115 protein-coding genes and 2 pseudogenes (1 of these 117 cut by a window edge) are annotated in these 112,692 nt (G+C 54.5%); 52 read left to right on the forward strand and 65 right to left on the reverse strand.

All coding sequences use genetic code 11. From position 1 onward, the window contains the following. Nucleotides 1-24: 24 nt before the first annotated feature. Nucleotides 25-651: a glycerol-3-phosphate acyltransferase gene (locus tag HMPREF0721_RS07920; RefSeq protein ID WP_006599164.1), complete on the reverse strand. Its 627-nt coding sequence runs from the start codon at nt 649-651 to the stop codon at nt 25-27. 157 nt (nt 652-808) lie between these two features. Here HMPREF0721_RS07920 and HMPREF0721_RS07925 point away from each other — a divergent pair, with 157 nt between their 5' ends. Next, a complete protein-coding gene (locus tag HMPREF0721_RS07925; RefSeq protein ID WP_050786982.1) occupies nt 809-2,182 on the forward strand; it encodes an AI-2E family transporter in 1,374 nt (457 codons plus the stop codon). A gap of 49 nt (nt 2,183-2,231) precedes the next feature. Here the strand turns inward: HMPREF0721_RS07925 and larE are convergent, their stop codons facing one another. After that, nucleotides 2,232-3,056 carry an ATP-dependent sacrificial sulfur transferase LarE gene (gene larE, locus HMPREF0721_RS07930; RefSeq protein ID WP_040639998.1) on the reverse strand — a complete coding sequence of 275 codons (825 nt, stop codon included), beginning with the start codon at nt 3,054-3,056 and terminating at the stop codon, nt 2,232-2,234. 181 nt (nt 3,057-3,237) lie between these two features. Here larE and HMPREF0721_RS07935 point away from each other — a divergent pair, with 181 nt between their 5' ends. Beyond that, nucleotides 3,238-3,600, forward strand: coding sequence for a biotin--[acetyl-CoA-carboxylase] ligase (locus tag HMPREF0721_RS07935; protein ID WP_006599168.1), 363 nt, complete (start codon nt 3,238-3,240; stop codon nt 3,598-3,600). 202 nt (nt 3,601-3,802) lie between these two features. After that, nucleotides 3,803-4,969 carry an FMN-binding glutamate synthase family protein gene (locus HMPREF0721_RS07940; RefSeq protein ID WP_006599169.1) on the forward strand — a complete coding sequence of 389 codons (1,167 nt, stop codon included), beginning with the start codon at nt 3,803-3,805 and terminating at the stop codon, nt 4,967-4,969. Nucleotides 4,970-5,063: 94 nt separating this feature from the next. Here HMPREF0721_RS07940 and HMPREF0721_RS07945 read toward each other — a convergent pair whose 3' ends face one another. Further along, nucleotides 5,064-5,903 carry a pyridoxamine kinase gene (locus tag HMPREF0721_RS07945; RefSeq protein ID WP_006599170.1) on the reverse strand — a complete coding sequence of 280 codons (840 nt, stop codon included), beginning with the start codon at nt 5,901-5,903 and terminating at the stop codon, nt 5,064-5,066. A gap of 148 nt (nt 5,904-6,051) precedes the next feature. On the opposite strand from HMPREF0721_RS07945, the gene pdxR reads away from it, so the two are divergent. The 7 genes from pdxR (at nt 6,052) to HMPREF0721_RS12600 (ending at nt 13,716) form a co-directional block, all read left to right on the forward strand. Continuing rightward, the gene (gene pdxR, locus HMPREF0721_RS07950) at nt 6,052-7,476 is read left to right on the forward strand and encodes a MocR-like pyridoxine biosynthesis transcription factor PdxR (RefSeq protein ID WP_006599171.1); all 1,425 of its coding nucleotides are present in this window, start codon (nt 6,052-6,054) and stop codon (nt 7,474-7,476) included. 171 nt (nt 7,477-7,647) lie between these two features. Beyond that, entirely contained in the window at nt 7,648-9,339 is a 1,692-nt protein-coding gene (locus HMPREF0721_RS07955; RefSeq protein ID WP_006599172.1) for a phospho-sugar mutase, read from the forward strand. Between the two features lie 424 nt (nt 9,340-9,763). Further along, the gene (locus tag HMPREF0721_RS07960) at nt 9,764-10,390 is read left to right on the forward strand and encodes a GntR family transcriptional regulator (RefSeq protein WP_040639999.1); all 627 of its coding nucleotides are present in this window, start codon (nt 9,764-9,766) and stop codon (nt 10,388-10,390) included. 74 nt (nt 10,391-10,464) lie between these two features. Continuing rightward, nucleotides 10,465-11,574 carry a betaine/proline/choline family ABC transporter ATP-binding protein gene (locus HMPREF0721_RS07965; RefSeq protein ID WP_006599174.1) on the forward strand — a complete coding sequence of 370 codons (1,110 nt, stop codon included), beginning with the start codon at nt 10,465-10,467 and terminating at the stop codon, nt 11,572-11,574. Between the two features lie 2 nt (nt 11,575-11,576). Then, complete coding sequence (locus HMPREF0721_RS07970) at nt 11,577-12,215, forward strand: ABC transporter permease (RefSeq protein WP_006599175.1); 639 nt, start codon at nt 11,577-11,579, stop codon at nt 12,213-12,215. Then, on the forward strand, nt 12,216-13,556 hold the full coding sequence (locus HMPREF0721_RS07975; protein ID WP_006599176.1) for an ABC transporter permease/substrate-binding protein: 1,341 nt from the start codon (nt 12,216-12,218) through the stop codon (nt 13,554-13,556). Beyond that, complete coding sequence (locus tag HMPREF0721_RS12600; protein WP_083798158.1) at nt 13,486-13,716, forward strand: glycine betaine ABC transporter substrate-binding protein; 231 nt, start codon at nt 13,486-13,488, stop codon at nt 13,714-13,716. The genes HMPREF0721_RS07975 and HMPREF0721_RS12600 overlap by 71 nt, the downstream gene beginning before the upstream one ends. Nucleotides 13,717-14,063: 347 nt before the next feature. Here the strand turns inward: HMPREF0721_RS12600 and HMPREF0721_RS07980 are convergent, their stop codons facing one another. The 6 genes from HMPREF0721_RS07980 to HMPREF0721_RS08005 all read right to left on the reverse strand — a co-directional run bounded on the left by HMPREF0721_RS07980 (nt 14,064) and on the right by HMPREF0721_RS08005 (nt 16,797). Further along, entirely contained in the window at nt 14,064-14,459 is a 396-nt protein-coding gene (locus tag HMPREF0721_RS07980; protein ID WP_006599177.1) for a hypothetical protein, read from the reverse strand. Between the two features lie 40 nt (nt 14,460-14,499). Further along, nucleotides 14,500-14,979 carry a hypothetical protein gene (locus HMPREF0721_RS07985; RefSeq protein WP_006599178.1) on the reverse strand — a complete coding sequence of 160 codons (480 nt, stop codon included), beginning with the start codon at nt 14,977-14,979 and terminating at the stop codon, nt 14,500-14,502. Between the two features lie 147 nt (nt 14,980-15,126). Continuing rightward, nucleotides 15,127-15,435 (reverse strand): hypothetical protein, encoded by a 309-nt coding sequence (locus HMPREF0721_RS07990; protein ID WP_006599179.1) that lies wholly within the window; start codon nt 15,433-15,435, stop codon nt 15,127-15,129. Nucleotides 15,436-15,605: 170 nt separating this feature from the next. After that, the gene (locus HMPREF0721_RS12430) at nt 15,606-15,896 is read right to left on the reverse strand and encodes a hypothetical protein (RefSeq protein ID WP_006599181.1); all 291 of its coding nucleotides are present in this window, start codon (nt 15,894-15,896) and stop codon (nt 15,606-15,608) included. Between the two features lie 239 nt (nt 15,897-16,135). Beyond that, the gene (locus HMPREF0721_RS12280; protein ID WP_040640000.1) at nt 16,136-16,324 is read right to left on the reverse strand and encodes a hypothetical protein; all 189 of its coding nucleotides are present in this window, start codon (nt 16,322-16,324) and stop codon (nt 16,136-16,138) included. Nucleotides 16,325-16,509: 185 nt separating this feature from the next. Continuing rightward, nucleotides 16,510-16,797, reverse strand: coding sequence for an MGMT family protein (locus HMPREF0721_RS08005; protein ID WP_006599184.1), 288 nt, complete (start codon nt 16,795-16,797; stop codon nt 16,510-16,512). A gap of 166 nt (nt 16,798-16,963) precedes the next feature. On the opposite strand from HMPREF0721_RS08005, the gene HMPREF0721_RS08010 reads away from it, so the two are divergent. From HMPREF0721_RS08010 to HMPREF0721_RS08030, 5 genes are all read left to right on the forward strand, one after another. Further along, nucleotides 16,964-17,476 carry a 2-thiouracil desulfurase family protein gene (locus HMPREF0721_RS08010; protein WP_006599185.1) on the forward strand — a complete coding sequence of 171 codons (513 nt, stop codon included), beginning with the start codon at nt 16,964-16,966 and terminating at the stop codon, nt 17,474-17,476. A gap of 19 nt (nt 17,477-17,495) precedes the next feature. Next, a complete protein-coding gene (locus HMPREF0721_RS08015) occupies nt 17,496-18,557 on the forward strand; it encodes a D-alanine--D-alanine ligase family protein (RefSeq protein WP_006599186.1) in 1,062 nt (353 codons plus the stop codon). A 19-nt stretch (nt 18,558-18,576) separates the two neighbouring features. Further along, complete coding sequence (locus HMPREF0721_RS08020; protein ID WP_006599187.1) at nt 18,577-19,032, forward strand: YwiB family protein; 456 nt, start codon at nt 18,577-18,579, stop codon at nt 19,030-19,032. 30 nt (nt 19,033-19,062) lie between these two features. Continuing rightward, entirely contained in the window at nt 19,063-20,754 is a 1,692-nt protein-coding gene (gene argS, locus HMPREF0721_RS08025) for an arginine--tRNA ligase (RefSeq protein WP_006599188.1), read from the forward strand. 176 nt (nt 20,755-20,930) lie between these two features. Next, entirely contained in the window at nt 20,931-21,308 is a 378-nt protein-coding gene (locus tag HMPREF0721_RS08030; RefSeq protein WP_006599189.1) for a metal-dependent transcriptional regulator, read from the forward strand. Nucleotides 21,309-21,372: 64 nt separating this feature from the next. On the opposite strand, the gene HMPREF0721_RS08035 is transcribed toward HMPREF0721_RS08030, so the two are convergent. Both HMPREF0721_RS08035 and HMPREF0721_RS08040 read right to left on the reverse strand, forming a co-directional pair. Then, nucleotides 21,373-22,215: a 5'-methylthioadenosine/adenosylhomocysteine nucleosidase gene (locus HMPREF0721_RS08035; protein WP_006599190.1), complete on the reverse strand. Its 843-nt coding sequence runs from the start codon at nt 22,213-22,215 to the stop codon at nt 21,373-21,375. Nucleotides 22,216-22,342: 127 nt separating this feature from the next. Continuing rightward, nucleotides 22,343-23,038, reverse strand: coding sequence for a ferredoxin--NADP reductase (locus HMPREF0721_RS08040; RefSeq protein ID WP_006599192.1), 696 nt, complete (start codon nt 23,036-23,038; stop codon nt 22,343-22,345). 296 nt (nt 23,039-23,334) lie between these two features. Here HMPREF0721_RS08040 and HMPREF0721_RS08045 point away from each other — a divergent pair, with 296 nt between their 5' ends. The 6 genes from HMPREF0721_RS08045 to HMPREF0721_RS08070 are packed head-to-tail and all read left to right on the forward strand — an operon-like array spanning nt 23,335 to nt 28,020. Continuing rightward, entirely contained in the window at nt 23,335-24,297 is a 963-nt protein-coding gene (locus tag HMPREF0721_RS08045; RefSeq protein WP_006599194.1) for an NYN domain-containing protein, read from the forward strand. A 32-nt stretch (nt 24,298-24,329) separates the two neighbouring features. Next, on the forward strand, nt 24,330-24,770 hold the full coding sequence (locus tag HMPREF0721_RS08050; protein WP_006599195.1) for a secondary thiamine-phosphate synthase enzyme YjbQ: 441 nt from the start codon (nt 24,330-24,332) through the stop codon (nt 24,768-24,770). 3 nt (nt 24,771-24,773) lie between these two features. Beyond that, on the forward strand, nt 24,774-25,733 hold the full coding sequence (locus HMPREF0721_RS08055) for a 3'-5' exoribonuclease YhaM family protein (protein WP_006599196.1): 960 nt from the start codon (nt 24,774-24,776) through the stop codon (nt 25,731-25,733). Further along, entirely contained in the window at nt 25,733-26,068 is a 336-nt protein-coding gene (locus tag HMPREF0721_RS08060) for an arsenic metallochaperone ArsD family protein (protein ID WP_006599197.1), read from the forward strand. The genes HMPREF0721_RS08055 and HMPREF0721_RS08060 overlap by 1 nt, the downstream gene beginning before the upstream one ends. A 22-nt stretch (nt 26,069-26,090) precedes the next feature. Continuing rightward, on the forward strand, nt 26,091-27,449 hold the full coding sequence (locus tag HMPREF0721_RS08065; RefSeq protein ID WP_006599198.1) for an MATE family efflux transporter: 1,359 nt from the start codon (nt 26,091-26,093) through the stop codon (nt 27,447-27,449). After that, nucleotides 27,442-28,020, forward strand: a complete 579-nt coding sequence (locus HMPREF0721_RS08070; protein ID WP_006599199.1) for a 4'-phosphopantetheinyl transferase family protein — start codon at nt 27,442-27,444, stop codon at nt 28,018-28,020. Before HMPREF0721_RS08065 ends, HMPREF0721_RS08070 begins: the two co-directional genes overlap by 8 nt. 37 nt (nt 28,021-28,057) lie before the next feature. Here HMPREF0721_RS08070 and HMPREF0721_RS08075 read toward each other — a convergent pair whose 3' ends face one another. Continuing rightward, the gene (locus tag HMPREF0721_RS08075; protein ID WP_006599200.1) at nt 28,058-28,261 is read right to left on the reverse strand and encodes a hypothetical protein; all 204 of its coding nucleotides are present in this window, start codon (nt 28,259-28,261) and stop codon (nt 28,058-28,060) included. A 186-nt stretch (nt 28,262-28,447) separates the two neighbouring features. On the opposite strand from HMPREF0721_RS08075, the gene HMPREF0721_RS08080 reads away from it, so the two are divergent. After that, the gene (locus tag HMPREF0721_RS08080) at nt 28,448-28,819 is read left to right on the forward strand and encodes an ArsR/SmtB family transcription factor (RefSeq protein ID WP_006599201.1); all 372 of its coding nucleotides are present in this window, start codon (nt 28,448-28,450) and stop codon (nt 28,817-28,819) included. A gap of 41 nt (nt 28,820-28,860) precedes the next feature. On the opposite strand, the gene larC is transcribed toward HMPREF0721_RS08080, so the two are convergent. Next, on the reverse strand, nt 28,861-30,213 hold the full coding sequence (gene larC / locus HMPREF0721_RS08085; protein WP_006599202.1) for a nickel pincer cofactor biosynthesis protein LarC: 1,353 nt from the start codon (nt 30,211-30,213) through the stop codon (nt 28,861-28,863). Beyond that, complete coding sequence (gene larB / locus HMPREF0721_RS08090; protein ID WP_006599203.1) at nt 30,210-30,962, reverse strand: nickel pincer cofactor biosynthesis protein LarB; 753 nt, start codon at nt 30,960-30,962, stop codon at nt 30,210-30,212. Before larB ends, larC begins: the two co-directional genes overlap by 4 nt. Before the next feature lie 255 nt (nt 30,963-31,217). Here larB and ftsH point away from each other — a divergent pair, with 255 nt between their 5' ends. The 4 genes from ftsH to HMPREF0721_RS08110 all read left to right on the forward strand — a co-directional run bounded on the left by ftsH (nt 31,218) and on the right by HMPREF0721_RS08110 (nt 35,403). Then, nucleotides 31,218-33,092 (forward strand): ATP-dependent zinc metalloprotease FtsH, encoded by a 1,875-nt coding sequence (gene ftsH, locus HMPREF0721_RS08095; RefSeq protein WP_050787032.1) that lies wholly within the window; start codon nt 31,218-31,220, stop codon nt 33,090-33,092. Nucleotides 33,093-33,271: 179 nt separating this feature from the next. After that, nucleotides 33,272-34,414, forward strand: coding sequence for a cation diffusion facilitator family transporter (locus HMPREF0721_RS08100; protein ID WP_050786983.1), 1,143 nt, complete (start codon nt 33,272-33,274; stop codon nt 34,412-34,414). A gap of 118 nt (nt 34,415-34,532) precedes the next feature. Then, a complete protein-coding gene (locus tag HMPREF0721_RS08105; RefSeq protein ID WP_006599207.1) occupies nt 34,533-35,051 on the forward strand; it encodes a pyridoxamine 5'-phosphate oxidase family protein in 519 nt (172 codons plus the stop codon). Beyond that, a complete protein-coding gene (locus HMPREF0721_RS08110; RefSeq protein WP_006599208.1) occupies nt 35,035-35,403 on the forward strand; it encodes a PH domain-containing protein in 369 nt (122 codons plus the stop codon). Before HMPREF0721_RS08105 ends, HMPREF0721_RS08110 begins: the two co-directional genes overlap by 17 nt. Before the next feature lie 93 nt (nt 35,404-35,496). Here the strand turns inward: HMPREF0721_RS08110 and HMPREF0721_RS08115 are convergent, their stop codons facing one another. From HMPREF0721_RS08115 to HMPREF0721_RS08125, 3 genes are all read right to left on the reverse strand, one after another. Continuing rightward, entirely contained in the window at nt 35,497-36,267 is a 771-nt protein-coding gene (locus HMPREF0721_RS08115; RefSeq protein WP_006599209.1) for an amino acid ABC transporter ATP-binding protein, read from the reverse strand. Nucleotides 36,268-36,277: 10 nt separating this feature from the next. Continuing rightward, nucleotides 36,278-36,928 carry an amino acid ABC transporter permease gene (locus tag HMPREF0721_RS08120; RefSeq protein WP_006599210.1) on the reverse strand — a complete coding sequence of 217 codons (651 nt, stop codon included), beginning with the start codon at nt 36,926-36,928 and terminating at the stop codon, nt 36,278-36,280. 102 nt (nt 36,929-37,030) lie between these two features. Beyond that, nucleotides 37,031-37,849, reverse strand: a complete 819-nt coding sequence (locus HMPREF0721_RS08125; RefSeq protein WP_006599211.1) for an amino acid ABC transporter substrate-binding protein — start codon at nt 37,847-37,849, stop codon at nt 37,031-37,033. A gap of 159 nt (nt 37,850-38,008) precedes the next feature. Between HMPREF0721_RS08125 and HMPREF0721_RS08130 the strand changes: the two genes are divergently transcribed. Beyond that, entirely contained in the window at nt 38,009-38,446 is a 438-nt protein-coding gene (locus tag HMPREF0721_RS08130) for a PaaI family thioesterase (protein WP_006599213.1), read from the forward strand. Between the two features lie 70 nt (nt 38,447-38,516). Here HMPREF0721_RS08130 and HMPREF0721_RS08135 read toward each other — a convergent pair whose 3' ends face one another. Continuing rightward, nucleotides 38,517-38,732, reverse strand: a complete 216-nt coding sequence (locus tag HMPREF0721_RS08135) for a hypothetical protein (protein ID WP_006599214.1) — start codon at nt 38,730-38,732, stop codon at nt 38,517-38,519. A 26-nt stretch (nt 38,733-38,758) separates the two neighbouring features. Between HMPREF0721_RS08135 and HMPREF0721_RS08140 the strand changes: the two genes are divergently transcribed. The 5 genes from HMPREF0721_RS08140 to HMPREF0721_RS08160 all read left to right on the forward strand — a co-directional run bounded on the left by HMPREF0721_RS08140 (nt 38,759) and on the right by HMPREF0721_RS08160 (nt 45,305). After that, nucleotides 38,759-39,280, forward strand: a complete 522-nt coding sequence (locus tag HMPREF0721_RS08140; RefSeq protein WP_006599215.1) for an HD domain-containing protein — start codon at nt 38,759-38,761, stop codon at nt 39,278-39,280. Between the two features lie 80 nt (nt 39,281-39,360). After that, complete coding sequence (locus tag HMPREF0721_RS08145) at nt 39,361-39,861, forward strand: hypothetical protein (protein ID WP_040640002.1); 501 nt, start codon at nt 39,361-39,363, stop codon at nt 39,859-39,861. Nucleotides 39,862-39,945: 84 nt separating this feature from the next. After that, nucleotides 39,946-41,133, forward strand: a complete 1,188-nt coding sequence (locus HMPREF0721_RS08150) for an exonuclease SbcCD subunit D (protein ID WP_006599217.1) — start codon at nt 39,946-39,948, stop codon at nt 41,131-41,133. Beyond that, the gene (locus HMPREF0721_RS08155; RefSeq protein ID WP_006599218.1) at nt 41,120-44,308 is read left to right on the forward strand and encodes an AAA family ATPase; all 3,189 of its coding nucleotides are present in this window, start codon (nt 41,120-41,122) and stop codon (nt 44,306-44,308) included. Before HMPREF0721_RS08150 ends, HMPREF0721_RS08155 begins: the two co-directional genes overlap by 14 nt. A gap of 88 nt (nt 44,309-44,396) precedes the next feature. Next, complete coding sequence (locus HMPREF0721_RS08160; protein ID WP_006599219.1) at nt 44,397-45,305, forward strand: hypothetical protein; 909 nt, start codon at nt 44,397-44,399, stop codon at nt 45,303-45,305. 69 nt (nt 45,306-45,374) lie between these two features. On the opposite strand, the gene HMPREF0721_RS08165 is transcribed toward HMPREF0721_RS08160, so the two are convergent. Continuing rightward, on the reverse strand, nt 45,375-46,028 hold the full coding sequence (locus HMPREF0721_RS08165) for an FGGY-family carbohydrate kinase (RefSeq protein WP_006599220.1): 654 nt from the start codon (nt 46,026-46,028) through the stop codon (nt 45,375-45,377). A 347-nt stretch (nt 46,029-46,375) separates the two neighbouring features. Here HMPREF0721_RS08165 and HMPREF0721_RS08170 point away from each other — a divergent pair, with 347 nt between their 5' ends. The 4 genes from HMPREF0721_RS08170 to HMPREF0721_RS08185 are packed head-to-tail and all read left to right on the forward strand — an operon-like array spanning nt 46,376 to nt 50,595. After that, nucleotides 46,376-47,305 (forward strand): sugar-binding transcriptional regulator, encoded by a 930-nt coding sequence (locus HMPREF0721_RS08170; protein WP_006599221.1) that lies wholly within the window; start codon nt 46,376-46,378, stop codon nt 47,303-47,305. A gap of 30 nt (nt 47,306-47,335) precedes the next feature. Next, a complete protein-coding gene (locus tag HMPREF0721_RS08175) occupies nt 47,336-48,865 on the forward strand; it encodes an FGGY-family carbohydrate kinase (protein ID WP_006599222.1) in 1,530 nt (509 codons plus the stop codon). 34 nt (nt 48,866-48,899) lie between these two features. Continuing rightward, on the forward strand, nt 48,900-49,940 hold the full coding sequence (locus HMPREF0721_RS08180) for a 2-hydroxyacid dehydrogenase (RefSeq protein WP_006599223.1): 1,041 nt from the start codon (nt 48,900-48,902) through the stop codon (nt 49,938-49,940). 10 nt (nt 49,941-49,950) lie between these two features. Beyond that, entirely contained in the window at nt 49,951-50,595 is a 645-nt protein-coding gene (locus HMPREF0721_RS08185; protein ID WP_006599224.1) for an L-fuculose-phosphate aldolase, read from the forward strand. A gap of 116 nt (nt 50,596-50,711) precedes the next feature. On the opposite strand, the gene HMPREF0721_RS08190 is transcribed toward HMPREF0721_RS08185, so the two are convergent. The 4 genes from HMPREF0721_RS08190 to HMPREF0721_RS08205 form a co-directional block, all read right to left on the reverse strand. Continuing rightward, nucleotides 50,712-51,596, reverse strand: coding sequence for an Abi family protein (locus tag HMPREF0721_RS08190; RefSeq protein ID WP_006599225.1), 885 nt, complete (start codon nt 51,594-51,596; stop codon nt 50,712-50,714). 273 nt (nt 51,597-51,869) lie between these two features. After that, on the reverse strand, nt 51,870-52,517 hold the full coding sequence (gene deoC / locus HMPREF0721_RS08195) for a deoxyribose-phosphate aldolase (protein WP_006599226.1): 648 nt from the start codon (nt 52,515-52,517) through the stop codon (nt 51,870-51,872). A 39-nt stretch (nt 52,518-52,556) separates the two neighbouring features. Next, the gene (locus tag HMPREF0721_RS08200) at nt 52,557-54,074 is read right to left on the reverse strand and encodes an FGGY-family carbohydrate kinase (RefSeq protein WP_006599227.1); all 1,518 of its coding nucleotides are present in this window, start codon (nt 54,072-54,074) and stop codon (nt 52,557-52,559) included. A gap of 18 nt (nt 54,075-54,092) precedes the next feature. After that, complete coding sequence (locus HMPREF0721_RS08205; RefSeq protein WP_006599228.1) at nt 54,093-55,145, reverse strand: galactitol-1-phosphate 5-dehydrogenase; 1,053 nt, start codon at nt 55,143-55,145, stop codon at nt 54,093-54,095. A gap of 183 nt (nt 55,146-55,328) precedes the next feature. Here HMPREF0721_RS08205 and HMPREF0721_RS08210 point away from each other — a divergent pair, with 183 nt between their 5' ends. Continuing rightward, nucleotides 55,329-56,174: a MurR/RpiR family transcriptional regulator gene (locus HMPREF0721_RS08210; protein ID WP_006599229.1), complete on the forward strand. Its 846-nt coding sequence runs from the start codon at nt 55,329-55,331 to the stop codon at nt 56,172-56,174. Nucleotides 56,175-56,275: 101 nt separating this feature from the next. Continuing rightward, nucleotides 56,276-57,637 (forward strand): RNA polymerase factor sigma-54, encoded by a 1,362-nt coding sequence (gene rpoN, locus HMPREF0721_RS08215; protein WP_006599230.1) that lies wholly within the window; start codon nt 56,276-56,278, stop codon nt 57,635-57,637. 56 nt (nt 57,638-57,693) lie between these two features. On the opposite strand, the gene galU is transcribed toward rpoN, so the two are convergent. The 5 genes from galU to HMPREF0721_RS08240 all read right to left on the reverse strand — a co-directional run bounded on the left by galU (nt 57,694) and on the right by HMPREF0721_RS08240 (nt 62,547). Next, nucleotides 57,694-58,566 (reverse strand): UTP--glucose-1-phosphate uridylyltransferase GalU, encoded by an 873-nt coding sequence (gene galU, locus HMPREF0721_RS08220; RefSeq protein ID WP_006599231.1) that lies wholly within the window; start codon nt 58,564-58,566, stop codon nt 57,694-57,696. Nucleotides 58,567-58,647: 81 nt separating this feature from the next. Continuing rightward, nucleotides 58,648-60,072: a UDP binding domain-containing protein gene (locus tag HMPREF0721_RS08225; RefSeq protein WP_006599232.1), complete on the reverse strand. Its 1,425-nt coding sequence runs from the start codon at nt 60,070-60,072 to the stop codon at nt 58,648-58,650. A 148-nt stretch (nt 60,073-60,220) separates the two neighbouring features. Then, entirely contained in the window at nt 60,221-60,670 is a 450-nt protein-coding gene (gene rpiB / locus HMPREF0721_RS08230) for a ribose 5-phosphate isomerase B (protein WP_006599233.1), read from the reverse strand. 87 nt (nt 60,671-60,757) lie between these two features. Further along, nucleotides 60,758-61,291 carry a DUF1836 domain-containing protein gene (locus HMPREF0721_RS08235; RefSeq protein WP_040640003.1) on the reverse strand — a complete coding sequence of 178 codons (534 nt, stop codon included), beginning with the start codon at nt 61,289-61,291 and terminating at the stop codon, nt 60,758-60,760. Between the two features lie 365 nt (nt 61,292-61,656). After that, the gene (locus HMPREF0721_RS08240; protein WP_006599235.1) at nt 61,657-62,547 is read right to left on the reverse strand and encodes a hypothetical protein; all 891 of its coding nucleotides are present in this window, start codon (nt 62,545-62,547) and stop codon (nt 61,657-61,659) included. A gap of 328 nt (nt 62,548-62,875) precedes the next feature. On the opposite strand from HMPREF0721_RS08240, the gene HMPREF0721_RS08245 reads away from it, so the two are divergent. Next, nucleotides 62,876-63,394: an ECF transporter S component gene (locus HMPREF0721_RS08245; protein WP_040640004.1), complete on the forward strand. Its 519-nt coding sequence runs from the start codon at nt 62,876-62,878 to the stop codon at nt 63,392-63,394. After that, nucleotides 63,391-64,128, forward strand: a complete 738-nt coding sequence (locus tag HMPREF0721_RS08250; protein ID WP_006599238.1) for an AIR synthase related protein — start codon at nt 63,391-63,393, stop codon at nt 64,126-64,128. The genes HMPREF0721_RS08245 and HMPREF0721_RS08250 overlap by 4 nt, the downstream gene beginning before the upstream one ends. Before the next feature lie 48 nt (nt 64,129-64,176). On the opposite strand, the gene HMPREF0721_RS08255 is transcribed toward HMPREF0721_RS08250, so the two are convergent. The 4 genes from HMPREF0721_RS08255 to HMPREF0721_RS08270 all read right to left on the reverse strand — a co-directional run bounded on the left by HMPREF0721_RS08255 (nt 64,177) and on the right by HMPREF0721_RS08270 (nt 68,201). Continuing rightward, nucleotides 64,177-65,046: a patatin-like phospholipase family protein gene (locus HMPREF0721_RS08255; protein ID WP_006599239.1), complete on the reverse strand. Its 870-nt coding sequence runs from the start codon at nt 65,044-65,046 to the stop codon at nt 64,177-64,179. 77 nt (nt 65,047-65,123) lie between these two features. Next, nucleotides 65,124-65,771 (reverse strand): potassium channel family protein, encoded by a 648-nt coding sequence (locus HMPREF0721_RS08260; protein ID WP_006599240.1) that lies wholly within the window; start codon nt 65,769-65,771, stop codon nt 65,124-65,126. Nucleotides 65,772-65,796: 25 nt separating this feature from the next. Then, nucleotides 65,797-67,179: a TrkH family potassium uptake protein gene (locus HMPREF0721_RS08265; protein ID WP_341349324.1), complete on the reverse strand. Its 1,383-nt coding sequence runs from the start codon at nt 67,177-67,179 to the stop codon at nt 65,797-65,799. Between the two features lie 164 nt (nt 67,180-67,343). Then, nucleotides 67,344-68,201: a methylenetetrahydrofolate reductase gene (locus tag HMPREF0721_RS08270; protein ID WP_040640005.1), complete on the reverse strand. Its 858-nt coding sequence runs from the start codon at nt 68,199-68,201 to the stop codon at nt 67,344-67,346. 142 nt (nt 68,202-68,343) lie between these two features. On the opposite strand from HMPREF0721_RS08270, the pseudogene HMPREF0721_RS12435 reads away from it, so the two are divergent. Both HMPREF0721_RS12435 and HMPREF0721_RS12440 read left to right on the forward strand, forming a co-directional pair. Next, nucleotides 68,344-68,811: pseudogene (locus HMPREF0721_RS12435) on the forward strand (N-acetyltransferase family protein); the annotation flags it as partial. Between the two features lie 6 nt (nt 68,812-68,817). Beyond that, nucleotides 68,818-69,594, forward strand: coding sequence for an MBL fold metallo-hydrolase (locus HMPREF0721_RS12440; protein ID WP_242821890.1), 777 nt, complete (start codon nt 68,818-68,820; stop codon nt 69,592-69,594). Between the two features lie 37 nt (nt 69,595-69,631). On the opposite strand, the gene trxA is transcribed toward HMPREF0721_RS12440, so the two are convergent. Continuing rightward, nucleotides 69,632-69,940 (reverse strand): thioredoxin, encoded by a 309-nt coding sequence (gene trxA, locus HMPREF0721_RS08280; protein WP_006599244.1) that lies wholly within the window; start codon nt 69,938-69,940, stop codon nt 69,632-69,634. Nucleotides 69,941-70,121: 181 nt separating this feature from the next. Further along, on the reverse strand, nt 70,122-70,913 hold the full coding sequence (locus tag HMPREF0721_RS08285; RefSeq protein WP_006599246.1) for a DNA alkylation repair protein: 792 nt from the start codon (nt 70,911-70,913) through the stop codon (nt 70,122-70,124). 151 nt (nt 70,914-71,064) lie between these two features. Here HMPREF0721_RS08285 and HMPREF0721_RS08290 point away from each other — a divergent pair, with 151 nt between their 5' ends. Further along, complete coding sequence (locus HMPREF0721_RS08290) at nt 71,065-72,423, forward strand: sodium-dependent transporter (protein ID WP_006599247.1); 1,359 nt, start codon at nt 71,065-71,067, stop codon at nt 72,421-72,423. A gap of 51 nt (nt 72,424-72,474) precedes the next feature. Continuing rightward, nucleotides 72,475-73,848, forward strand: a complete 1,374-nt coding sequence (locus HMPREF0721_RS08295) for a sodium-dependent transporter (RefSeq protein ID WP_006599248.1) — start codon at nt 72,475-72,477, stop codon at nt 73,846-73,848. A gap of 257 nt (nt 73,849-74,105) precedes the next feature. On the opposite strand, the pseudogene HMPREF0721_RS08300 reads toward HMPREF0721_RS08295, so the two are convergent. Next, nucleotides 74,106-75,105, reverse strand: a pseudogene (locus HMPREF0721_RS08300) (aldo/keto reductase). 84 nt (nt 75,106-75,189) lie between these two features. Here HMPREF0721_RS08300 and HMPREF0721_RS08305 point away from each other — a divergent pair. Then, complete coding sequence (locus HMPREF0721_RS08305) at nt 75,190-75,633, forward strand: MerR family transcriptional regulator (protein WP_006599251.1); 444 nt, start codon at nt 75,190-75,192, stop codon at nt 75,631-75,633. Nucleotides 75,634-75,843: 210 nt separating this feature from the next. On the opposite strand, the gene HMPREF0721_RS08310 is transcribed toward HMPREF0721_RS08305, so the two are convergent. From HMPREF0721_RS08310 to HMPREF0721_RS08370, 13 genes are all read right to left on the reverse strand, one after another. After that, nucleotides 75,844-76,476 (reverse strand): flavodoxin family protein, encoded by a 633-nt coding sequence (locus HMPREF0721_RS08310; RefSeq protein WP_040640417.1) that lies wholly within the window; start codon nt 76,474-76,476, stop codon nt 75,844-75,846. Between the two features lie 136 nt (nt 76,477-76,612). Next, nucleotides 76,613-78,094, reverse strand: coding sequence for a 4Fe-4S dicluster domain-containing protein (locus HMPREF0721_RS08315; RefSeq protein ID WP_006599253.1), 1,482 nt, complete (start codon nt 78,092-78,094; stop codon nt 76,613-76,615). A 288-nt stretch (nt 78,095-78,382) separates the two neighbouring features. Continuing rightward, on the reverse strand, nt 78,383-78,832 hold the full coding sequence (sufU, locus tag HMPREF0721_RS08320; RefSeq protein ID WP_006599254.1) for a Fe-S cluster assembly sulfur transfer protein SufU: 450 nt from the start codon (nt 78,830-78,832) through the stop codon (nt 78,383-78,385). Then, nucleotides 78,822-80,057: an aminotransferase class V-fold PLP-dependent enzyme gene (locus HMPREF0721_RS08325; protein WP_006599255.1), complete on the reverse strand. Its 1,236-nt coding sequence runs from the start codon at nt 80,055-80,057 to the stop codon at nt 78,822-78,824. The genes sufU and HMPREF0721_RS08325 overlap by 11 nt, the downstream gene beginning before the upstream one ends. Beyond that, a complete protein-coding gene (locus tag HMPREF0721_RS08330; protein ID WP_006599256.1) occupies nt 80,054-81,112 on the reverse strand; it encodes a SufB/SufD family protein in 1,059 nt (352 codons plus the stop codon). The genes HMPREF0721_RS08325 and HMPREF0721_RS08330 overlap by 4 nt, the downstream gene beginning before the upstream one ends. A 5-nt stretch (nt 81,113-81,117) precedes the next feature. Continuing rightward, the gene (gene sufB / locus HMPREF0721_RS08335; protein WP_006599257.1) at nt 81,118-82,527 is read right to left on the reverse strand and encodes a Fe-S cluster assembly protein SufB; all 1,410 of its coding nucleotides are present in this window, start codon (nt 82,525-82,527) and stop codon (nt 81,118-81,120) included. A gap of 28 nt (nt 82,528-82,555) precedes the next feature. Continuing rightward, nucleotides 82,556-83,317 carry a Fe-S cluster assembly ATPase SufC gene (sufC, locus tag HMPREF0721_RS08340; RefSeq protein ID WP_006599258.1) on the reverse strand — a complete coding sequence of 254 codons (762 nt, stop codon included), beginning with the start codon at nt 83,315-83,317 and terminating at the stop codon, nt 82,556-82,558. Between the two features lie 236 nt (nt 83,318-83,553). Then, entirely contained in the window at nt 83,554-85,509 is a 1,956-nt protein-coding gene (metG, locus tag HMPREF0721_RS08345) for a methionine--tRNA ligase (RefSeq protein WP_040640419.1), read from the reverse strand. Nucleotides 85,510-85,775: 266 nt separating this feature from the next. Then, on the reverse strand, nt 85,776-86,639 hold the full coding sequence (gene rsmI / locus HMPREF0721_RS08350; RefSeq protein WP_207635243.1) for a 16S rRNA (cytidine(1402)-2'-O)-methyltransferase: 864 nt from the start codon (nt 86,637-86,639) through the stop codon (nt 85,776-85,778). Nucleotides 86,640-86,651: 12 nt separating this feature from the next. Continuing rightward, nucleotides 86,652-88,010, reverse strand: a complete 1,359-nt coding sequence (gene dnaB / locus HMPREF0721_RS08355) for a replicative DNA helicase (RefSeq protein ID WP_006599261.1) — start codon at nt 88,008-88,010, stop codon at nt 86,652-86,654. A 34-nt stretch (nt 88,011-88,044) separates the two neighbouring features. Continuing rightward, nucleotides 88,045-88,494: a 50S ribosomal protein L9 gene (gene rplI, locus HMPREF0721_RS08360; RefSeq protein WP_006599262.1), complete on the reverse strand. Its 450-nt coding sequence runs from the start codon at nt 88,492-88,494 to the stop codon at nt 88,045-88,047. After that, a complete protein-coding gene (locus tag HMPREF0721_RS08365; protein ID WP_006599263.1) occupies nt 88,491-90,464 on the reverse strand; it encodes a DHH family phosphoesterase in 1,974 nt (657 codons plus the stop codon). Before HMPREF0721_RS08365 ends, rplI begins: the two co-directional genes overlap by 4 nt. Then, entirely contained in the window at nt 90,461-91,429 is a 969-nt protein-coding gene (locus HMPREF0721_RS08370; protein WP_006599264.1) for a DUF2232 domain-containing protein, read from the reverse strand. The genes HMPREF0721_RS08365 and HMPREF0721_RS08370 overlap by 4 nt, the downstream gene beginning before the upstream one ends. Nucleotides 91,430-91,647: 218 nt before the next feature. Here HMPREF0721_RS08370 and HMPREF0721_RS08375 point away from each other — a divergent pair, with 218 nt between their 5' ends. After that, a complete protein-coding gene (locus HMPREF0721_RS08375; RefSeq protein WP_006599265.1) occupies nt 91,648-91,917 on the forward strand; it encodes an acylphosphatase in 270 nt (89 codons plus the stop codon). 76 nt (nt 91,918-91,993) lie between these two features. Here the strand turns inward: HMPREF0721_RS08375 and rpsR are convergent, their stop codons facing one another. The 17 genes from rpsR to rpmH form a co-directional block, all read right to left on the reverse strand. Then, the gene (gene rpsR, locus HMPREF0721_RS08380; RefSeq protein ID WP_006599266.1) at nt 91,994-92,218 is read right to left on the reverse strand and encodes a 30S ribosomal protein S18; all 225 of its coding nucleotides are present in this window, start codon (nt 92,216-92,218) and stop codon (nt 91,994-91,996) included. A gap of 11 nt (nt 92,219-92,229) precedes the next feature. Then, nucleotides 92,230-92,673, reverse strand: coding sequence for a single-stranded DNA-binding protein (locus HMPREF0721_RS08385; protein WP_006599267.1), 444 nt, complete (start codon nt 92,671-92,673; stop codon nt 92,230-92,232). A gap of 21 nt (nt 92,674-92,694) precedes the next feature. Beyond that, on the reverse strand, nt 92,695-92,982 hold the full coding sequence (rpsF, locus tag HMPREF0721_RS08390) for a 30S ribosomal protein S6 (RefSeq protein WP_006599268.1): 288 nt from the start codon (nt 92,980-92,982) through the stop codon (nt 92,695-92,697). Between the two features lie 159 nt (nt 92,983-93,141). Then, nucleotides 93,142-93,348, reverse strand: a complete 207-nt coding sequence (locus tag HMPREF0721_RS08395; RefSeq protein WP_006599269.1) for a DUF951 domain-containing protein — start codon at nt 93,346-93,348, stop codon at nt 93,142-93,144. A 20-nt stretch (nt 93,349-93,368) separates the two neighbouring features. Next, complete coding sequence (locus HMPREF0721_RS08400) at nt 93,369-94,241, reverse strand: mechanosensitive ion channel family protein (RefSeq protein ID WP_006599270.1); 873 nt, start codon at nt 94,239-94,241, stop codon at nt 93,369-93,371. Nucleotides 94,242-94,324: 83 nt separating this feature from the next. Next, complete coding sequence (locus tag HMPREF0721_RS08405; protein WP_006599271.1) at nt 94,325-95,266, reverse strand: MATE family efflux transporter; 942 nt, start codon at nt 95,264-95,266, stop codon at nt 94,325-94,327. 9 nt (nt 95,267-95,275) lie between these two features. Next, nucleotides 95,276-96,178, reverse strand: a complete 903-nt coding sequence (locus HMPREF0721_RS08410; RefSeq protein ID WP_006599272.1) for a ParB/RepB/Spo0J family partition protein — start codon at nt 96,176-96,178, stop codon at nt 95,276-95,278. Further along, on the reverse strand, nt 96,165-96,947 hold the full coding sequence (locus HMPREF0721_RS08415; RefSeq protein ID WP_040640006.1) for a ParA family protein: 783 nt from the start codon (nt 96,945-96,947) through the stop codon (nt 96,165-96,167). The genes HMPREF0721_RS08410 and HMPREF0721_RS08415 overlap by 14 nt, the downstream gene beginning before the upstream one ends. Before the next feature lie 43 nt (nt 96,948-96,990). Then, nucleotides 96,991-97,827, reverse strand: a complete 837-nt coding sequence (locus tag HMPREF0721_RS08420; protein WP_006599274.1) for a ParB/RepB/Spo0J family partition protein — start codon at nt 97,825-97,827, stop codon at nt 96,991-96,993. A gap of 33 nt (nt 97,828-97,860) precedes the next feature. After that, on the reverse strand, nt 97,861-98,571 hold the full coding sequence (gene rsmG, locus HMPREF0721_RS08425; protein WP_050786985.1) for a 16S rRNA (guanine(527)-N(7))-methyltransferase RsmG: 711 nt from the start codon (nt 98,569-98,571) through the stop codon (nt 97,861-97,863). Nucleotide 98,572: 1 nt separating this feature from the next. Then, nucleotides 98,573-100,447 (reverse strand): tRNA uridine-5-carboxymethylaminomethyl(34) synthesis enzyme MnmG, encoded by a 1,875-nt coding sequence (gene mnmG / locus HMPREF0721_RS08430; RefSeq protein ID WP_006599276.1) that lies wholly within the window; start codon nt 100,445-100,447, stop codon nt 98,573-98,575. 50 nt (nt 100,448-100,497) lie between these two features. Beyond that, entirely contained in the window at nt 100,498-101,871 is a 1,374-nt protein-coding gene (gene mnmE / locus HMPREF0721_RS08435; RefSeq protein ID WP_006599277.1) for a tRNA uridine-5-carboxymethylaminomethyl(34) synthesis GTPase MnmE, read from the reverse strand. Nucleotides 101,872-102,027: 156 nt separating this feature from the next. After that, nucleotides 102,028-102,798 (reverse strand): RNA-binding cell elongation regulator Jag/EloR, encoded by a 771-nt coding sequence (jag, locus tag HMPREF0721_RS08440; protein ID WP_040640423.1) that lies wholly within the window; start codon nt 102,796-102,798, stop codon nt 102,028-102,030. A 17-nt stretch (nt 102,799-102,815) separates the two neighbouring features. Further along, complete coding sequence (locus tag HMPREF0721_RS08445; protein WP_006599280.1) at nt 102,816-103,706, reverse strand: YidC/Oxa1 family membrane protein insertase; 891 nt, start codon at nt 103,704-103,706, stop codon at nt 102,816-102,818. 44 nt (nt 103,707-103,750) lie between these two features. Then, nucleotides 103,751-103,963, reverse strand: coding sequence for a membrane protein insertion efficiency factor YidD (gene yidD / locus HMPREF0721_RS08450; protein WP_341349334.1), 213 nt, complete (start codon nt 103,961-103,963; stop codon nt 103,751-103,753). A gap of 8 nt (nt 103,964-103,971) precedes the next feature. Further along, on the reverse strand, nt 103,972-104,316 hold the full coding sequence (gene rnpA / locus HMPREF0721_RS08455; protein WP_006599282.1) for a ribonuclease P protein component: 345 nt from the start codon (nt 104,314-104,316) through the stop codon (nt 103,972-103,974). 75 nt (nt 104,317-104,391) lie between these two features. Next, complete coding sequence (rpmH, locus tag HMPREF0721_RS08460; protein WP_006599283.1) at nt 104,392-104,526, reverse strand: 50S ribosomal protein L34; 135 nt, start codon at nt 104,524-104,526, stop codon at nt 104,392-104,394. Between the two features lie 388 nt (nt 104,527-104,914). On the opposite strand from rpmH, the gene dnaA reads away from it, so the two are divergent. From dnaA to gyrA, 6 genes are all read left to right on the forward strand, one after another. Continuing rightward, nucleotides 104,915-106,288 carry a chromosomal replication initiator protein DnaA gene (gene dnaA / locus HMPREF0721_RS08465; RefSeq protein WP_040640007.1) on the forward strand — a complete coding sequence of 458 codons (1,374 nt, stop codon included), beginning with the start codon at nt 104,915-104,917 and terminating at the stop codon, nt 106,286-106,288. 246 nt (nt 106,289-106,534) lie between these two features. After that, nucleotides 106,535-107,644, forward strand: coding sequence for a DNA polymerase III subunit beta (gene dnaN, locus HMPREF0721_RS08470; protein ID WP_006599285.1), 1,110 nt, complete (start codon nt 106,535-106,537; stop codon nt 107,642-107,644). Between the two features lie 194 nt (nt 107,645-107,838). Beyond that, nucleotides 107,839-108,066, forward strand: a complete 228-nt coding sequence (locus HMPREF0721_RS08475; RefSeq protein ID WP_050786986.1) for an RNA-binding S4 domain-containing protein — start codon at nt 107,839-107,841, stop codon at nt 108,064-108,066. Continuing rightward, the gene (gene recF / locus HMPREF0721_RS08480; protein ID WP_006599287.1) at nt 108,063-109,181 is read left to right on the forward strand and encodes a DNA replication/repair protein RecF; all 1,119 of its coding nucleotides are present in this window, start codon (nt 108,063-108,065) and stop codon (nt 109,179-109,181) included. The genes HMPREF0721_RS08475 and recF overlap by 4 nt, the downstream gene beginning before the upstream one ends. 59 nt (nt 109,182-109,240) lie before the next feature. Then, the gene (gene gyrB, locus HMPREF0721_RS08485) at nt 109,241-111,160 is read left to right on the forward strand and encodes a DNA topoisomerase (ATP-hydrolyzing) subunit B (protein WP_040640008.1); all 1,920 of its coding nucleotides are present in this window, start codon (nt 109,241-109,243) and stop codon (nt 111,158-111,160) included. A gap of 29 nt (nt 111,161-111,189) precedes the next feature. Then, nucleotides 111,190-112,692: the 5' portion of a DNA gyrase subunit A gene (gene gyrA, locus HMPREF0721_RS08490; protein ID WP_006599289.1), read on the forward strand. It continues 996 nt past the right edge of the window; the window shows 1,503 of its 2,499 coding nt (coding positions 1-1,503); the start codon lies at nt 111,190-111,192; the stop codon falls past the right edge of the window.

The following is a 112,692-nucleotide window of genomic DNA, read 5'->3' on the forward strand; positions in this document are numbered from 1 at the left end:
TTGCTCCGGCTTTTTTGATGTTTTTTACGACGGCGGCTTTCGCCGCCGCCATACCGCCCGAAGTTTCGCCGCCACATCAATCGGCGCTTCCTCGCCGCGGCGCATCCGCCGAAACCCGCCGACGTTCTTCGCAAGCATCAACAGCGTGAAAGCCACCGCAATCCCGCCGATCGCTGTCCCGCCAAAGCAAAACGCCGGCGCGCTGAAGGCCGCCGGAAGCATCACCGCCCCGACACACAGATAGTGGCTGATGATCACGGCCAACGCCGCGAGCCCCAGGGCCAGAAACCCCCAGCAGGGCCGCATGAGCACCGCCGCCGCCCCGGTGACCGCCACGCCTTTGCCGCCGCGAAAGCGATGCCAAAAGGGAAAATCGTGGCCGAGCACCGTGCCCAAACCGACCCACGCCGTCGCCGTGAGACCGCCGCCCGGGAAAATCATCGCCGCCGTCAGTCTGGCCGCCACCACCTTGGCCAGATCCCCGGCGAGGGTCGCGAGCCCCGGCCCCGGCCCCCAAAGGGCCATCACGTTGGCCATACCCGGATTCCCGGAGCCCGCTTCGAAGATCGACACGCCCCGGCGCCGCGCGACCCATGCCGCTGTGAGCCAACACCCCCAGCCGTAGCCAATCATCAAACAGATCCCGCGCATGATCTCGCCTCCCTTCGCTTCACAGGATTTTTATTATTATAACATTCGCCGCAGGATGGCGCGAACCGAAACGCCCGCCGCGGATAATTTACTTGACACTTTTTCAGACGACCGATACACTGAAGCCATCCCACTAAAACCACGCCAGGAGGTGCTCATGAAACTCAGACCGAATAAAAACCAACTCACCTGGGGGCTCACGGCCTTCCTTGTCTTTCTCGCGGCCTTCGTCGCCTATTATCTCATTTTCCACGCCGGACAATTCACCGGCAGCCTGCAGAAGATCGGCCGCACCATGATGCCTATCACCTTCGGCGTCATCATCGCCTTCATCATGACGCCGGTGCTCAACTTCGTCGAGGGACGATGGCTGGTGCCCCTGTTCGAAAGACGCGGCCGCGATGTCGCCGGCCCCGGCTTCACCAAGGACCGGCGCCGCATGCGCAGCCTCTCGGTGCTTATCACCATGTGCTTCCTGCTGCTCTGCCTTTACGCGCTGACGATGATCGTGGTGCCCCAGCTTTTGGCCAGCCTCAACCAATTCTTCACCCAGGTTCCGGCCTACGTCGACAACGTCAACACCTGGATTTCCCGGCTGCCGGGGAACCAGCCAATGCTTCGAAAATGGCTCAACGCCGCCTGGAATACCTCGTCCGCCCAGCTGACCAAGCTTATCAAAACCAGAGTTCTACCCAATATGGGCACCATCCTCCAAACGCTGACCACCCAGCTGGTCGGTGCGGTCCGCGTCTTCTTTAACTTAATCGTCGGACTCATCGTGGCCATTTATCTGCTGGCCTCCAAGGAGACCTTCTGCGCCCAGGGCAAAAAAATCGCCTATGCACTGTTTCGCCCCAATACCGCCAACGAAGTGGTCGGTGCTTTTCGCTTTATCAACGCGACTTTCAACGGATTTATCAGCGGCAAGATCATCGACTCGGCCATCATCGGCGTGCTCTGCTTCCTCGGCGACTCCATCATCGGCACGCCCTATCCGGTGCTCGTCTCGGTGATCGTCGGCGTCACCAATATCATCCCCTTCTTCGGCCCCTATATCGGCGCCATCATCGGCGGGGTTCTCATTCTGCTGATTCAGCCGCTTCAGGCCCTGTATTTTGTGATCTTTGTGATCATCCTCCAGCAATTCGACGGCAATGTTCTCGGGCCGAAGATCCTCGGCGACTCCACCGGACTCTCGAGCTTCTGGGTGATCTTCGCCATCATGATCTTCGGCGGCCTCTTCGGCGTGCTGGGCTGGGTGATCGGCGTGCCGCTGTTCGCCGTGATTTATGCCTTCGCCCGCCGCGTCATCAACCACTTCCTAAAAAAGCGCCGCCTCCCCACCGATACGGCCGACTATTACGACGCGGCCTATCTCGAAGGCGGCGAGCTCAAAAGCCGGCGGGATCCGGCCAATACGCGCTTCCGCGCGCAGCCGGGCAACACCCGCTGGCGTCGTCTTTTCAGGCGCAGACCGGCCGCCCCGGACAACGATAAAAACGATGCTAAGGATGAAACGCCCGAAAAATAACCATCGAAAAAGACCGCTGCCACAGCGGTCTTTTTTTAGTAAGCGCAATTTATTGATCCGCACCAAGCGTCTCGTTCATGCTGCCGGTGCGATAACCCGTCAGGTCCACCGTCACATAGCGAAATCCCAGGGCCTTAAAGGCGGCGTCAACGGCTTCCCGATGCGCGAAAAGCGTCGCCGCCTCGCCGGCCGGCAGTTCGATGCGGGCAATATAATCCCGGCTGCCGTGAATGCGCACCCGCATCTGGCGATAGCCCAAATCGATAAGCAGCTGCTCCGCCTTGTCGACCATCGCGAGCTTTTCCTCGGTGATCTTCTCCCCGTAAGCAAAGCGGGATGCCAAACACGCATAGGAAGGCTTATCCCAGGTAGGCAGGCCCAGCTCCCTGGAAATCGCGCGGATATCGTCCTTCGTGAGCCCAGCCTCCCGCAGGGGGCTGACGACAGCAAGCTCCGCCACCGCCTGCATTCCTGGACGATAGTCGCCCAAATCGTCGAGGTTTGAGCCCTCAGCCACCGCCGCAAAGCCGTTCGCCGCCGCAATTTTTAAAATCTCCGAAAAATTGTTTTTCTTGCACCAATAGCAGCGGTCCGGCGGATTATCCGCAAAGCCTTCGAGGCCCAAGGCATCCACCCCGCACACGATCTGCCGGATCTGCTCCGTCTTGCAGAAATCCGCCGCCTCCTCCATCTCCCTTGGGGGCACGATGTCGGCCTGCACCGTCACGCCGATGGCTTTGTCGCCCAGCACATCGTGGGCTGCCTTTAACAACAGGGTTGAATCCACACCGCCGGAAAAGGCCACCGCCACCGATCCCAGCGATCGGATATTCGCTTTGAGCGCCGCGTATTTCTGCGCTAACCTTGCGTTCATTTTCTTCCTTCTTTCATGCTTTTGATGCGTCATCCGCTTTTTTAATAGGTTGATCATTATAACACAGCCCGAGCCCGGTGCAAAGCCGCGCGCCTTTTTGCTTTTGCCCTGCCGCCGTTATCCGCTACAATATCAAAGAAAAGTTTTTGATGTATTTTAACCGTTCCCGAAAGGATTTTCCATGACCATTTTCCCGGAAATTTTTGAAAACACCCGTTCCCTCGCACCGCCTGCACCCTTTTTGGACGACGGCGCGCCGGTGGATCGCCTCTTCTGGTTTGGGCAGCTGCCCTCAACCAACGGTTTCCTCAAGCGGCACGCATTGCGCCTGCCCCACGGCACCATCGCCGTCGCCGATGCCCAAAGCGCCGGCCGAGGCCGGCGGGGGCGGGATTTTTTCTCCCCGCCGAACAGCGGCCTTCATCTTTCGATGCTCTACCGCCCGGCCAAGCGCTCCGCGCTTTCGTCCTTCGTCACGATGGGAGCCTGCGTCGCTGCAGCCGGGCCGGAGCTTTCAGGCCGAGGGCACGGTCCGCGGATTTAACGACCTCGGCCATTTGCTTCTGACCGATGCCGCCGGCCGAGAGCAAACCATCGCATCTGGAGAAATTTCACTGATATTGGCATAAAATTGTCATCGCGACGCGGCCCGCCGCGTTTGTGTTAAAATAAAACCGTCGGGCGATCCCTGCCCGACGGCTTTATTTTGATTTGATTCATCCAAGGTTTCACACAAAGGAGATTTTATGGCCACTGAACCCGAAAAGAACACCGCTGCCCCGGCTGAAAACGCAGCGCCGCACAAGACTGGCCGCCACATCCCGCGCCGCCGCATGATGCAGATCATCGACCGCATGGCGGCAACCGGCCGGTCCACCACCGCCGCGATGGAAACCGGCCTGCCCCTGCCCAGCTGGGACGACATCCTGCTGCTCGGCGCTCAACTCGGCGCCTTTCCGCTGCCGCCGTCCGCCGCTGTCAGCACCACCACCATCATCGGCGGGAAGGCCCGCAAGCCCCTGACGCTGATGCATCCCTTCTTCGTCTCTCATCTCTCGTCACAGGTACTGCCCGCCGAGCTTAAAACGGCAATGGCGGCCGGTGCTGCCGCCGCCGATACGGCTGTCGGCAGCGGCGACGGTCCGGTGAGCAGCGACGTGCAAAACGCCGCCGGACAGCTCATCTACGAAGTCACGCCGGACAGTGATGTATCTGACACCTTCCTGCAAAGCTGCGGCGCCGTCGAAATTAAAATCGGCCAGGCCACCAAGCCAGGCACAGCGGTCTTCCCCGGGCTTAACGACCGGGGCGACGTGAAAAAATTGATTTCTTCGCTGCGGGACCGCGCCGACGGGCGCCCGATCGGCATTAAAATCGCGGCCGGCAACATCGAAAAAGATGTTTTTGTCTGTCTCTTTGCCGAACCGGATTTTATCACCATCGACGGCCGCGGCGGCTCTGACGGCATGAGCCCCCTACTCGCCCGGGAAGCCTTTGGCGTCCCGACAATTTACGCCATCGGCCGGGCCGTCAAGCGGCTTAAGAACTACCGTAACGAAAACGTCGCGCTGATCGTCACCGGCGGTCTGCGCACTTCAGCGGATATCGTCAAGGCGCTGGCCATGGGCGCCGATGCCGTGGCCCTGGGCTCTGCCCCGCTGATCGCCGCCGCACCGGATTATTACCGTTTTCTCCAAGGGCAGAATACCCCGGCCTGCGGCCATGCTCCGAAGAAAGCCGTTATCCCGGCCGATGCCGCCGCAAGACTCACCCGTTTCCTGCGCCTCACCGGCGACGAGATTGCCGCGTTCTGCCGCATGATGGGACACGCCGACATTCGAGCGCTGAGCACCGCTGATCTGGCGACGGTCAGCCGGGACATTTCAGACTATACCGAGATTCCCCATGCCTAAGCCAAAACGATACACGCCAAAAAAGACGCTTGCTGATGCAAGCGTCTTTTTCGTTATTTTTGAACGCAAAGCACGGCGACGATGCGCCGGCCGATTAGCGGCGGGCATCGAGCATCCGGATGAGCTCGGGGATCGTGGTTTCGAAATCGACACCATACCACGGGTTGGCCGGATTGGCGACGGTCACGGCGATGGTTCTGGCTGTGTAGTCCGCGGCGATTTGCATGGCGGTTTGCCAATCGATGCCGTTCATCATGGCGCCGACGCAGGTGCTGGAGAAGAGATCGCCGGTGCCGTGATAAGTCGCGTCGATCCGGTCGTTCTGATAGGTATAGAATGTGCCGGAAACGGTGTCGATCCCCATGACGCCGGTTTTTCCCGGCGAGAGGGAGACGCCGGTGAGCACGGCAGTCTTCGGGCCGAGCGCGCCCAGCTTTTCGAGCAGATTTTTAATGTAAGCTTCGTCGGTGGTTTCGCGGTAGTCGGTGCCCGTCATGAAGCAGGCCTCGGTGATATTGGGCACGATAAAGTCGGCGTGGCGGCAGAGCTCGGCATTGCGTGCGGCATAAGCCTCGTCAAAGGCCGGATAAAGTTTGCCGTTGTCGGCCATCACCGGATCGATGAAGCGCAGGGTGTCGCTGTCCGCAAAGTCGTCGAAGAGTTTCTCGACGATTTCGATTTGCTCAAAGGAGCCCAGGTAACCGGTGTAGACCGCGTCGAAGCCAATACCCTCAGCGCGCCAATGCTCGGTGATGGGCACGATCTGATCGGTCAGATCCTTGACGGTGAAATTTTTGAACATCGTGTGGGTGGAGAGCACCGCCGTCGGGATGACGGCCGTCTCGACGCCCATGGCGGAGATCACCGGCAGAGCGACGGTGAGGGAGCACTTGCCGAAGCAGGAAATGTCTTGGATGGTTAAAACGCGTTTCAAAATGGTACCTCTTCTGAAATTTTTTAAAGTCTTTGATCCGTCGATGCTCGGTTTGCATTTGACGGACCTTTTTTATTATAATGGCTATTGACCATCTTCAAAGTGCCAATTTAAAATAATTTATGATGGTCAGATTGGAAGTGCACCGATGTTGACCTACGATTTGGATGCCGCGGGGAGCGATCCCCTTTACGTTTTTCTTTATAAATGCATCAAGGCGGATATTGTCTGCGGGCGGCTCACTCCCGGAGAGGCGCTGCCCAGCAAGCGGGCCTTTGCCAAACATTTGGGCGTGAGCACCATCACCGTGGAAAATGCCTACGGCCAGCTCACCTCCGAGGGCTATATCGTTTCCCGGCCGCGGCGGGGATTTTATGTGGCGGCGCTTTCGGAGCTGCCGCTTCGGAATCGGCAGGCGGCAGCCGTTTTGTCGCCCGAGCCGGAAGCCGGCCGGACGCGGGCCGCGCTGACGCAAACGCTGGCAGCACCGCAGTGGTTTGCCGATTTCGCCAGCAACCAGACGGACCCTGAACGCTTCCCCTTTTCAATTTGGGCAAAGATCAGCCGGGCGGTGCTCAGCCGGGAGCAGCCGGCGCTGATGGAGAACCCGCCGGCGGGCGGCACGGCCCAGCTGCGGCGGGCCATCGCCGGGCAGCTGCGGGATTTTCGGGGCATGGCTGTCTCGCCAGAACAGATCATCGTCGGCGCCGGCACGGAATACCTTTATGGCCTGCTTATTCAGCTCTTGGGCTTTGACAAAATTTATGCCGTGGAGACGCCGGGCTACCGCAAGGTGGCCCAGATTTATCGGGCCCACGGTCTGACGGTGGCCGAGATCCCGCTGGATCATGCGGGGTTGATGCCGGATCGGCTTGCAGCCAGCGGAGCGTCGGTGGTGCACCTCACGCCGAGTCACCATTTTCCCACCGGGCGGACCATGCCCATCAGCCGGCGCTGCGAGCTGCTGGGCTGGGCGTCCCGGTCGCCGAATCGTTTCATCATCGAGGACGATTACGACAGCGAATTCCGGATGAACGGGCGGCCCATTCCGCCGCTTTACACCATCGATGACAGCCGGCGGGTGATCTATATCAACACCTTCACCAAGAGCCTGGCCTCCACCGTCCGCGTGTCTTATATGGTGCTGCCCTTTCCGCTGGCGGCGCGATTTTATAAAGAGCTGCGCTTTTATGCCTGTACGGTGTCGACCTTTGAGCAGTTCACATTGGCGCGTTTCATCGCCGAGGGGCATTATGAAAAGCACATTAACCGCACGCGCCTGGCCTATAAGCGCCGGCGGGACACGCTGCTCGCGGTGATCGCCGCAAGCCCCCTGGCGGCGCGGGCCCGAATCGCCGAGGAAAACGCGGGCCTGCATTTTCTGATGACCATTGACACCGAGAAGCCGGATCGGGCACTTATCGCCGACGCGGCCCGGGAGGGAATTCATCTGGCGGCGCTCTCGGACTACGGCGGGGCCGGGGCCCACACCTTCGTTATCAATTATTCGTCGATTCCCGACGGGCGCATGGCCGAAGCGGTGGCGCGGCTTTATCGTGCGGTCGTCGCCTGAGCGCGCGGCAGATTTTTTGAAAACGCATGAAAAAAGTGCATTGAAACTTTTTTGAATGGCCTGCGGCGTTGTGCATCGGCGGCGCTTGGGGTATAATGAGTGTAATCGGTTATTCGTGGCCGCGCAATTAGCGGCGTTTGGCATAAAGGGAAAACGAATCAGGAGGATAGGATGGATTATCGCGACAATTTGCAAAAGTGGCTCAATTTTGGACAATACGACTACGGGATGCTCAAAGAACTGGAGGACATCACCGACGAAAAGGAACTGGAAGATCGTTTTTATACCGAGCTGGCCTTCGGCACAGCGGGGATGCGCGGCAAGATCGGCATGGGGACCAACCGCATCAATGTGTATGTCGTGGCGCGGGCGACCCAGGGGCTGGCCCGGTATCTGCTCGCGGCGGATCCGGCCAATGCAGACAAGGGCGTGGCGATTGCCTACGACTCGAGGCATTTCTCCCAGGAATTTGCCCAGGTCTCGGCCCAGGTGCTGGCGGCCAACGGCATCAAGGCGTATCTTTTTGACGACTTGCGCCCGGTGCCGGTGCTTTCTTTCACCGTGCGCCATCTCGGAACGGCGGCGGGGATCGTGATTACCGCGTCCCACAACACGAAGATTTACAACGGCTACAAGGTTTACGGGCCGGACGGCGGCCAGATCACCGAGGAAGCGGCCGGCGCTGTGGTGGCCCAAATCCGGAAGGTGACGGACTATTTCGGCGTGGAGCTCGCGGCGGACGACGACGCGCACATCATTACCGTGCCGCCGGAAGTGGACGATGCTTATGCCGCCGCGGTGGAAGCCGTGGCCCGGGCCAATCCCGGCAGCGATCTGAAAATTATTTACACGCCGCTGCACGGCTCCGGCAACATTCCGGTGCGCCGGGTGCTGAAGGATCTGGGCTATGAACACGTATCCGTGGTTAAAGAGCAGGAACTGCCCGACGGCGATTTCCCGACGGTGGCCAAACCCAATCCGGAAGAAAAGGCTGTGTTTAACATCGCCATCGGCATGGCGGAAAAAGAAGGCGCCGACATCATTTTCGGCACCGACCCGGACAGCGACCGCCTGGGCGTGTGCTGCCGCAAGCCCGACGGCGACTACGCCGTGTTTACCGGGAATCAAACCGGCGCGCTTTTGGTGGATTATATGCTCGAAAGCCGCGACTGGCCGGACAACAAAGCCATCGTGAAAACCATCGTGACCAGCGAAATGGGCGGGGTGATCGCCCGGGCCCACGGCGCAGCGGTTTATAATGTGCTCACCGGCTTTAAATACATCGGTGAAAAGATGACCCAGTGGCAGGCGGACGGCTCGCACACCTTTGTGATGGGCTATGAGGAAAGCTACGGCTATCTGGCCGGCGATTACGCCCGGGACAAGGACGCTGTGGTGGCCAGCGCCCTGGTCATCGAAATGGCCCAGTATTACAAAGACAAGGGCATGACCCTTTATGAAGCGCTTCAGTCCCTGTATGAAAAATACGGCTATTTTGAAGAATACGTGCAGTCCATCGAGCTCGACGGTATCGCGGGCAAGGCTCAGATCACAAAGATCATGGATGCTTTCCGCGCCGATTATTTCGACGCCTTTGCCGATGCGAAACTGGCGGCATTCAACGATTACCAGAGCCAATTCAGCAAAGATTTGGCCACCGGGCAGACGACACCCCTCGATCTGCCGGTGTCCAACGTGCTGAAATTCGTTTTTGACGAAGACTCCTGGTATGCGATCCGTCCCTCCGGCACCGAGCCGAAAATCAAAGTGTATTATTCGGTGAAGGGTCAGAGCGCGGCCGATGCGAAGGTCAAGCTTGAAGAACTGAAGGCCGCGGTCAACGAAAGACTGCCGGAGCTTTAAGCGGTTTGTTCATCAAAACCCGTCTGAGATCAGATGATCGCAGGCGGGTTTTTTGGTGCATCAATCAAAGCGAACCGTATTGAAGCCTACGCGACGACCATGATTATTGCGTTTGGGCCGCGGGGGATGTGCGCCTGAGACGGGCTGTTAAATCCCCGGGCGGCTTTAATCATTCATCAGGGAAGAGCAGATGGTGTTATGGAGAAATGACATAATCAATGGCGCTGGCATAGGGATGACATCAGACCGCATCAATCGCGATAGGAAATGTTTTCGACCGGGTTACGGTTGAAAAAAACCAAGCGACCTTTTTGTGGGGATATCTCCACAAAAACCGTTAACTGCCACATTGTTTGACTTATATAAGTTGGCTGTGTTAAAATAGTATCAGTTTTTATCGTCAGGAATGGGAGGCATAAAGGAAATGAAGCAAAGTCAATCGCAATCAAAATGCTTATGGGTCGCCCGGGATATTGCGGGAGAGATAGCCAAGGGGGAACGGCAGGAAGGCGAAGCCATTCCCGGGATGTCGATAATGGCATCAAAATACGGCGTTTCTCCGGAAACCATCAGGAGAGCCGTATCCATATTGGCGGGCAAAGGCGTCGTTGAGGTGAAACCTCAGAGCAGAACAAGAGTTAAATCTGTGAAAAACGCGTTGAAATACATCAGCTATATTGAGAAAGATAACGAGCTTCGAAATGCCTATCACAGCATCAGAGAGATAGCCAGGCAATATCAAGAATTAAATTCCAGACTTTTGGATACCCTGGATTACTTTGTAGAAAGAAAAATCAGTCTCTCTCCGGTTGAATCTCCCTTTCCGAATTACGAAATCCCAATCCCGGATGATTCCAATTTAATCGGAAAAACCATCGGCGAGTTGAAATTTTGGAGCAATACCAAATGCACGATCGTAGGCATAAAAAAAAGGGACGAAACGATCATTTCCCCCGGCCCATATCTTTCTTTCGAAAAAGGAGACATTATCGTGGTGATCGGAACGGCAGAAGCCATAGAAGATTCTGTAAAGCTGATCAGGCAGCTTTGATTTCAATCGAAAACCGACGATAATGGGCATAATAAACACGCGTGTTGATACATATTTACATAGGAGGTTCATTTATGATTCGATTTGAAAAGGTGAGGAAGACGTACGGGAAGACCACTATATTAAATGATTTGACATTTGATATAGAAGACAGACAGTTTGTTTGTCTGATCGGCAAGTCGGGCTGCGGCAAGACCACGACGCTGAAGACCATCAATCGATTGATTAAGCCGGATTCCGGCAGAATTTTGATTGATGGTGAAGATATTTCAACGAAGAATAAGGCGGAGCTGAGAAGACATATTGGATATGTGATCCAGGAAATCGGTCTTTTTCCGAACATGACGGTCGCACAGAACGTCGCCGTCGTGCCTAAACTGCTTAAATACAGCAAGGCAGAATGTGACCGTATCGTCAATGAAATGCTTGATTTGGTGAAGATGCATGAATATGCGGATAAATATCCGTCGGAGCTTTCGGGCGGCCAGCAGCAGAGAATCGGGGTGCTCAGAGCATTGGCAGCAAGCCCGCCGATCGTATTGATGGACGAACCCTTCGGCGCACTGGATCCGATGACCAGAGAAAGTCTTCAAAATGAAGTAAAAGACCTCCAGCAAAAGCTCAATAAGACGATCATTTTCGTCACCCATGACATGAATGAGGCGCTGAAGCTGGCGGACGTCATCATCTTTATGGATCGCGGGAAAATTGTGCAGATGGCAAGTCCTGCCGAATTCCTGGCGCATCCGGCCAATGATTTGGTGAGAGAATTCATGGGCGAACACACAGAAGGCTATATAGCGCCTACAAAGGTAGAGGATTATATGCGCACAAATCTTGCGTTTGCCCATAAGAACGATCAGGTTAAGGCCTGTGCGGAAATGATGGCGAGAAACAGCGTGGACTCCGTGCTCGTGGTGGATGATAACAATCGATTTGCAGGAACCGTGAGCATCAGAGACATCATGCACTGGGGCAAGGAGTTGAGCCGCATCGAGCCGCTTATCAGGCAGACGGCGAGAACGGTGCTCATCGGCAGCGATGCCAGGGAAAGCTTTGAATATCTGTTAGAGACGAATGCCGATTATGTGGTGGTTTTAAATCCGGACAGAAGCATAGCCGGCATCATCACCAAAACCAGCGTGGCCACCTCAGTAGCCGAGAATTTATGGGGAGGTGAATAATCGTGAAAGCATTGATGGATACTTATGGTTCTATGCTGCTGAGCGCCATAGGAACGCATATGCTGTATGTGATGGTTTCGGTTGCCTTAGGTGCCGCGGCCGGAATGATACTGGGAATTGTGCTTTCAAGAGTTCCTAAGTGGTCTGTCGTCATACTTCCGATCTTATCGGTATTTCAGACGATACCAGGGCTTGCGTTTATCGGAATATTGTTCTTAATTACCGGCATGAAGCCCATTACAGTCATCATCGCGTTATCGGTGTACGTCATATTTCCGGTTCTGAAAAACACGTATGCCGGCATACTCAGCGTAGAAGATAAATACGTAGAAGCGGCGAAGGGCTGCGGCATGACTTCTTTTCAAACGTTGATGCGGGTGGAATTGCCGCTGGCTTCGCCGACCATCATTGCAGGACTCAGAATGGCGGTTATATACACTGTCAGCTGGGCGGTTTTGGCAGCGATGATCGGTTTAGGCGGTCTGGGAGACTTTATCTATCAGGGCACCACATCCAACAACAATACCTTGATTCTATTGGGCGCCATACCCGCGGCCGTCATAGCCATCGTTTTGGGTCTTATCATCGACGTTTTGCAGAAAAGACTTACTCCGCGAGGCATCCGGGAGGTGAAAAGATAAATGACATTCAGCTTGATAATGGAGCACATGTTTTTGGTGCTGGCGGCCATTACCATGTCGATTTTAATAGGCATCCCTTTGGGCGTATGCGCCTATATGATGCCAAAGAGCAGAGGGCTTATCCTGAAGGTGGTGGATATCCTTCAGACGATACCGGCCCTGGCACTCCTTGGTTTAATCATGATTCTGGCAGGTCCCGGAAAACTGACGGTCGTTATCGGGATCACCCTCTATTCCCTGCTTCCGATCGTCCAAAATACATGTCTCGGCCTTTCGGGAATAGACCCGGGTGTCGAAGAAGCCGCCAAGGGTGTCGGGATGACCTCGATGGAGCGGCTGACGCAGGTGGAATTTCCAATAGCCTTTCCCACGGTATTTACAGGAATAAGGATTGCCCTGGTCAACGCCATCGGCATCGCGGTATTTGCAGCCTTTGTCGGCGGCGGCGGTATTGGCGGCGTCATGAACAAAGCCATCCGAATACAGGACATGAAGATGATCCTGACCGCCACCGGGGCACTGATGTTGATTGCGGTTGTATTGGACCTTCTGATGGGCGTCAGCGAAGCCCAGATAAGAAAATCCCACAGCAGCATGAAGCGGGTCATTTCATCGATACTCATCGTCTTTGTCGCCTTTATGGCCACAGTTCCCTTTCAGGTGGCCGGCTCCAATTCGGCGGGGAACCTGATGCTTTATGACGGTGATTACACCGAGACCCAGATCATGCATCACATGATCAAGCATCTTGTGGAGGGAAAAACGGATCTGAACGTGACCATCCAGGATCAGATGTCCCAGGTTAACAACTACAAGGCACTGATCGGCAAGAAACATAGCTGCGATATGATGATCAGTTATGACGGAACATGGCTCACGACTTTTCTGCACAAGGATCCGACGGATGTCCCTAAGGGGGAAAGCTTATACCAATACACCAATCAATTAGGCAAGAAAAAAGAGGGCCTAACCATGCTGGGCAAATTGGGATTTAACAATACCTATGCCATTGCGGTGCCGCGCAAGTTGGCGGATAAGTACAACCTGAAGAAGGTTTCGGATTTGGAAAAGGTGGCTCCCGAGCTGACCTTTGGCGCGGAACATGAATTTTTCACGGAAGAGGGCAGTATGAAGTACAATCCTTTCGTGAGGTTCTACAACCTGAAATTCAAGAATCAAAAATCGGTGGACGTCAGCCTGAAATACTCGGCGATCGGAAAAGGAGAGTTTGATGTGACAGAGGTGTTTGCGACGGACGGTCTGAACAAAAATGGAAGACGACAAGCACTTCTTCCCGGAATACAACGGCGCCTTCCTCATAAGAGAGGATACCTTTACTAAATTTGCCAAGACGGCGCCTAATTTAAAGAAGGTGTTGTCATCGTTGGACGGCAAGATATCCACGGAGGAAATGTCTGAGATGACTTATCAAGTGGATGTTAAGGGCAGGACGGTGGATGATGTGGCAATCGACTTCCTGAAGAAAAAAGGACTGCTATAGGCGGCCCGGCAAAGAAGCCTTTTAATAAAGCAAAAAACCGGACGGAACAGCCGTCCGGTTTTTGATTGTCAGTATGCCTGTTGATGACGGACATGGAGATTCGTTTTTCAGATGCATTGAAAAATCTTTTAATAGAGTGTAAAGTCATCGCTTTTCAGATTTTGGATTTCTTGTTTTCAAATTCCCGGCGAGGCTGATTTTTCAAATTTTATAATCCGCCTCCGGGTTCGGGCGTTTCTTAACGCGCTTGTTGTAGATTTTTTGCAGATTGATGAGCGGTTCGGGGGATTCCTTTTTCAGCCGGTCCAAGACGTGAAGGATTCGGGCGCGCTCAGATTTTGAAAGCGTTAAATCATAAATGTCATAATTAATGATTTTATAATTTTATCGAAATAAAAAGCAATATACTGTTCATCATATTTTTCAACCGGATAATAAAAGAGGCCCCAATCGCTCACTTTCCAGAGATCTCCCTTTTTAAACAAGCGGCAGATGGCAATACCGCTTCGTCTTCGCAGTTTTTCATTATAACCGTTTGGATAATCTTTATTGATGGATTCGGGCAAACGACGGTATTCCCATTCTCTTACGATAGGGTATTCGTTTTTGGCGTAGGGCATGTGGGTGGCATAATAATAGGCATTGTCGTGCAGGTTCCAGGCGATGGCACCCTTTACCAGCAGCAGGCCAAGCAGCGCGATGCCCGCGGCGATCAAGATCGGTTTGATTGGCTTTGTTTCCATTTTTTGTGTTTCCTTCCCTTGTGTTTCTGAGATAAGCGCTTCATTTTTTGCCGATTTTTTTGAGAGCCTTTTTGGCTTGGGACAGGCGCTTTTTCATGCGGCGGGCTATCTTTTTTGCGTGGCGAGCAATCTTTTTCACTTTCCGTTTAGCGCTTCGTTTGAGGATCTGCACCCGTTTGATGATGCGATTTCGGATTTTTAAAGCTTTGGCTGCGCTTTTTCGCGCGGCATGGCGAACGGCTTTTGAAATTTTGGTCTTGGTTTTATGGTAGGCGCGGATGGCCTTGCGTCCGGCGCTGGCTGCCCTGTGTCGGATCTTTTGAAGGGGCTTAACAATTTTTCGGCTGATTTGTTGCTTCAGCTTTTGTTTGGCCTTTTTCGGGTTTTTGATTAGAAATTTCGCCTTTTTAAATGCTTTTTTAATGGGTTCTCCGAGAACATTATCCCAAAGCCCCCAGCCGATTATCCCCAATGAGGCCAGACTTAACCCCAAAAGCGTTGTCATTGCCCGAGCGCGCATGCCCCTTCCACGTTGATCGCGCTTTTTGCTTAGCGTACTGATCGAACGGTTGTATTGTTTTTTTAGTGTTTTGATCAAAGGCTCATCGAGATTAAGAAAAGCATAAACGTCTTTATCGGCATCAAGATCCGGTTGATTGATGCCGTGCTATTCCGTCATCCAGTCGCCGAAATACCCATTGGCAAAGGCCCAGCTTTTGGAAACATTAGCCGACATGGCGTGAATCATGAAATCCTGAGCGCGCATGATGCCCGGTAAAAACCCGGGTTTCACCGGGCTGATGGTCGTCGCCCAATGCGTCAAATAGGCATCGGGTCGGCGGTCCAGGGCGCCGGCGGCCGCAATGGCCAGATGAGGAAGATCAACCCTTCCTTTTTTTCGCCCAACAGCGACAGCTGAATAAAAATTTCCATATATTTTATTGACTTGCTGAGCCGTTAAATTTTTATGTTCCACCTTTGAATAATAGCCCTAATGATCGCCTTTAGATGTGGTTTATCGTATTGCTTATCCTCCACATGCTAAATCCAGCGCTGCGCGAGACTTTTTTATAACTTCTGCTTATAAAATAAAGCTGATCCCGTTTGATCTCTGCGGCACTTTTGTGATGTTTCCTGCCATCCTGCTCAATGGCCTTGAGCACGGTAAAGAAAACATGCTGTTGCCGAGGCGTCAACCCCGTATTCTTTTCGAACCAGCCGATTTTTTGTTTTGGTTTGCTTCCTGTTGGCTTTGAAGCGGCGGGTTTGGTTGTTTTTTTCTGCGGCGCGGATTGTCCGGCCCGGCGTCGTTATTTTCTGGTAGCCCAGAGTGATCACCTGGTCGGCATTGGCCGTCACCGTCTGCCCTTTAGGCGCGCGGTAGCCCCGGATCGCCGGCGGCGTGACGGTAAAGCGCGCGCCCTTTAGCAGAGACACGGTTCGCGCCTTCCCCAGGGGGTGGCCGCTTTTTCGGTCGACGACTCGGACGGTCAGCCGATATTCCGAGGTGTAGGTATAGGTCAGGATCTTCTCGTGCCGGCTGGGCTGGACCGCCCGGGTCGCTGTACGCCTGCCACCAGGCCGTGTCCGTCTCAGTCACGGTGCAAAGCAGATCGATCCGGGTACCGGCGCAGGTGTCACCCATATGGGTGATGCGCCCCGCGGGCCGGCGGCAGTCAGCAGGTTATTTTCGGTAAAATGGTCGGCCACCACCCGGACATGCACCGGGGCGAAGGCATGCACGCCCCGGACATGGGCATCGGGGCGCCGGAGACCGCAACACTGGCACCCTTAGTGCGGCGGCAAAAGCCGCCGGCACGAAAAACCCGAAAGCCGCCGCCATCATTCCCAAAGCCAATAGCCATCGTTTGAGTCGCCGCATCACATTCTCTCCTTCAATTCAACAATCCAATTGGTTTGCCGACATGAGCAATCAACCCAGTTTAAGGATTTTGGATGAAAAAGACAAGAAAAAGGTAAAAATAAGCTAAAAAGAGGTAAAATTTTGCAAAAACAGCGGGATGGCATCCATGCGGGCGATGGCCGGCGCTCACCCTGTCCAACGGCAGGCGCCTACGTCCACCCGACCGTCGGGCAAAAAGGGCACGCCCTCCCGGGCGAGCACCGCTCGGCGCAGATCGGCCTGGCCGCCGGCGATTCGGCCGTCGGCGCGCACCACCCGCTGCCAGGGCAGCGCCTCCGGGCAGCGGCGCATGGCAAAACCCACCGTACGCGCACCGCGGGGCCGGCCGAGCATCGCGGCAAGCTGGCCGTAAGTAGCGACACGGCCCTCAGGAATGCGGGCCACCAGGGCATAAACCTGTTCGAAAAAAGTCATGGCGAAACCTCCTCGGGATGTTGTGATAACCTCAGTTTAATCGTCCGCGCGGAGCGATGCAATCGGTTCATGCGCGGGCGGCAGAAAAATCTTTGCCGGACGGCGGCTTTTCGGTTAAGATAAAAAGCATCACAGGCAAAACGCAAAGCGCATAAGGAGGCAGCTGATGAAGGGGCATAAACCCAAATCCTGGCGGGCTCTGCTCGCCGACCCGGCGGAAAAGGTGCTCGTTTCCGCGTGTCTGGCGGGGACGCCCTGCCGCTACGACGGCAAGAGCAACGCCGACGCGCGGGTGCAGGCGCTGGCGGCGTCCGGCCGGGCGGTGATCGTCTGCCCGGAGGTGGCCGGCGGGCTTAAGATTCCGCGCATTCCGGCGGAAATAAGGGTGGCGGGGGGCAAACGGAAAGTGTATAATAAACAAAACCGTGACGTCACCGCGGCATACGAACGCGGCGCGGCCCATGCGGCGGCGCTGGCGCTGGCCTGCGGCTGCCGGCTGGCGATTTTCAAAGCGCGCAGTCCGGCCTGCGGCTGCGGAACCATTTACGACGGCAGTTTTACCCACCGTCTGACGGCGGGAAACGGCATCGCGGCCCAGGCCCTGATGGATGCCGGGGTGATCGTCATCACAGAAGAAACCCTTTGGGCGGATCCGGCGGATGGATCGCCTTTGAGGTAACCAGGGATCAGGAGGCAATATGGCAGATAAAATCAAGCTCGGGGTCGTTTTCGGCGGGCAGTCCGGCGAGCACGAAGTGGCCCGGGTCTCGGCGTACAATGTTTTGCAGGCGGTCGATCGGACAAAATACGACGTCACCACCATCGGCATCACTAAGGACGGCCGCTGGCTGATTTATACCGGGGATTGGGACAAGCTGCCCGACGGCTCCTGGCAGGAAGACACCGGGCATCTGCGGGAGGATTTTTCCCTGCTGACCGATCCGGCGATTCGCGCCATCGATGTGTTCTTCCCGATCATGCACGGCCCCATGGGCGAAGACGGCACCATCCAGGGCGTCTTCGAGATGATGGGCAAGCCCTATGTGGGCTGCGGCGTGCTGGCCTCGGCGGTCGGGATGGACAAGGTCGTTTCGAAGATTCTTTTCGAGAAGGCCGGCATTCCCGTGGTGCCCTACCGCGCGTTTCACGCCGCCGACTGGCAGCGGGATCAGGCGGTGCAGATTACCTCGGCGGAAACGCTGGGCTATCCGCTATTCATCAAGCCGGTGAATATGGGGTCGTCCGTGGGCATCACCAAGGCCCACGATCGGGCGGAACTGATCGCCGGAGTTCATCAGGCGCTGAATTACGACAGCAAAATTTTAGTCGAAACCTTTATCGACGCCCGGGAGATCGAATGTGCAGTACTCGAAGAACAGGGTCATATTCAGACGACGCTGCCCGGCGAAGTGGTGGCCAGCAAGGAATTTTATGACTACGAGGCCAAATACGCCGACGATCAGGATTCGAAAATCGAGATTCCGGCGCAAATCGACGACGCGACCACGGCGCAGATCCGCGATTTTGCGGCGAAGGCCTTTGCGGCGATCGACGGCTCCGGTTTGTCCCGGGTCGATTTCTTTGTGGATAACCGGGACGGCCGGCTTTACATCAACGAAGTGAACACGCTGCCCGGCTTCACGGATATCAGCATGTACCCGATGATGTGGCAGCATATGGGTGTGAGCTATGCCGAGCTGGTGGAACGGCTCATCGCGACGGCCGCCCGCAAGAAGGTGACGGATTACACGCGGGTGTAGTGCGCGGAAAGGAAAGGCCATGACAGAAACATTGGAAAATCATCCGGGCGAAAAGCAGGTCTGGCTGTCGATCGTCAGCGAGGTAACGGCGCAGGGCGATACCGACCGCACCGAATTTGTGACCGAGGGCGCCTTTTACCGCGAGAGCGACGCCGAATGCCTGAGCTATCGGGAGACGGAGGTCTCCGGGATGTCCGGCACGACGACGACGGTCCGCCTCGAACCGGATAAGGTTTCGGTGATTCGCCTGGGCAGTGTCAACGCGCTGATGGAATTTGAAAAGGGCAAGCGCTGTGTCGCGATGTACACCACGCCCTTCGGCGATGTGCCGCTGTCGATTCAGACTCGGGCGATCACCGTCGATCGAAACGAAGCGAACGAGCCGGTGCAGATCCATCTGGATTATGTCATCGGCGTGGAAGGCAAAACGAATAGCGTCAATACCATGACGATTGAAGTCCGGGACAGAAAATGACCCGGACTTTTTACGGAAGCGGAGGAGAACATGTATATCAGAGAGCAACTGGAAAACGGTTTGAAGGCCGCCGTCGAAAAAGCGGTGAACGCCGCGGTAGCAGATGGCGCCTTTTCGATCGAACATTTGCCGGCCATCCAGCTGGAGGTTCCCCGGGAAGCGCAGTTCGGGGACTATGCCACCAACGTAGCGATGCAGCTGCCGGGACAGGCCCATATGGCGCCCCGGGCGATTGCCGAAGCCATCGTCGGTCATTTTGACGCGGCGGCCGCTTATGTGCAAGATGTGACCATCGCCGGTCCGGGCTTCATCAATTTCGCCCTGGATCCGACCTGGCACTACGAGGTGATCGGCGAGATTGAAGCGAAGGGCGCGGATTACGGCCGCACGACGGGCAACGCCGGCAAAACCTACAACCTCGAATTCGTTTCAGCCAATCCGACGGGGCCGATGCACATGGGCAACGCCCGGGGCGGGGCCATCGGCGATGTGCTGGCCGAGATCGCGGCCTGGACGGGCTACGACGTGACCCGGGAATTTTATGTGAATGATGCGGGCAATCAGATCGCAAAATTCGGCGACTCGCTGGACGCGCGCTTTCGCCAGCTCCTCGGGGAGGACATTCCCTTCCCGGAAGACGGCTATCAGGGGGCGGATATCCGCGCGCACATGGAGGAATACATCGCGGAAAACGGCGGAAAAGCCGCGGTCCGCCCGCTCCTCGATCGGACGCCGGAGACGCGCAAGGCCCTTTTTGTGGATTACGCGCTGAAGAAAAACCTCAGGCAGATGCACGCCGATATGGAAAGCTACGGCGTGGATTACGACGTGTGGTTCTCCGAGCAGAGCATGTACGACGATGGGGAAATTGAACGGGCGCTGAAACTCCTGAAGGACAAAGGCGCGACCTACGACAAGGAGGGCGCCACTTGGTTTAAAACCACGGACTACGGCTGCGAAAAGGACGACGTGCTCATCCGGCAGAACGGCCTGCCCACCTATTTTATGGGGGACATCGCCTACCACCTGAACAAACTTTTGACCCGGGGCTTCGACCGGGCGGTCAACGTTTGGGGGGCGGATCACCACGGGCACATCGCGAGACTCAAGGCGGCGATCGCCGCGGCGGGGGTGGACGCGAGCCGGCTGGAAATCGTGACGATGCAGCTGGTGCGCCTGATCCGCGACGGGGAGCCGGTACGCATGTCCAAGCGGCAGGGCAAGGCCATCGGCCTCACGGAGCTGCTCGACATGGTGGGCATCGACGCGGCCCGGGTGTTCTTCAACCTGCGTTCGCCGGACAGCCACTTCGATTTCGATCTGGATCTGGCAATCAGGCAGTCCAACGACAACCCGGTGTTTTATGTGCAGTACGCCCACGCGCGGATCGCAAGCATCCTGCGCCAGCTGGGCGGCGATGTGGATCTGGCGGCGCCGGCCAAACTGGAACTGCTGACCAACCCCAAGGAGCTGGAGCTGCTTTCGGTCCTCTCCGACTTCCCGGAAACCATCGTGGCAGCGGAGCATAAAATGGATCCGAGCCGCATGGTGCACTACGCCCAGCGGCTTGCCTCGGCCTTTCACACCTTTTATAACGAATGCCGGGTGCGGGTGGATGACGCGGACCTGATGCATGCCCGCCTCAAGCTCATTCTGGCCTGCCGGCAGGTGCTCGAAAACGTGCTGGGAATTCTGGGCGTCGACGCGCCGGAAGCCATGTAATCAAAATAATCCAAGAAGACGCCTGCGGGCGTTTTCTTTTTTTGCGGGCGTATCGGCGAAAATAAATGGTTAGATCGGGTTGACTTATGGGGCGGAATCCCGTACAATGGTGTTAGTTAGAGTTAACGGCGATCAGCCATCGCGCGGTGCAAAATCACGAAGGGAGAAGCGAAAGCATGACGTTGGGCAAATCAAAAGAGGATTATCTCGAGGCGGTTTTGATGATTGCCGAAAAGAAGGGGCCGGGTCAGGCGGTGCATTCCATCGATATCGCCCGGCAGCTGCATTTTTCCAAGGCGTCGGTCAGCCATGCGGTGAAGACGCTGCGGGAGCAGGGATTTTTGCTGATGGACGACGACGGCTCCCTGCATTTGACGGAAACGGGCATGACCATCGCCCAGAATGTGTATGAGCGGCATCGCTTTTTAACCAAACATCTGGTCTCGCTCGGTGTGGCGCCGGAGCAGGCCGAACACGACGCCTGCGAGATGGAGCATGTGATCAGCGAGGAAACCTTCGAAAAATTAAAAGCCGAGTATCAAAGCGAGCTTTAAATCCAAATGAAAAACGCCGTCCAGCGATAGATCTATCGCTGAACGGCGTTTTTTAACGGAAAAATCAGGCATCGGCTGCATCCCCGGCGAGGGCGAACATCCGGCGAACCAAGGCCACGGTGTGAACAATGGCCAGAGGCAAAAATTCCGGATAAGAAACGCCGGGCGCGTCCTCGTCGGCATTGTCTGAAATGGCCCGGACGATCAGGAAGGGCACGGCGTTGAGCGTGGCCGCATGGGCCACGGCAGCGCCTTCCATCTCGACCGCGCAGGGATCAAAAGTCGCCTGAATCGCATCGGCGCGCGCGCCGCCGGCGATGAATTGATCGCCGGAGACGATCCGTCCGGTGAAAAGCCTGGCGCCGTCCATCTCGGCCGTTTCAGCATCAAAAGCGCGGGTGGCCAGATCGATGAGACCGGGGTCTGCCCGGAAGGCGGATACGGCCAGATCGGGGATTTCCCCAGGGGCGAAGCCGCGCGCCGTGACGTCCACGTCGTGCTGAACCGCGTCGGTGGAAAGGACGAGATCCCCCTGGCGAACCCCGGGGCGGGTGGTGCCGGCGACGCCGATATTAATCAGATAGGTAATGGGGAAATGGGAGCACAGCGCCTGGGCACAGATGGCCGCGTTGACCTTGCCGACGCCGCACTGCACCAGCACGGCGCGCTGTCCCCAGAGAACGCCTTCATAAAAAACCAGCCCGGAAAAATGAGTGGTCTTCGCGATGTCCATGGCCTCGCGGAAGGGCGCGGTTTCTTCTTCCATGGGGCAGATCAGTCCGAAAACAGGCTGCGCATGGGTCGGGCGAACCGCCTTGCGAACGCCCTTGGCGATGCCGTAGCCCGCGCCGATGGCGGCGCCGGCGGCCAGGGCAACCCCGCCGATTATTTTTTTGGTATGGCTCATAAGGATCTCCTTTGAATTATTTTACGGATTATTGTAACATGAAAGATCGAATGAAAAACAAAACGAAAGCAAAATCAGAAAAACACATCAAAAAACAGAGGCCGGGCCTCTGTTCGGATGTTCGGGTTTAATAGCCCATGAAGTTGTCGACGACGATCTGATCTTCGGCGACGCCGAGACCCGTCAGGGTGGCGGTGAAGGCCTTGTTCATCCCCGGGGAGCCGGCGATGAGATATTCGGCGTCGTTGCCGACGGTTTTGGCGAAAGTATTGACCCGTTCGGTGAATTCGTCGCGGTCGGAAATCAGATGCAGCTCGAGATTGGGCATGGCGGATTCGACCTTCTTCCAGAAATCGCCGTAGCAGAATTCGCCGCGGTCGTCGGAATAGAACACGGTGATTTTGTGGTCCGAATCGGCATTCTGAACGGCGGCGTGGGCAAGCAGAGAACGGATCGGCGTGATGCCGATGCCCCCGGCGATGACCAGAGACTGCGGATGATTGCGGTGGAAAGCGAAGCTGCCCTTGGGGTTGGCGACGAGCATGGGATCGCCCGCCTTCAGTTGGTGAAGCAGGACGTCTTTGAAACTGGAATGGGGATCGGCGATGCGCGTGGTGAACATCAAGAAGCCGTCTTCCGGCGCCGAGGCGATGGTGAAGATGCGGGAAGGTCGGTCGTCTTCCGCAACGTCATAGCCCGAGAGTTTCCAGAGGGCGTGCTGGCCGGCCTGCCAGGTGTAGCCTTCGGGGATGCGCATGAAAAAGCTGTATGAATCGCTGGTTTCCTGAGCGATCTTGGTAACGGTTGTTTCGTAAAGTTGCATGATTCTCTCCTTATTTTTGAATGCATTGATGCAAAATATGAAATTGATTATTTTCTATTATACGCCAAAAGCATCTAAATTAAAATCATTTAAAAAAAGATTGGCAAAAAATAAAGAATCGGCGCATTGAAAGCGGGAACGGTCAGACAAAAGGTTGGGATTTCCCGGGGCCTTGTGATAAAATAGAAAAACAAATTGACCGACAGATGCCCGGAGCGTCCGCAGGCAGCAGACGGACCGGCGCATTGAGAGCGAATCGATTCAATCAAGCATCAAGCTCAGAAAGGAGCATCAGGATGGAAGATTTACGCTTTGCGATTCTCATCGACGGCGACAATATTTCGGCGCGCTACATCGCCGGCATTCTGGATGAGATGACCAGTTATGGCGTGGCAACCTATAAACGGATTTACGGCGATTGGACCAGCACAGGCGCGAACAAGTGGAAGGAGCAGCTGCTCTCCAAATCGATTACGCCGATTCAGCAATTTGCCAATGTCAGCGGGAAGAACGCCACCGACTCGGCGCTGATCATCGACGCGATGGATATTCTTTACGGCGGGATGGTGGACGGCTTTTGTATCGTCTCCAGCGATTCGGATTTTACCCGGCTGGCCAGCCGCCTGCGGGAGTCGGGGATGATGGTGATCGGCATGGGCGAGGACAAAACCCCGGATTCCTTCCGCAACGCCTGCACGAAATTCATCAGCCTGGAAAATATCCTCGATTCCTACGAACAGGATATCGACCAGGACAGCGACGGCGAAGCGGAGACGCCGCGGCACAAACAGAAAAAGACGGCCCGCACCTCCCGAAAGACCATCGAGAACACAGTGGTCGGCATCATCACCGAGAACGAGAACAACGGCAAGGCCACCGGTCTCGGCGAGGTCGGCAGCCGCCTGAACAACAAATATCCGGATTTCGACGTGCGCAATTACGGCTACAGCCTGCTCTCGAAATTTCTGGAGGAATCCTCCCGTTTTACCGTGGGGCGGCAGGGCCGGATGCAGACGGTTCGCCTGACCTCGTCCAGCGACTCGGGAAGCGAGATCGAGCAATTCATCGTCCGCAAGGTGCGGGACGCTGGAAAGAACGGCATCGAGTTGGGCTATTTGGGCAATCTGGTGCATACCGCTTTTCCGGGATTTCGCTGGAAGGACGAGGGCTACGCGAAGTTTTCCAAATATGTGCAGCATATCGCGGGCATTCGCATCTGCGAATTTGGCGAGAGCGTCAGCCGGGCGCTGCTGAAATAATCGGAGCAATTTAACAAATCGAGGAGGGAAAAATGACGACAACCCACCCAATCATGCGCAAACAACTGCGGACGACAGCCCATACCCAAATGCTCGACATTACCGAGGCCGTGGCGGAGGCTGTCCGTGAAAGCGGCGCGGCGAACGGCATCGCGACGGTTTTCGTGGCCCACACCACGGCGGCGGTAACACTCAACGAAAACACCGATCCAGACGTCGTGCGGGACATGACCCGGGAAATCGGCAAGATTGTGCCCTGGGAGGACGGCTACCATCACGCGGAAGGCAACTCTGCCGCCCATTTAAAGGCGTCGCTTTTCGGCGCGAGCGAACAGCTCATTATCGAAAACGGCCGGCTGGTGCTGGGCACCTGGCAGGGCATTTATTTTGCGGAGTTTGACGGGCCGAGGCAGCGGCAGTTTTGCATTAAAATTCAGGCAGATTCAGATCAAGCATCAGGAGGAGCACAATAATTCATGCAAGCCATTCAGCTTAATCAAGTGAAAAAAGGGGAAAGCCTGCTCGGCTATCTCTTTATTAAATCTCAGACGGTTAAAACCTCGACCAACGGCAGCCGCTATTTCAATATGACGCTGACGGACAGCGCCTTCACTGGGATGAACGCCAAAATGTGGGATGTGAAGCCGGTGGACGAAGAAGAGTTCACCGAGGGGCAATTGGTCAAAGTGAAGGCCAAGGTTCAGGAATACAACGGCAATCTGCAGATCATCGTGAACCGGATGCGCCTGACCAACGAAGGGGATCCGGTGGACATCAACGATTTTGTGGAGACGGCCCCGGTGGATATTGAACAGATGTATACAGATTTGCTCGCGACGATCGACGCGTTTGGCAATGCCGATCTGAAAAAGCTGGTTGGCACTATGGTGCGCGACAAAAAGTCGGAACTCATGTATTTCCCGGCGGCCAAGCGCATGCACCACGCGCTGAAGGGCGGGCTGCTCTTTCACACCTGGTCAATGCTGCGGCTGGGCAGGGCCATTGCCCCGCTGTATCCTTTTATCGACGCAGAGCTGCTTTATGCCGGGATCATGCTGCACGATCTGGGCAAATCGGTGGAGATGCTTTCGGACGCTAACGGCTCGGTGTCGGACTACTCGGCAGAGGGGAAACTTCTCGGGCACATCATCACCGAGGTGGTGGCCATCGACGAATACGGGAAAAAGCTCGGGGTCGATCCGGAGATCGTGCTGCAGCTCAAGCACATGGTGCTTGCCCATCATTATGAGCCGGAATACGGCTCGCCGGTGCGGCCGATGTTCGCCGAGGCGGAACTGCTCCACCACATCGATGTGATCGATGCGCGGATGAACACCATGCAGCGCATTCAGAGCGAGACCAAGGCCGGCGGTTTTTCGGACAAGGTCTGGGGGCTTGACGGGATTCAGGTTTATCACCGCCCGGACGACGCGTGATGAAACTGACAGTGGTGGAAGCGCCGGCGACAGCGGTCGGCGCGGAGGATATGCGCATGGATCTGCTCCTCGCACGGCTGTCGGCAGCCGGCATCGCGGTGGAGCGGATCGATGCGTTTTCGGCGCCGGGGCGTGTGGCCGCACTGGGCGAAACAGCGCTGCCGGCCTTCTTTGTGGACGACCGGCTGATGGGGGCCGGGCGGTATCCGAGCAATGCGGAACTGGCCGAATGGATTGATTACGACGCGTTGCCCCGCGGCTGTGGCGGGTGCGGCGGATGCGGGGGATGCGCCGGCTGTGCGGCGGCGGGAAGCGGCTCGGCCCGGCAAGGATAGTGCACAACGGGAGGATGATGGGATGGCTCAGGATATGACGACGGGCAATCCGGCGCGGATCTTGCTCGCTTTTTCTGTGCCGATGCTCATCGGCAATTTGTTTCAGCAATTTTATAATATTGTGGATACCATCGTCGTCGGGCAATTCGTCGGCGCGGGGGCGCTGGCCGCTGTCGGGGCGTCATCCACCATCGTGATGCTGCTGGTGTGCCTGGCCACCGGGCTTTCGGTGGGGTGTTCAGTGCTGGTTTCCCAGTATTACGGCGCGGCGGATCCGGTGCACATGCGGCAGGCGGTGTATATCAGTTTGGTATTTAACGGAGCGGTGGGCCTTGCGCTGTCGCTCTTCGGAATCATCGGGGCGCCCTGGCTCCTGGCGCTCACCCGGGTGCCGGCCGGCATTCGCGCCGACGCGGCGACGTATCTGGTGATTTATTGTGTGGGCGGGGTTTTTCTCTTTGCCTACAACGTGTTTGCCAGCATGTGCCGGGCTATCGGCGACGCCAAGACCCCGGTGTATTTTCTCGTGTTCACTTCCCTGCTCAACATCGTCTGCGATTTGATTTTCGTGCTCGGCTTCGGATGGGGTGTGGCCGGGGTCGCCATCGCGACGACCCTTTCCCAGGGGATTTCGGCGGTGAGCTGCGGGTTTTATATGCGCCGGCATGTGCCGGTGCTGCGCCTTGGCCGAGAAGACTGCGTCTTCGACGGGGCCATGCTTGCCGACCTGATCGGCTACGCCCTGCCATCGACGGTTCAGAACACCATCGTTGCACTGTCGGCGGTAGCCGTGCAGGGGCTCGTCAATACCTTTGGCACGGTGACCATCGCCGGCTATACGGCGGCCAATAAAATCGATCAGTTTGCGACCCAGCCGCTGCTTTCGCTGAACATGGCTGTCACTTCTTTTACGGCGCAGAACATCGGTGCCGGCCGCGTCGATCGGGTGCGTGCCGGCTTTCGGGTGACGATGGCGCTGTCGCTGGGTATCGCTGTGGTGCTGTCCCTGCTGATTTTTATCGGGGGAAAAGCGCTGGTCGGCCTTTTCGTGCAGGGACGCGAGTCCGCCGGGGTGGTGGCGGCCGGCATGCGCTACATCCGCATCGTGTCGCTGGCGTATTGGCTTTTCGCCTGGATGTTCGCGTCCTCCGGGGTGCTGCGCGGCGCCGGGGATATGGGTGTTTATTTGCTGGGCACCGCGGTCAATTTCGTTTTTCGCATCGCGATGGCCTACGCCCTCGCGCCGGCCGTGGGATTTCGGGCCATCGCCTGGTCCATTCCCATCGGCTGGAGCCTGTGCATCCTCGTCAACATGATTCGCTATTTTCAGGGTGGCTGGCAGTTTAAGGCCAAGGTGCAGCGGGAGAACAACCATGGATAAGCTGATGATTTATTGGGCGCCGGCGGCTTCGCTGAAGGGAACGGTGCATTCGGTGATTGAGGAGCTGGCGGCGCGCGCTTTGCGGGACCAAGGCGTGGTTCCGCCGGTGCGTTTTGGCCGGGCGGCACATGGCAAGCCTTTTTTGCCGGATGATCCGCATCGGCATTTTAATGGGTCCCATTCGGGGGGGATCGCCGTCTGCGCGTTTTGGGAGCGGCCCCTGGGCATCGATTTACAGCAGGTCAGCGCCAAACCGCGGGCGCAGGCCATCGCCCGGCGTTTGATGCACCCCAACGAGGTGGCACGGCTTGCGGCATCGGCGGATGCGGAGCGGCTTTTTTTTCGGCTTTGGGCCCAGAAGGAAGCGGTGATGAAGGCGACGGGCGATGGCTTTGCGTTGCCGATGAGCCGTTTTGAAGTGCGCCAGACAGGCGGAGGCGCGCAGGTGGTCGGTGTCGGGCTTTCGGGCTGGACGTTGGCGCCGGTGCCGGGCTTCCCGGGGTTTGAGGCCTGGGTTTGCGTGCGGGGAACGGTCCCGGTAATGGCGGTGCGGGCGTTGCCATTGCGATAAAGGCAAAAAAATAAAGCCACCTCAAGCGCGCGTGACTTTATGGACGAGCCGGTGACCTTGGTTTGACCCGCGTGTCGGTAACCAGCGGGCTGATAATATTTTCCGTTAAATTCTCAAAGCTGTGTTCCCCGCTGTCGGAAGATTGGACGGCGGGCCCCTTGATGCCGACAGACCAGCCCAAAAGAATTCCAGAAATCACCATGACAATGGCGATGATGATGACGGTTATTTTGAGTTTCATCTGAATAGCCTCCCTTCGTGATCCTCCATCTGCCCGTTTATTTTAACATGGATGAAGCAAAAAAACATGAAAAAATTCAGATTAGCTTAAGCATTTAAGCTTTAAATTAAATTTTAACAGAAACGAGAAAGGTGTCGGGTCGATGTGCAGCGGGAGCGCGGAGCCCGGGAAAGATGAGGTTAATGCATGGTCAATGAGTACGATATGTCTGCTGTGGAGGAAGTGAAAAACAGAATGATCCCCGATGAGTATATCCAGGAGTTGTCGGCTTTCTTTAAAGTCTTCGGAGAGGAAAACCGCACCCGGATTCTCTATGCGCTGTCGATTCGGGAAATGTGCGTCAACGATTTGGTGACGCTGCTGGGGATGAGCCAATCCTCGGTGTCGCATCAACTGCAGATCCTGCGCGCCCACGGTCAGGTGAAGTTCCGAAAGGAAGGGCGCAATGTTTTTTATTCCCTGGATGACAAACACGTGGTGGACGTTTTTCAGGAAGCGCTGCAGCACATTGTTCACCGATTGAAAGAGAAAAAAGAAGCGGAAAACGCCGAAGCATAAAAAATCCGGAGCCAGGCTCCGGATTTTTTTGTGCGCGGTAATCAGATATGATTTTGGCAGGCGGCGAGAATCTGCGCATAAACGTCGGGATAGGGCAGCTGTTTTTCGGCGCTGATTGCCGCGACGTCCGCATATTCGGGGTAGACCCGCAGGCGCTCGCCGATGCGGCAGCGCTTGACGCGAACCGGGCCCAGGGGCGTGTCGACCTTCCCATCTTCCCGGGGGAGAACCGAACGCGCCATCTCGCAGCGCCGGATGCCGATGCTGGTGGTCTCCTCGAAAATGATGCGCTCCAGGGCTTCGCGGCGGGCGGCGTCCGTGATGACGACGAGTTCGTAGCCCGGGCGGTTTTTCTTCATATAAACGGGCAGATAATGCACGTCCCGGGCGCCGGCGGCCATCAGCAGATCGAGGACGCGGCCCAGGCATTCGCCGGTGGCGTCGTCGATATTGGTCTCGAGTTTGAGAATGGTGTCTTCCTCGGCCGGCGCTTCATTTTGGATGATCATGGCGCGCAGCACGTTGGCGGTGTCGCCGGTGTCGCGTTTGCCGGCACCGATGCCGGTTTTCACGACGGTGTAACACGCAGGCAGCGCCTTCCGGGTTCGGGCCGCGGCGGCGATGGCCGCGCCGGTGGGGGTGACCCACTCGCCGAAGCGGTCGGTTTGGTGGAGGGGCAGTTTGTGGGCCGCGGCGATATTGATCACCGCGGGCACAGGCACCGGCAAAATGCCGTGGGCGCAGCGCACCGATCCCCGGCCTTCGAAAAGCGGAGAGACAATCACATCCCGGATCCCGAGGTTATCCAGACAGACCGCCGCCGCCACGATGTCGACAATGGCATCCACCGCGCCGACTTCGTGGAAGTGCACCTGGTTTTTGGGCTTGTTGTGGGCTTTGGCCTCCGCCTCGGCGATGATGTCGAAGATGCGAAGCGCCAGGACCCGGGCACCGGCCGTCAGCTCGCCGGCTTCAATGATGCGAGTGATCTCCGGCAGGCCGCGGTGTTCGTGATGGCCGTGGGTGTGGTCATGATGACCGTGGGCATCGTGCGCATGATGATGATGGTCGTGGCCGGGATCGCCGTTGGCATGTTCGTGATGATGCGCATGGGCGTGTTCATGATGGCCGCAGCCGTGAGCGGCATCGCCGTAAAGATAGGCCATGTCGTGGTCGTGGTTGTCGTGATCGAGGATCACGTCGAAGTCACAGGCGTCGAGGCCGCCTTTGTTCACCCGGCTGATGGCGATGCGGTAGCCTTCCAAGGGAAGGCTGGCCAGCGCCGTCTCAAGCACCTGTTGATCGGCGCCGAGATCGAGCAGAGCCGCGACGGTCATATCGCCGCTGATGCCGGCATAACATTCGAGATAAAGCTGTTGGTTTTGAGGATTCATGGTTGTTTCACCGCCAATCGATTAATTTGAGTCGCCAGATAACCGGCACCGTAGCCGTTGTCGATATTGACGACGGCGATGCCGTTGGCACAGGAGTTGATCATGGTCAAAAGCGCGGAGAGGCCGCCGAAGTTGGCGCCGTATCCCACCGAGGTCGGCACGGCGATCACCGGCACTTCCACCAAGCCGCCGAGCACCGAGCCAAGGGCTCCCTCCATGCCAGCCACCGCGACGATGCAGTTGGCCTGCTGGATGATGTCGAGGCGGGAGAGCAGCCGATGCAGACCGCTGACCCCAACGTCGAAGATACGGGTGACTTTGGTGCCGAAGTATTCGGCGGTCTGGGCGGCCTCTTCGGCCACGGGAATATCGGCGGTGCCGGCGGTGCACACGGCGATCTCGCCGATGCCGGGCGCCTTGCCGGCGTCTTCGATTTTAATGATGCGGGAGAGCGGATCGTATTCTGCCTGGGGAAAATCCTTTCGGAGCATGGCCGCCTGGGATTCGGCGCAGCGGGTGCCGAGCACTTCGCCGTTCTCGGCATAAAGTCGGCCGAAAATCTGCCGCAGGTGGGCGTCGGCCTTGCCTGCGCAGAAGATCACCTCAGAAAAGCCGGAGCGCAGCTCGCGATGGGTGTCGATCTTCGCGTAGTCCATCTCCTCGAAGGGCTCGCGCCGCAAGAATTGTTCTGCCGCGTCGACGCTCATGGCGCCGGCGCGAACCTGTTTTAACATGTCGTGGATATGCATGGAATCACCAGCCTTATTGCAAAAATTATGTGACGATGGGTGCGCGGCCGCCCCGCCGTCGGCGCACGCCAGCGCTTAGTAAAATCATTGTAGCCCAATTCAAAAGGCGGCGCAAGAAAACCGGGTTTAAGCTTTTTTAAGACAAAGATTGTTACAATACCCCATCACCAAGTGAAACAAAAGAAAATCAAACGCAATTTTTTCGGCGGCGGTCGGCAGCCGAATCATTTAAACTTGATCGGAAAGGGAATCATTATGAAAAAAGTAGAAACGCCCAAGCGGCCCATGATTTTTTATTATGTGCTCGTGGCCGTGCTCATCATCGTTTTTAACGCCCTGGTGGCGCCGATGTTCAATCAGCGGCAGACCAAAACGGTGAATTACAATACCTTTATCACGATGACGAAAAATAAAAATGTCGGCGACGTCGAGGTGAAGGACAGTACCATTGTGTTCAGCAACAAAGCGAAGAGCCAATATTACAAGACGGCCCGGATGGACGACCCCAACCTGACGGAACGGCTTTACAGCTCCGGGGCGAGTTTCAAGCGCAATGTGGATCAGACCAATAATCCCATTGTGTCCTTCCTCATCGGCTGGGTGCTGCCCATTCTCATCTTTATTCTGCTGGGGCGCTGGGTCAACCGGCGCATGAGCAGCCAGATGGGCGGGATCGGCGGAGGCGGCATGCCCTTCAATCTTGGCAAGAGCAACGCCCGGGTGTACGAACCGTCGGCGGACAGCATCCATTTCAGCGATGTGGCCGGCGAAGAAGAGGCTAAGGAAAATCTGTCGGAGATCGTCAGCTATCTGGACGACCCGAAGCAATACGCCAATATCGGGGCGACGATGCCCAAGGGCGTGCTTTTGGTGGGGCCTCCGGGCACCGGCAAAACCATGCTGGCCAAAGCGGTGGCCGGCGAAGCCAACGTGCCGTTCTTCTCAATTTCCGGCTCGGAATTCGTGGAAATGTTTGTGGGGATGGGCGCATCCAAGGTGCGGGATCTCTTCAAGCAGGCGAAGGAAAAGGCCCCCTGCATCGTCTTTGTGGATGAAATTGACGCCATCGGACAAAAGCGCGCCGGCGGCAAGTTTTCCGGCAACGACGAACGGGAACAAACGCTGAACCAGCTTTTAACTGAGATGGACGGCTTTGACGAAAACAACGGTGTGGTGGTTCTGGCAGCAACCAACCGGCCGGAATCCCTCGACCCGGCGCTGACCCGCCCGGGTCGGTTTGACCGGCGAGTGCCGGTGGATCTGCCGGATCTCAAAGGGCGGGAAGCCATTTTGGCCGTGCACGCCCGCAAGGTTAAAAAGGCGGGCGGCATCGACTTTAACGCCATTGCCCGCATGGCCGCCGGGGCATCCGGGGCGGAGCTGGCCAATATCGTCAACGAGGCAGCCCTGCGCGCCGTTCGGGATAAGCGCCAGTTTGTGACCCAGGCCGATCTGGAAGAGAGCGTAGAGGTCGTCATCGCCGGGTATCAGAAAAAGAACGCCATCCTCTCCGAAGAAGAAAAGAAAATCGTGGCCTATCATGAAACGGGACACGCGCTGGTGGCGGCGCTGCAAAGCCATTCGGCCCCGGTGCAGAAGATCACCATCATCCCCAGAACCTCCGGCGCCCTGGGTTATACCATGCAGGTAGAAGAGAACGACAAATACCTGATGTCCCGGGATGAACTGGCCAATAAAATCGCGACGCTGACGGCCGGGCGCGCTGCCGAAGAAGTGGCGATCGGCTCCGTATCGACCGGCGCTTCCAACGATATCGAGCAGGCGACCCGCCTGGCCCGGGCCATGGTCACCCGCTACGGCATGAGCGACGATTTTGATATGGTGGCGCTGGAAACGGTGGAAAACGCTTATTTGGGCGGGGATACCTCACTGGCCTGCGCGCCGGATACCCAAAAACGCATCGACGAAAAGGTGATCACCTTGGTGCGGGAACAGCACGACAAAGCCAGACAATTGCTGACGGATCACCGCGATATTTTGGATCGCCTGGCGATGCATCTTTACGAGAAGGAAACCATTACCGGCGAAGAATTCATGGCGGTTTTGGCGGAGAAACCGGCCGATTTGACGGATGATGCGTCGGCAGCTTCGGACGATGCAGAAGCCTGAACTCAAAACAAAAGAATTTGATGTGAAAAACGGATCCCTGGGGGGGGGCCGTTTTTTTGATGTCCGGAAAAATCTGAAAAGACAAAAACGGGTGGCCGATGTTAAAAAGAAACTTGACAAAATCAAAGGACATGCATATCATTAAATTGTACAAAATCAATATAGAAAGAGGTAACAGGATGTCCAAAGAAACACATAAAAACATAAAGAGCGGAGACAGCCGCCACCAGGTGATCGTGCGCACCAGCATCGTCGGCATTTTGGCCAACGTTCTGCTGGCCGGCTTCAAAGCGGTGGTGGGAATGCTGTCGCATTCCATCGCCATTACCCTTGACGCGGTGAATAATCTCAGCGACGCGCTGTCGTCGATCATCACCATCGTGGGAACGAAGCTCGCCGGCAAGCGCCCGGACAAAAAACATCCGATGGGCTACGGCCGCATCGAATATCTCACGGCAACCATCATCGCTTTTATCGTGCTATATGCCGGGGTGACCGCGTTCAAAGAATCCGTTTCGGCCATCATCCATCCGGCCAAACCGGATTATACCGCCGTGGCGCTGGGGATCGTCGCCGTCGGCGTGCTGGTGAAGGTGGTGCTGGGCCGCTTTGTGAAGGCCACGGGGAAACGCGTGCGTTCAGATTCGCTGATCGCCTCGGGCACCGACGCGACGATGGACGCGGTGATTTCGGCGTCAACCCTGGCGGCAGCCGGCATCTATCTGATCTTTGGGATCTCATTGGAAGCCTGGCTCGGCGCGATCATCGCCGCGGTCATCATCAAGTCCGGCATCGACATGCTCCGGGAAACCCTGTCGGAGATCCTCGGCGAACGGGTTCAAAAAGAAAAGGCCCGGGAAATCAAGGCCGCAGTCGCCGGTTTTCCCGAAGTGCAAGGCGCCTATGACCTGATTCTCCACAACTACGGTCCGGATTTTCTCATCGGCTCGGTGCACGTGGCCGTGGCCGATACGATGACGGCCGGCGATATCGACAAGCTGACCCGGCGCATCATGCACAAGGTGTACGTGGAAAACGGCGTGATGCTCGAGGGCGTGGGCATTTACTCGGTGAATACCCGAGACCCAAAAGTGATGGCCATGCGCGACGCCGTCATGGCCATCGTGGAGGACCACGACCATATTCTTCAGACTCACGGCTTTTATGTGGACGAGGCGCTCAGGCGCATTTCTTTGGATGTGGTGATCGATTTTGCCGCGCCGGACGCCGAAGCGATTTTAAGCGATATCCGCAGCCGCATCGAGGCGGCCTATCCGAATTATACGGTGCAGCTCACCCGGGATTTGGATATCAGCGATTAATTCGGGATTCACAGGGCGGCGATCCTGTGCTAAAATAAAAAAGTCAATTCAAACGGAAGCGCCGGCCATCATCGGTCATCGATGGTGGCGGGCGCATTTTTTAAAAGGAGGCAGTGCAATGTTCAGACCCATGCGAAGAAAACGACAGGCCCTTTCAGAGGCGGAAAGCCGGGCCATTTTGGAACGCGGCCAGACGGGGGTGCTTTCGGTGGCCGGCGACAATGGCTATCCCTACGGCGTGCCGGTGAATTATGTGATGGTCGACGGGAAGATTGCGATTCACGGGGCGAAGACCGGCCACAAGATCGACGCGATTGCCCGGGAACCCAAAGTTTCGTTTTGTGTGATCGACGACGACACCGTGGTCCCGGCGGCATACACCACCCATTTCCGCTCGGCGATCGCCTTTGGCCGTGCCGCCTTTGAGGAGGATCCCGACGCGGTGCTGGCCATGCTTCACGCCCTAGGCGAAAAATACAACCCCGGCGACGAAGCGGGACGGACGGCGGAAATCAACCGGGAATTGGCGGCAACTAAACTCATTGTGGTGACCATCGATCACCTCAGCGGCAAAGAGGCTATTGAGCTGGTGCGTGAAAGAGAAGAACGGGAGAAGCATCATGGGACAGGAGATTGAAATGGTCATGGAATGGGTCTTCATTCGGGAGATCGATCTGCCGTCGGACGTTTATGATTTGTTAATCGCCGGGGAAAAGCCCGTCTGCGCGTTTAAAACCCTTCGGGACGCGGCTATTTTCACCGATCGGCGTCTGATCGTACGCAATGTGCAGGGTCTCACCGGCAAGAAAAAGGAAATTTTCTCTCTGCCTTACCGTGCCATCGAAATATATTCCACGGAAAACGCCGGTCACCTCGATCTCACCGCGGAGGTGGAGCTGTGGACCAAGCTCGGCAATTTTAAAATCAGCCTGAAGCGCGGTGCCGACGTGCGCCGAATCGATCAGATCATTGCCGAAGCGATTTTGTGAAGCCACTCAAAAAAAGACCATTGCTGAGCAATGGTCTCAGATTGCAGACGCTTGCCGATACAAGCGTCTTTTTTGATGCACGGGCACGCCCGTTTATTCTTTATTGGTGATTGAGGCGAGAAAATCTTTGGTGCGCTGATATCGGGGATGCTCAAAAATCTGCGCCGGCGAGCCGGATTCGAGAATCACGCCGCCGTCCATGAAGAGCACCTTGTTCGCCGCAGAACGGGCAAAGCCCATTTCATGGGTCACGACGATCATCGTCATGTTTTCCCGGGCCAGATCCGCCATGACCCCCAGCACCTCGCCGGTCAGCTCCGGATCGAGGGCCGACGTCGGCTCGTCAAAGAGAAGGATGTTCGGATTCATCATCAGCGCCCGGGCGATGGCTACCCGCTGCTTCTCCCCGCCGGAAAGCGTTGAAGGCATGGCGTCGATGCGCGGCCCCAGCCCCACCTTGTCAAGCAGCGCTTCGCAATGTGCTTCCATGCTCGCTTTGGATGCGCCCCGGGCCAGGCGCGGCGCGAGGAGCAGATTCTTGCGCACCGACAGATGCGGGAAAAGATTGAAATGCTGGAAGACCATGCCCATTTTGGCAATGATCTGGCGCACGGCGGCCGGCGGAGCCTGCACGCCGTCTTGCATCAGGGGCTGCCCTTCGATGTCAATGGTGCCGCCGTCAGCCTGTTCCAGATCGATGAGGCAGCGCAGCAGCGTCGACTTGCCGGAGCCCGATGAGCCGATAATCGCCACCACATCGCCTCGGTTCACCTCAAAGCTGATATCCTTGAGCACCTGGTTCGCATCGAAGCTTTTGTTCAGGCCGGCGACGTGAATCACCGGCTTCATTTGTTGTTGATCCATGGCGCGCCTCCTAAAAATCTGCTTTCTTTTCCAGCTGTTTGAAAATCAGCGTAATGACAAAATTGATGACCAGATAAATCCCGCCGGCGACGATAAACGCGGTGGTATCCGCGTCGCGCACCACCGCCCCCTTGGCGTAATACATGATTTCCGGCACGGCAATCGCGGTGACGAGCGCCGTATCCTTCACCAGCACGATGGTCTCGTTCGACACCGACGGCAGGCTCACGCGGATCATCTGGGGAATGATGATGTGCAGCATGGTCTGCCCGCGAGTCAGCCCCAACACCTTGGCCGCTTCGTACTGACCGTCGTTGATGGCGAGCAGGCCGCCGCGAAATATCTCCGCAAAATAAGCCGCATAGTTGAGGGCGAAGGCCACACAGGCCGCGGTAAAGCGGTCGAACATCAGGACCTTGCCGATGCCCGGGATAAAGGGCAGCCCGAAATACACGAAAAACAGCTGCAGCAGCAGCGGTGTTCCCCGAAGAATATACACATAAATCTCGGCGATGGCTTTCACCGGCCTCACCCGGCTGCGCAGCATCATCGTGATGCCAAAGCCCAGCGGCAGCGACACGATCAGGCAAATGGCAAACAGGGAAAGGGTCTTCCCCAGACCGGCCATGATCGACGTCAGCAGCGTTAAAACATAATCCATCAATTTCTCCCGTTGAATGCGACGGCCGCGCCGTCAAAACAGCAACAGGCCCCTCCTAAGAGAAGCCTGTCCCTTGTTTTTCCGTTTCGTCTCACGGCGCCGTTACTTAGCTGTCCAGTTGTAGATAATATCCTGGCCAAACCACTTTTTGGAAATCTTCGCGGCGGTGCCGTCCTTCTTCATGTCGTCCAGCGCGCGCTGGATCGCATCGCACATTTGGGTGTTGCCCTTCTTCACGGCGACACCGTATTGTTCCGGCGACAGACTTTCGCCGAGCACCTTGAAATCGCTCTTGTGCTTGGCGATATAATAACGCGCCACCACCGAGTCGACCACCATGGCGTCGATGCGCCCGGCATTGAGATCCTCAAAGGCCGAAACATTTTCGTCAAACTCGGTGGCCTGGCCTCCTTTGATCTTCTTGCCGACGGCATCGTCCATCAGGGCGTCTTCCGCCGAGGAGCCCTTCTGACAGCCGACGGTCTTGCCGGCGAGATCCGCCTTGGTTTTAATGCCGGAATCCTTTTTGACCACAATGACCTGATCGTTTTCCAAATAAGGCTTGGTGAAGTCCATGGCCTTCTTGCGTTCATCGGTGATGGACAGACCGTTCCAGATCGCATCGATCTTGTCGTTCTTCAGTTCCATTTCCTTGGTGTCCCAGTTGATGGCCTGCACTTTAAACTTCAGATTCATGCGCTTGGCCGCTTCCCGGGCCATATCGATGTCGAAGCCGACGATCTGATTCTTTTTATTGCGGAACCCCATCGGCGGGAAGGTGTCATCCACCCCGATCACAAAAGTCTTGCTGTCGTTTTTCACTTCCGCCTTGCTGTCCTGCTTATTCGACGCGCCGCAACCGGCCAGCGCCGCCACGGCGATCGCCGCAGTCATCAGCGCTGCTAACCATTTCTTTTTCATGCTTCAAGCCTCTCCTTTTCTTTTTCAGAAAATTTTAAATTTATTCTATCACATGCTTTACTGCATTACAACGATGATCTATCAGATATTTTTGATTTTTGCTGTCCAAAAAAACAATCTGGATTTATAATGGAACTATCCTAAAATCACGAGGCAGTTATGAATCATTCACCCCTCCAAGATCCGGCCCTGCTCGCGGCGGCCCGCGCCCGCTTTGCCGGCGACCGCTACGCCACCGAGGTGACGGGCTGCGAGATCGCGGCCGTCGCCCCCGGTTATGCCAGATGCCAAATGGCCATCACGCCGGCGCACCGCAATGCGCTGGGCATCGTCATGGGCGGCGCGATCTTCACCCTGGCCGACTTCACCTTTGCCGTCGCCAGCAACACCGGTTTTCCCGACACGGTCTCCGTCGACGCAACCGTTCATTATCTCACCGCCGCCCAGGGCAACTCCCTGACGGCCGAATCTGTTGCCGAAAAAAACGGCCGCCGCTCCTGCGTTTATCGTATCGTCATCACCGACGACACCGGCATTCACGTCGCCGCCGTCACCGTCACCGGGATGCGCGTCGGCACGCCGTCCGCAAAATCGTAGGCAATGCCCCGTCAAAGGCCGAATAGAAAATCCATCCGCGCTTCAGGACCTTCATGCCCATTCATCCCGGTCAAATCCCAAAAGGTCCCTCGCCGGACCCGATGCCCCGCGCGCTGTCGCCGTCATCGATTTTCACCTCCTGCCCGACCCCATTCTGGACGCCTATCTGGGCATGCTGCTCCTTTTGTGTGCTCCGTCCTATTTTGATGCTTTTTTCTGAAAAAGACCGATGCCGTTTGCGCATTGTGATATACTTAAAGGCATCCACACAAAACGGCCGGGCCATGCTTAACCGCCCGGGAAAGGAGCCCCATGCACCCGCAACATACGAAACTTATGCGCGACGCCATCCGATACGACGCCGGTGATCCCAAGCGCATTCAGCATTTTATCAAGGTTCACAGCTTCGCCGCCTTCATCGGCACCGCCGAGGGCTTATCCAAGGCCGATTTATTCATCCTCGAAACAGCCGCCATCCTCCACGATATCGGCATCCATCAGGCCGAGGCCAAACACCATTCCTCCGCCGGCGTCTACCAGGAACTGGAGGGGCCGCCCGTCGCCGCCGATCTTTTAAGGGCCTGCGGCAGCTACACCGAAGCACAAATCAACCGCGTCTGCTTTCTCATCGGCCACCACCATACCTACACCGCCATCGACGGCCGCGATTATCAAATTCTGGTGGAGGCCGACTTCCTGGTCAACCTTTACGAAAATGCGGCTTCGGCGGATGCCGTCGCCTCGGCGCGGCAACGGATCTTTAAAACTGCGACGGGCCTGGCACTTTTGGACGCGCTCTTTCCGCCCGCCGTCGGGGCGCCGCAGTATCTTTAAACTCTTGAAGAATTTGTCGTTTTAAAGTATAATAAGCCAATCGAAAACACCGGGGCACGTCCCCGTGCAAAGGAGACCCCATGTCTGTCAAAGCCCAAGAACGCGTCTACAACAGTCAGCTCAACGGCAAATTGGCCATTGCCATCGTCGCCATCATCATCGTGATGATGACCAGCATTTCCATCTATATGCGCCGTCATCCGTCGAGTGTCCAAATCCTCGGTCTGGTTTCCGTAGCCATTATGCTGACGTCCCTCGTGCTGGTGCTGCGCTACGCCGATACCACCTACACCCTGCTGCTCACCCATGAACGCCTGGAATTTGAGCGCCGCGTCACGCTGCTTTACCATAATATCGTCGCGGAGATTCCCATCGCAAACGTCATCGGCGTTTGGGAAAAAGCCCGTTTCAACCGGCAGGATCAGGTGGACGGCAAAAAAGTGAGCTACACGGTTTCCCCCCGGGAGCTCACGCGGTTCCCTTCCTATGTGCTGCTTTATCACAAGGATGGCCAAACCTGCAGCGTTCATTTTCAGTGCTCCAAGTCTTTTTACGACGCACTTCATAAATTAGTCCATTGATCAGCGCTTTTTATCTGCGGGCCGGAGCTTTTCTGCCGCAGATATTTTTTTACCCGCACACGACACAATCTTCGGAGGCCAACGATGAAAATGCTTCACACCGGCGACTGGCACATCGGCCGCCACCTCAACCAACATGCACTCCTTGAGGATCAGCGCCACGCCCTCGGGCAGCTCTTGACCCTCATCCGCCGCGAACAGCCCGATGTCCTCATCGTGGCCGGCGATCTTTACGATCGGGCCCTGGCGCCCCGGGAAGCCATGACCCTGGTCGATACCGTCCTCACCGAGGTGGTGCTCGATCTGGCCATTCCCGCCATTGTCATCGGCGGCAATCACGACGGCCGCGAACGCCTGGATTACGGCTCGGCCATTCTGCGGCAGAAGGGGCTCCACATGATCGGCACCTATCGGCCGATCGTCGCCCCGATCCTGCTCACCGGAAAAGGCGATGCCGCCCCGGTTGCCTTTTGGCCCGTGCCCTTTGTCAAGCCGGTAGAATACCGCGATCTCACCGGCAGCGGGAACATCCCGGACTACAACGCCATGTACCGCGAAATCGTCTCTGACATCACCGCGCGCATGAACCCCGACATTCCCAACGTGCTGGTGACCCACGGCCTGATTCTCTCCGACGTTCCCCAGGAGGGGGATATCGACGACTCGGTGCGCCCCATCGAAATCGGCGGCGTTTCCTACGCGGATGCCGGCATCTTTGACGCCTTTGATTACGTCGCCCTCGGCCATCTGCACCGCCCCCAGAAAGTTGGGAGCGATCGCATTCGCTACGCCGGTTCCCTGCTTAAATATTCTTTCTCTGAAGTCGATCAAAAAAAATCCGTGACGCTGGTCGATCTCGACACCTGCAATCGGCAGGCGCTGCCCGCCATCACCGCCTTTCCGATCGAGGGACTGCGGGATCTGCGCGTCATTCGCGGCACCTTCGACGAACTCACCAGTCTCTCGGCCTATACCACCCCGCACCGCGACGACTATCTGCGGGTTGTCCTCACCGATAAGGTCCGCGTGCCGAATCCCATGGAAGGTCTGCGTCAAGTGTATCCCAACGTGCTGGAAATGGGCTACGAAAGCAGCCGAAGCCTGGACGGGGGCGGCCGGCAGCAGCGCATCAAAGAGCATCTCGAAAACCCAATGACCCTGCTCGCCGATTTTTATCAGGCCATTCGCGGCGAAGCGCTGCCCGAAGCCGAAAGCACCCTTGCCCGCGAATTATTCGACCAAATTTCGGAGGATGACGATGCGACCGCTTAAACTCACCATGACCTGTTTCGGCCCGTTTCTATTCGAAACGGTAGACTTTACCGCCCTGGGCGACCATCTGTTTCTAATTTCCGGCCCCACCGGCAGCGGCAAATCCACCATCTTCGACGGCATTTGCTACGCCCTTTACGGCGAAACCAGCGCCTCCGAGCGCAGGCCTGAAGCCATGAAAAGCGACTTTGCCAATCCCGGCGAGGCCTGCAGCGTGACGCTCACCTTTGCCGTCGGCGACAGGACCTACCGCATCCGGCGCCAGCCCAAGCAGGAGATGTTCAACCAGACGCAGACGCGGATGATCAGCCGCGCCGCCGAGTGCGAGCTTTGGCAGATCACGACCGCGGACGACGGCGGGACGCAGGAGACCCTGCTCGCCAGCGCGGTGAAAACAGTCAACCAAACCGTCCGGCAGATTCTCGGTCTCACGGCCACCCAATTCCGGCAGATCGTCATGCTGCCCCAGGGGCAGTTCAGCCGGCTGCTCAAATCCGGCGAGAGTGAACGCATCGCCCTGCTCAAAACCCTCTTCGCCATGGATTATTACAAAGCGTTTGAGCGTCGGGTGGAAGAAGCCCACAACAAGGCCAACGCCCGGATTCAAACCATCGATGACGCCATCGCCATCGAGATCGGCCATCTGGAAGCCGCGCCCGAAAGCGCCTTTGCGAAACGCCTCGCTGCCGACCGTCCCGAAGGTTTGGATACGGCCATCATCACCGACTTGATGGCGGCCGCCGCCCTGAGCAACGAGCGCGATCACTTGGAAAAAAAGCGTTTGACGCGGGAGCTTGCCCTCGCTTCAGCCGCGCAAACCGCCGCCGCCAGGCGCCTGGCCACCGGGGAAGCCTTGCTCCAGCGCTTTGAACGCCGCGAACAGCTTTTGCAGCGCATCGATCAGCTCGAACATCAGCAGGCAAAGATGGATGCCAAACGCCAAAAGCTTACCGAATGGCGCCGGGCGGCGTTGGTGCGCCCTCTGGAGACGGCCAGCCGCCGCGCTCAGAGCGCTTTCCAAGAGGCCAAGGACCACGAAAGCCGATGCATCGCCGCACTCCAATCCCAGCAATCACAACTGGATCACCTTCAAATCGCCCTGGCCACCATCAACGACCCGCATTTCGATGCCACGCTGGAGCATCTGCGCGAACAGGCCGCCCGGCTAAAGGCCTCCCAGCCCGCGCTGGCCAGCTGGCAGCAGGACCAAAAGCACATCGCCGACCTCCGCACCCAAATTGAGCGCCTGAATCCCAGGGCAGAACAAGTGGCAAGACTTCAGACCCGTCAGGAATCCCTGCAAAAGGCCATCGATGCCCTGCAGCAAACCGCCAGTGACGAACAGCGCGCCGCGCTGCAGCTGGCCGATCAGATCCCCACGGCCGCCGGCCGGGTGGATGCCCTTAAAAACCTGCGCCCGCTTTACGCCGATGTGACGGCCAATGACGCCAAAATCACCGCCATCGCCGATGAAAAACGACAATTAGAAAACGCCCTCGCCCAGGCGGAGCGCGAGCATCAGCGCCTCCAGCAAAAGCGTTTGGCCGCCGCTGCCGGTGCGCTCGCCCAAACCCTGAAGGACGGCACACCTTGCCCCGTCTGCGGGGCGGCGCACCATCCCCGGCCCGCCGCCGAAAACGAAGCCGCTTCCCGCATCCGCGAGGCCATTGACGCCTGCGACGCCCGTCTGGCCGATCTCAAGGGCCGCCTCGCCGCCGACGATGAACAACACCGCTTTCTCGTGGGCCACAATGCCGAGGCCCAAGGACGCCTGCTCGCCCTGTGCACGGAAAACGGCCTGGCCCCCGACAACCTGACGCCGGCCTCCCTCGACGCCGAATATCAGCTCGCCGTTCAAACCCATCAGGCCCGGCAAGAAGCGCTCGCCCAAAGCCGTGCGGCCATCCGCGACACCCATCGGCAGCTCAAACGGAAGCGCGAAACCTTCGCCCGGGTGCAAAACGAGCTGGAGCAGGCCACCGCGGCGCTGGCTCGCAAGAGCGAGCTGCAAAGTGAACTGGCCCAGCGCACCGGCGCGCTCGCCGCCGTCGAGCAGCAATTGCGCGCCCTCTTCCCGCAGCAGGACGACCCGGCTGATCTGCCGGCGGTCTTTGCCCAAAAGCTTAATCAATGCGAATCCAAAATCCGGCAGATGACGGACCAGCGCGAGGCCCTCAACGCACGGCGGGAAGCCATCGAAAAGCAAATTGCCGCTTCAGAAGCCGCCCTTCACGCTGCCGCCGACCAAACCGCCCAGGCCGAGGCCGCCGCCAGTCGCGAACACGCGGCCTTTAAAACGGCACTCACAGAGCATCGGCTGACCCGCGAACTTTATGAAGCCAGCCGATCCGTCGACGCGGCAACCACACAGCAGGTCCAGGATCAGGTCAAAGAATACGACGAAGCCATCACCAGCTGCCGCGCCAATCTTAAGGCTCTCGCCGAAGAGCTCGCCGGTCGGCGCCGGCCGGATCTCGAGGATGACCGTCTTCGCAAAAACCACGCGGATTATTGGGTGGAACAGATGCGCCGTGCCGCTCAGACGGTAGGCACGCGGCTTGATCACAACCGCCGCCAGGAGGTCCGCATCCACCGGCAGCAGCAAGCCCGAAGCGCAGCCCTCGAGCGCCAAAAGTGGACGAACGATCTCTACGAAACGGTGAAGGGCAAAGTTAGCGGCTGCCCCAAAATCAGTTTCGAACGCTATATTCTCTCGGCCTATCTACAGGATATCCTCATCTCCGCCAACGTTTTTCTCGAAGATATTTCCGACAGCCGCTACCACCTGACCCTCGCTGACGATCCGATGCAAAAGCATAACCGCGGCCTGTCCATCGAGGTGTATGACGACTTCACCGGCAAGGCCCGCACCGCCGATTCCCTTTCCGGCGGGGAAACTTTTATGGCCGCACTGTCGATGGCGCTGGGCCTGTCCGATATGGTGCAAAGCGAGAGCGGCGGCATCCGCCTGGACACCCTCTTCATCGACGAGGGGTTCGCAACGCTGGACGCCGACGCCCTCGACAAGGCCATGGATTGCCTGAGCCGTCTGCAGCGAAACGGCCGCACCGTCGGCATCATCTCCCATGTCCGGGAATTGCTTGAGGTGGTTGACGATAAAATTCTGGTCGAAAAAACCGAAGCCGGCTCCTATATCCGCGTTCTGCCGGCCTGAGGGTTCGCTTGCATCTTTGCGGCGCTTTTGATACCATAACCCTTGTTTTTATTTGGATGATTGCAAAAAACACGAAACGGAGCCTTTCATGAACGTAACCAATGCCATGCGCAAAGCTTCCTTCTCACCGGCGCGCAAACGCATGAGCCTCGCTTTTCTCTTTCTCGACCTGCTTTATATCGTTTTGGGATTTTCCTGCTTTTATTACCGCAGACTGCCCGCTGTGTTTAAAAGCCTGCTGCCCCACATGTGGCTCGTGCTGATGGCGTTGGCCCTGATCGTGGCCTGCATCGCCATCTTCGCCGTCTCCGAATACGACGTGATGCGCGGCTGTCTGGGCGAAACCATCATCCTCGCCGTAGAAGGCGTGTGGTTTGGCGCTGCAGCCACGGGCTCCACAATGCTCACCCGATCGCCGGACACCGTGGTGCAGCTCTTCTTCATGATCGGTTTCGGCTGCTTTCTCATTTTGAATCTGGCCTTTCACATTGATCTCATCTGGTACCGTCCGATCATGCAGTTCTTAACTGGCGGCCGATCGAAAACCGCCGAAACGACCGCTCCGTCTCCCCGCGTTTATCCCCCGAGCGATATCCAGCGCCGTCGCGCCGCACGCAAGGCCTATCACGCGCAAAATCACACTGGCCAACAGCCGCCGACCCCGGTGGCCCCCAAAGCCGAGCCGGCCCGGACCCAACCAAAAATCCAGGTGGTCAGACAGGCGACCGAGGCCGCCGACGCTACCCGCGTCCTGCCGAATTTGTCCGCCAATCCAACCCCACGAAAGACCGCCGTCTCCAAACCGTCCAGGCCGATGGAACCGCCGCGCCGGACTCGTACCTCAAGAGCCAGGCCCCGCGCATCGACCAAACCGACTAAAGTTGCCCGCACCCTTTCTAAAAAATCGACGGCCGGCAAACGCCCCTCTGCCGGCAATACCGGTCTGTTCATGCGCTCCAAAGAGCGCGTGTACCGCCATGTGGATCAAGAAAAATAAAAATACTTTTATACACAAAAGTGCAACGGAAAATCCGTTGCACTTTTTATTATTTTTATATTCTCTTTACTACCGATACTTATCTTGGAAGGCGACAACTTTATCGAAAGCGCCCGTCGCAAGAGACGTAAATATTTGCTGCCAGGCTCTGAACGCTTCTTCATAACGTTCAATCTTATCTTCGCGCGGATGGTACACTTTCCGAATTTTAACCATATGCGCCTCTGCCTCTTTATAATCTTTATAGATCCCTGCGCCAACAGCGGCATTCATTGCACATCCCAGTGCCGTCGCTTCTTCTTCTGCAACGACTTCACAATCACGGTTCAAAATATCACACATGATCTGGCACCACAACTCTGATCTGAAAATCCCACCGGTCAAGTGCACCTTTTCGAACGGCGGCGCACCACCGGCCACCATCGCGTCCAGCATGTCGCGAAGATCAAAACAGACCCCTTCCATTGTCGCGCGAATAAAGTCGGCTTTGGTATGCCCCACGGTCATTCCCAAATAAGCCCCTCTGGCGTTGGGGTCTTGGTTTGGCGTGACCGCCCCGGCAAAATACGGCAGGAAGAACAGCCCATTGGCGCCTTCATTCGATTTGGTCGCCATAGAGGTCAGGAAATCATAAACGCTGATCTCCAAAGCATCTGCAGCCAAACCTTCCACATCACAAAATTGTTCCTTGAACCATTTAAAGGCCAAGTACCATCTCGACATTCAACAACAACTTGGCTACCATCCATCACTTGAAGACCAATGCCCTCCGTGGGAATACTCATCAGAAACAAAACCAATACCAATATCGTTACTGTTAAAGCCGATATTGACCTAGGGAGTGGCTCCTATCATGAAAATTACACCTGATATCGCTGCTCCACTGCCAAAATTTCCCTGACTCAGACATGATATTGTTGGAGAAAAAAATTCAAACTGCATTTTCAAATATAGTTTTTAGTATCAAATTTCGTTTCATTATTAGAATTTTATAAAAATCATTGACAATTGTTTTATACGCTCTTTACAATAGTAATAACAAAATACAAATGTCGTCAGGCGGAAAATATATGAAAACTACTAATTTATATATAAAAATTGCTCATTGGTATTATGCCCAAAAAATGACTCAAGAGGAAATTGCAAAAAGATTAAATACAACGCGCCAAAAAATCAATCATATAATCAGTTTACTTCCTGAAATGGGAATTGTCAGTATCAGTATTAATCAATTCGACGAAAGCAATGTCGCTTTGGAATCAAAAATTGAAGAAACTTTTCACATAAAAAGAGCCATCGTTGTGGAAACCTATGGCAAGAAAGATTTTCTTCCCGAATTGGCCGAAAGAGCCAGCAATTATATGGAAGAAACGATAAAGAAGAATATGACCATTGGTGTTTCTTGGGGCGAAACATTAGCGGCATCTATTTCACGCATGTCGTTTCTCAACCGCCAAAATTGCAAAGTCGTGCAGATGGTTGGTGCACAAAACATCGACAGTGAAATGATAAAATCGGACGACATCGCCAGATCCCTATCTGAAAAATTAAGTTGTGTGTCTTATATGCTTTACGCGCCAGTCGTTCTTGAGAAGGAAATGACAAAAGAGTTATTAATGAAAGAACGCGCTATCCGACATACATTCGATATCATCAAGCAGTGTGATGTCGCATTTGTCGGGATTGGCCAGCTTGATCGCCAGGCCACAATGTATCGAAGAGGCTTGATGACTTTGTCAGATATTCAATCGTTACGTCATGATGGCTTTATTGCTGATTTATGTATGAATCCTATTAAATCAAATGGTAGTCATGAAGATTGTAAAATGCGAAAACGGATCATTAGCGCCAATATGGATTTACTCAAAAACATTCCGGAAGTCGTAGCCATAGCAGGAGGTGAGGATAAAACACCGGCTATTAAAGCCTGTTTGAAGTCTGGTGCTGTTGATACCTTAATCATAGACGACAAAACAGCGGCTCTGATGATGAACTTATAAATTTAATTCAAATTATATTGGAGGTACAAAATGAATTATATCATCGGAATTGATGCTGGAACGACCAACGTCAAAGCAGTTTTATTTGATACCATGGGGCGTGAACTTTCTGTCAAAAATTTAGAAAATGAACCTATCTATATCGGTGACGTTGAAGTCGAACAGAACATGAATCTATTATGGGATAAAGTCGCCGTATGCATTAAAAGCCTGATGGAGGATGGACCGGCTAAAAAAGAAGAAATTTTAGGGATTGGTGTAACGGCTCAAGGTGAAGGCATTTGGTTGATTGACGAAGCTGGAGAGCCTGTTCAAAATGCGATTTTATGGTGTGATGGTCGCGCAACAAAGGAAGTTGATTACGTTACACAGCAAAACAAAGAATTAGAAAAAATGATCCACCGCATAACCGGAACACCACCACTTACAGGCACACAATTAATGTTATTGTTGTGGATGAAGCGAGAAAAAAAAGAAGTCTTAGATCGTGCTGCCCATATGCTTTTCTGCAAAGACTGGGTCAAATACAAACTAACCGGTATCTTAAGCGGAGACTTTAGCGATACAGGAACTTCTCTAATGGATTCCCGAAATGGCGTCATCGCAACAGAACTTTTTCAAAGCCTTGGGCTTGAAAAATATATTGACTATATTCCAAAAGTTTACAAGTCTGATGAAATCATCGGCGGCGTCACAAAAAAAATGGCTGAATTTTTAGGTTTAAAGGAAGGCACACCTGTTGTTTCCGGTGCAATTGATGTTGTGGCCAGCGCTGTCGGCATCGGTGTTCACAATGAAAATGAAGCTTGTGTCGTGCTGGGCACGACCTGTGCCAATGAAATGTTTGTGCCGAAGGAAGCTTGTCACTTTGGAGAAAGCGGAACCCGTTATGAAAAATACGCTGTGGACGACCTCTTTATGAACTTGATGGCCACAATGAACGGGACTCCGAATATCGATTGGGTTATTCAGGAAATCGCAATGACCAACGATTTTTCAAAAATAGAGACGCTTATCTCCGATGTTCCTGTTGGAAGCGGCGGTGTGATCTACCATCCCTACATCAGTGCAGCAGGAGAAAGATCGCCATTTTATAATCCATATGCAAAAGCCAACTTCTTCGGCATCAGCGCCAAAACAGGGCGTGCGGAATTAACACATGCTGTCTATGAAGGGGTTACTCTCTCGATCAAAGATTGTTTTGTTCAAGCCAAACTCAATCGCAATTCAAAAATTTATCTTGCAGGAGGCGGTGCAAAAAGTGCAATTTGGGCTCAAATGATTTCAGACGCGCTAGGAGTGCAGGTAATTATTTCCGCTGGCAACGAATTAGGGGCAAAAGGGGCAGCCATTATGCTGGGCATCGCTGTTGGAGAATACAAAAATTATGTTGACGCATCACGAAAATGTTGTAACGCCGTAAAAATTTATTTGCCTGATCCAGAAAAAACAAAAAAATATGATGCACTCTATGAGATGTATAGAGAAATCCGAGAAGCTAATCATTCAATATGGTATCAACGAGAAAAATTTTTAAAAACATTTTCTAAAATTCAATAACTATTTTGCATCAAAAAAATGAGGAGGATAAGAGATGTTAAAAATTTTCTTTACAGCAGAATATGATGAAGAGGCACTCAAGCCATTATATCAAATTGGGGAAATCACAAAAGACGGATGGGCCGTTGGCAAAGCCAAAATGCTTGAAGATGAATTTACAAAAAAAGCTAAGGATGCTGACGTTATCATTACGAGCTATGATGACGTTACTCGAAAAGTCATCGAATCCGCGCCCAATTTAAAGCTCATTGCCGTAACGCGAGCGACACCTGTCAATGTTGACGTCGCGGCTGCCAGCGAAAGAAACATTCCCGTCATTTATACACCCGGAAGAAATTCCGATTGTACCGCTGAAATGACAATCGCTCTAATGCTGTCAATTGCCAGAAAAATCCCGATGGCTTACAGTGCTTTAAAATCTGGAGAATTTACAGCAGATCCCTCGTATAAAAAAGTCACAAAAAAAGGGCTCAAAGAAGATATGGTCTGGGACATGAAACCCGGATCTCCCTATGTGGTCTTTAAAGGCAAACAACTTAAAGGATCTACTTTAGGGATTGTGGGATACGGCAGCGTTGGGCGCCGTGTCGGCAAAATTGCACGGGCTATCGGCATGCAGCTCTTAATTTATGATCCCTTTTGCTGCCCAATCGATATCGAAGATATTGGCATTAAAAAAGTTGAAAATCTTGAAGAATTAATGTCTCAATCTGACTTTGTAACTTGCCATCTCAAAATTACCCCAGAAACAAAAAAAATCATCAACAAAAAGATGATTAACCTGATGAAGCCATCAGCCTATTTTATCAATGCATCCCGTGGAGCAATCTTGGATGAAGAGGCAATAATTGAAGCGCTCAAAAACCGCAAGATAGCCGGGGCAGCTTTTGATGTCTATGCATCTGAACCCATTACCAGCAATCACCCCTATATCACTGATTTAGACAATGTTGTCATTACACCGCATATCGCTGGCGCAACAATGGCTGTTCTTGAAAATCACACGAGACAATTTGTTGAAGATATTATTCGATTCACCCAGGGCAAAACTTTGTTATATCAATACAATAAATAAGGAGAAGAAAATGCTTTTAGAAAAAGAAAGAATCGATGTTGTCAAATATTGTAAAAAACTGATCACGTCCGGGTTAACAACGGGGACCGGCGGCAATATCAGTATTTTAAATCGTGAAAAACAACTTTATGCGATTAGTCCATCTGGTATTGACTATTTTGATACGAAACCGGAAGACGTTGTCGTCATCGATTTAGAGGGAAATATCGTTGACGGTATAAGAAAACCGTCCAGTGAACACGTCATGCACCGAATTTTCTACACTGATCGGAATGACATTAATGCCGTTGTCCACACCCATTCAACATTCGCAACCGTGTTGGGCACCTTAAATGAAGGGCTTCCCGCTTCCAGTTATTTGGTTGCATTCGCGGGGAAGGATGTCCGCTGTGGAAAATATGCTTCCTATGGCACGCCCGAATTAGCAAAATATACATTCGACGCTATGAAGGATCGTTACGCCGCAATCATGGCAAACCACGGATTAATCGCCGGCGGCGAAGACATCAACGAAGCTTTCAATGTAGCCGACCAAATCGAACAATGCTGCAAGGTATATGTTTTGGCACGTGCCATCGGAAAGCCCGTGATTCTTCCTGAAGCCGAAATGGAACGCATGATCGATAAATTCCACAACGTTTACGGGCAAAAATAATTTAAGCACCTTTCAAACGCAGCTGAAGATCACCTTAGCCGCATCCTCGGGTGCGGCTCTTTGGTGAGGCGAACCGATCGGGATTGATCGTGTTCGCCTTTGAGGTTTATCATTAATTATTTGCTTAAAATTTCGTGCCAATTGTTTGGAAAATCCATAAATGAAGGATTGACCACCTCCTGATATTTTATCATCAATTGGCAAATCTGCTCGCATAATAATTTCCATTGTTCCTTTCCATTAAACATTCGTTTGATTATTAAAAGAACCGGAAAAATTTTATTACTCGATTTATAGACTTTATACTCACGGTATAATTTAGGCCTTTGTTTGAGCGGCATATTATAAATACGACCATAATGCGCACAGATATTTCGAACTTCTAATAGAGATAATAGCCAACTTTTTAAATGTTTGGCATCTGTCGAATAATTTTTTGCAACGTTATTTTGATCCTCTATCTTCATAATTGAAAATAAAGCTGTTAAATTGCCAAATGAAAACAATTCAACAGCAACCCATATTGGGAAATGGTCTGCATAAACCGAATGATGATGTTTTACAAAAGGGACATTCCGTTGGCGAAAACATTCGTGCTTAAACTTATTGATTGTATTATGATAAACACTACTACCATCTTTCAATTTTCGGTCTGAAAAATTTCGAGCTTCCATATACCCTTCAGCCCCATATTGAAGCGCCAGACAATTCGAAATCTGTGTTCGCAATTGGATTTCCAATTGTTCAATACTATGAAACAAGAAAGATCGCAATAAACTATCAAAGGCATACAATTGATATAAATGTTTCAATGTAATACCGTCTCTATACTTCTCAGGATCATCCGATTGATACAAACCAATTCCATAAGCACTCAAACGATAATAATTGATTTTTTTCAGTATTTCAATCGCCTTTGTTCTATTTAAAATGCCTAAATTATGAACCGAAATAAGCCTATCAACTTGTTCTTCGTACGTCAATGCTGGTTTTAATTTCATAAAATGTCACCCAAAATGAAAAAAGTCCCACCTTGGTCCGCAGTGTACGAATACCTTATGCGTGGTGGGCTCTGTCATATTTAATATACAGGATATTATGTTATGTGTCAACTGGGAAATTTCTATTTCAAAAGGCGAACCGATCGGGATTGATCGTGTTCGCCTTTGAATAAGATGTTTGAAAGTCTCACCTTGGTTCGCAATGCAAAAAACCTGATACATCGGGCTCTGTTGGATCCAAGTTTAACAAAACGATTAGCTTTATCGTAAAAATCATTGATCCTTCAAAAGCCCGATGGCCCGGCTCGTACCAATGCGCTCACATCCGGCATCGACAAAGGCTTCCAGATCCTCGACGGTACTGATCCCGCCAGCCGCCTTCATTTTCACTTTGGGACCGATATACTTTTTAAAGAGGTTTATATCTTCGATCGTCGCGCCGGACGGTCCGAATCCCGTGGACGTTTTAATAAAGTCCGCCCCAGCGTTCGTCACCAATCCACAAACTTTGATCTTTTCTTCTTCCGTCAAATAGCAGGTTTCCACTATCACTTTGAGGATCTTCCCCCGGGTTGCTTCCCGCAGCGCGGCAATTTCCCGTTCCACAAAATCATAATCACCAGCCTTCATCGCGCCAATATTAATCACCATATCGATTTCTGATGCGCCTTCGCGAATCGCCTCTTTGGCCTCAAAAACCTTCACCGCTGTCGTGTTATAGCCGTTGGGAAAGCCGATCACCGTGCAGATATTGAGCTCTGGATAGGTTTCGTGCGCTTTTTTGACAAAGGACGGCGGAATGCACACGGACGCCGTGTGATACTTCAGGGCGTCTTCACAAATGGGAATCATGTCTTCCCAGGTCGAAAACGGTTTGAGCAGAGTGTGGTCGCATCTGTTGAGAATTGCTTGTTTGTCCATATTTTCCTCGGTTCTATTTCATTTAATTAATCCGGTCATTTATTCGGCCTTTTCATGCATCATGCCCTTTAAATTGGCATACAATTCCTGATATTTTTTAAATACTTTTTCATATTGTACATAGGCATCCATATCCGGTTCGACCGTATAGGCCATTTGCACCATGCCGTCTGTCGCTTCATCAAAGCTTTGATAAATCCCGGTTCCAACGGCTGCCACAATACAACAGCCGAGGCCGCCCGCGCTGGGATCCACAGTCACAATAATCGGTTTGCCGGTGGCATCCGCGATAATCTGCATCCAGGTGGCGTCTTTCGTCACGCCGCCGCATCCGACAATCATATCGATTTTTTCGCCTTGCTGGTCAAAATTGTCAATGATGTTTTTCGTCCCCAGCGCGACCGATTCAATCAAGGCACGATAAATATGTGCTTTGGTATGACTGAGCGTTAATCCATAGATCACACCCTTTGCGTTTGGATCTTTATAAGGTGTCCGATTCCCTTGGAAGAAATCAAGCGCGACCAACCCATCGGATCCGGGCGGAATATCCTTGATCATTTCATTAACAGCGGCATACGGATTGTCCAGTTTGTCAAAACCCCATTCCTTTAAATACCATTTCACAATGGAGCCGGCCGAAATCTGCCCGCCTTCCAGAATGGCGAGTCCCGGAACGATTGGATTAATATATGGTCCCCAAATGCCGGAAAGCTCTTTTTGCTCTTTCGAAAAACAAAGCTGTACAAAGCTTGTTCCCATGATCATGGCCAGGCGCCCCGGCTTCGAAACCCCCATGCCAAGCATGCCGATATGGGCATCGATGCCGCCTTCCACCACCAACATTTCTGGATTCAAGTCATATTTTTCCGCAAAATCACGATCAATTTTACCGATGGGCTCACCAACATTTTTAACATCTGTCACCAAAATATCTTCATAATCTTCCAATCCGATTTGTTCAAAAAAATCCTTTTGCCAGCCGCCGTACCCGTCGACATAATTCCACTTACAAGCCGCCTGACAAATGGATGTGGCCCATTTCCCGCCTGTCAGCTTATAATTCATCCAATCCAGCTGCTCGATAATTTTATAAGCCTTAGCATAAACTTCCGGTTTATGGCGTTTAATCCACAACACCTTTGGGATCATCCACTCAACGGATTCTTCTCCACCACAATATTTTAAACAAGGATGGTGCGTCGCATTGCAGATCTCCATTTCTTCCACCGCACGGGTATCCATCCACATAATTGCATTCTGGAGCGGCTCACCGTTTACATCAACAGGAATAACTGTCGACGAAGTGGAACAAACTGAAATCCCAACAATGCTATAGCGCACCCCCATCGAAAGATGATCCGTCACCTTTTTGACCGCTTCATTAAAACAAGACCACCAGTCCTGCGGCTTTTGTTCGGCTCTGCCCGGTTTTGGATAAACGGTCTGATACGCCTGTTCATTCGCAGCTACCACATTCCCACTGATATCGGTCACTACAACGCGAACACTCTGTGTTCCCGTATCCACACCCATAAAATATTTTGCTTCGTACATAATATTCCCCTCTGTTCTTTACACCTGTCCCCAGGGATAAATCATGATCTTGTTAAAGAAATAGTGCCCCCCGTCGATCTTTTCAAAAATCCCTGGCACCTCTTCCAGAGAGAGCCGATGGCTGATGATATCCTTTGCCGTCATCCCCCGGGTGTACATCTTGAGCGACTCGGTCCAGTCTTCGCCCGGATAGGGATCGGTGAAGGAATTCCAGGAGCCGGCCAACTCGATCTGGCCGCGCATCAGCGTATCCACTTCCTTTTCTGAAAGATCAAGACCTTTATGGGAAATCCCGAGGAACACCACGCGCCCCATTTTGCTCGCCATCATAATGGCCTGCTTCTGGGCCGCCGGCGCCCCGGAAAAATCCACCACCACATTGGCGCCTTCGCCGTCAGTGGCTGTTTTGACGGCCGCTACCGGATCGGTACTCAACGAATTGACGACCACATCCGCACCAACTTTTTTGGCAATATCCAGTTTTTGATCCCAGACATCAACAGCGATAACCTGCTTTGCGCCCTTCATGTGCGCGATCTGCACAGCAAACAAACCGATGGGCCCGGCCCCTACTACAGCTACCGTGTCCCCCGCCTTGAAATGGCCGCGGTTGATCAGCCCGTGCCAGGCGTTGGCACAAGGGTCAAGGGTCGCCGCGTCTTCGTAGGAAACGCCGTCCGGCACCTTGAGCAAGTTCGTCTGCTTAACGCTGACGTATTGCGCATAGGCGCCGTCCCGTCTTGAACCGTAATAATCGTAGTCTTCACACAAAGAATAGACGCCCTTCTGACACCATTCGCAATGCCCGCAGGGAACCAGCGGCGGCACCACGACACGCTCGCCGGCCTCAAAACCTTTAACGTCTTCCCCGACTGCTTCAATTTCCCCGGCAAATTCATGCCCGCAGATAATCGGGGACACATGGGCGCCATAGGTTAAAATCCGGGGAATATCCGAGCCGCACACCCCGCAGGCATGCACTTTAACCATGGCCTCATCCGCCTGCATCTCCGGCTTCGGCACCTCTTCCACCCGCAAATCCTTCGGTTTGTACATCCGCACTGCTTTCATTTTGGTCCTCCTTGAATTCATGCGTTAATCATTTACGATTATATAAACCGTTCCGTAACTTATTTTCATTATAGAGGCTCGTATTTACTTTGTCAATTATTTTACCGTTAATTTTTTACGTTCGTAAATATTTTCCTAAGCTTTGCGATTTTATGCTATACTCGATTTGGAGGTATTTTTCAAATGAACACCATTCTGACAACCATTCGAACCAAATACAACACCTTGTCCAAAACGCAAAAGGTGATCGCCGATTTTATTCTGCAGAATGCATCGCGCATCCCCCTGCTGTCCATTACCGAGGTGGCTCGGGCCTGCAATACCAGCGAAACGACGGTTATGCGCTTTCTCAAAAAACTGGACTACAATTCCTATCAGGTCTTTAGGGTAAATATCGCCCAGGAAACCACAGATGATCCCAGCACATCCATCAATGACGAGCTCAGCCGGCACGACAACCTCGAAACCATCAAGCACAAAATCATCAGCCATACCCTCACCGCCATTCACGATATCGATGTGCTGCTGCCGGAAAAAATCCTGACCCAGGCGATCGACGCCATCCGCGCTGCTAACCGGCTGCTCATTTACGGTGTCGGTGCATCCGGCGCCATCGCTTTGGATGCCTATCATAAATTCGGCGGCATCGGCCTGGACGTGTGCACCTATCCGGATCCCCATTTGATGAACATCACCTGCTCCCACGCCGTGCCGGACGATTTAATGCTGGCCATTTCCCATACCGGCGAAAGCAACGAGGTGCTCCATGCGGTGCGCATCGCCAAAGAGCGCGGCGTCACCGTCATTGGCCTCACCAGCTTTGCCAATTCCACCTTGGCCAAGCTTTCCGACTTATACCTGCTCAGCTCCACCAATGACAAGAAGTATCACTCCGAGGCCATGGCCTCCCGCATCGTTCAGCTCACCATTGTCGATATTCTCTACACCGCCACCTTCATGCAGGATCCGACCCATTATTATCAGGCACTGAACGCGTCGCGCATCGCCGTTTCCCACAATAAAACCTGAGTCCCGCGGCACGTTTTTTGTCCTGGCATTTTAAATTTCCATGCCAATTTTAAGGCCATGCGTTATACTGAAATCGCACTAAAAAGAAGTGAGGAAAACCCATGAGCCCCATGCACTTAGACCTGACGCTCAAAGCGGGCCAGCAACTCGCCATGACGCCGCAAATGCAGACCGCCATCCGACTGCTTCAGATGAACAGCCTGGAGATCAAAGACTATCTGTCCCAAACCATGCTCGAAAATCCCATGCTGGTTTTTCAGGGCGAGACGGACACCTCCGAACCAGACGACGCGATCAACTGGCCGGATTATTTCGACCAGATGGATGCCGCGCCGACGGTCCGGGAGGAAACCCGCCCGTCCGAGGAGCGTTACCGTCCCGAAGCCTGGCGCAAACCGGTCGCCACGCTGGAAGAATATCTGCTGCTGCAGCTCCATACCAAAGGCGATATCGACACGGCCATCGGCGAATACATCATCGGCTGTATCGACGCCGACGGTTATCTTTCAATGGATTCAGACGCCGCCCGGCAGCTTGGCGTCTCCCCGGCGGCCGTCGCTGCCGCCCTCGCCGCGATCCAAACCTTTGATCCCGCCGGCGTTGGCGCCCGTAACATCGGCGAGTGTCTTTCCATCCAGCTTAAGCAGCTGGGGCTGTGGACACCGGAGGGCCAGATGCTCTTAGATGAACACCTTTTGGATGTGGCCAACAACCAATTTAAAAAAGTGGCCGCCGCCACCGGCATTCCTGCCGACGAAATCACCCGGTTCAAAATGCTTCTGACCGAGCTCAATCCCCGGCCCGGCGCCGTCTTTGATACCGAAGAACCGGTAGATTACATCATCCCCGACGGCAGCATTCAATGGGTCGACGGAGAACTGATCATCCACATCAATGAGATCAGCGCCCCGCGCCTGACCCTGAGCCGTTTCTACCGCCGCATGCTGGATCACCCCGACACCCCGGAGACCAAGGCCTATCTCGAAGACTGCCTGAACAAAGCGCGTTTTATTATCCAGTGCATCGATATGCGCCGGGAGACCATCCGCAAAATTCTCACCGGCATCGCCACCTATCAGGCCGATTATTTCTTCAGCCGCTGCCGCTGCCCCAAACCCATGACCCAAAGCCAGATTGCCGAGATGGCCGGCGTGCACGCGTCCACTGTCAGCCGGGCCATCCGCGGCAAATATGTCCGCACGCCCCGCGGCACCGCGAGTCTCAAATCCTTCTTTAAACGCGGTTACGAAAGCGACCTCGGTCAGCTTTCCGTCGACGGGGTCAAGGCCCAGCTGTCGGCCTGGATCCAAGCCGAAGATCCCGCCCATCCGCTGAGCGATCAGGACCTGACCGACCGCCTCAACGAACACGGCTGCGCCATCGCCCGGCGCACTGTCGCTAAATATCGCGAGTCGCTGGGGCTGCCGGTTGCCGCCAGGCGAAGACGGCCGTCCAAGCATTAAAAAAAAGAGCAATGGCGACGTTGATCGTCGCCATTGCTCTTTTTTGATGGCCGGCTTTATAGATCCAGATTCTTCAGATAGGCCATGAAGCGTTCGCCGACCCCGGGCGTCCGCAGCCCGTATTCCACCGTCGCTTCAAGAAAGCCCAGCTTGTCGCCGACGTCGTAGCGGCGGCCGGCAAAATCATAGGCCACCATTTCCTGGCGGCGGGCCAGCTTTTTCAGGCCGTCGGTCAGCTGGATTTCACCGCCGGCGCCTCGCCCGGTGTGCTCGAGGATTTCAAAAATCTCCGGCGTGATGATATAGCGCCCGAGGATTGCCAGATTGCTCGGGGCTTCGTCAATCGCCGGCTTCTCCACCAGGTCCCGCACCTTGTAAACATAATCGGTCATCGCCTCGCCGGAGACAATCCCGTATTTATCCACCTGATCGTCCGGCACCGTCTGCACACCGATCACCGAGGCCTGATATTTGTCGTAAACATCAACCATCTGCTTGAGGGCCGGTTTTTCGGCATTGTACACAATGTCGTCGCCCAGCACCACGGCAAAGGGCTCGTCGCCGACAAATTCCCGGGCGCAGAGCACCGCGTGGCCCAGGCCCTTGGCTTCGCCCTGGCGAATGGTGTAGATATTCGCCATCTCGGTAATGTCCTCCACCATCTTGAGTTCGGCGTCCTTGCCCTTCATCCGCAGATTAAATTCCAGCTCCGGCACATGGTCGAAGTGGTTGATGATGATGTCCTTGTTGCGCCCGGTGATAATGAGGATATCGGTGATGCCCGAGGCCACAATTTCCTCGACGATGTATTGAATCGTCGGCTTGTCCACAATGGGCAGAATTTCCTTGGGGACGGACTTGGTCACCGGCAGAAAGCGCGTGCCGAGGCCCGCCGCCGGAATAACCGCTTTTCTGACTTTCTTTGTCATCGCTTGCTCCTTTGTCGTCGATCCGCGTCGGATCTTTTTCCGTTATGCGTCTGATTTTATCACGCCGGTTTCAAACTTTGCTTAAACCTTGGCCGGCGCCGTTTCGAGCAGCGCGCGATAGGTCAAGCCGAGTCGCAGGGCCTTAGCCCGATCGAAGGCCGCCGCCCCGTCGAGAATCAGCGTGCCGCGCATCCGCCGCTTTAACCCCGGGGTGAGCACCCGGCCCATGCCCGGCCATTTGCCCAGGGTGATGAGCACATCGGCGCCGCGGGTGGCCTGAGCCGCCGACGTGCAATAGACAAAAGCGTCCCGCACCCGGTGCAGCCGCCACTTGGCCTGATCCGCCCCCCAGGGCAGATAAAGCCGAAAGGGTTTCGGGCGGCCCGCCGCCGGCGGATGGTCTTCAAAATCGGCCGCGAGATTCCCCAGCACTTCGACCCCCGGGGTTTCCCGCAAATCGTCTGTTCCCGGTGAGGGCGCAAGCCCCAGCACCGCCACCACAGCGTCTTCCGGCAGATGCGCCAGCTGATCCTTCAGCCACTGCGCGCAGCGTTTGGCGTGAGCCGCGCTGCCGGCGGTGACCGCCGCGGTTAATGTCGGCGTCAAACCGTTTTGCTTGAATAATGCGGTTAGCGCTGCCGTCTCCGCGGGCAGGCGTCTTCCGCCGATGCCGATGCCGTCGCAGCGTGCCGCAATGCGGCTGCGCCGCCGGGGCTCCGCCGATGCCAAAATGGCCGTCAATGCACGGCTGTCCGCCTGCATCGTCTCTGCCAGCGCGTTCACCGCCTGCCCATAGGCCTGGCGCAGGGCCACCAGGCCGCTGTCGGCAAGGGCCGCAAGCTCCGCCGTCGCCCAGGTGCACAGTTTTCGCCGCTTGCCGGCGGGATCCAGCGCATCCAGCACCTTGGCCAAGCCGGCCGGCAATTCGGCTGCAGCATCGGCCCGACCCACCAAAAGCGGATCCTGCCGGCGCATGGCCGCCACCATCTGCCCGTCATTAAAGAGCTCCGGCATCGCGGCGACATCCACGTTCGGCACCGGATCATCGCGCTCGGACAGTGCCGTATCGGCAGCCTGCTGCAGCTTTGCTGCCGTTCCCGGCGGCAGCGCCGATTTGATCACCAGCACCCGGTCCCCTGTTGCCTGAACGGCCGCCTGGCGCACGGCCGAGGTTACAAACCGCGGGGACGGCAGCCCGTCTTCCCCCGCCGGCGTCATACAGCTGATCCCGATCACCGGGCATTCGCGGATCACCCGCCGGGGCTGCTCGCAAAAGCGCAGCCGGCCGGCTGCAGTCATCGCCTGCACCAGTGCGGCCAGTTCCGGCTCCACGCCGGGCAGGTGCATCTCCTCCAGAATCCCGGCGGCCACTTCTTCATCCATATCCGTCGCGAGCACGTTCAGGCCGGCTTCAGCCAGCACGGCCGCCCAGGACAGGCCGGTTACCGTCAAGCCGATCACGCCCACGTCGGACACCGGCGCTTCCTTTTGTTTCCATTTCATCATGGTTTTCTCCCAATTCTTTGTGTCGTCATGCTCTGATTATAGCACAGGACCGCGGGATGTCGGCAAATAATTGCCTGCCCACTCCGCCGCGGGCGCACAAAAAAATCCCCTCTGCCGCTGCAGAGGGGAGCCTGATAGCCGAAGGCTGCTAACAGGTATATTTTTCTTCAATCGCCGTGATCTTATCGAGCCGCTTCTGATGGCGCCCGCCTTCAAAAGCCGTGGTCAGCCAGGTATCCACGATATCCAACGCCAGGGTATCGCCGACAATGCGCCCGCCCAGCACCAGCATATTAGAGTTGTTGTGCTGTCTGGACAGCCGGGCCATGGTGCTGTCGGTGCACAGCGTACCCCGGATCCCCGGCACCTTGTTCACAGAGATGCAAATACCCAGACCGGTGCCGCAGATGGCAATGCCCCGTTCTGCCCCGCCGGCAGCCACCGTTTCCGCCACCGCGAGGCCGTAATCCGGATAGTCCACCGATTGTTCATCCGCACATCCCACGTCGATCACCTCGTGGCCCCGGGCTTTCAAATGAGCCACCACCGCCGCCTTCAGGCGGAAGCCACCGTGATCAGAACCAATTGCTAATTTCATTTTGTCATCTCCCTCCTGTTTCCGTGCTCCCATTATACCAAATTCCCCGATGCCCGGCCGGTTCCCGGCCTTTCTTTGTCATGATTTCTATCCCAGCGCGTCGCCGTTCAGCACGTGCAACGATTTTTCCACATAAATCTTGTGCGCGATGGCCACGACAATATTGCGCAGCAAAATTTTTTCCGGTGCTTCTTCCGCCTTGTGCGGCAATGGCGCAGTCCCCGGCAGCGCTTCAATGTCAAAAACCAAATTCAATTGATTTTTCAGGGAGCGGCACAGAAAAAGATAGGCCGTTTTCGTGTCGTAGGTTTCCTGTTGAATATCGATCAAACAGCTGATGTTCTCAATGGATAGAATGGTCTTCGCCACCGCGATGAAAATTAAATGGGCGATCTGATCCCGGTAATATTGTTTTTTAACGGGCTTGTCCACCAGGCCTTTTTTCACGTAGTTGCTGATCATCGAACCCGTCACTTCCCCTTGGCCGAGGGGCGCCAGATGGCCACTGATATAGCGGGCCACCTGTTTCAAATAAAGCCCGACGTCCGGAATTTCTTCATAGGTTGGCAATTCAAAAGTCTTTATTTCCTGAATGGTCGGGTGATTTTTCTCCCAATGCATCGTTGTCCTCCTTAATTCTACCGCCATTATAAAAATGGCCGGGCTGAAAGTCAATCACGGGTGCCGATGCGGCGGTACCGCCCCGATCGGGTCCTGCCCGATGCCCGCCGCCGGCCAAGGTGATGAACGCCACCTCACTAAAGCCGATCGCCGTGATTGCCTGCCTTGACTTCCTTCTGTTCTGCGCAAAAGTCTTCCCTTCGGTCGCAGCGCCGCAGAGACAGGCCTAAATACCAACACGGGCGATATACGTGCCGATACCTCGCTGGTGCGTATGGTTTTCTCTGCCATGGTATCCCCTCATTTCTTCATGTGCTGCCGCTTACCGAAACCTCTTCGGCAGAATGTGTCGTACTTCTGCACAGTCAGGGGTTGTCATGCAGGAAGATGCGCACCGGGTAGCCCAGCTCTTCGGAGAACTTCCTCTCGTAAGCAGGGATGATCCTGTCCTGAATATAGAAATGCCAGCTTGTATCATCCCGCTCGTATATTTTATTTCGCTCCTTGACGCTGCGCGACTCATCATCTAACCTCTCGTCTTCAAAGGTGAGCCACAGGACAAAGCACTCGGCCGGAGCCCGATCGTTGGTGGGGCCGTCGGGGTCGTGGCTTCCAAGATCGCAGTACAAAACTTCGTGGGATTTGCGGTCCTTATCCCAAACGCCATACTCCCCCTCATACCTCGTGAGCTCTCGGTAGGTGCGCTTGGCGAGGGCGGCGAGCTCTTGCCTGCCCGCCTCGTTATCTAAAGACCGGGAGCGCAGGGTGGCGATGTCCTTTAGAGACAGGCGCTCGATGCGCAAATTGCTCCTCAGGTACAGGTAGGGCGAAGAAAGGTGTGAACGGCTTCGGAACCACTTCCAAATGGTGTCTGCCGCATCGCCCGTCTGCACGTCGTAGCCCGGGATGCCCTTCGCCGCAAGCTTCGCGTCAAGGCCCTCGATGTCGAGCGTCTGCTTCAAATAGAGCGACAGGGCCCGATCGTATTTCCTTTGGAGCTTGAGATAGCTCGCGTCCGGCCCGTCATCCTTCGAGCAAATGCCCCGCTCCTTTGCGAGCGCGAAGTCGTAGTCGTAGTCCATCTGGTGCTTCAGGTGCTTGAAATTATTGATCTCCCTGATCTGTTTGCCCGTAGGCTCAGGGCGCGTTGCCGTTCTCATAAAACCATTCCCGCCCTTCATAATGAAAAACCACGCAATGGCGCCGAACGTCAGCGCAATTAAAACGCACTTATGCCGTCTCCTCATATTATTCATAATTCGCCTCCCGTATGCGTGTGAAGCGCATCCCTGCAAAAAGAATCTGGAAAGGCGCGTCGCCCGTCGGCAATGACCAAAAAGCGGCAGTCGATTTTAATCATCGGGAACGCCGATCCCCCAGCACGCTGCAAATCCGAGCCACCCTGAAAACCGCCGCGGGATGCGTCAATTGATCTTTCGTTTTATTCTCTCACTTGTTCGGTCTTCGCCTTTCTGCACCGCAGCTGACAGCGCTTTTAAAACTATTTTATCTTTTATTATAGCAAAATCCTGCGTTGTTTTTTCATTTTTTCATGTTAGAATACTCATAAAAAAGGAGATTTTTATGAATAAACAACTCAACCGTACACAGCAAATCGTTTTCGCCGCGTTATTTATCGCGCTCTCATTCGTCGGGGCCAACATTAAAATCATGGGCTCCGTCGCTTTTGACTCCTTGCCTGCTTTCGTCGCCACCCTCGTTTTGGGCTGGGGCTGGGGCGCCGTCATCGCCCATATCCTTACTGCGGCGACTTCGGGCTTTCCACTGACGCTGCCGGTGCATCTGATCAACGGCGCAATGATGGCCGTCACGATGATCGCCTTCCACGTCACCATCGGCTTCTGCCTGAAGCGCCGCATGAATCCCGTGCTTGCCTATGTGCTCGGCTGCATCGCGGCCGTGATTTTTAACGTGCCCATCGCCCTGCTGGCCGCCTCGCCGATTCTGTCCTTTGCTGTGGCCATGGCCTATGTGCCCGCGCTGATTCCGGCGGCCATTCTTAACGTGGCCATCGCCACCATTGTTTACAGCTTCTTCCCGAAGAAATACCAAAGCCTAAGCCCCGTCGGACACGAAGCATGAGCCTGAAGCGTTACCGCGATCTTTCCCTGGCGGCCGTGCCGGGGGGCACCATTGTGGTCGCGGCCGACAGCTGCGCCGCCACCGGCGAAAAGAGCGGAGACGCGCTGCCATGCCCGCCTTATCACTGCGGGCGGGTTTCCGCCCGGGTCGTGCTCTTCGAACTCCTGTGCATCGGCGCTCAGGTGCTGGTCATCGCTGATGGCATCTGTGCCGAGATGAACCCCACTGGTCTCGAAATCATTCGCGGCTTTACCGACGAACTTAAGCGCGCGGATCTCCCCGCCGATATCCTCACCGGCTCCACCGAAGAAAATTTCCCCACGGTGATGACCGGCGTCGGCACGGCGGGCATCGGCTATTGCCCGGGCCCGTTTACCCCGCCGGTCTGTCATGCCGGCGATGCGGTTGCCTGTCTCGGCGCGCCCATCGTCGGTGCGGCTTTTCTGACCGCCCGAGACGGCGATATCGCCACCTATGAACATCTGCGCAAGTTGAGCGCCGATGTCGCCGTGCGGGAACTCGTTCCCGTCGGCTCGAAAGGCATCGCCTACGAAGCCGAGAACACCGCCGCGCTCCACCAGCTCGCCCTGCAATGGGATGCGCACATCCCGCTGAATTTAACGCAATCCGGCGGCCCGGCCTCCTGCGTCGTCGTGATTTTAACCGGCGACGCCTTTGAAGTCTATCGCCGCATCCTGCCGCTCACGCGGCTGGGCGTGCTCACACAAAAGTAATCCATTCTTCAAAAAGCCACCCGCATAACCGGGTGGCTTTTTGATGATTTATTTCCCGAGCACATCTGCTCGCTGCCCGGCCATAAAGCTTTTAAGCGCCGGCAGGCAGGCTTCCACTGTTTCACGGCCAATTTGATAAACCGCCTCCAGCTTTTCGGCATCATGGCACATATGCCCGATGGGCAGCGCCGCTTTGGGGCGGATCACAAAGGCCGCTCCCGCCGCTTCCCGGCGGCGCACATAGGCCAGGGTTTGGTTATAAGCCCAATGCCGGTCGGCCAGTGCCGCCACAACCCGGGGATAGGCTTTGAGCCGCCACCGAAACAGGGGCATCATCCGATTGGGCTTTTTAATATAATCGGCAGGCTGGGTCAGCACCACCACGTTCTTCTCGTAGCCCATCCTCTCGAAAGTGCGCAGCGGCACCGAGTCGCTGATGCCGCCGTCCAAGTAGCCCCGCCCGTCAATGGTCACGATGCGGGACACCAGCGGCATCGACGCCGACGCCCGCAGCCATTCCAGACTTTCCTCCGCGTCGTCGCAGCGATGAACCACCGGCTCGCCCGTCGCCACATCGGTGCACACCGCATAAAAAGGCAGCGGATTGGCATCATAAGCTGCCCGATCAAACAAATCCAAACGATCCGGCAGCTCGTGATAGCAGAATTCCCCGCCGAAAAGATCTCCCGTTTTTATCAGGGAGCGCCAGCCGCAATACCGCGGATCTCTGCAGAAGCGCTTATTGTAGCGAATCACCCGGCCGGGCTGCCGGGATTTAAAGTTGCAGCCGAAGGCCGCCCCTGCCGAAACGCCGATCACCCCGTCAAAGTCGATGCCGCGTTCCATCATCACGTCGATGATCCCCGCCGTGAACAGGCCGCGCATCGCGCCGCCTTCCAAAATCAATCCTGTCTTCATCTCTCACCTCGTCGTCTTTTTTCTCTCAATCATCCTGATCGTGCGCATCAAAAAGAGCCCCGGTTCGGGGCCTCCACTCAAAGTTTGAGCAATTTTTGAATATTCTGAATTTCTCCCAGCACCAAAATGGTTTCGTCACCCGTCAGCACCAGGTCCGGCGAAATATTCACATCCATCTTATGATCGCACTTGATGGCCATGATGTTGATACCGTAGCGCCGGCGCACGTCCAGCTCGTCAACCGTCTGATTTTTCCAGCTTTCCGGCACCGCCAGTTCAAAGATGGCGTGCTCGTGGTCGAGTTCAAAATAGTCGAAAATATGATCTGACGAACAACGGATGGCGATCCAGTCGGCCAGCTGCCGCTCCGGATAAACGATCTGATCCGCGCCGTTGCGCAGCAAAAATTTTGCCTGCACGTCTCTGGCGGCCCGGGCAATCACATATTTCGCTCCCAGCTCCTTGAGCAGCGACGTGGTTTCCAGCGATCCCTGAAAATCGTCCCCGATGGCGACAATACACACATCAAAATTGCGGATGCCCAGCGATTTTAAAAATTCGTTGTCTGTGCTGTCGCCGATCAGCGCACTGGTGACGTAGGGCAGCACTTTCTCGACTCGATTTTCATCCTGATCCACCGCCAGCACTTCCTGATTGAGCTCGTTCAGCTTTGCCGCCACATGCCGGCCGAAGCGACCCAGGCCAATTAACAAAATAGATTTCATTTGCGACTCCTTTTATTCGAATGGATTAACCGACCGTAATGGGTTCCTGGGGCCACTGCGAATGGCTGTGGTTGCCCCTTGACACGGCAAAGATCACCGTAAGACCGCCGACGCGGCCGAAATACATCAGCAGCACCAAAATGAAACGGGACACCAGCCCGAGCTGGGGCGTGATGCCCAGGGTCAGGCCGACGGTGCCGATGGCCGAAGCGGTCTCAAACAGGCAGGTCAAAAGCGAAATGCCCTCGATTCGGCTGATGATCATCCCCCCGCCGACACAGAGCATCACGTACATCAAAAAGATCGCGGCTGCGGTTCGGACAACATCCTCCGCCACCCGCCGGTCAAAAAAGTGAATGCTGCCCGACTGGCGAAACACCGCCAGCGATTCCGCCGCGAGCACGGCAATGGTCGTGGTTTTCATGCCGCCGGCCGTGGATCCGGGGGACCCGCCGATGAGCATCAGCACGATGAACAGACCAACGCCCACATCGCTGAAGGCCAGCAAATTCACGGTGTTAAAGCCGGCCGTTCTCGGCGTTACCGCCTGGAAAAACGCCGCCAAAAAATGGCCGCCGGCCGCAGACGGCAGCGCCTGGGCTTCCCCGGAATAAAAATAAAGGGTCGGCAGCACGAGCAGCACCACCGTCACGGTGATCGCCACCTTGCTCTGCAGGCGGTAGGCCTTGAAATGCAGCCGATGGCTGGCCACGTCATCCCAGACGAGAAACCCAATCCCGCCCACGATGATGAGCCCCGCAATGGTGAGGCTGATCACCGGATTGTTCACGTATTGCACAATGGAAGAAAACTTGCCGTTGACCCCCATCAAATCGAATCCCGCGTTGCAAAAGGCCGAAATCGAATGGAACACCGCATACCAAATGCCCTTGCCTATCCCGAAGTCGTGAATAAAGGTGGGCATCATGATCGCCGCGCCCAAAAGTTCGATCATAATCGTCGTTCTGATGATGAAATTCGTCAGCCGGACAATGCCGCCCACCTGCGGTGCCGAGATGGAATCCTGCATAAAGGAACGCTGCATCAGCCCGATCCGCCGGCCGGAAAGCCGCACCACTGTCACCGCCATGGTCACAATGCCCAGCCCGCCGATCTGGATCAGCGAAATGATCACGGCTTGCCCGAAGGCCGTCCAATAGGTGCCCGTGTCCTGCACCACCAGCCCCGTCACGCACACGGCGGAAGTCGAGGTGAAAAGGCTGTCGGCAAAGGTCGCCCCGCCCGGTTCCCGGCTCGCGACGGGCAGCATCAGGAGCAGCGCGCCGATTAAAATCACCGCCGCAAATCCAAGCACGATAATCTGTGACGACGTGATGTGCCGCCGGAGTTGTTGCCTTCTCGTCAGTTCTTCTTTTCTAAATTGCATCCCCATGCCTGATTTCTTCATTTTTTCGGACCTTCGGCCCAATAATAGAGCCATTATATCACGCGACGTCAAGAGGTCAAGCGCGGCCGCCGATTTTTAATGCGCTTTCGATCCGTCGGGCCTTTCTTTTTTCGGGCACATAAAAAGGCCCGCTCTGAAAAGCCGGACCTTTGGGGCGCCGTCTGTTATTTGCCCAAGATCGCCTTTAAATTATTCTGAATATCCCGGGCGACATCGGGCTTATTCATCGAGTATACGTGGACGTGGTTGATGCCGTTGGCGAAGAGGTCGACAATCTGCTGAGTCGCGTAAGCGATGCCCGCTTCGTAAATCGACGCCGGATCGTCCCGGAAGTGATCGACCATCGCCAGGAACGGTTGGGGCATGAACGCGCCGGAAAGATCCACCATCCGGGCGATCTGGGCGGCGTTGGTCACCGGCATGATCCCAGCCACCACCGGTACGTGAATCCCCGCTTCCCGGATCTTATACATGAAATTATAAAACAGCGCGTTGTCAAAGAACATCTGCGTCGTCAGAAAATCGCAGCCCGCATCGACCTTTTCCTTCAAATGGCGGATATCGTCCTTCTGGCGGGCATTCTCCGGATGACCTTCGGGATAGCAGGCCGCGCCGATGCAAAAATCCCCGGCCGCGCGAATGTCCGCGATCAGCTGGGTGGCGTAGCGGTACTCCCCCGGCACATAATCCGCCGGCAGGTCCCCCCGCAGGGCAAGGATATTCTCGATGCCCGCCGCTTTAAGCTCCGCCAGGCGTGCCCGCACCACCCGCCGGTCGCTGGAAACGCAGGTCAGATGGGCCAGGGGTGTCACCCCCAGGCCCGCGATTTTTTTCGCGATGGTCGTCGTGTACTGGCTCGTGCCGCCGCCGGCGCCGTAAGTCACGCTCATATAAGCCGGCGACAGCGCCGCAATTTCCCGCACCGCCTGTCCCACCGATTCCAGCCGGGCGTCCGTCTTTGGCGGGAACACCTCGAAGGAGAGCATCGGCCGATCCGTTCGCAATTGATCCTTTAATTTCATTTTGATCCTCACGTTCTTCACATATTAAAATGATGGGTGAATTATAACACATTGGACTTTTGCGCGTAAAGGCCGGCGCTTTTGATTCTTCGCGCCGTTTATGATACGCTAACGGCAATATCACCGATCAAAGGAGACCTTTATGCAGATTCAAGCGCTCTCTGAAGCCACCCTCGCAGCCGCCGCTGCCGTCTGGAACAGCGTTGTCAAAGACGGTATGGCCTTTCCCCAAACCGACGTCCTCGATGCGGACGCCGCCCGCGCATTCTTCGCCGGGCAGTCCTTCACCGGTGTGGCCCTCGACGGCGACGCCGTGGCCGGCCTTTACATCCTCCATCCCAACAACATCGGCCGCTGCGGCCACATCGCCAATGCGAGCTACGCCGTCGCGAAACACCGCCGCGGCATGCACATCGGCGAAGCTCTCGTGCGCCACAGCATCGCCCAAGCCCAAGCCTTCGGCTTTCGCATCCTGCAATTTAACGCCGTCGTCGCGAGTAATGCCCCGGCCCTCGCCCTCTACCGAAAAATCGGCTTCACCCCGCTGGGCACCATCCCCGGCGGCTTCCGCCTGAACGACGGCTCCTACGCAGACATCATCCCCCATTGGATCGATGTGACCGCCGAAAAAACATCCTGCACGGGCGCCGATAAGATCCGCCGCCTGGGCACCCCGGCGCGAGGCAGCTGGCTTCTGATCCGCCGGGGCAAACACATCTTAATCGACACGGGTTATCCCGAGGACTGGGACGGCTTTTGTGACGGCCTTGCCGCACTGAATCTGACGCCTGACGATATCGATTTTCTGTTTCTGACCCACGCCCACGACGATCACGCCGGCTTTGTGAACCGCCTGCTGAAAGGGCGCGCAATCCGGGCCGTCGCAGCCCAAAAGGCCCTTCCCGGACTGCGCCGCGGACAAAACGGCCCCGGCGGCGGCGCGCCGGACACAGCCGCCATTGCCGCCTGCATGCAAATGATCCGCGAAGGGCACGGCGCCCATCGTTTCCCGGCGCTCACCCCTGAAGCCGAGGCGCATTTTCTTTGGGTTGCCCCCGGTCAAACAGCTGAGGCCGAAGGCCTGCTCGATGGAAAAATCGTCTTTCTTCCCGGCCACACCGACGACAGCATCGGCCTGCTCACGCCGGCGGGTGCCCTCTTCTGCGGTGACGCAGCCCAGGACCGCCCCGATACCCCGATGAAAACCACCATCTGGATCGGCGATCTGCCGGCTTACCGGAAAAGCTGGCAGCAGATCATTGATTTGGCGCCCGAACAGATTTATCCCGGCCACGGCGAACCTTTCGCGCCGACGCTTTTGCCGGCGCAGCTGGCCTCCCTCGAAGATCTTGTCCTGCTGCCCATGCCCCGTGTGCACAAAAAAAAGAACTGAAGCAGTCGCTTCAGTTCTTTTTTTCATGGATTACCGTTTATGCAAATAATGCGACGATTTTTTCCTTCGGCACCGCCCCCACCTGGCGCTGTGCGATTTCGCCATCTTTAAAAACAAGCAGCGTCGGGATGCTCATAATCTGAAACTGCTGTGCCAGTTCCGATTCTTCGTCAACATTGATCTTCCCAACCTTCACTTCGTCATGTTCTTCGGCGATTTCGTCCACCAATGGGGACACCATTTTGCACGGCCCGCACCAGCTGGCCCAAAAATCAACCAGTACCGGCTTATTGGATTGCAGCACTTCGCTTTCAAAGTTATCTTTTGTCAATGTTACGACGCTCATTTTTATTTCTCCTTTTTAATGCCATTTTCGTATTGAACTACGATTTCACGCTGATGATCTTATCATCTTTTTCTGAAAAAAAACTGATGCTCCTCTTTGTTGGTCATCTTCTATTTGATGCAATTAATTATAGCACGCTTTTTATATTTGTCTACTCTTTTTTTATTTTTTGATCGCGCTCTCATCCATTCTTAAGCTGTCGCTCTTTTAACGCGAGCCGCTCCGCCTTTTTTAGCATGCGAAACCGCGCCTTATCTTCCGCGCTGACCTTGCGGGATTCGACAAGCTTTTGATACGTCAGCAGCCGCGTATCCGCCGCGAGCCGGTTATCCGTCAGGTAATGATCGATCCGCTTTGGAAAGACCGCATAAGCCGTGGCCAATGCCCAGGCGATGCCCATGCGCACATAATAATGTTCCTGGGGCATGGCATCGAAAGCCGCGAACCACCGAGGCAGATCTGCCTCGGTGCAATAATAACGCATCAGCAGTCCGATGCCGAAACGCTTTGTCCAGGGATTTGCCGATGCCAGCCAGACGGCGAGGGGCACTTCAAACCGCTCGCGGTTCTCGCTCACGGCCTTGAGCTCCCCGGCGAAGCCGTCGCAGAGCGACCAGTTGTCAATGTGGGGAACGAAAGCCGCCACCCGGGGCAGCAATACCGCTTCGGGCCAGGGTGTCTGGCCGATGAGCATCGCTGCGAGCATCTGCTCCTCGAAAATCGGCGCTCCCGTATCCGCCAGCACCGCGTCGAGATAATCCGGGCCGGCATCGGCCTTTACCATCTGCTTCGCCAGGCGGCGCAGCTTCGGAATGCGCACGCCCAGCAGCCGATCCTGGGAGAAAGGCCGCCCCTCGGGAAAAGCGGCGGCATCGTCCGGGCAGCGCGGCAAGAGTCTTCGGCTAAAGTCGCGATAGGCGGGCTCGGCCATATCGGTTAATTGTTCATAGATCGTTTCTCGGTTGAAGTTCATGAGCCTATCATAAGCGCCGATCTTTAAGTCCGCCTTGAGCGCGTGCGCCGCGCCGATCCGTCATTTTATCGCCCGCCGCGTGAAATCTTGATGACGCCAGCTTAAACTTATGCTAAAATGAGAGCATTCTGATTAGAAAGTCTTAAGGTTTATGGAACGCGAAAAATTTTCAACCCGTTTGGGGTTTATTCTAATTTCGGCCGGCTGCGCCATCGGCCTCGGCAATGTGTGGCGTTTTCCCTACATCACCGGCCGCTACGGCGGCGGTGCTTTCGTGCTGATTTATCTTTTCTTTTTGTTTTTCCTCGGGATGCCGGTGGTCATCGCCGAATTTGCCGTGGGCCGGGCCAGCCAGAAAAGCGTGGCCCGCTCTTTTGACGTATTAGAGCCCGAAGGCAGCCGCTGGCATCTGTTTAAATGGTTTGCCATGGCCGGCAATTACCTGCTGATGATGTATTACACCACCATTTCCGGCTGGGTGCTGCTTTACTTTTTCAAGACGGCCCGAGGCGATTTTGCCGGGCTCTCGAGCCGGGGCGTCGCGGCGGCTTTTGGCGCCACCACGGCAAGCCCTGTGATTTCGGTTGTCTTCATGGCCATCATGGTTATACTGAGCTTCGGCATTTGTGCCGGCGGTCTGCAAAACGGCGTCGAAAACATCGTGAAGGTCATCATGATCTGCCTGCTCGCACTGATGGTGGTGCTGGCCGTCAACTCACTGCTGCTGCCCGGGACAAAGGAAGGGCTGACCTTTTATTTAAAACCGAACTTTAACAATCTCACCCGCCACGGCTTGTCTAAAACCATTTTTGCCGCCATGGGGCAGTCGCTGTTCACGCTGGGGGTGGGCATCGGCTCGATGGCGATCTTCGGCTCCTACATCGACAAGCAAAAACGGTTGGCCGGCGAGGCGCTCAACATCGCGGTACTCGATACCGTTGTGGCGCTTTTGGCCGGGGTCATCATCTTTCCCGCCTGCTTTTCCTACGACATCGCCCCGACTTCCGGGCCATCGCTGCTCTTCATCACCCTGCCCAATGTCTTTAACCACATGCCCCACGGAAGGCTTTGGGGCGCGCTGTTCTTTTTGTTTATGACCTTTGCCGCCGTCTCCACCATCGTCGCCGTGTTTCAAAACATCGTGGCCAATTTTCGAGATATGACAGGCTGGTCGCTCAAAAAGACCTGTGCGCTGCACGCGGTGCTGCTGATGCTGCTGTCGCTCCCCTGTACCCTGGGCTTTAATGTGCTCAGCTTCGTGCATCCCCTCGGCGCCGGCTCCACCATTTTGGATCTGGAGGATTTCATCCAGAGCAACAACGTAGTCTCTCTGGGCAGCATCGTCTACGTCGTCTTCGTCACCTCCCGCTACGGCTGGGGCTATGATGGCTTCCTCGAAGAGGTGAACACCGGCACCGGCCTGCGTTTCCCCAGGGCCGGCCGCATCTATATGACCGCGGTGCTGCCGCTTTTGATCTTCAGCATTTTTCTCTGGGGCTATCTCGGCTAAGCGTCCAGCGCTTTTAAAAAAACTTCATCCCATACAAAGAAAGGATTTTTTATGGACAACCACAACCGCGAGCAATTTTCGTCCCGCCTCGGCTTTATTCTGATCTCGGCCGGCTGCGCCATCGGCCTCGGCAACGTGTGGCGCTTCCCTTTCATCACCGGGCAATACGGGGGCGGCGCCTTCGTGCTGCTTTATATTTTCTTTCTGATCATCCTGGGCCTGCCCATCATGATCGTGGAATTTGCCGTGGGCCGCGGCAGCCAGAAGAGCACGGCCATGTCCTTCGACACACTGGAACCCAAGGGCACCAAATGGCATTGGTACAAATGGCTGGCCATGGGCGGCAATTATCTGCTCATGATGTATTACACCACCATTTCCGGCTGGATGATTCTCTATTTCTTCAAAATGCTCAAGGGCGATTTTTCAGGTTTGAGCTCCAAGGGGGTCGCGGCGGTCTTCGCCGCCACCACCGGCAACCCGGCGATTTGCGTGGCCTTCATGATCCTCACCATCGCCGCCGGCTTTGCCATCTGCGGCGGCGGGCTCCAGGGCGGGGTCGAACGCATCGTCAAGGTGATGATGGTCGCTCTGATTCTGCTTATGATCGTGCTGGCCGTCAATTCGCTTTTCCTGCCCGGTGCCGGCAAGGGACTCGCCTTTTATCTCAAACCTAACTTCGCCCATATGGCTCGGGCCGGCATCGCCAAAACCGTCTTTGCCGCCATGGGCCAGTCCTTTTTTACGCTGAGCATCGGCATCGGCTCCATGGCCATCTTTGGCTCCTACATCGGCAAGGACAAGCGCCTGCCCGGCGAAGCAATGACCATCGCGGGGCTCGACACGCTGGTGGCCATCTTGGCCGGGATTATCATCTTTCCGGCCTGCTTTTCCTACAACGTGAAACCCACCGCCGGGCCGTCCCTGATTTTCATCACCCTCCCCAACGTGTTTAACCACATGCCCAACGGCCGGCTCTGGGGCGCGCTGTTCTTTCTTTTCATGTCCTTCGCGGCCATGTCGACGGTGATCGCCGTGCTGCAAAACATCGTCGCTTACGCCACCGATCTCACCGGCTGCTCGGTCAAGAAGGCCTGCGTGATCAACACCGCGGTGATGATTCTGCTCTCGCTGCCCTGCGCCCTCGGCTTCTCGCTTCTTTCGGGCATCCATCCGATGGGCATCGGCACGACAATTCTCGATCTCGAGGATTTTATCCTCAGCAACAACCTGATGCCCCTGGGTTCGCTGGTGTATCTGTTCTTCTGCGTCAGCCGCTACGGCTGGGGCTACGACCGTTTTATCGCCGAGGTCAACGAGGGCATCGGCCTCAAACTGCCCCGTCATAAAGTCGTCCGTTTTTATTTGACTTATATCCTGCCGCTGATCGTGCTCGCGGTGTTTGTCGGCGGGTATCTTCTGTGAGCATCATATGTGGTTTGGCAAGCTTCATGTTTTATCATCAATTTTAGTCGTCAGAGGCTGTCTAATCCTGCGGTGGTGACGATACTGTCCCCATAAACTTAAGACACAAGAAAAACACTCCTGATTCTTGTCAAATAGAATTAGAAGTGTTTTTCTGCTGTCCTACTATTGGAGTGCAATGCCAACAATTTCAAGTTTTTTACTTCATTAAAAATACTAAGTAAAGATAAAATAACCCTGTTGTTCTGATAGCATTTCTATTTTTTAAAACAAATACTTCGGCCGCCAATCACCGAACCTTTCGGCATAATCTCTTCTATACGGAATAAGTCTTCCGCTGTCAGTGTTACATCGACCGATGCAGCGTTCTGTTCAAGATAGGATATTCTCTTTGTCCCAGGAATTGGCAATGCACCGTTAGCCATTGTCCAGGCAATTGCAAGCTGGGACGGCGTGCAGTTTTTTTCATTAGCCATCTCTGTTATCCTGTCGACTAATTCAAGGTTCTTATCAAAGTTTTCAGGCTGAAAACGCGAAATTTTTCTGCGGAAATCATCTTCTGCAAAATCCTCATATTTCCTGATAGCACCGGATAAAAATCCTCTACCTAAAGGACAATAAGCCACAAACGTAATGCCCAGTGCATTTACTGTAGGAAGTACTTCTGCCTCTGCATCTCTGCTAAACAGAGAATACTCTGACTGCACAGCCGAAATCGGATGCACGGCATGTGCTCTGCGAATCTGTTCAGGTGTAGCCTCAGAAAGACCGATTGCACGAACTTTTCCTTCCTTCACGAGTTCTGACATTGCTCCGACAATTTCCTCAATCGGAACATTTGGATCGACACGATGCAAATAATATAAGTCCACATAATCTACGCCCAAGCGTGTCAGGCTCCTGTCGATCGCTTCCTTCACATATTCCGGGCGGCCATTTATTCCCTGATAGTTAGCTTCAAAACCAAACTTAGTTGCAATAACTGCTTTCTCACGGCGGTCTTTCAATGCTCTGCCGAGCAATTCCTCATTATGTCCATCTACCATATACATCAGCAGTATCAAGTAAGGTTATGCCAATATCAAGTGCACGATGAATGGTGCGGATAGATTCTTCATCATTAATCTGATCGTACACAGGTGACATTCCCATCAGGCCAAGGTCAAGAGCGGAAACCTCAATATCACTATGCCCAATTTTTCTTGTCTTCATTATTCCATCATCCTTTCTGAAATGACAATATTGTTTTATGATCATTTATTGATAAAATGTATTATATTATCTAAACCCAACTTTAGGTCAAGGTTTTTTAGACTTTTTATCACATGAAAGGAATCACACATGTATACGATAGGGCAGGTTTCCAAAATGTTTAATATACCCATATCGACACTGCGCTACTACGATAAGGAAGGCTTATTTCCAGGCATAAAGCGCATTTCCGGTCAACGTAAATTCTCAGATGACGAATTAAAATCAATACGTGTTATCGAAACTTTAAAAAATGCAGGTATGAAGCTTAAAGACATACGACAGTATATGCAATGGTGTGCCGAAGGAGATTCCACATACCCCAAGCGCCTGAATCTGTTCGAAACACAACGCCAAAATCTTGAAATTCAGATACATCTTCTAGAAAAAAGTATGGCTATGATAAAATTTAAGTGCTGGTACTACGATCAAGTAATTAAAGAAGGCTCTTCAGAAAATATTATAAAAATGGTTCCAAATCACCTCCCTGATGAAATCCAGAGGCTCTATGATTTCACTCATGATATAGATTAAAAAGTAGCTGACTTATCTCTAACCTGACAAAAATCAGACAAAATTGCATTCTGAGTACGAAAATAGCCTAGAAACACTGGTTTCATAGGCTCTCCGCTACTTCTTTATCTCAATTATTTTACTTCTGTAAAAATAACAGTGGATAACCAAAGATAAGCAAAAATAATCCCCCGTTTCGATTATAAAATCGAGACGAGGGATTTTTTATTTCTAACGGATAAAATTGGTTGGCGCGCCGGTTTCCGGCGTCGGGACCGCAATTTTTTCCCGGCGCCCCGCTTCAATGCATTGGAGCAGCCAGGCCATGTTCTTGCCCAGATTGCGCATGGTCCGAAGGCCCTCCAGATCCTCTTCCACCTGGGCCGGGGTGTGCCCGTGCACTTCCGGCCAATAGGAAGCGCTGACCACCGGCATGTGGAACAAGCCGTAATACTTATTCATCTGGTCCAGGGCCGCCACATCGCCGGCTCGGCGGCAGGACGCCACCGACGCGGCCGGCTTGTGATCGAAGATACCGTTTTTGGCGTTGTTCGATGCGAAGAAGACCCGGTCCATGAAGGCCTTCATCTGGCCGCTGGCCGACGCAAAATACACCGGCGATCCAAAGACAAACCCGTCGTAAAACTTGGCAATATTGATAAAATTGTTGACCACATCGTCGTACACACAGGCCTGATTCTTGGCACACAACCCACAGGACAGGCAGCCGGCGATGGGTTTGTTTTCAATCCAGAAAATATCCGCGACGACCCCTTCGGCGACCAGAGACGCCTGCACTTCCTGGAGCGCGCGATCGGTGCAGCCGTGCTGATGCGGGCTGCCGTTGACCAATAAAACTTTCATGCTTTTGCCTCCTCTTTCCACTTCTATTTTAAAATCCCCTCCGGGCGCTGTCAATCGGATTTTCCAGGGCGCGCAAAATGCGCCCACGAAAAAACCGCCGGAGGTCCGGCGGTTCATTTCAGATTTAATCACAGGCTTATTCTACTGGTTTTTTGAGCGGCACCGGCAGCGGTCCTTCCCGATGCATGCTGAACTTGCTCAGGTCGTATTGGTCGAGATTTTCGCTGATGGTGCGCCCGTCCGCCGCTTCGATCATCTGATCGCGCACCTTCATCGCCTTACGGCTGGTGTCGTGGGCGCTCGGCCCGTGGGAACAGCCGCCGGGGCAGGCCATCCCTTCAATAAAATCCTCCTGCAGACGTCCCTTGGCCAGCATCATCAGTGCAGTTTTGCATTCCTTGCCGCCGCTGACCCGCTTGATGCTCAGCTCCTCGTCGTGGCCCATTTCGTGAATGTACTGCACACAGGAATCGGCCACGCCCACATCGGCATAGCGCTTGCCGTACGTCGAGGCGCGCTGATAATCTTCTTCCATCGGCGTCAGCTCGATGTCCTTGGCGCGCATCAGGGCATGAAGCTCGCTGAAGGTGAGAGCAAAGTCCGCGTTGCCGGGAATCTTCTGGTCGATGATTTCCGATTTTTTCGCCACACAGGGCCCGACGAACACCGTCAGCGCGTCAGGGTGCATGGATTTAATAAGCCGGGACAGCTCGCCCATCGGCGACAGCGCCGTCGACATATTGTCTTTGAGTTCCGGATACTGGCGCAGAATCATATTGACAAAGCCGGGACAGCAGGACGTCGTGCGCTTTTCCCCCTTTTGATACGCCTCGTACCATTCCGGGGCTTCCGCCGCCGTGGTCAGATCGCCGCCAAGCCCCACCTCCACAAAATCCGTGAAGCCGAGTTCCTTCATCGCCTTGCGCCAGCTGGTCATGGTGATGCCTTTGCCGAATTGGCCTTCCACCGCCGGCGCGATCATCACATACACCTCGCGGTCGCTTTGGATGGCCTTGATGACGTCGACGATCCAGCTTTTGGTGCTGATGGCCCCGAAGGGACAGCTGTGGATGCAATTGCCGCAGCGAATACATTTTTCTTCGTCGATCACCGACAGGCCCATCTCGTCATAGGTCAAAGCGTCCACCGGGCAGCTGTTTTTGCAGGGGCGCACCAGATGGGCAATGGCGTTATAGGGGCAGGCCGTGGCGCACATGCCGCACTCGCGGCATTTGTTGGCGTCGATGCGGGATCGTTTTTCCCCGGGATGAATGGCCCCGAAACGACAGGCGCTGAGGCAGGCTTTGCCCAGGCAGTTCTGACAATTATCTGTCACCACATAACTGGAAATCGGACAGTCGGCGCAGGCCGGCTCGATCACCTGGATGATATTGCCGTCGTCCTCAAGGCCTGGCGCCTTGCCTTCTGCCATGCGAATGCGCTGGCGTACAATTTCTCTTTCTTTATAAACACAGCACCGGTAGTGCGGGATCATCCCCGGGATGATCTTTTCCGGCAGTGTGTCCCGATCGCTTTCCAGTTTCCCTTCAAAAGCGAGCTTGGCAACCTGATACAGCACTTCGTGCTTCAGTGCAATAATACCACCGTCGTTCCCCACGATTTTTTCCTCCTTCTTTTTCGCGCTATTCAGCTTTTAAATGATCCGTGCAATTACAACCATTTTTCTCTTCTTTGATACTATTTTAACAAATTTTGTCAGAAAAGTATATGCCAAATTTTTAACGATTCTTCCCAATCAATCCGGTAATTTTTCCTTTTGTACGCAGGAATCATGACAAAAATTTTTCTTTAATGGTTTACATCTGATTATAAACAAAAAAGCCGAACTTTGCAATCGCAAAGTTTCGGCTTTTTAAACGAACAAAGCGGATTCGATCTCAAAAATTTATTCGGTGGTCGTCGGTGTGTCCTTGTCGCCGGCGATCATTTCTTCCAGGGTGTGCCACGCCAGCACCGCGCATTTCACTCGGGACGGCATGTGGGCAATGTCCTGCAGCGAGGAGGCTTCCTCCAGGGTTTCCATTTCTTCCTCGGAAATATCCTCCTTGATCATCCGCAGAAAGGTATCCGTAAGGGCGAGCGCCTCCTCTTTGGTCTTGCCGATGATCAGATCGAGCATCATATCGGCGGAAGCCTGGGAAATCGCGCAGCCATCGCCGCGGAACGCTCCGCCGGCGATCACATCCCCGTCCATTTTTAACTGCAGCCAAATATCATCGCCGCAGCTGGGGTTGACACCCTCGTGCACCATGTCGGCGTCAGGCAACTCGCACTTGTGCATCGGATGAAGGTTGTGATCCGTCAGCACTTCGTTATAAAAGGTTCTATTGTTCATAGCCCATTTCCTTTCTGATCCGCCCGAGGCAGGCCACCAGCCGGTCCACCTCTTCCTCGGTGTTATAAAACGCGAGACTGGCCCGGGTTGTCGAGGGAATCCCCAAATGCTGATGCAGCGGCTGAGCGCAATGGTGACCGGCCCGCACCGCCACCCGATTCTCGGAAAGAATGGCCGTGATATCGTGGGGGTGCACGCCTTCAAGCTTAAAGGTTAAGATGCCATGGTGTTCTTCCGGCTTGTCGGAGCCGAGCACCGTCAGATAGGGCACCCGCCGCATCTGTTCAAGGGCATAGGCCGTGAGAGCCGTCTCCCTCGCTTCAATGGTATCCATGCCGACGGCATTCACAAAATCAATGGCCGCACCGAGGCCGACAGCCCCGCCGGCGTTGACCGTGCCGGCTTCGAATTTATGGGGCAGCGGCGCGTACACGATGCGCTCGGTGGTGACCATATCGATCATTTCGCCGCCGGAGAGGAAGGGCGGCATCTTTTCGAGCCAAGCTTTTTTGCCGTAGAGCACGCCGATGCCCATGGGCGAAAACATTTTGTGGCCGGAAAATGCCAGAAAATCCACGTCGAGCGCCTGCACATCCACCCGGGAATGGGGCACGCTCTGGGCGCCGTCCACCACGATGACGATACCCCGTTCGTGGCAGATCTCGGCAAAACGCTTCACGTCGAGCACCCGCCCGAAAATATTGGACATCTGGGTGATGGCGACGATTTTGGTTTTTTCGGTGAGCGCCGCCATAAGATCCGCTTCCGTCACGGCGCCGTCCGCCGCGCAGTTCAGATATTTGACGCTCGCGCCCCTGCGCTCGGCCATCAGCCGCCAGGGCAGCATATTGCTGTGATGCTCCATGATGCCGACGACAATTTCGTCTCCGGCCCCGATCAAGCATTCCCCCAAGCTGAAGGCCGCAAGGTTCAGGCTTTCCGAGGCGTTGCGGGTAAAGATGATTTCCTCCGGCCGGCCGGCATGGATCAAATCCGCCGTCTTCTGCCGGGCCGCTTCATAGGCGTCGGTCGCCGCCAGGGACAAATCGTAGAGTCCGCGGAAGGGGTTGGCATTTTCCCGCTGATAATAATGATTAACGGCGTCCAGCACGGCTTGGGGCTTCTGGGTCGTCGCTGCGTTGTCGAGATAGGCCAGATCGCTGCCGGCGATCAGCGGAAACTGACTGCGGAGGGCTTTTAACTCTGCGGTTGTCAATGCGCTCATGCTTCCCCGCTCCCTTCCAGCGTTTTCAGCAGCGCCTCCCGGGTCACTGCGTCAGGAATGAGGCGGCACACCGCCGCGATGCGCGACTGCGCCATCATTTCGTAAATATCCGCCTGATTCATGCCCCGGCTTTCGAGATAAAAGAGCAGCTCGTCGTCCAGACGGCCGATGGTCGCCCCGTGGTTGCCCTCCACATCTTCTTCCGCGCAGAGGATCAGCGGGATGGTTTTGTTCACCACGGCGTCGTCCATCAGCAGCACATTTTCCTTTTCGTTGCCGACGCTGCCGCCGCAGCCGCGCTTGAAGTCGATGGTCCCGCGGAAGAGCTTTTCGGCCGTATCCCGCAGCACCCCGGAAGCGTTGATTTCGCTGTCCGTGTTTTTCCCCAGATGGTTGGCCACATAATTCATATCCAGCAGGCCCTGATTTTCCACCAGATAACCAATGTCCGCCTTCAGACTGCTGCCTTCCCCGGCGAGATCCGCCCGACAGCCCGCATAGGTCGGGCCGCCGTTCATCATGATGTGGATCACTTCCAGACGCCCGCCGGCGTCACAGCGGGCGCCCACGTCGTTGAACACGCGGATATGCTCACCGGCCCGGTGGATCTGCACCAGCCTGAGCCGCGCGTCCTCGCCGATCTGAATCTTGGTCTGCACCGCCAGCGTGCCCGCCGCCGCGTCGCCGGCGTAATCCATCACCGCCGTCATCGTGCTGCCGGCCGCCAGGGTAAACGCCGCGGCGCCGATCTGCTGCACGCCGCCCCGGGCCCGATAGCTCAGGCGCACCGGCGCATCCACCGCGCCCGCCGCCGAAAAGCACAGCACCCTGGCCGGCGCGACCAGCGCTTCCATATCCGGGCCCATGCCCGTCGATATGGCCGTCTTGCCCAACAGACTGTCCACCGTCGAAACGGCGGCCGGCACGTCCATCGTCGGAGTGATCTCTTCCGACATCGGCGCCACCGCCACCCGGGCATCGTTCATCTTCAGCCAGTTCCAGGTTTCCCCCGGCAAATGGTTGACCGTGAGGGTTTTGGTTGTTGTGTTTGTCATCGTCGTCACCCAATGGCCCCTTTCATTTCCAAGCGGATCAGGTTGTTCATTTCCACGGCGTATTCCAGCGGGAGTTCCTTCGAAACGTTATCCGCAAAACCGGAGACGATCATCGCCCGGGCGTCTTCCTCCGAGATCCCACGGGACATCAGGTAAAACACCGCGTCGTCGCTGATGCGCCCAATCTTGGCCTCGTGTCCGATATCCGCGTCCTGGGTGCGCACGTCCATCGCCGGAATGGTGTCCGAACGGGAGATGTCGTCGAGCATCAGCGAAGCGCAAGACACCGAGGACTTGGCTTCCTTGGCTTTGTTCGTCACCACCACCGAGGAGCGATAGGTCGAGATGCCGCCGTCCTTGGAAATGGACTTGGCATTGACCGCCGAAGTGGTCCGCGGCGCGTTGTGCACCACCTTCATCCCGGTGTCGAGATTCTGATCGTGGCCGGCAAAGGTGATTCCCGTATATTCCATCCGAGCGTCCGCCCCGTCGAGAATGGTCATCGGGTAAAGATAGGACACGTGGGAACCGAAGGACCCGGACACCCATTCCATCACGCCGCCCGCTTCGATTTTAGCCCGCTTGGTGTTCAGGTTATACATATTCTTGGACCAGTTTTCGATGGTGGAATAGCGCAGCTTGGCGTTCTTCCCGACAAACAGTTCCACTGCGCCGGCGTGCAGGTTGGCCACGTTGTACTTCGGGGCCGAGCAGCCCTCGATAAAATGAAGGTCCGCCCCTTCGTCGACGATGATCAGCGTGTGTTCAAACTGGCCGGCCCCCGGCGCGTTCAGCCTGAAATAGGACTGCAGCGGAATTTCCACCGAAACGCCCTTGGGCACGTACACAAAGGACCCGCCGGACCACACCGCCCCGTGGAGCGCCGCGAATTTGTGATCTCCCGGGGGAATCAGTTTCATGAAGTGATCCTGAATCATTTGGGCGTAGGGCCCGCGCAGAGCGCTTTCGATATCGGTATAGACCACGCCCTGCTCGGCCACTTCCTTGCGGACGTTGTGGTACACCAGCTCCGAGTCGTACTGCGCGCCGACCCCGGCCAGCGACTGGCGCTCTGCCTGGGGAATGCCGAGACGCTCAAAGGTGTTCTTGATGTCTTCCGGCACATCGGACCACTTGGCGCTCATCTGGGTCTTCGGGCGCACATAGGTCACGATATCGTCCATGTTCAGGCCGTCGATCGGCGGCCCCCAATTGTCTGCCATTTGTTTGCGGTTGTAGATGTCCAGGGATTTAAGGCGAAAGTCCCGCATCCATTCCGGGTCGTTCTTTTCCTTCGAGATCTCTTCGACGATTGCCGGCGTCAGGCCGTTGTCCACCTTGTAAAAATCCGTTTCTTCGTCCTTGATATCGTAAATCGACCGGTTGACATCTTCTACGTAAGTTTTTTCTTTCATTGCAATGCCTGTCTTTCTGGGCGCGTGTTTACCGTGCCGCCTTAGCCTGTTCGACAAATTTTTCGTAGCCGTGGGCGTTGATGTCATCCACCAGCGAGCCGTCGCCGTTGGCCACGATGCGCCCGTCCACCAGCACATGGGTATAGTCCACATGAAGGGACTCGAGGATCCCGGTGCTGTGGGTAATGATGAGCAGCGCGCCGTCTTCGTTCTTCTGGTATTCTTCAACCCCTTTAGAAACGGTGCGCACCGCATCGATGTCAAGGCCGGAGTCCGTTTCGTCCAAAATGGCAAGCTTGGGCTTGAGCATCAAAAGCTGCAGAATTTCCGCCTTTTTCTTTTCCCCGCCGGAGAAACCGACATTCAGATCCCGGTCGGCGTAGCTCGGGTCCATGTTGAGAATTTCAAATTCCTGCTTGAGCTGCTTTCTGAAATCCCAGAGCCGCACCCGTTCACCGGTCTGCTGCTCCACCGCGTTCCGGATGAAGTTCGACAGGGTGACCCCCGGCACTTCCAGCGGATTCTGGAAAGACAGGAAAAGGCCGGCTTTCGCACGGAAATCGGCATTTTCTTCAAGAATGGTTTTGCCGTCAAAGACCACATCGCCGTCGGACACTTCATAGCGCGGATTCCCCATCAGTGCATACCCCAGCGTCGACTTGCCGGCGCCGTTCGGTCCCATCAGGACATGGGTTTCTCCTCTATGGATATCTAAATCTATCTGATGCAAGATTTCTTTTTCGCCAACGTCCACCGACAGCTGACGAATTTTGAGTAATTGATCTGACATATATAACCTCCATGATCATCCGAGTGATAAATTCCGAGTGTTTTTGTCGGAATACAGCCATAAGTATATAACTTTCCCCCGGCTAAGTCAACAATTAAAATGCGCGAAAAGCCACTTTTTTAAAGGTTTTTTGATATGTTTTGACTAACTCTCCGCCGATTTCCAGGCATTAAAAAAGCGGTCCGAAGACCGCTTTCATTCACACACGACCCATGGCCATGATGGTTTTGATGCGTTTACCCCACAATCGATCCGGCGGGCATATCGCCATCGACGGTCAACACCCGAAGTTCGCCGTCTTTTTCAGCGGAAAGAATCATCCCGTTGGAGTCCATTCCCCGGAGTTTCACCGGTTTAAGATTCGTGCAGGCGATCACCTTTTTGCCGACCAAATCCTCCGGCGCATACCACTTGGCGATGCCGGAAATGATCTGGCGCTTTTCATCACCGAAGTCGAGTTGGAAAACCAAAAGCTTATCAGCGTCGGGATGTTTTTCGCAGCTCAGCACATCGGCTACTTTCATCTGAACCTTGCCAAAATCATCGATGGTGATCACACCGGGGGCCGTCGCTTTCTTGGATTGTTTCTTCGCTTTTTTAGCCTGCTTAGCCGCCGCCTGATCGGCCTTTTCTTTCTCCTTGGCCAGGGCTTTCACATCAATTCTCGGATAAAGAGGTTCGCAGCGTTCCACCTGGACACCCGATGGATAGCTTCCAAAATGCTGGATGCTGTCCCAAGTTGCCAAATCTTCCGGGATGCGCATCTGTTCCAAAATCTTGTCACTGGTTTCCGGCATCGGTGCCGCAATGAGCACCCCGACAATGCGCAGGGCTTCACTCAAGTTATAGAGCACTGCTGCCAAGCGAGATTTTTGGCTGTCGTCCTTACCCAAAACCCAGGGTTCGGTTTCATCAATATATTTATTGGCGCGGCCAATGAGCTCCCAAATACTTTCAAGAGCGCGGCTGAAGTCCAGCTTGTCCATCCATTTCGCGTAATTCTGGACCACGGCTTCTGCCACCCGGGCCAATGCATCATCATGATCGCCGCTCTGGCGTTCTTCAGGAATGGTCCCGTCAAAATATTTAACGGTCATGGCAACGGTTCTGGAAAGGAGATTGCCCAAATCGTTGGCCAAATCCGCATTGATATTCCCAACCAAAAGGTCTTCGCTGTAATTCCCGTCCGCGCCGTATTTCATTTCCTTGAGAACATGATAGCGCAGGGGGTCAACACCGTATTTTTTCACCAACTCGACGGGGTCCACCACATTGCCGATGGACTTGGACATCTTCCCACCTTTGAGGAGAATCCAGCCGTGACCATAAATGGTTTTCGGCAGGGGCAGATCCAGCGCCATCAGCATGATCGGCCAATAGATGGTATGGAAACGAATGATGTCCTTGCCCACCAGGTGCAAATCCGCCGGCCAGTAGCGATCCATCAGCTGGGGTTTGTCGTTGAGATAGCCCAGTGCCGTGATATAGTTCGACAGCGCGTCAATCCAGACATAGACCACATGGCCAGGATCAAATTCTACTGGAATCCCCCAGTCAAAGGACGTCCGCGACACACAAAGATCCTGCAAGCCTGGTTTGATAAAATTATTGATCATTTCCTTCTGGCGGGCCTCCGGCTGGATGAAGCCGGGGTGGCTTTCAATATAATCCAGCAGCCGGTCGGCGTATTTGGACATCCTGAAAAAATAGGCTTCTTCGGAGGCGCGTTCCACCGGACGGCCGCAGTCCGGACACTTGCCGTCCACCACCTGGGTGTCGGTCCAGAAGGCTTCGTCCGGGGTGCAGTACCAGCCTTCATAGCGCCCTTTATAGATATCACCCTGATCATAGAGCCGCTTGAAGATTTTTTGAACGCTCTTCACGTGATCCGCGTCGGTGGTGCGGATGAACTGGCTGTAATCAATATTCATCAGCTTCCAGAGTTCCTTGATCTTGGCCACGGTACCGTCCACATAGGCCTTGGGCGTCACGCCCTTTTCCTCGGCGATTTTCTGAATCTTCTGACCGTGTTCGTCCGATCCGGTGAGCATATAGGCGTCGTAGCCCTGCTGGCGCTTGAACCGTGTCAGCGTGTCCGCCGCCACGGTGGTGTAGGTATGGCCGATATGCAAATCCCCGCTGGGATAATAAATCGGCGTGGTCATATAAAAAGTTTTCTTCTCTTCTGGCATGGTGCACTCCTTTATTTTGGGCCGGCCGATGATCGATGGCCGGCACTTGTCCGCATCCGTTTGGCTCAATAAAAACGGGACAATCTTTCGTTTTTTGATCGAAAACCGATCGAAAAAAGATTCTCCCCTTGCGATACGCGCAATCTTCTGATTAATTGTTTTATTATACCGTAATGCCAAAACCCTGTCAAAATCAAACGCCGGCCGCTTCGCCCGCAAAAAAAACCGGCCGCCTTTCCCGGCGCCGGCCGATTCTTTGATGCGTGCTATTCTTCTTTTTCCGGTGCGATTTTGATCTGCCCGTAGATTTCCCGTTTGCTCACCCCGCGGTCCCGGGCCACGGCCTTCATAGCCTGCTTTTCGCTCATGCCCTGACTTTGGTAATGCGCCATGTGCGCAGCAAGGGACCCGTCATTCAGCGCCGCCGTCTCATCGGTCGGACCGTCTCCCCCGCCGACGATGAGCACGAACTCCCCTTTGGGGGGATGCGCCGCAAAATGATCGCACATATCCGCCACCGTCCCCTGCAGGGTCTCTTCATATTGCTTGGTTATTTCCCGGGAAATGCTCATGACCCGGTCCGGGAAAAGCGCGGCCATCTTTGCCAGCGTCTTGCATAGCCGATGAGGAGATTCATAAAGCACAACCGGCATCGCCGACGCTGCAATGGCCTCGAGCCCCGCCCGCAGGTCACGGTTCTGCTTACCCAAAAAACCTATAAAGACAAAATGGCGGCAATCCATGCCGGAGAGGGCTACCGCCGACAGCGCCGCCGTCGGGCCGGGCACCACCCGCACCGGCACCCCCGCAGCGTGACAGGCCGCGATCAGAACCTGCCCGGGATCGGAAATTGCCGGCATCCCCGCATCCGAAACCTGGGCGATAGTCGCTCCGCCTTGCAGGCGATCCACCAGTTCCGCCGCCGCGGCCTTCTCATTGTATTTATGATAGCTCACCATCTTGGTATGAATCTCAAAATGATTGAGCAGCTTGATGGTGTTGCGGGTGTCTTCGGCGGCGATCAAATCCACCGATTTTAAAATTCGGACCGCGCGAAAGCTCATGTCCTCCAGATTGCCGATGGGCGTGCCGACGATATACAAAACGCCGCGGGTTCGCTCTTCTGTCATGCGCATACCCTTTTAAAACGGCGCCGGGCCGGGATCCGAATAGGTACTCTCGTCGGCCCAATCCATGAAGCGCGTGAATTCCGAACGCCAGGTAAGATTGATGCGGCCGGTCGGGCCGTTGCGTTGCTTGGCGACATCGAGCTCTGCCATGTTGGGATTGCTGTTTTCCTTATCGTAGTAATAGGCCCGGTAAAGAAAGAGCACGATATCGGCGTCCTGTTCGATGGAGCCGGACTCGCGCAGGTCGGCCAGCATCGGGTGATGATCCGGCCGCCCGTCGGGGGCGCGGCTGAGCTGCGACAGGCAGACGATCGGGCAGTCCAGCTCCCGGGCCAGGGCTTTGAGCCCGCGGGAGATCTCGGAGATTTCGTTTTGCCGGTTTTCAACGCCGCGTCGGCCAGTCATCAGCTGAAGATAGTCGATGAGCACCAGATCGAGACCGCTTTCCGCCTTGAGCCGCCGGGCCTTGGAGCGGATATCCGCCAGGGACTGGCCGCCGGTATCGTCGATTTTGATCTTCGTGCCGTAAAGCCTCCCGGCGGCGTCAGCCATCACCCGCCATTCCTCGTTATCCATGGTGCCGGTGCGCACCTTGGACAAATCGATGAGCCCTTCGGAACAGAGCATGCGCTGCACCAGCTGCGTCCGGGACATTTCAAGGCTGAAGATCGCCACCGAGGCCTTCTCTTTCACTGCGGCATGCTGGGCCAGATTGAGCGCAAAGGCCGTCTTTCCCATCGAAGGACGGGCGGCGACATAAATTAAATCGGATTTCTGCAGGCCGGAGGTTTTAAAGTCCAGCTCTTTAAAGCCGGTGGCCAGTCCCGTGGTCTCGCCCCGATGGGTACGCACTTCTTCGATATGCTGAATTGTCTCCCCGACCACGTCGCCGATAGCCGCAAAATCCCCTTTGATCTGGCCTTCTCCGACCTGAAAGATTTTGCGCTCGGCCGCCTCCACCACATCGGCGACGCTTTCGTATTCGCCGTAGCAATCATCGAGAATGTCCGAGCTCGCCTGCACCAGACGCCGCAGCAGCGCCTGATCCTGAACGATCACGCAATAGTTCTCGAAGTTGCTGAGCATCGGTACCTGCTGCACCAGCGCGGCCAGATAGGCTGGACCCCCGATTTTCTCGATCAGATCCACATCGGTCAGCCGCTGGGTCAGCGTCACCAAATCCAGGGGCTGGCCGGCCTCGCGCATGGCGAGAATGTTTTGATAAATCTGCTGATTGCGGGGATCATAAAAATCCTCGGCGCGCAGATGCTCTTCCGCCACCATGAGCTTTTCAGCGTTCATGATCAGGCCGCCCAGCACCGAAGCTTCGGCCTCGGCACTGTGCGGCAATTGTCTCGGATTGGTCGGCACGGTTCTCCCCCTTTCTCACAATATGGCGCTGCGTTTATTTTTTCCTGGTAACGATCACGGTCAGCTTGCCTTCCACGCCGGCTGTCGTTTTAATTTTAACGGCGAATTTGCCGACGTTGCGAATCGGCTCTGCCAATTCAATTTTGCGCTTATCCACGCTGATACCCAGATCCTTTTCCAGCGCTTCGGCAATATTTTTGTTGGTCACCGAGCCGAAGAGCGTGCCGTCGTCTGCGGCGCGTTCCTTGATGATGAGCTCCGACGCGTCGATCTGCTGCGCCAGTTCCACCGCCGCCTGATGGGCCTCGACCCGTTCTTTGGCCAGCCGGGCTTTATGCGCCTCGGCCTTTCGGATGTTTTCCTTGGTGCCCAGCACGCCAAGCTTCTGTTTGATCAGGTAATTGCGGCCGTATCCGCTTTTTACATTGACGATATCGCCGGCTTTGCCGACGTTCTCCACGTCGGCGGTTAATACAATTTTCATTCTGATGCACTCTCTTTCTTATAAAATTCAATGGCGTCGACCAAAAGGCCCCGCGCCTGATGCAAATCTTCTATATCGTGAAGCTGAGCTCCGGCCATCGTCATATGGCCGCCGCCGCCCAATTTTTCCAAAATCATCTGCACGTTCACATCACCCATGGAGCGCCCGCTGATAAAGATTCCGCCCTCGGTTTTCAGCACGATAAAGGACGCGCCGATGCCCCGGATATTCAGCAGCTCGTCCGCCGCCTGCGCCGCGATGAGCTTGGCGTTTTCCGTGTGGTTTTCATAAAGGGAGATGGCAATGGTGTTGTCGTAAAATTCGGCGTTGGTCACCGCTTCGGATCGCGCCGCATAGGTTTCAATATCGTTTTGCAGCAGGGTCTTCGCAATAACGGTATCGGCGCCCTTACGCTTGAGAAAAGACGCCGCCTCGAAGGTGCGCACCCCGGTCTTCACCGTGAACATCTTAGTATCCATGCACATCCCCGCGAGCAGGGCGTTGGCCTCTGTGGTTTTGATAATATCCTTGTTGTCAAAATACTGAAGCAATTCGGTGACAAGCTCGCAGGTCGACGAGGCGTAGGCCTCCAGATAGGAGAAAATCATATCGCTGATGGATTTGCCCGACGCCCGGTGATGGTCGATCACCACGACGTTCGACACCTGATCCAGCAGCTCCGGCATCTCGACGTAGTTAAAATTCTGGGTGTCCACCACGATGAGCAGAGTCCCTTCCTCCACGAAATCCCGCACTTCCTGGGGGGTCACAAAGGCGTGCGCGTAATGCTCGTCTTTGCTCAGGTAGTCGATGAGCGAGCGAATGCTCGTGTTGATCTCCTTAAGCACGTAGCGGCATTCCCGGTTGAGGCTGCGGCAGGCGCCCATCAGCCCCACCGCCGAACCGAGGCAGTCCATATCCGGCGTCTGATGTCCCATGATCACCACGTTGTGGGCATCGACCATTTGATCGCGCAGAGCGTGTGCCTTGATGCGCGCCTTGACCTTGGTGCGTTTTTCCTTGGCCTCGGTCTTGCCCCCGTAATAAGCGTTCTTGTCATCCATGCTGACCACACATTGGTCGCCGCCCCGGGCCAGTGCCACATCGAGCGCCGACCGGGACATGGCATCCGCATCCTGGATGGATTTGCGCTCGTCCGATAAGCCGATGCCAATGCTCAGCGTGACCGGCAGGTTTTCCATACTCACATCCCGAATTTCATCCAGCAGATGAAAATGCTCCCGCTCCATAATCATCAGGGCATCCCGGTTAAAAACAGCCAAATAATGATTGTTTTCGTATTTTTGAATGATCGCGCCGTTGCGCTGGGCCCATTGCACCAAGATCACATCGATCTTCCCCAGGAGGATCGACCGTTCCTGCACCGTCAGCTGTTCGCTGATATCGTCGTAATTGTCGATTTGGATATAGGCGAATACGGTCTGGCTGTGGCGATACCTGGCCTCAAGCTGCTTGAGGTGGGTGATGTCGTTAAAATTGAGCAGATACAATGATTGATTGCCATGGGTAAAGGCCGAAATCACCAGGGTGTACCAATGCTCCTGGAAAGCCAGCTCCCGAAAACTGCCGTCCAGTTTTTGGCCATTTTCCGGCTTAATCTTTAACGTCTCAAAAATTTGAACCCCTTTTTTGCCGAGCTCCCGGCCGAAGGTGCGGATAAACGCGCGATTAGGAATCAGGCATACGCCTTCCCCGTCGACCACCACCGAAGGCGAGGGCATTTCGTACATTCGGTCGCGGTTGATCTTTGCCACCTGCCGGGAAACGGCTTTATAGCTTTCTTCCTCGCGTTCGGCCTTCAGGTCGTTTTCCCATCCTTGAAGTCCGGCGACAAAAACCGCCAATACCAGCATGACCACACCCGCCATGTGATTGTATCGGATGAGCAGCAAGCTGATGATGACCGCAATGATCGCCATCACATTAAAGTGTTTGAGAAATTTCATCATCGTCGCTTGCCCTCTCTTAAAATAATGCGCAGCCGCAGGGGGGTGTAGGCGTCGAGCACCCCGAGAATCGACAGGATACTTAAACTCGACGGCACGACCATCACAATGAGCACGATCACGGTCTTGCGCCCCATGCTTTCCCGGGGCAGACGGCGGTTAAAAAACCAAAAACAAAACGACAAGCCCATCAGCCCGTACACAAAGGTCGTGATCCCCATGAGGGTGAGCACATACAGATTGCTGCCGGCGCCGGCAAGCTGGGCCACGAGCAGCCCTATCAGCACGATAAAAAGAAAATCCCGCAGAGATTTCGGCAGCCGCCAATGACTGAGCGGCAGCACCCGAGGCTGTGCGATCTGAAGCCGCGCCAGTATCAAATCGAGCAGCAAGTTAAGGATCCAGCTGATGCCAAAGGGAATGAGCAGCACCATGGTTGGAAAATCCCGCTTCATCTGGACGAGTGCCTGTCCAAATACCTTGGCCGTCCGGCCGATCTGTGCGGCACTGTAATGTCCTGCCGCCGCATAAACCTTGAGCCATTGGGCGGTCGCTGTTTGCATCTGACGAAAAAAGACCTGCACAAAGGCGTGCCCCGTCACCGCCTGATAGATGATCATCAGCCCAATCAAAAAGACCAAACAGCCGAAATAACCGAGACCGATTCGCCGGAAGCCGTCCGCCCCCTTGCTCAGGCCGTAGCCCAGCGCACAGCCCACCAGCAAAAAATACAGCGCAAAGCTGATGCCGGCCCCGACGCCGACGATCGCCGCCAGCAGGGCCATCGCGCCGAGACTGGCCGTGACCGCCGCCGCCAGACGCTGCCGCACCGCCAAAACGGCGATCGGCAGCGCCGATAAAAGATAAAAAAAGATCATCAGGGGAAAGTGCAGCGACAACAGCGATAGAACCACTGCGGCTGCAGCTGTCGCTATTCCCTCCGTGATCGCCTGTGGTTTCAAATGCATGAAATCCTCGATTCTCTGATTAATTCATTTCAATTGACAAATGCTCGCGACCCTGTTGCCTCATGAAAAGCCGCCATGCCAAACCAAACGCCGTCATCATATGACTGTTTATTATAACATATCCCGCCAAAAATCGAGAATTTAATTTTGATCTCAGTTCTCTGTGATTCAATGAATGCTGCAAAGATCACATTAAAAATATCAGGAGGTGGCGCTGAATGCTTCGCTATTATCTTCAGGTTTTCGGCCGGGTCCAGGGTGTCGGCTTTCGCTACACCGCCGCCCAGCTGGCCAGGGCCTATGCCCTCACCGGCTGGGCCCGAAATTGCTATGACGGTTCGGTGGAACTGGAGATTCAGGGGGATCCCGCCGATATCGATTTATTTATCAGACAATTGAACGATCATAGGTGGATTCGCATCGACCGCATCACCCGGGAGAAGCGCCCGCTCTCCGCAGGTGAAAAGGAATTTTGTGTGCGCTATTAACCCAATAACATCAACGGCAATAAAAAAACAGAAGGAATTTCCTTCTGTTTTTTTGAATTCGGTTATGAATAACGGCTTAGTCTGCCTGATAGGGCAGCAGCGCCATGTTGCGGGCGCGGTTAACCGCTTGGGTAATCTTGCGCTGGTGCTTGGCGCAGGCACCGGTGGCCCGTCTCGGTAAAATTTTGCCTCTTTCAGAAATGTATTTCTTTAAGGTGGCAATGTCTTTGTAATCCACGACCATGTCTTCGTGTTCGCAGAATTCGCAGACCTTTCTTCTTCTTCTAAATGGTCTCGGCATAATTTTCTCCTTTAGAACGGAACATCGTCATCGTCTGCCATCAGATGAAATTCATCGTCCATATCATCATCCAACGGCATGTTGTTTTGCGGCGCCGGCTGACTGCTGCGATTATTGCTGTAACCGCCGCCGCTGGCGTCATTGCGGCTGCCGATAAAGTCAAACTCTTCCAGAACCACCTCGGTGACGTAGCGCTTGCTGCCGTCCTGGGCCTGGTAATTCCGCGTTTGCAGGCGGCCGTTGAGCGCGATCTGGCGCCCCTTGCTCAGATACTGGCTGATGACTTCCGCCTGTTTCCCCCAAGCAACCACATTAAAGAAATCGGCGGTGGGCTGGCCGTCTCTTTGGAAACGCCTGTCCACTGCGACTGCAAAAGTCGTCATCGAAGTGCCGCTCGCCGTCGAGCGCAATTCCGGATCGCGGGCTAATCGGCCAACCAGCATGACTTTGTTCATGGTTCTATCCTTTCTCTTTCCTTATTTTTCCTTGGCAATGATGATATCGCGGATATAGCTATCGTTGATCAGGTACAGATGGTTCAAGTCGTCCAGAACGGAATTTTCCGCCTTGAAGTCGATCACGACATAGTAACCGTCTGTATACTTGTTGTCGATCGTGTAAGCCAGTTTGCGGCTACCCCATTCGTCGACGTTTTCCACCTCACCCGCTTTTTCGATGATGGCTTTCACGCGGGCGACTTCGGCATCGATCGCTTCCTTTTCCAATTCCGGTACTAAAACAAACATGGTTTCGTAGGCCTTCATGGTTTCACCTCCTTATGGTCTTTTGGTACAGGGTTGGACTGCCCTGCGGCAGGGGTGTGCCTGCTTCGTGCCGGATTTCGCCGGCGTCAGCGCATACCCTCTGTACAAGGATACTTGTAGCTTTCTAATTATATCAGATTTTACGCCGCAATCAAGCTTTTATTCTGCTTTTTCTTCCGCCGCTTCGAGTATTTTTTTAAGCATGCGCTCAAATTTCTGCCGCGGCAGCATCACGATATGCCCGCAGCCGGTGCAGCGGATTTTGATATCGGCGCCCATGCGGATGATTTCCCACGCATTGGTGCCGCAGGGATGCTGCTTTTTCATCATCACAATGTCCCCAAGAGCATATTGTTTTTTTTCCATTATCGACACGTCCCTCCTTTTTAATCGGCTGCATTTTGTTCGACGATCATTTTCTTCTTCGGCGCCTTGATCCGGGCGGTCGCCATCGCCGCCATTAAAATTTGGCGCATTTGAGCCTCCGCCGCTACCCGATGGGCCGCATCGCTTTTTACATAAACCCGGATGGTCACCGCGTCTTTATCCATCTGGGCCACGCCCCCCACCTGGGGTCTTTCCGGAAAATGCTCGGCATCGTCGCTCTTGTAAACCTCGTCGCAGACGCGGTTGGCCACATCGATCGCCCGGGCAACATCCTCGCCATAGGCAATATCGATATCCACGCCATGGCTGAGCAGTCCCCGGGAATGGTTCACCAAATGATTGATTTCCCCGTTGCGGATCATGAAAAGACTGCCGTCAATCAGGCGCACCTTGGTCATCATCGTGCCGATGTTTTCCACCACGCCGTAGTGATCGTCCTCGATCTCGACGTAATCCCCCACGTAAAACTGCTCCTGAAACACGATAAAGAAACCGCAGATCAGATCCTCGACGATGCGCTTGGCCCCGAAACCAATGGCCACCGTTCCGACGCCGGCCACGGTCAGCAGCGCCCCGACATTGACAAAATACGAGAAGATCAGCAAGATCCCGCAGACCATGATCACCGTGTTGACGGCCGATTTGGTCACCTTGGCCATGGTTCGGTTGCGCTTGGCGTCCTGCAGGGTGGTAACCGCGGTTTTCTTGCGGATGACAAAAATGCTCTGGGTGACCTTGTCGGCAATGCGCATGGCGATGAGCATGATCACCAGTGTCACCGCCACTGAAATGAGTTTGCTGATGATCACCGTCGTGTTGATGTCGCCCACAAATTTCCAGAATACCGATGCAAATGTTGCGTTCTTGCCCATAATTCTCCTTTAATTGGTTCAGTTTTTGCCAGGATTCTAAAAAATGCAGCCGAAGCTGCATTGGAATACGCTTTGCTGATCGCTTACTGCCCATCGCCCTGATCTTTTTTCTTACGGATCTTTTTCGGATCGATCCAGCCCGGGCTTTCGCCGTCCTGACGCTTGGCCGGCTTTCTCATCCGCCGTTCCTGAAGGGCGGCCGCCCGCTCTTTACGCCTTTCTTCCCTCATGACTTTTTCAACCATTTTGTCCGTAACGGGCGAAAAGGCTTCCGTCTCGATAATCGAAGGCGATTCCACATCGCTGAACGGATCTTTCCGGGTCGGGCGCCCCATGCGTTCGCGATCGGCCGCCCGCCATCTGACTTTTGACACTGAAGCGGATGCCGCCGATTTAACCGGTGCCGCCGCCATGGTCGCTGCTCTCTGAGCTTCGGTTTCCGCCTGTTCGGCCTGGAGTTTTTCTGCCAGAGCTTTGCGCCGGCGTTCTTTGGCTTCGGTGGCTTCCCGCTGTTTTTTGCCCAGCATAAATCCGATGGACTGCAGCGCCACCATCAGCGCCAACACCATCAGGAAAAAGGCAATCATCGGCACCTTCGCGCCCATGACATGATAAATCACCCCATAGGGGAAGTACAAAAACAGCGTCGGCGCGATGCCAAAGGTCAGCCCGTTCCACACGCCGGCAAAGGATGCGTTGCCGCCAAATTGCATGATTAACAGTGCAATGACTGTGAACAGCACCGTCGGCAGCATGCACAGCAGCAGATACGGTCCGTAATTTCGGTCGTCGTCATCGGTGGAATTGGCAAAGGCTTTATAGGTGAAGAACACCCAATAGGCTGCCACGATGGCCAAGGCGGCAATGCCAAATCCCAAAGGATACCGGTCATCGCCTCTCGCGGTCTGAATGACGTCTAAAACGCCTTTGAGCACCAGGATAATCAATAAATTAAAAATATTCCCGATGAGTGCCGTCGTCAATGAATTGATTTTTCGCCGAATATGAAATTTTCTCGAATTCATGCAAACCTCCTATTTTAATAAATCCAAAATGCGATTCAGATCCTCCAGGGAATAGTATGCCAGTTCGATCTTGCCCTTTCCTTTTTTCCCTTGGGGAATGATGCGCACACCTGTCTTAAATTGATCGCGCAGATGATCCTCCACGTCGACGATATAAGGATCTCGCTCGATTTTCGGCCGAGGTTTTTTCGGATTTTTGAGCGCCTGCACTTTTTTCTCGGTTTCACGAACCGAATATTTTTTCTGAACAATCTCTTTAGCCAGGACCGCCATCTGCCTGGGATCCTCCAATCCCAAAAGAGCCCGCGCATGACCCGACGACAATAGGTCTTCCAATACCATTTCCCGGACCGACTCCGGCAGCTTGAGCAGCCGCATGGTGTTGGTGACGGCGGTCCGGCTTTTCCCAATGCGGATGCCGATCTCCCCCTGAGTCAGATGATAGGCCTTGGTCAAATGCTCATAGGCCATTGCTTCTTCAATGGGGTTCAGATCTTCCCGCTGCACATTTTCGATCAGCGCGATTTCAATCACGTCCCGGGCGGGCAAATCCCTAACGATCACCGGCACCTGCTTGAGCCCAGCTATCCTGGACGCCCGCCATCGTCTTTCCCCGGCGATAATCGAATAGCCTTTATCCTCCGGCTTGACGACCAAAGGCTGCAAAATGCCGTGCTCCCGAATGGAGACCGACAGCTCTTCTAAAGCCTGTTTGTCAAATTGCTTTCGCGGCTGCCCCTTGCTCGGCCTGATTTTGTCAATCGCCACTTCAAAGACCAGCTGATCCGGCGCCGGAGCTTCTGAACCGGCCTGATCGCCGGCGATAATATCGCCGCTGTCATCAAAATGCACATCCTCGGAAATGAGGGCGGCCAGTCCCTTGCCCAGCCCCTTGTGTTTACGCGTTGCCATGTTGCTGCCTCCCGATAAATTCCTTGGCAAATTCCTGATACGCGGCAGACCCCCTGGATCTGGGCGCGTATTCAAAAATGGTCTCGCCGTAACTCGGCGCCTCGGCCAGACGAATATTTCTCGGAATCTTTGTATGATACACCTTGTTTCTGAAATAATCCGTCACTTCATCAGACACCTGCATGGATAAATTAGTCCGCCTGTCGTACATGGTAAGTAAAACCCCTTCGATATCCAGGGCGGGATTCAATCCTTTTTTAACCAAACTGATGGTGCTGATCAGCTGTCCCACCCCTTCCAGCGCATAATATTCGCATTGAATGGGAATGAGCACCGAGTCGGAAGCGGCCAGCGCGTTGATCGTCAACAGCCCCAGCGAAGGCGGGCAATCGATAAAGACAAAATCGTAATAATCTTTGATCGGCGTGATCACCTTGCGCAATTTGGTTTCCCGCTGGGCCATTTTGGTCAGCTCGATCTCCGAACCGGCCAGCTCGATATTCGACGGCAAAATGTTTAACCGGTCATATCCCGTGGTTAAAATGATCTCCCGCAAATCTAAATCGCCAATCAGCGCGTCGTAAATACTCTTTTCAAGCTGATTTTTATCCAGCCCAAAACCACTCGTCGTGTTGCCCTGGGGATCGATATCGACGGTCAGCACGCGGTAGCCGTCCATGCTCAGCGCTGTTGTCAAATTCATGCAGGTAGTCGTCTTGCCGACGCCGCCTTTTTGATTAAAGATCGCGACGACTTTTGATCTTGACATGGGATTCCTTTCTTTGTTTCGCATTCCGGAACGATTCGGCATCTTATTTTGGAATGGTGATGGTAATCACAATGCGATCATCTTTTTCCGTCTCTTTGTATTTGGCCGACCGCTTGTTTTCCTTTACCACTTTAAAAGCCGATTTGATGGTGTTGATATAAATCTGCGCATTAATGAAGGATTTAACGCGTGCTTTTTTGCCCGGGGTAATTTTTTCATCGTAATTATTGATCATCACCTCTTCACGGACTTTTTCAACCAGGGCCTCGGTTTTTTTGACATTCAAATCCTGTTTATGAATTTGTTCAATCACTTCCCGCTGGATGGCCTCGTCCGGAATTTTGAGCAATGCCCGGGCATGCCTTTCCGACAGCTGATTTGTTTTCACCGCCTGAATCACCTGATCGTCCAATTTCAGCAGCCGGATTTTATTGGCCACAAAAGACTGGGATTTGCCGATGAGGGCCGCCACCTGCTCCTGGGTCATATCGTAATATTTGATCAGCTGCCGGTAGCTTTCCGCCTCCTCGAAAAAGCTCAAATCCTCCCGCTGCACATTCTCGATGATGGCGATCACCGCCGAATCCTTGTCGCTGATGGTGACCTCCATTGCCGGGATCTCCTGCATTCCCGCCAATTTGGACGCTCGAAGCCGCCGCTCCCCGGAAACCAGTTCATAAAGCTCATTATCGACCTTCCGCACCTGAATCGGCTGAATGACCCCAAAGGTCCGAATGGATTCCGCCAGTTCGGTCAGACTTTCATCTTTAAAAGTTTTCCGAGGCTGATTGGGATTGGGAATAATCTGTTCCATCGGAATGAGGATCACGGCACTTTGCGTTTTGGGTTTTTCTTTCAGGTCTTTCTTTTTCTTTCGCATTTAAGACTCCCAGGGTTTCACGTGAAACGGATGCTAACACAACGGCTTTTTCTTAATCTGTCCGTAATTTCGAGGGTATTGTGCCGGCGTCCGCCCATTTTTTATACACTGAATTATAACATGAAACGCCGTGTTTTTCAGTAGTAAATTCTGAGATACCCGGATCTCTCCGCCGCCAAGCGTCTCGACGCCGTCGATCGCCGCGTCGATTTCCTCCCGATATTTTTCGCCCTTCCAGGCGTAAAACGTGCCGCCGGTCCGGACCAAGGGCAGGCAAAGCTCGCTCAAAATGCCGTAGGCCGCCACGGCCCGGGAACACGCCGCGTCAAATCGCTCGCGGTACGCCGGATTTTTTCCCAGCGCCTCGGCCCGGGCCGCCGTCAATTCGATGTTCGCAAGCCCGAGATCCGCCGCAATTTTTTCCACTGCCTTCACTTTTTTAGCCGTCGCATCAACCAATACAAATTGCTTTTGCGGATAAGCGATGGCTAACGGAATGCCCGGAAACCCGCCGCCGGTGCCGACGTCAATAATCCGCTGATCCGCCGGCGTCAGCGGGCAGGCCAGCGAATCCAGCAGATGCTTTTCCACAAAAGCGTTGTCGTCGGTGATCCGGGTCAAATTGATGTGTTCGTTCACGGCCTTCAGACTTTCCATAAAGCGATACAATTTCTCCAGCTGCCCCTCGCTCAGCGAAACGGGCAAGGCCGATGCGATGCGCTTTTTAAATGCATTGATCTCCACACTATTCTCCTCGATGATTTTCAAGATACACGTGCAGCACGGCGATATCCGCCGGCGAAACGCCGGAAATCCGGGAGGCCTGCCCCAGGGACATCGGCTGCACGGCGTTCAGCTTTTCGGCAGCTTCCAGCCGCAGCCCTTCGATATGATGATAATGCAAGCCCTCGGGAATGCGTTTGCTTTCCAGCTTTTTAAACTGTTCCACCTGTTTGATCTGCTTGCTGATATAGCCTTCGTATTTGAGCTGAATCTCCACCTCTTCACAGACGTTGTTGGGCAAGGCCGGCCTTTGGGGATCGAGCGCCGCCGTATTGGCGTAATTGATTTCCGGCCGCTTCATCAACTGCCCCAGCGGCATCCCCGACTTTAATACCGTCGTTCCCAATCGGGATAGGATTGCGTTGGCCGATTCCGAAGGGGGAACCGTCACGCAGCCCATCCGGTCGACCTCGTCCGCAATTGCCGTTTTTTTCTGTAAAAAACGCTGGTACCGCTCTTCGGAGATGAGCCCCACCCGATGCCCGATGGGCGTCAGCCGAAGATCGGCGTTGTCCTGACGCAGCAGCAGGCGATATTCGGCCCGGGAAGTCATCATCCGATAGGGCTCGCTGGCATCTTCATTGATGATATCGTCGATAAGCACGCCGATATACGCCTGGGAACGGTCCAGAATCATGGGCTCCTTTCGATCCAGCAACAGCGCCGCATTGATCCCGGCCACAATCCCCTGGGCGCCGGCCTCTTCATAACCAGAGGTCCCGTTGATTTGTCCGGCGAAGAAGAGCCCGCGGATCCTTTTGCTTTCGAGGGTCGCCTTGAGCTCCGTGGGATGAATACAGTCGTACTCGATGGCATAGGCCGAACGCATAAAGGCCACATGCTCCATCCCCGGCACCGTTCGGTAAAGCGCAATCTGCACATCCTCCGGCAGACAGGAAGACATCCCCTGCACATACACCTCCTGAGTGTTGCGACCCTCCGGCTCCATAAACATCTGATGGTGATCTTTGTCCGCAAAACGCATCACCTTGGTTTCGATGGAGGGGCAATAGCGCGGCCCCACCCCCACCACATCGCCGGTGACCAGCGGACTGCGGTCGAGATTCGCGTTGATGATCCGATGCGTCGCCTCATTGGTATAGGTCAGGTAGCAATCGATCTGATCGATTGCGATCGCTTCCGTCTCGAAGGAAAAGGGCGTGATGATCTCGTCTCCTTTTTGTACGATCATTTTGGTATAGTCCAAGGTTTTGGCATCCACCCGGGCCGGGGTTCCCGTTTTAAAACGCTGAAGGTGAAAACCGGCTTCTTCCAGCGAGTCCGAAAGGAAACGCGCCGGGAACATCCCGTTGGGGCCGCCTTCGTATTGCACTTCTCCCATAAAAATCTTTCCCTTGAGATACGTCCCGGTGCAGACCACACAGGTCTCGCAGGTATAGGTTGCGCCGGTCACGACCTGAACGCCGACAATTTTCTGATCTTCGACGATCAGCTTGGTCGCTTCCTGCTGCCGCAGTGTCAGATGCTCGGTATTTTCCACCACGGCCTTCATCCGAAACTGATAGGCCTTTTTATCCGCCTGGGCGCGCAGCGAATGCACCGCCGGCCCTTTCCCGGTGTTCAGCATCCGGCACTGGATCATCGTCGCGTCGATATTCTTGCCCATTTCGCCGCCGAGAGCATCGATTTCCCGCACCAGATGTCCTTTCCCGGTGCCGCCGATCGACGGATTGCAGGGCATCATCGCCACAGAATCCAGATTGATGGCCAATAACAATGTTTCCTTTCCCATCCGCGCCGTCGCCAGAGCCGCTTCACATCCCGCATGACCGGCGCCTATCACAATGGTATCGTAATGACCTGCTGTATATTCCATATTTTTTCCTTCTTAAATTTAAATGGTTTTACACTTGCCGGTTTTCGCGCCTATTTACCAAGGCAGAAATTGGCGAAAATTTGATCGATGATATCATCCCCAAGAGACTGACCGGTAATCCGCCGTAAATTTTCCAGCGCCTCTTCTAAATCAATGGCCACCATATCCACCGACATCCCGATGGACAGGCCATTCAGCGCATTGGTTAAATTTTCACGCACCTGACGCAGCAGATTCACATGGCGCAGATTAGAAACAATCACATCATCCGCTGCCTTTGCCGTTTGATTGCCCGTGACCATAGCCACCATCTGCCTGCGCAAGGCGTCGAGGCCGGTCTCTGTTTTGATAGATAAAGCAATTTCGTTAGGCTTTAGATCGGTTAAAACTTCATCCTTTAAATCTATTTTATTATAAATGCGAATATAAGGTTTATCCTGAAACGCTGTTATCAATGTGTCCTCGTCTTCTGAGGTTTCACGTGAAACGTCCGTCATCATCAAAATCAATTCGGCCCGATCCATCATTTGCTTGGATTTTTCCACGCCTAATTTTTCCACCACATCATCGGTTTCGCGGATTCCCGCCGTGTCGATAATGTGAAATGGAATCCCTTCAATATTAATATAGGCCTCCACCACATCGCGGGTGGTCCCTGGAATATCGGTAACCAGCGCTTTGTCTTCCCGAATTAGTTTATTTAAAAGCGAGGATTTACCCACATTGGGTTCGCCGAGAATCACCGTATCGACGCCGTTCCGATAAATCTTACCCATCTGAGCCGAATCGAGCAACGCGTCCACCGAAACAATCAGGCCGTCAATCGACCGGCGAAGGGTATCGCCGGTCACCGTTTCGATATCGTATTCCGGATAATCGATGGCGGCGTCAATAAAGGTCATCAGATGAAGCAGCTCGGCATCCACGGCCTGATACTTCTTTGAGAGGCCGCCGGACAATTGATTGACGGAATAAGCTAAACCGATGGCGGTCTTGGCCTCGATGATATCCGACACCGCTTCCGCTTGGGTGAGATCGATGCGCCCGTTCACAAAAGCCCGCCGGGTGAATTCCCCTGGATCGGCCAGCCTGGCTCCGGCACGAATCACCGCATCGAGCACCGCGTGCAGCGCCACCGGGCCGCCATGACAGTTGATTTCCACCACGTCCTCGGCCGTATAGGATCGCGGTGCCTTCATGATCGACACCAACACCTCGTCGATCCGCTTGCCCTGCGCATCGTAACAATGACCATAATGAATCGTATGCGTTTCAAAGGACGCCAGCTGCTGATCGGACGCATTTTGATAAACCCGATCCGCAACGGCAATCGCGTCTTTTCCGGATATCCGAACAATACCGACGCCGCCGACGCCGCTTGGCGTGGCGATGGCCGCAATCACATCGTCTTGCAAAACGTGCATGACTATCCTCCTCTATTAAATCTCAATCCCATCATCAATCGATGACCGTTATCATATTCGTTATTCGAAAAATCATTATAACAAAAAAACCGACGAAAGCACTTGTTATCCAAACAAACTGCTTTCACCAGTTTATCCATTGCAGACGGCGAAATATCAATCTCCGCGATCCTGATTTTCTTTTAAATCGATAACCACATGACGATAGGGATCGTGCCCTTCACTGTAGGTATAGACGGTTTCGCTGTCCTGAAGGGTCGCATGGATGATGCGGCGTTCTCCCGGATTCATCGGTTCAAGAACCATCTTTTTATGGTAGCGCACCGCTTTGTCAGCCATTTTATGAGCCAGATGCTCCAGGGTGCCCTGCCGTTTTTCACGGTAGTGCTCGGTGTTAATCAACACCCGCACATAGTGATCGGTCGTTTTATTCACCGCCAGGCTGGTCAGATACTGAATGGCATCCAGTGTCTGGCCGCGGCGCCCGATGAGAATCCCCATCTTCGGACCGGCCAGCTCGACATGAAGCACATCGCTGTTCCGATCGTAATCGGTGGTAACCGCCACCTCCAGCGCCATCGCCGTAATCATATCTTTCAAAAACTGTTTGGCCGTCGTCTGAATAGCTTCCGCTTCGTCATCCAGATAAGCCTCGGCTTCAGCCCTGTCGGCAGCCGCTTCGCTGATATCAGCCTCAGCATCAGCATCAGTCGGCGTTTCCGACAATACTGCAGCTTCCTCAGCCGGCGGCCCTGCTTCGACGTTCTTCGGCGTTACCTCGACAACCGCTTCTTTCTTGCCAAAAATCCCCAGAACACCAAATTCCGGTTTCTGAACCACTTTGACGTCCACCTGATCTTCTGTCAGACCGAGCACCGTCAACGCTTTTTGAAGAGCTTCTGAGACTGTTTTACCTTTTGCTTCCATTTTCTTGTCTGCCTCCATCAGGATTTTTTCGTCCGCTCATCGCTTTGCGGAATCTTCGTCACCACTTTGCGTCTCGAAGAAGCTGGCTTGGTCTTGGGGCGGCTGGCCTTCTTTTTAGCGGTCTTCCCCGACTGACCGGTCATTTGCTGCTGCCGCATCTGACTCTGCTCCTTAAGCATGCTCTTCTTTTCTTTCTTTTCCTGACGTTTGGCTTCTTCCACCCGGCGCTCCGCTTCCTCAATCGATACTTTTTCGACCGGTTTGCGCATTACCAAGAATTGCTGCACGAAGGTATAGGCATTCTGCACCACCCAGTACAGGGCGACCCCGGCCGGCATTTTAACGGCAAACCAGCCGATCATTAAAGGCATCACATAAAGCATCACCTTCTGTGAGCTTTGCGCCGCTTTGTTCCCATCGTCCTGAAAGCGCATCATATACCACTGCGTGATAAAGGTTAACACCACACAGAGTATCGGCAACACAAAGTACGGATCCGGTTTTCCCAGATTCGGGATCCAATAAAAGCCAGCCCGCAGCGCCGACAAATTACCGTTGGTAAAAACATATTTCGCCGGTGAGCGCAACGCGCCGAACAATCCCCAGATAATCGGCAGCTGAATAAGCAGCGGCAGACATCCGGCCATCGGATTCACGTTGTAAAGCTTGTACAGCTTCATGGTTTCCGCATTAAGCTTTTCCGGATTATTCTTGTATTTTTTCTGAAGATTATTGAGTTCCGGCTGAACGGCCTGCATTTCCCGCATCGAATTGGTCTGTTTGATATTCAGCGGCAAAATGATGGTTTTAACAATAATAGTAAACAAAATCACCGCAAAACCGTAATCTTTAACCAGGTTGTAAATCTGATAAAGAACAAATCCGAACGCCTGGTATAAAATATTCATCTAAAACCTTTTCTCCTTTGCTTTCCATTCCTTTTTCAAGGAGATCACGGAACCGGATCGTACCCGCCGGGATTAAAAGGATGACATCGGACAACACGTTTCATCCCCAGCCACAGCCCTTTTCTCGGACCGTATTTTTGAATGGCTTCGTAACAATAATTTGAGCAGGTCGGATAAAAACGACACGATCGCGGCAAAAAAGGCGAAATCACCCGCTGATACCCTCGGATTAAGAACAGCATGCCCCGCGCAATCACCTGACTGATCATAGTCGACTCACTTCCAGTTTCGTTTTATAAAACAAATGTGTCAAAGAATGTTCTATCTCCGCATAGGTCGCCGAAACACATCGCTCCTTAGCGATGATGATCAAATCGTAACCCGTTTTAAAATCACCGCGGTGAAGACGATACGCTTCACGAATCCTTCTGCGGATCTTATTTCGGACGACAGCCCGCTTCGACACTTTCTTGCTAACAATAATACCCAGACGATTGGTATTTTCCCGATTTTTCAAATAATAAAATTGAAAGTGACGATTGCCAAACCGTTGTCCCTTTCGGAATACGTCGTTGAAATCTTTTTCACTTTTTAAAGAATTCAAGGCCATAATCCGCTCCAAAATCCATTCAATCCAAATTCTTCCTATAAAAAAGACCGTTCATTCAAACAAACGGTCTTGAGGTTATGCAGATAATTTTGCTCTGCCCTTTTGTCTTCTTCTTTTCAGAACCAGACGACCACTGCGCGTTTTCATTCTTTTTCTGAAACCATGTTCTTTTTTGCGCTGTCTGACCTTAGGCTGAAACGTCTGTTTCATTGTGATTCCCTCCTAAATATTAACTTTTCATTCACCATCTAATGATCAATACCATTCTAAAATACCGTATTACTTAAAAAGTATATTATGTTGAAACGTCGATGTCAAGCCATTTTTTAAAATCCCGTCGCTTCTTCGGATTTCATCGGACATTCCCTGTGGATACTTGAATGCCCGGATTGAATTTGCTATAATAAACGCACACTTTTAACATTATCCACAGCCTTTTATCAACAGCTTTCCTATTTTTGTGGATAAATCTGGGGATAAATGTTGATATTTCCCAGATCATCCTGATTTATCTCTATTTTTCTTCGGGATAAATTTATAAACGGGCTGTGTTTTTAAAATATGAATGTGTATTTATCAACATTTATTGGAGGCTTATGTGGACGACTCGTTGAATATTTTATGGCAGCAAGCCCTTGAACTGATCGCCGAACAGCTCACCGAAGTGAGTTTTAGAACCTGGTTTCCATCGGTCAAACCCATCCTGTACCGGGACAACTTCGTTTATTTATTGGTTGAAAATTCCTTTAACCAGGCGGTTATGCAAGAGCGCTACGAAACCGTAACCAACACCGTTCTGTCTTTTTTAACGAAAAATGACCATTTAAAGGCCGTGTTCATCCTGAATGAAGACGACATTCCAAAAGAGACGGCCCCGGCATCGGCGCCTTTGGAAACGGCAGAAGAAAGAACAGACACACCGGATGCTAACGTTAAACCCGCCCACACCGGGACGGGCATCAACGCCAAATATACCTTTGAGCGCTTCGTTATCGGGGAAAATAACCGTTTTGCCCACGCCGCCTGTGTCGCCGTATCGGAAGCGCCGTCGGAACGCTACAACCCGCTTTTTATTTACGGAGGCGTCGGCCTCGGCAAAACCCATTTAATGCAGGCCATTGGCAATTATATCCTGACCTATACGCCGGATAAAAAAGTGATCTACGTTTCCTGCGAAACTTTTACCAACGAATTCATCGATGCGATTCAAAACAAGAACAACCTCTCTTTCCGCAATCGCTACCGCAATGTCGACATCCTGCTCATCGACGATATTCAATTCTTATCCGGCAAGGAAGGCACCCAGGAAGAGTTCTTCCACACCTTTAATGCCCTTCACGACGAAAACAAACAGATCGTCATCAGCTCGGACCGGCCGCCGCGGGAAATCCCAAAGCTGGCCGAACGGCTGCGCAGCCGTTTTGAAATGGGGCTGATCACCGATATTTCCACGCCGAATTTCGAAACGCGGATGGCCATTTTGCGCAAGAAGGCCGAATCCAACGCCGAGGACATCCCCGACGACGTCATGAGCTTTATCGCCGACAACATTCATTCCAATATCCGGGAGCTTGAGGGCGCGCTGACCACGGTGGTCGCCTACTCCAAACTTCACGGCGAAACCATTAGTCTCGATTTTGCCAGGGAAGCGCTGGCCGATCTGTTCGTCTCCCGGCAGCACGACATTAACGCGGATTATATTAAGGAAATCACCGCTAAATACTTTAATACCACCATCGAGGATATGAACGGCAAAAAGCGCACCAAGGCCATCACCACTCCGCGTCAGGTGGCCATGTATCTGTGCCGCGAGATGACCAATATGTCCCTGCCCGCCATCGGCGAAGCCTTCGGCGGACGGGATCACTCCACCGTCATCCACGCGTATCAAAAGATCAGTGAAAACATCGACGCCAACACCGATTTTAAAAATTTGGTGCTCCGTATTCAAAGCGATATTCAGGGGCAATAAGTCACGCCGCGCTTATCCACGGCATCAGCCACTATCCATCCACAGCTTATCCACAAACCAAGGCCGGCGCTTTTCGCCGTTTTCCGTGCATTCAGACTTATCCACATTCTTCACAGGCTTTATGATTATTATGACTAATTATATTTTATAATATAATAAATAAACCACGACTCATCCCAAAACATATCCGCCATTCGACTATCTGTCAATCTGTCAAAAAGAAAAAACAATATTCAGAGGTAAACCATGAAATTTGACTGCTCCAAAACCGATCTGATCAGCGCCCTTTCCCTGGTCTCCCGAGGTGTCTCCAACAAAACCACCATGCCCATTCTCGAAGGGATTCTCTTTGAGGTTTACGATCACCGGCTGTTTTTGACCTCAACCAACCTGGAAATCAGCATTCAGACTTCCATCCCGGCTCACGTTGAACAGGACGGCGAACTGATCCTGCAATCCAACTTTATCTTTGAGCTGGTTCGCAAATTGTCCGGCGAAGATGTCTTTTTTGAACAGATGGCCCAGCATCAGCTCAAAATGACCTGCGAATGTTCCACCTTTACCATCAAGGGGATGGCTTCCGACGAATTTCCGGAATTCCCAAAGGTGATCGACGACTACAGTTTCACCGTGGATGCGGCAGCGCTGAAAGCCATGATTCACGGGACGATTTTTGCCGTGGCCATCAAGGAAAATATCCCGGTGCTCACCGGACTTAAGCTTGAAATCGAACAGGACCAGCTGACCATGATCGCGTTGGACGGCTACCGGCTTGCCCTGCGCCGGGGTGCTCTCAGCACGCCCATCAACGAGGCGGTGTCCATTATCGTGCCGGGCAAGAGCATGATGGAGCTGGACAAATTGCTATCCGGCGTGAGCGGCGACGTCCAGGTGAACCTGTCGAAGGCGCAGATTTTCTTTACGATGGGCGATACCCAGTTTACTTCCCGCCTGCTCGAAGGGGAGTTCATCAATTATAAACACATCATTCCAAAAGATAAAAACACCGAAGTGGTCATCGATAAAAAATTACTGCTCGACAGCACCGAACGCGCGGCGCTTTTGGCCCGGGAAGGTAAAAACAATTTGATCAAAATGGCCTTCGGCATCGACGAACTGACGCTCTCTTCCAACGCGGAGATCGGCGATGTGCATGAGGTGATTCCCATCCAGAAGACCGGCGACGATCTCAAAATCGCTTTTAATTCAAAATTTATTATCGACGCACTGCGGGCCATCGATCAGGAGCAAATCACCATTAACATGACCAACCCGGTGGGGCCGGCGGTCATTCTGCCGGAAGACAACCGCTATGTGTATTTGATTCTGCCGGTGCGTGTTTCGGACGACATGTAGGGGCCGGCCATTTTAAAACGAATCAAAAAGAACCGCAAAGTCCGTTGGCACGCGGTTCTTTTTTTGCTATAATGGATAGAATAAATGGTGAAGGTATCCCTTGTTGGCATTTAATTCACCATTTTTGCACGTTTTAGCCCAAAAGGGTCAAATGAAGACCGACGGCTTCAATTATGGAAACAAACGGGAGAAAAATGGAAAAAATTCAAATTCAGACCGATTTTATCAAACTGGATCAGCTGCTGAAATACATCGGCGCGGCCGATTCAGGAGCGATGGCCAAAGCCATGGTTCTGGACGAAAGGGTTCGGGTGGATGGCGAAATTTGCACGATGCGCGGCAAAAAAATCCGGCCGGGACAGCAGGTAGCCGTGGCGGATCTGGGGGCGTGGCGTGTCACCGGCGGCCGGATCTCCGAATGATTATCACCGATTTACAGCTGAAGCATTTTCGCAATTATGCCTCGGAGCAATTTGATTTTTCCGATCATATCAACGTGATTACCGGCGCCAACGCCCAGGGAAAGACCAATCTGCTGGAAGCGTTGTTTTTTCTGGCGCGGGGTTATTCCCATCGCGCGACGACCGTGGCGGATCTGTTGCAGTTTGAGCAGCCGGCGTTTTTTGCCAGGGCCGGCATTGTTCGGGATGGGATCCGCCACGAGATTTCCGCGCGCTATGAAAATCGACGCAAGGTACTGACGATCGACGGCAAAAAAGAGCCCAAGCACGCGGCAGCCGGCAAAATCGTTCACACCATTTTGTTTGAGCCGGACGATCTGCGCATCGTCAAGGCCGGTCCGGAGAAGCGTCGCCGCTTCATGAACGAGGAGATCAGCGGACATATGCCGGGCTATCTGCCGGTGCTGGGGCATTACCGAAAGGCGCTGGCTCAGCGCAATGCCCTGCTCAAGGAGATTCGCCATGCGGCCTCCCTCAAAAGCCTGCTGGCCGGCTGGGACGCGCAGCTGGTGCACTACGGCGCCAGGCTGATCCGCTACCGCCAGGCTTATCTTAAAAGGCTCAACGCGGTGGCGCAGCAGCTGCACACCGGCCTTTCCGATGGTCGGGAGGCCCTGCGGCTGTCCTATCGCAATAACGTGATCGATCAGCCGGCCGATCAGGAAGCGATCGCCCGACGTTTTGATGAGCGGCTGAAGGCCTCGGTAGAAGAGGATATCGCCCGGGGATCCACTGCCACCGGTCCCCAGGTGGACGATATGCAGGTGTGCATCGACGGCCGGGAAGCGCGGAAATACGCGTCCCAAGGGCAGCAGCGCACGGCAGCCATCGCCCTCAAGCTGTCCCAGATTGAAATTTACCGGCACGCCACCGGGGATTGGCCTATTGTGCTCCTGGACGATATTCTCTCGGAGCTCGACGCGGTGCGCCAGGAAAAAATTCTGGCCATTCTGGGCCGGACCCAGGCCTTTATCACCTGCACCGACAGTCGGTTTGCCGAGCGTTATCCCGATGCCATGAAGCGGGTATTGACCATTCAGGACGGCCATTGGATTTCAGAGGCGTCGTCCGTATAAAACAGCAAAACCCAGCGCCAAAGCGCGTTGATGAGATAGAGTCAGACAGAGGAGGCATTATGTCCGAAACAACGAAAACCAATCATGAATACGGCGCCGACCAGATTCAGGTGCTGGAAGGCCTGGAAGCGGTCAAGCGGCGTCCGGGGATGTATATCGGGAGCACGGGATCCCAGGGGCTGCACCATCTGGTGTACGAAGTGGTCGATAACGCCATTGACGAGGCGCTGGCCGGCTATTGCGACAAGATCATCGTCTCGGTGGACAAGGACAATGCCGTGACCGTTATGGATGACGGCCGCGGCATTCCCACTGGCATCAACCACAAGGAAGGCAAAACCGGGGTCGAGCTCGCGCTGACGGTGTTGCACGCCGGCGGAAAATTCGGCGGCGGGGGCTACAAAGTTTCCGGCGGGCTCCACGGCGTCGGGGTGTCGGTGGTCAACGCGCTTTCCGAAGTGCTGACGGTAGAGGTCAAGCAAAACAAAAAGGTGTATCGCCAGACCTTCGAACACGGGAATAAAACGTCGGAACTCGACGTGGTGGGCACCACCAACCGCACCGGCACCAAAATTTACTTCAAGCCGGATCCGGAGATTTTCGACACGACGGTTTATGATTACGATGTGCTGGAGCATCGGCTGCGGGAGCTGGCTTTTCTCAATAAAGGCGTCGCCATCACATTAAAGGACGAGCGGCCGGGGCAGGAACAGACAGGCGAATACCATTATGCCGGCGGGATCCGCTCCTATATCGAATACATGAACCGCAACAAGGATCCGCTTTATCCGCAGATCACCTATTACGAAAAGGCCATGGACGAGTACGCCCTCGAGCTGGCCTTCCAATATACCCGGGGTTATCAGGAAAACATTTATTCCTATGCGAATAATATTTATACGCCGGAGGGTGGCACCCATCTGAACGGGTTTAAAAGCGCCCTGACCCGGACGATCAACAACTATGCCCGCAAGGCCGGCCTGCTCAAGCAGAACGACAAGAATCTCTCCGGCGACGACGTGCGCGAAGGGCTCACGGCGGTGATTTCCATCAAACTGCTGGAGCCCCAGTTTGAAGGGCAAACCAAAACCAAACTGGGCAATCCGGAAGTGAAGGGGATCGTGGAGACGATCGTGAACGAAGAGCTCTCCAATTTCCTTGAGGAAAATCCCAATGTGGCCAAGGCCATCGTGGAAAAGAATATCTCGGCCTCCCACGCGCGGATGGCCGCCAAGCGCGCCCGGGAGATGACTCGGCGCAAAAGCGCCCTCGACGCGACTTCCCTACCGGGGAAACTCGCGGATTGCCGGGAAAAGGATCCAGCCCAGTCAGAAATCTTTATCGTCGAAGGGGACTCGGCCGGCGGCTCGGCCAAGGTGGGCCGGGATTCCCGGATCCAGGCGATTCTCCCCCTGCGCGGCAAGATCTTAAACGTCGAGAAGGCCCGGCTCGATCGGATGCTCACCTCGGACACGATCAAGGGGATGATCACCGCCTTCGGCACCGGCATCGGCGAGGATTTCGACATCGAGAAAGCGCGCTATCACAAAATCGTCATTATGACCGATGCGGATGTCGACGGCGCCCACATCCGCACCCTGCTCCTTACCTTCTTTTATCGCTATATGCGCGGGCTGATCGATCACGGTTATGTGTATATCGCTCAGCCGCCGCTTTACAAGGTCAGCTGGGGCAAGCATGTGGAATACGCTTATGACGATGCGGACTTGAACCGTCGCCTTGAAGACAAGGACCGCAGCCGCGTTACTTTGCAGCGCTATAAAGGGCTGGGGGAAATGGATGCGGAGCAGTTGTGGGAAACCACGATGAACCCGGACACCCGCACGATGCTGCGGGTCGGCATCGAAGATGCGACCTATGCGGACGAAATTTTCACCATGCTCATGGGCGACAAGGTGCAGCCCCGCAAGGAATTTATCGAGCGCAACGCGAAGAAAGTCCAGAATCTGGACATTTAACCGGCATTGAATTTACATAAAGGAACAAAATGGACGAAAACGAAACTATGCTGACAGTGGCTCACAATCTTCGAAACGTTAAAATCGAAGATGAAATGAAAAACTGTTATATCGATTATGCGATGAGCGTGATCATCGGGCGGGCGCTGCCCGATGTGCGTGACGGCCTCAAGCCGGTGCACCGCCGCATTCTTTACGCGATGCATCAGATGGGTATGACGCCGGATAAGCCCTTTAGAAAATCGGCGCGTATCGTCGGGGAAGTGCTGGGGAAATACCATCCCCACGGCGATTCTTCGGTGTATGACGCCATGGTGCGCATGGCCCAGGATTTTTCTACCCGCTATATGACGGTCAACGGGCAGGGGAACTTCGGTTCGGTGGACGGCGACGGCGCGGCCGCCATGCGTTATACTGAGGCGCGGATGAGCAGGATTTCCCTGGAAATGCTCCGGGATATCAACAAGGAAACCGTCGATTTCATGGATAACTTTGACGGCTCGGAGCAGGAACCGGTGGTGCTGCCATCCCGCTTCCCCCATTTGCTGGTGAACGGATCCCAAGGGATTGCTGTCGGGATGGCCACCAATATTCCGCCGCACAATTTAGGCGAGGTGATCGACGGAACCATCGCCTATATTGACGACCCGGACATCAGCGTCGACGATTTGATGACCCATATCAAAGGGCCGGACTTCCCCACCGCGGGGGTGATCCTGGGCAAAAGCGGCATCCGCGAGGCCTACGAAACCGGCCGCGGCCGCATCAAAATCCGCTCCAAGGTCGCCGTGAAGAACATGACCAAGGGCAAAAAGCAGATCGTTATTTCGGAAATTCCCTATATGGTCAATAAGGCGAAGCTCATTCAGAAGATCGCCGAGCTGGTCAAAGACAAACGTGTCGAGGGAATCACCGATATCCGCGACGAAACCGATCTGAAGCACGGCATCCGCATCGTTGTGGAGCTCAAGCGGGACACCAACGCGACCATCGTGCTCAATCAGCTGTATAAACACACCCAGCTCCAGGACACCTACGGCGTGATCAATCTCGCCCTGGTGGACGGCCAGCCGAAAGTGCTCAGTCTCAAGCAGATTCTCCATTATTACGTCGCGCATCAGAAGGAAATCATCGTCCGCCGCACGAAATTCGATTTAAAGAAAGCGGAGGCGCGGGCTCATATTCTTGAAGGCTATCGCATCGCGCTGGATAATATTGACGAAGTCATTCAGATCATCCGGGAATCCCGGGATGCCAAAATTGCCAAAACCCATTTGATGGATCGCTTCGCGCTGACGGATATTCAGGCCCAGGCCATCCTCGACATGCGCCTGCAGCGGCTGACCGGTCTCGAACGGGAAAAGATCGAAACGGAATATGCTGAGCTGATGCAAAAGATTGCCGAATACAAGGCGATTCTGGCCGACGAAAAGCTGGTGCTCGGCATCATCAAAGACGAACTGACCGAGATCAAAGACAAATACGGCGACGACCGCCGAACCTCCTTCGACATCGACGTGGAGGATTTCGAC

The sequence above is a fragment of the Pseudoramibacter alactolyticus ATCC 23263 genome (assembly GCF_000185505.1).
Taxonomy (GTDB): Bacteria; Bacillota; Clostridia; order Eubacteriales; family Eubacteriaceae; genus Pseudoramibacter; species Pseudoramibacter alactolyticus.

Excerpts from the sequence above, each read along its gene's own strand:
- HMPREF0721_RS08010 (WP_006599185.1), top strand. The coding sequence starts at position 16,964 with ATGAAGGGGCATAAACCCAAATCCTGGCGGGCTCTGCTCGCCGACCCG.
- HMPREF0721_RS08080 (WP_006599201.1), top strand. The coding sequence starts at position 28,448 with ATGGTCAATGAGTACGATATGTCTGCTGTGGAGGAAGTGAAAAACAGA.
- metG (WP_040640419.1), bottom strand. The coding sequence starts at position 85,509 with ATGCCAGAAGAGAAGAAAACTTTTTATATGACCACGCCGATTTATTAT.
- HMPREF0721_RS08185 (WP_006599224.1), top strand. The coding sequence starts at position 49,951 with ATGCTTTTAGAAAAAGAAAGAATCGATGTTGTCAAATATTGTAAAAAA.
- HMPREF0721_RS08170 (WP_006599221.1), top strand. The coding sequence starts at position 46,376 with ATGAAAACTACTAATTTATATATAAAAATTGCTCATTGGTATTATGCC.
- HMPREF0721_RS08200 (WP_006599227.1), bottom strand. The coding sequence starts at position 54,074 with ATGTACGAAGCAAAATATTTTATGGGTGTGGATACGGGAACACAGAGT.
- HMPREF0721_RS08130 (WP_006599213.1), top strand. The coding sequence starts at position 38,009 with ATGAATCATTCACCCCTCCAAGATCCGGCCCTGCTCGCGGCGGCCCGC.
- HMPREF0721_RS08190 (WP_006599225.1), bottom strand. The coding sequence starts at position 51,596 with ATGAAATTAAAACCAGCATTGACGTACGAAGAACAAGTTGATAGGCTT.
- galU (WP_006599231.1), bottom strand. The coding sequence starts at position 58,566 with ATGACAAAGAAAGTCAGAAAAGCGGTTATTCCGGCGGCGGGCCTCGGC.
- HMPREF0721_RS08050 (WP_006599195.1), top strand. The coding sequence starts at position 24,330 with ATGACGACAACCCACCCAATCATGCGCAAACAACTGCGGACGACAGCC.
- rpsR (WP_006599266.1), bottom strand. The coding sequence starts at position 92,218 with ATGCCGAGACCATTTAGAAGAAGAAGAAAGGTCTGCGAATTCTGCGAA.
- HMPREF0721_RS08245 (WP_040640004.1), top strand. The coding sequence starts at position 62,876 with ATGAATAAACAACTCAACCGTACACAGCAAATCGTTTTCGCCGCGTTA.
- HMPREF0721_RS07935 (WP_006599168.1), top strand. The coding sequence starts at position 3,238 with ATGACCATTTTCCCGGAAATTTTTGAAAACACCCGTTCCCTCGCACCG.
- HMPREF0721_RS08475 (WP_050786986.1), top strand. The coding sequence starts at position 107,839 with ATGGAAAAAATTCAAATTCAGACCGATTTTATCAAACTGGATCAGCTG.
- HMPREF0721_RS08255 (WP_006599239.1), bottom strand. The coding sequence starts at position 65,046 with ATGAAGACAGGATTGATTTTGGAAGGCGGCGCGATGCGCGGCCTGTTC.
- rpiB (WP_006599233.1), bottom strand. The coding sequence starts at position 60,670 with ATGAAATTAGCAATTGGTTCTGATCACGGTGGCTTCCGCCTGAAGGCG.
- mnmE (WP_006599277.1), bottom strand. The coding sequence starts at position 101,871 with ATGCACGTTTTGCAAGACGATGTGATTGCGGCCATCGCCACGCCAAGC.
- HMPREF0721_RS08400 (WP_006599270.1), bottom strand. The coding sequence starts at position 94,241 with ATGGGCAAGAACGCAACATTTGCATCGGTATTCTGGAAATTTGTGGGC.
- HMPREF0721_RS08140 (WP_006599215.1), top strand. The coding sequence starts at position 38,759 with ATGCACCCGCAACATACGAAACTTATGCGCGACGCCATCCGATACGAC.
- HMPREF0721_RS08160 (WP_006599219.1), top strand. The coding sequence starts at position 44,397 with ATGAACGTAACCAATGCCATGCGCAAAGCTTCCTTCTCACCGGCGCGC.
- mnmG (WP_006599276.1), bottom strand. The coding sequence starts at position 100,447 with ATGGAATATACAGCAGGTCATTACGATACCATTGTGATAGGCGCCGGT.
- HMPREF0721_RS08385 (WP_006599267.1), bottom strand. The coding sequence starts at position 92,673 with ATGAACAAAGTCATGCTGGTTGGCCGATTAGCCCGCGATCCGGAATTG.
- trxA (WP_006599244.1), bottom strand. The coding sequence starts at position 69,940 with ATGAGCGTCGTAACATTGACAAAAGATAACTTTGAAAGCGAAGTGCTG.
- HMPREF0721_RS08420 (WP_006599274.1), bottom strand. The coding sequence starts at position 97,827 with ATGCGAAAGAAAAAGAAAGACCTGAAAGAAAAACCCAAAACGCAAAGT.
- rpoN (WP_006599230.1), top strand. The coding sequence starts at position 56,276 with ATGAGCCCCATGCACTTAGACCTGACGCTCAAAGCGGGCCAGCAACTC.
- rpsF (WP_006599268.1), bottom strand. The coding sequence starts at position 92,982 with ATGAAGGCCTACGAAACCATGTTTGTTTTAGTACCGGAATTGGAAAAG.
- HMPREF0721_RS08035 (WP_006599190.1), bottom strand. The coding sequence starts at position 22,215 with ATGAGCCATACCAAAAAAATAATCGGCGGGGTTGCCCTGGCCGCCGGC.
- HMPREF0721_RS08100 (WP_050786983.1), top strand. The coding sequence starts at position 33,272 with ATGTCCAAAGAAACACATAAAAACATAAAGAGCGGAGACAGCCGCCAC.
- HMPREF0721_RS08180 (WP_006599223.1), top strand. The coding sequence starts at position 48,900 with ATGTTAAAAATTTTCTTTACAGCAGAATATGATGAAGAGGCACTCAAG.
- HMPREF0721_RS08445 (WP_006599280.1), bottom strand. The coding sequence starts at position 103,706 with ATGAATATTTTATACCAGGCGTTCGGATTTGTTCTTTATCAGATTTAC.
- HMPREF0721_RS08145 (WP_040640002.1), top strand. The coding sequence starts at position 39,361 with ATGTCTGTCAAAGCCCAAGAACGCGTCTACAACAGTCAGCTCAACGGC.
- rplI (WP_006599262.1), bottom strand. The coding sequence starts at position 88,494 with ATGAAAATTGTATTAACCGCCGACGTGGAGAACGTCGGCAAAGCCGGC.
- HMPREF0721_RS08135 (WP_006599214.1), bottom strand. The coding sequence starts at position 38,732 with ATGGCCCGGCCGTTTTGTGTGGATGCCTTTAAGTATATCACAATGCGC.
- HMPREF0721_RS07980 (WP_006599177.1), bottom strand. The coding sequence starts at position 14,459 with ATGGAAACAAAGCCAATCAAACCGATCTTGATCGCCGCGGGCATCGCG.
- HMPREF0721_RS08165 (WP_006599220.1), bottom strand. The coding sequence starts at position 46,028 with ATGTCGAGATGGTACTTGGCCTTTAAATGGTTCAAGGAACAATTTTGT.
- HMPREF0721_RS08040 (WP_006599192.1), bottom strand. The coding sequence starts at position 23,038 with ATGCAACTTTACGAAACAACCGTTACCAAGATCGCTCAGGAAACCAGC.
- HMPREF0721_RS08005 (WP_006599184.1), bottom strand. The coding sequence starts at position 16,797 with ATGACTTTTTTCGAACAGGTTTATGCCCTGGTGGCCCGCATTCCTGAG.
- HMPREF0721_RS08155 (WP_006599218.1), top strand. The coding sequence starts at position 41,120 with ATGCGACCGCTTAAACTCACCATGACCTGTTTCGGCCCGTTTCTATTC.
- recF (WP_006599287.1), top strand. The coding sequence starts at position 108,063 with ATGATTATCACCGATTTACAGCTGAAGCATTTTCGCAATTATGCCTCG.
- HMPREF0721_RS08065 (WP_006599198.1), top strand. The coding sequence starts at position 26,091 with ATGGCTCAGGATATGACGACGGGCAATCCGGCGCGGATCTTGCTCGCT.
- HMPREF0721_RS08120 (WP_006599210.1), bottom strand. The coding sequence starts at position 36,928 with ATGGATTATGTTTTAACGCTGCTGACGTCGATCATGGCCGGTCTGGGG.
- HMPREF0721_RS07940 (WP_006599169.1), top strand. The coding sequence starts at position 3,803 with ATGGCCACTGAACCCGAAAAGAACACCGCTGCCCCGGCTGAAAACGCA.
- larC (WP_006599202.1), bottom strand. The coding sequence starts at position 30,213 with ATGAATCCTCAAAACCAACAGCTTTATCTCGAATGTTATGCCGGCATC.
- HMPREF0721_RS08125 (WP_006599211.1), bottom strand. The coding sequence starts at position 37,849 with ATGAAAAAGAAATGGTTAGCAGCGCTGATGACTGCGGCGATCGCCGTG.
- sufC (WP_006599258.1), bottom strand. The coding sequence starts at position 83,317 with ATGTCAGATCAATTACTCAAAATTCGTCAGCTGTCGGTGGACGTTGGC.
- argS (WP_006599188.1), top strand. The coding sequence starts at position 19,063 with ATGTATATCAGAGAGCAACTGGAAAACGGTTTGAAGGCCGCCGTCGAA.
- HMPREF0721_RS08260 (WP_006599240.1), bottom strand. The coding sequence starts at position 65,771 with ATGAAATCTATTTTGTTAATTGGCCTGGGTCGCTTCGGCCGGCATGTG.
- larE (WP_040639998.1), bottom strand. The coding sequence starts at position 3,056 with ATGAACGCAAGGTTAGCGCAGAAATACGCGGCGCTCAAAGCGAATATC.
- HMPREF0721_RS08030 (WP_006599189.1), top strand. The coding sequence starts at position 20,931 with ATGACGTTGGGCAAATCAAAAGAGGATTATCTCGAGGCGGTTTTGATG.
- HMPREF0721_RS08020 (WP_006599187.1), top strand. The coding sequence starts at position 18,577 with ATGACAGAAACATTGGAAAATCATCCGGGCGAAAAGCAGGTCTGGCTG.
- HMPREF0721_RS08105 (WP_006599207.1), top strand. The coding sequence starts at position 34,533 with ATGTTCAGACCCATGCGAAGAAAACGACAGGCCCTTTCAGAGGCGGAA.
- HMPREF0721_RS08330 (WP_006599256.1), bottom strand. The coding sequence starts at position 81,112 with ATGACAAACACAACAACCAAAACCCTCACGGTCAACCATTTGCCGGGG.
- HMPREF0721_RS07985 (WP_006599178.1), bottom strand. The coding sequence starts at position 14,979 with ATGCGCGCTCGGGCAATGACAACGCTTTTGGGGTTAAGTCTGGCCTCA.
- HMPREF0721_RS08265 (WP_341349324.1), bottom strand. The coding sequence starts at position 67,179 with ATGAAGAAATCAGGCATGGGGATGCAATTTAGAAAAGAAGAACTGACG.
- HMPREF0721_RS08110 (WP_006599208.1), top strand. The coding sequence starts at position 35,035 with ATGGGACAGGAGATTGAAATGGTCATGGAATGGGTCTTCATTCGGGAG.
- HMPREF0721_RS08295 (WP_006599248.1), top strand. The coding sequence starts at position 72,475 with ATGGACAACCACAACCGCGAGCAATTTTCGTCCCGCCTCGGCTTTATT.
- HMPREF0721_RS07925 (WP_050786982.1), top strand. The coding sequence starts at position 809 with ATGAAACTCAGACCGAATAAAAACCAACTCACCTGGGGGCTCACGGCC.
- HMPREF0721_RS08270 (WP_040640005.1), bottom strand. The coding sequence starts at position 68,201 with ATGAAATTAAAGGATCAATTGCGAACGGATCGGCCGATGCTCTCCTTC.
- HMPREF0721_RS08375 (WP_006599265.1), top strand. The coding sequence starts at position 91,648 with ATGCTTCGCTATTATCTTCAGGTTTTCGGCCGGGTCCAGGGTGTCGGC.
- pdxR (WP_006599171.1), top strand. The coding sequence starts at position 6,052 with ATGTTGACCTACGATTTGGATGCCGCGGGGAGCGATCCCCTTTACGTT.
- HMPREF0721_RS08115 (WP_006599209.1), bottom strand. The coding sequence starts at position 36,267 with ATGGATCAACAACAAATGAAGCCGGTGATTCACGTCGCCGGCCTGAAC.
- HMPREF0721_RS08415 (WP_040640006.1), bottom strand. The coding sequence starts at position 96,947 with ATGTCAAGATCAAAAGTCGTCGCGATCTTTAATCAAAAAGGCGGCGTC.
- larB (WP_006599203.1), bottom strand. The coding sequence starts at position 30,962 with ATGCATATCCACGACATGTTAAAACAGGTTCGCGCCGGCGCCATGAGC.
- HMPREF0721_RS08210 (WP_006599229.1), top strand. The coding sequence starts at position 55,329 with ATGAACACCATTCTGACAACCATTCGAACCAAATACAACACCTTGTCC.
- HMPREF0721_RS08305 (WP_006599251.1), top strand. The coding sequence starts at position 75,190 with ATGTATACGATAGGGCAGGTTTCCAAAATGTTTAATATACCCATATCG.
- HMPREF0721_RS08150 (WP_006599217.1), top strand. The coding sequence starts at position 39,946 with ATGAAAATGCTTCACACCGGCGACTGGCACATCGGCCGCCACCTCAAC.
- HMPREF0721_RS08045 (WP_006599194.1), top strand. The coding sequence starts at position 23,335 with ATGGAAGATTTACGCTTTGCGATTCTCATCGACGGCGACAATATTTCG.
- HMPREF0721_RS07965 (WP_006599174.1), top strand. The coding sequence starts at position 10,465 with ATGATTCGATTTGAAAAGGTGAGGAAGACGTACGGGAAGACCACTATA.
- HMPREF0721_RS08325 (WP_006599255.1), bottom strand. The coding sequence starts at position 80,057 with ATGAGCGCATTGACAACCGCAGAGTTAAAAGCCCTCCGCAGTCAGTTT.
- rpmH (WP_006599283.1), bottom strand. The coding sequence starts at position 104,526 with ATGAAACAGACGTTTCAGCCTAAGGTCAGACAGCGCAAAAAAGAACAT.
- HMPREF0721_RS08060 (WP_006599197.1), top strand. The coding sequence starts at position 25,733 with ATGAAACTGACAGTGGTGGAAGCGCCGGCGACAGCGGTCGGCGCGGAG.
- HMPREF0721_RS08015 (WP_006599186.1), top strand. The coding sequence starts at position 17,496 with ATGGCAGATAAAATCAAGCTCGGGGTCGTTTTCGGCGGGCAGTCCGGC.
- HMPREF0721_RS08410 (WP_006599272.1), bottom strand. The coding sequence starts at position 96,178 with ATGGCAACGCGTAAACACAAGGGGCTGGGCAAGGGACTGGCCGCCCTC.
- rnpA (WP_006599282.1), bottom strand. The coding sequence starts at position 104,316 with ATGGCCTTGAATTCTTTAAAAAGTGAAAAAGATTTCAACGACGTATTC.
- HMPREF0721_RS12280 (WP_040640000.1), bottom strand. The coding sequence starts at position 16,324 with ATGGCTATTGGCTTTGGGAATGATGGCGGCGGCTTTCGGGTTTTTCGT.
- HMPREF0721_RS08055 (WP_006599196.1), top strand. The coding sequence starts at position 24,774 with ATGCAAGCCATTCAGCTTAATCAAGTGAAAAAAGGGGAAAGCCTGCTC.
- HMPREF0721_RS08310 (WP_040640417.1), bottom strand. The coding sequence starts at position 76,476 with ATGAAAGTTTTATTGGTCAACGGCAGCCCGCATCAGCACGGCTGCACC.
- HMPREF0721_RS08070 (WP_006599199.1), top strand. The coding sequence starts at position 27,442 with ATGGATAAGCTGATGATTTATTGGGCGCCGGCGGCTTCGCTGAAGGGA.
- HMPREF0721_RS07975 (WP_006599176.1), top strand. The coding sequence starts at position 12,216 with ATGACATTCAGCTTGATAATGGAGCACATGTTTTTGGTGCTGGCGGCC.
- HMPREF0721_RS07960 (WP_040639999.1), top strand. The coding sequence starts at position 9,764 with ATGAAGCAAAGTCAATCGCAATCAAAATGCTTATGGGTCGCCCGGGAT.
- gyrB (WP_040640008.1), top strand. The coding sequence starts at position 109,241 with ATGTCCGAAACAACGAAAACCAATCATGAATACGGCGCCGACCAGATT.
- jag (WP_040640423.1), bottom strand. The coding sequence starts at position 102,798 with ATGGAAGCAAAAGGTAAAACAGTCTCAGAAGCTCTTCAAAAAGCGTTG.
- HMPREF0721_RS07920 (WP_006599164.1), bottom strand. The coding sequence starts at position 651 with ATGCGCGGGATCTGTTTGATGATTGGCTACGGCTGGGGGTGTTGGCTC.
- deoC (WP_006599226.1), bottom strand. The coding sequence starts at position 52,517 with ATGGACAAACAAGCAATTCTCAACAGATGCGACCACACTCTGCTCAAA.
- rsmI (WP_207635243.1), bottom strand. The coding sequence starts at position 86,639 with ATGACAGAAGAGCGAACCCGCGGCGTTTTGTATATCGTCGGCACGCCC.
- HMPREF0721_RS08365 (WP_006599263.1), bottom strand. The coding sequence starts at position 90,464 with ATGATGAAATTTCTCAAACACTTTAATGTGATGGCGATCATTGCGGTC.
- HMPREF0721_RS08250 (WP_006599238.1), top strand. The coding sequence starts at position 63,391 with ATGAGCCTGAAGCGTTACCGCGATCTTTCCCTGGCGGCCGTGCCGGGG.
- HMPREF0721_RS08285 (WP_006599246.1), bottom strand. The coding sequence starts at position 70,913 with ATGAACTTCAACCGAGAAACGATCTATGAACAATTAACCGATATGGCC.
- HMPREF0721_RS08075 (WP_006599200.1), bottom strand. The coding sequence starts at position 28,261 with ATGAAACTCAAAATAACCGTCATCATCATCGCCATTGTCATGGTGATT.
- sufB (WP_006599257.1), bottom strand. The coding sequence starts at position 82,527 with ATGAAAGAAAAAACTTACGTAGAAGATGTCAACCGGTCGATTTACGAT.
- sufU (WP_006599254.1), bottom strand. The coding sequence starts at position 78,832 with ATGAACAATAGAACCTTTTATAACGAAGTGCTGACGGATCACAACCTT.
- HMPREF0721_RS07955 (WP_006599172.1), top strand. The coding sequence starts at position 7,648 with ATGGATTATCGCGACAATTTGCAAAAGTGGCTCAATTTTGGACAATAC.
- ftsH (WP_050787032.1), top strand. The coding sequence starts at position 31,218 with ATGAAAAAAGTAGAAACGCCCAAGCGGCCCATGATTTTTTATTATGTG.
- HMPREF0721_RS08235 (WP_040640003.1), bottom strand. The coding sequence starts at position 61,291 with ATGCATTGGGAGAAAAATCACCCGACCATTCAGGAAATAAAGACTTTT.
- HMPREF0721_RS08405 (WP_006599271.1), bottom strand. The coding sequence starts at position 95,266 with ATGAATTCGAGAAAATTTCATATTCGGCGAAAAATCAATTCATTGACG.
- HMPREF0721_RS08240 (WP_006599235.1), bottom strand. The coding sequence starts at position 62,547 with ATGAATAATATGAGGAGACGGCATAAGTGCGTTTTAATTGCGCTGACG.
- HMPREF0721_RS08205 (WP_006599228.1), bottom strand. The coding sequence starts at position 55,145 with ATGAAAGCAGTGCGGATGTACAAACCGAAGGATTTGCGGGTGGAAGAG.
- HMPREF0721_RS08370 (WP_006599264.1), bottom strand. The coding sequence starts at position 91,429 with ATGCATTTGAAACCACAGGCGATCACGGAGGGAATAGCGACAGCTGCA.
- HMPREF0721_RS08225 (WP_006599232.1), bottom strand. The coding sequence starts at position 60,072 with ATGATGAAATGGAAACAAAAGGAAGCGCCGGTGTCCGACGTGGGCGTG.
- HMPREF0721_RS12600 (WP_083798158.1), top strand. The coding sequence starts at position 13,486 with ATGGAAGACGACAAGCACTTCTTCCCGGAATACAACGGCGCCTTCCTC.
- HMPREF0721_RS08290 (WP_006599247.1), top strand. The coding sequence starts at position 71,065 with ATGGAACGCGAAAAATTTTCAACCCGTTTGGGGTTTATTCTAATTTCG.
- HMPREF0721_RS08175 (WP_006599222.1), top strand. The coding sequence starts at position 47,336 with ATGAATTATATCATCGGAATTGATGCTGGAACGACCAACGTCAAAGCA.
- dnaN (WP_006599285.1), top strand. The coding sequence starts at position 106,535 with ATGAAATTTGACTGCTCCAAAACCGATCTGATCAGCGCCCTTTCCCTG.
- HMPREF0721_RS08395 (WP_006599269.1), bottom strand. The coding sequence starts at position 93,348 with ATGGAAAAAAAACAATATGCTCTTGGGGACATTGTGATGATGAAAAAG.